Genomic DNA, 113244 nt, shown 5'->3' with positions numbered 1-113244 from the left:
GGCCCGAGGGGTGCATCGAGCGCGCGGACTGTACGGAGGGGAAGGGGATGGGCTGGCCGCTGAGGATGTTCCAAGAGGAGGGCTACTACTTCGTGACGTCCAGGTGCTTCCAGGGACGGCTGCTGCTGCGTCCCAGCGCGGAGGTGAACGAGGTGGTGGGAGGAGTGCTGGCAAAAGCCGTCCAGCACAGCGCCGGCAACGTCCGGCTGCATGCCTTCACCTTCGCTTCCAACCATTTCCACCTGCTGGTGTGGGCCCGAGGCGCGGCGCTCGCCGCCTTCATGCAATACCTGCGAGCCAACCTCTCCAAGAAGGTGGGACGGTTGGTGGACTGGAGTGGAGGCTTCTGGGAGCGACGCTACTCAGCGGAGCCGGTGTTGGACGACACGGCGCTGGTGGGGAGGTTGCGCTACGTGCTGGCCCATGGAGTGAAGGAGGGCCTGGTGGAGAGGAGTGCCGAGTGGCCGGGACTCACGTGTCTGGCGCAGTTGCTGGGGCCGGCGAGGCGAGTGTTCCAGTGGTTCAACTGGACGAAGCGCTGGAGCAAGAGGGGGGGCGAGGAGGGGGCAGCGGGGGAGGGGCGATTCGCCGAGGAAATCGCCGAGCCGGTGGAGTTGGAGGTGGCGCCGCTGCCGTGCTGGGAAGGGTTGGGGGAGGAGGAGAGGCAGAGAGCGGTGCGGGGACTGGTGGAGGAGGTGGAAGCCGAGGCTCGCGCACAGGATACGCCCGTCTTGGGGGCGCCAGCTGTGCAGGCACAGCACCCGCATACCCGGCCCGAGCGCCTCAAGCGGAGCCCGCGGCCGTTGGGGCATGCCTCGACGCGTCAGGCTTTGAAGGAGTTGCGTGAGCAGTACCGGGCCTTCGTCGCGGCGTTCCGAGAGGCGGCGGCTCGGTGGATGCGAGGAGATTTGTCGGCCAGCTTTCCGCTCTTCTCCTTTCCACCACGTGTCGTGCCACGTGGTGTTGCTCGAGTTCTTTGACACCCTCTCCGGGTTCTTTGACACCCTCTCCCCCTCTCCGGGACACCCTCTCCGGCGGGTTCTCGCTAGGCGTTGGGGTCGAAGGAGATTCCCGCGGGCTTCGCGTCGCTGAGTGCCTTGTTGAAGTTCTGGTCGTTGATCTTGATCGTCGCGGAGCCGAAGTCCGTGTTCATCAGGCGGTCCCGGAAGTCGTTCGGGTAGCCGTTCCAGCCCACGAGGCGCGGGTAGAACCAGCCGCCGGTCACGTTCTCGACCGCGTCGTCATCGGCGTTCGCGAGGCGGAAGTAATGGGTGAAGCCACCTTCCTTGTGGTACACGACTTTCGGGTGCGTGCCGTCGAAGCGCACGTGCGACCGGTCGTCCACCTGCCAGTGGCCGTGGACCGAACGGGAGACGTACTGCACCTGGTTGTTCTGCACCCAGACGACCACGTGCTCCCAGTCGTGACGGTGACCGTTCGAGCCGCCGGCGATCTCGCCGACGCCGTTCGAGGATTGGTCCTTCTCGAAGTAGCTCGCGTACATGATGGCGCACCAGCCGTTGTTGCACTTCGCGCGGGAGTAGGTATTCGCGTTCTGGAGCTGCGGGGCGTCCCGGCAGTGACCGTTGACCGCACCTCCGAGGCCGAGCCCGCTGTTCAGCCGGCCGTCCGAACCGATGGCGGCCGTGGCGTAGCAGCCGTCCTTGTCGTAGTCGTAGGCCGGTGAGTAGGTCTGCTCGAGCCCGTCCGCGTTCTGCGGGAGCAGGGTGAGCACCTCGGCTCGCGCCGTGGGGGGAGCGCCGACGAGGCAGAGGGCTCCGGCGAAACCCACCACGGCGGTGGAGAGCGCTCGGCGGGAGCGCTGCGAACGAGCTCGGAGCGGGAGCGCTGGAGCGGGGTGAATCGCTCCGGTTCGGGTCTGGGGGTCGAGGACAGGGGTCATGGGATTCCCTCACGACGGCAATGGCTCTCCGGACTCCTCCGCCGTCATGTACCGCGCGTACCAGTCGGGCCAGTCCTCGTCGGCCTTGCCGCTGCGCTTCTCGTGCTCGCCGTGGGCAGCCGCCGCGCGCCGGAGCGCGCTCGCCAGGTCCTTCGCGGAGCTGAACGACATCTGGGAGCGGTCCACCCGCCCGGGGAACCGGGTCGTGACCTCCTGCAAGAGCCAGGTGTTGCCGTCCGGGTCGTTGAACGACGCGTACGAGCCGTAGCTCTGGTGGTTGGGCGCGGGCCCACGGACCTTGTCGCCGAAGGGGGCCGGTCCTTGGGAGAAGTGGAACACCTCGCTCACCTGGACGCCGCTCCCCACCAGTTCCCTGCGCGCGGCCTCGATGTCGGACACGACCAGGAGCAGGTTCTGGGCCGAGCCGGGCGCGGCCGACGTGAGGTTGGTGCCGAACTGGAACGAGCACGGGGAGCCCGGAGGGGTGAACTGGAGCACGCGGGCATTGCCCTTGCTGAAGTCCGCGTCGAGCCGCCACCCGAGCCCCAGATAGAACTTCTTCGCGCGGTCGAGGTCCGAGACCGGAAGGACGACCGCCTCGAGCTTCAGGTTGACCCTCCCGGCGCTCGGGGCGTGGGTCTCGGTGTGACTCATGACGGTGGTGACACTCATGACTGCCTCCTGGGGGGACTGCGGGGGGAAGGGGTGATGGAGGCGCACGCCCTCCACCTGGACCCCGGCAGGGACGACGTCCGGAGGAACGAGCGAAGCGAACGCCTCTGCCTCTCTCCTCGCGTGGGCCCACCGGGGAGGCGGGTCCTCTCTGCCGAGAAGGGCTCGGCCCCTCGCATGGATTCAGAGTCCATGAGAGCGCTCCTCCTGGGATGCGCCGCCGCTCGATGCGGGGGGGGGCACACCCAGGTCAAACGTGAGACCTGCGCGAGGAAACGGCTAGTGCGCAACGCTCGAAGTCATGCGCGGTGCACGTCGTTCGCACTCCGGTGGGCACTCCGTGAGTTGGCGCTTGCGGCGCCGGTGGCGAGCGCGGGATGGGTCGGCTCGCCGACTGGCTGCCGCGCGAGCCGGACGCCGCTCGGCCTCGCCGCTTGCAGGGAGGTGCGCGGCACGGCCTTCCCACCTGGCCAGAGTCATTGCTGCCCACCAGCGCAGCAAGCGCGAGCTTCGCCGGCACGTCGGCCGTCAGCGAACATCCTCCTCACCCCGCCGTTCCATGGTGTGGCCATCAGGACTCGATGAAAGTGCGTCCCGCCGAGCGGCGTTCAGGCCGTAGGTGAGCGCCACCGACATCCGAAATAGAAAAGAGGAGGTCTCGTGAAGCGGATCGGACTCTTGCTGGCTGTCCTTGCAACGGTGGTCGGTGTCGTCGTCCCCGCGGCCATCGCAGCCGGAGAGGCCACTGAAGAGGCCACCCCGGTCTTCGTCAAGAAGCTCCCCCCTGGATACCGCGACTGGAGGCTCATCACCGTGGCCCAGGAGAGAGGCGAGCTCAACGACATCCGCGCGGTTCTGGGCAACGATAAAGCAATCAAGGCCTACCGGGAAGGGACGATCCCGTTCCCCGATGGCACCATCATCGCGCGGCTTGCTTACGACTACGTCCCGTCGGAGGAGAACAACAAGGTCTTCGGCCGTCCCCAATCTTTCGTGGCCGGGCCCCCGAAGAACGGGGTTCAGTTCATGGTGAAGGACTCGAAGAAATACGCCGCGACTGGCGGCTGGGGATACGCTCAGTTCGACGACGGCAAACCCGCCGACGATGCGATGCTCAAGACCTGCTTTCCCTGCCACGAGGCGGTCAAGAGTCGCGACTATGTCTTCAGCCGTTACTCGCCTTGATGATGGACTCTCTCCACTCGAGGAGTCAGCGGCCTTCCTCTGCCCCTCGGCTCCAGAGGAAATCGCCGAGCCGGTGGAGTTGGAGGTGGCGCCCCTGCCGTGCTGGGAAGGACTGGGTGAGGAGAGGCAGAGCGCGGTGCGGGAACTGGTGGAGGGGGTGGAAGTCGAGGCTCGTGCACGGAACACGCCTGTGTTGGGGGCCTGGGTCGTGCGGGCACAGCACCCGCATATCCGGCCCGAGCACCTCGAGCGCAGCCCGCGGCCGTTGGGGCATGCCTCGGCGCGCCGGGCCTTGAAGCAGTTTGCATTTCTCGGCCGGCTTTCCGCGCTTCTCATTTCCGCCGCGTGTCGTGCCGGGTCGCTTCACTCGAATCCTCTGACACCCTGACAGGGCTGGGGCGAATCCCCGGCCTCCGGTTTCGCATCGGGTCGCCCGGTCGCCTGGGATGGTGTAGGACGGTGGCGTTAATTCTCGAGGCCACACTCCATGATCACCCAGATTCTCTTTCCCTCCCATCTCGCGAAGAACCTAGGTCTTCGCGGAGGAAAGCTCGAGCGGCTCGGTAGGGTTGTCATCCTGGCCGGCCCCAACGGCTCGGGTAAATCCAGATACCTTCGGTTCGTTCAGGAGATCTTCTTGCTCAGAGACCGGACCATCGGTGAGTACGAGGCGATCTTTCACGCGACCCAACATGAGCTGACCAAGCTTCAAGTCTCGGCGAACCCGGAGGACCACTCCGAGCGGATTGCCCACTATGAGAGACAGTGCTCGGAAGCCGAGGGCAAGAGCGAAGCGCTCCGCCACACTCGGTTCTCCTCGGTGAATGGCAAGAGCAAGGCCACCCTGGTTCCACTCTTGTATCCAAAGGAGGGTAGAGGGATCCGCAGTGCGCGAGACATGAGCCCTGCGAACCTCAAGACCTCCGCACAAGCCACGAGCCTTGTGGGCTTCGATTCCGCCTTCAGCGGGATGGACGCCTACTGCACGCAGATCGCACAAGCGCTGTACCACTCCGAGCATCCTCGGATGGTGAACCATGAGGGCTTCGCCAGGCAGTTGCAGGATGCCAGGGTTTTCAACGATATCCTGCGTGCGCTCCTGGATGGAGAGATTGGCTTCACCCTGGAAGACACGGAGGTCCTCCCTACCTTCCGGAGTCGGCAGTTCGTGACGGATGAGCTTTCGACGGGGGAGAGGATCCTGCTCACGTGGGCGATCAGCCTTCACCGGCAACGAAAAGACCTCTCCAACGCGATCGTCCTGATCGACGAGCCGGAGAGCCATCTCCACCACGATGCGTGCATCCGGGCACTCACGAAACTACGGGACGAGGTGTTGGGTCCCGAGGGGCAGATCTGGTTGGCGACCCACTCCGTTCCGCTGCTGGCCTGGGGTGGAATGGACTCGGTGCACTTCGTCAAAGACGGTGCCATTGAGTTCGCGGGAAACAAGGTCACCTCGGTCGTCGAATCGTTGCTGGGCGGGAAGGAGGGCCGTGAGCGCCTCGCGACCTTCCTGTCCGACGCGGACGAGATCGCTTTCATGGAGTTCGCCGCGCAATGCGTGTTGCCCGCCGGTATCGCGGACCCGAAGACGGGCGACAAGCAGCAAGCGCAATTCATCGAGATGCTCAACCAGCGGCTCGCCACCCACCAGTCGATCCGGATCCTGGATTACTCGGCGGGCAAGGGCCGCTTCGGAAGCGCGCTCCGGGAGCGCCTCGCCGCAGAGGACGGGAGCGCGCTCCAGCAGCGGCTCGAGTACTTCGCGTATAACCACCCCCGATTCACCGAGCCCGAGGTGAGGGAGGCCTGCAAGGCGAGAATCGTGGCGCTCACACAGCCAGGGGCTGCTGGGGAGTACTACTGGGAGAGCATGGCGCAATTGAGCGCCAGGTACAGGCAGGGCATCAACCTGGTCATCCTTTGCAACGTCCTCCATGAGATCGAGCCGGAGAGTTGGCTGACGGTTTTCCGCGACATGGATGCGGTGCTGGCACAGGACGGTGCCCTCATCATCATGGAGGACCTCCTTCCGCCCGTGGGGGAACTGCCCAACAAGAGAGGATACCTGCTGCTGGACGAGTTTTGTCTCGGGTTGCTCTTCGACGATCCAAAGGGCGTCAAGGTCCTGCAGAAGCGGGAGGGGCGGCTGCTGGCCGTGGAGATCCCGAAATCGCTGGTGTCCCGTGTGACCGACAAGACCCGTGAGGCCGCGCTGCGCCATTTACGGAATCATGCGATGGAGCAGGTCGTGAACCTGCGGAGCCAGGCCGAGGCCACTCCTTCCCATCGTCTGGGTCGCGAGCACGCGCACTTCTCGATGCTCTATACGAACGCGAGCCTGGCGCTGGAGTCACTGCGATAGCTCTTGGAGAGCGAGGCGCTGGGCAGAGACGGTGTCAAAGGACTCGAAACGAGGGAGAGTTCTTTGACACCCTCTCCGGGGTGAATCAGGGCCGGGTGGAGGGGGTGGAGCCCGTCCTGGGGGCGCGACTCAGCTCCCCTGCTGGGCGGCTTGAGGCAGGAGCAGATCCTCCAGGAAGAAGGCGGAGAGCTCCGCCCGCCCGGCGACTCCGGCCTTGCGGTACACCGTCAGCGCTTGCTGGCGCACGGTGCGCTCGCTGGTGCCCCGGGTTTCGGCGATGTCCTTCAGCGCCAGCCCCTTGAGCAAGAGCAGTCCCACCTCCCGCTCGGCCGCCGAGAGCCCCCACTGGGCGAACTGACGATCGATCGCCACGCCCAACCCCTGGAGGAGCGATTGGGCCTCGCTCCGCCAATGGGCCGCATCCGCCCGCAGGCGTCCCACATCCGCGCGTGCGTCGAGGAGCCGCCGCTGGAGTTGCCTCGTCCGTCTCCGGGACAGGAGCACCTGCCTCCACAGCCAGGCGAGCCCCGACAAGGCGAGCAGAAACACCCCGGTTTCGGCGCCCAGGTGCAGGCCACTCGCACCGGAAAGCTGGTCGCCTACCACATCCACCCCGATGAGCACCGCGATGGCGGCGAAGAGCACCCCGGGGACCACGCGTTCCCACCGGGAGGGAACCTCTGCGTCATCCGACGCAAAGGATGGCTCCAAGGCTTTGGAATCCCTGGGGTTTCCCGGTGCTGCGTCTTTTGCTGGATGGAGGGACATGGCGCCCGCGGCTATTCCAGGCGGCGAAGCGAAGAAGAAAAAAGGAGATCCGCCATGTCGAACCTACCCCTCCATCCCGCCCTGGTCCATCTGCCGCTGGGGCTGGCTTTCATCCTCCCCCTGCTGGCGTTGGGGCTCACCCTCGCCGCGCTGCGCGGCAAGTGGTCCCCCGGTGGCTGGGCCGTGGTGGTGGCCTTGTTGCTCGCGGTCGTGGGCGGCGGGCTGGCCTCCCTCCAGACGGGTGAGCGGGAGGAGGAGCGCGTGGAGCGCCTCGTCCCCGAGTCCGCCATCGAGCGGCACGAGGAGCTCGCGGAGGCCTTCGTCTGGACCTCGGGAGCCGTGCTGGCGCTCGCGCTCGGGGCGCTCGTCTTGAAGAAGGAGGGCCTTCGCCGGGGGCTCGCCGTGGGCGTGACGGCCGGCTCGCTGGCCATGGGGGTGCTGGCGGTGCTGACCGGCGAGGCGGGGGGGGAGCTGGTGTACAGGCACGGTGCCGCCTCGGCCTATGTCTCCGCGCGGCCCGGCGCGGGCCCTTCCTCTGGCGCCCCCGTTGGAAGCGTCGACGACGACTGACCGGAGGCGTGAGGACGCGAGTCGTCTCCGCCAGCTCCGGAACGGTGTCAAAGGACTCGTTCCGACCCGGAGAAACCACCGCCCCTGGGCTAGATAAACCGGTATACCGGATTAAAAGCCCTGCTGGCGCGATTTGAATCCGTTATAAAGGATGATGTGAAGCTCCATCTCCAAGCGTTGATCGACGGGTCGTGGCAGCGGGCAGCGCTGCTCGAGTTCCCTACGGTCCGGGAGGGTCGACGCGGAGGATGCATCTTCGAGTACGAGCACGAGTACCTGATCCGGTGGATCGCCGACCCGCCGCCGCTTGCGGCAATAAGTCTCAATCTCCCGGTCGAGTTCAGCCCCAGGGTCTGGCGCCGTTGGCCGGCGTTTCTCGATGACCTGCAACCGATGGGGAGTGCCCGTCGCTGGTGGCTGCGGCGGCTGGGCCTCGCGGATGAGGCGGCGAGTGACTTCGAAATCCTGCGGAGTGGCACGATTGCGCCGGTCGGCAATCTTCGAATCGAGGAGTCGGTTCCCGCGAAGAAGGAACCTCCCAAGCGTTTCCCTCGCCAGGCCGTCATCGACCGCGAGTACGCCTTCATCGAGTACGCCGCCCATGCCGGCGCGCAGGTAGGAGGCGCGACAGGTGCCGGCGGCGATTCGCCGAAGCTCCTGCTCCGCTGCGACGCCGCGGAGCAGGTGTGGATCGACGTCTGGCAGGATGAGCCCGCCTGTCCAGATCGGCATTACCTCGTCAAGTTCGCGCGCAGCCGTGGCGAACGCGACCGGAACATCCTTCGGTCGGAATTCGTGTATTACAAAGCGCTCGCAGCGCTCGGAATCGAAACCATTGCGCAAGACGGGCTCGCGCTTCACGAAGGTCCCTCGGGCCCGAGCCTCTGGCTTCCCCGCTTTGACGTCGCGCGCCGGGACGGCCGCGAAATCCGGTACGGACTCGAGTCCCTCTACTCGCTGCTCAAGGCGGAGCCAGGCTCTTTCCAGAAGCACCAAGCGGCATTGAGTGCACTGAAAGACGTCGTTCCCGCGACGGTCTGGCCGGCGGTGCGCCTCGAGTACCTGAAGCGCGACCTGCTGAATCTGGTGTTCGGCAACTCGGACAACCACTGCAGGAACATCGCCGTGCTCAAGACGGACAGTGCCGTCCGCCTCGCGCCCATCTTCGACTTCGCGCCGATGAGGATGGACCTCGAAGGAATCACCCGCACCACGACGTGGGAGGGGTACGAAGCCGGAGGAGATGTGGACTGGGGTGGGCTCCTTCGAAGCTTCGGCCCGGAGGAGACGTCGTTGCGCGAGGGACTCCACGACCTTGCTTCGCGTCTTCGCAATCTCCGCGAGCTCCTCGCGGACCTCGGGCTGCCGGAGGAAACGCTGAATTTCGCGGGGCTCGACTTCCGCGGCACCGAGAAGCGCCTGCGCACGTGGGGTCTCCTATGAAGCGCGCCGATGTCGCCCGGTTGACTGCGCTCGAACGCAAGGCGCTGCTGGAAGAGCTCGCCGCCATGGTCGCCACCGGAGAGTTCAGCCTCGGAGACGCCTCGCGCATCCTCCGCGGCACGATGCTGGGGATGGACCGGAAGACCTTCGCACAAGCCGTGAGGCTCGCCACCAGCGTCGTCGCGACGCTCGAGGACGATCCGAACGCGAACCCGACGCTCGAAACGCTCAACAAGGTCTTCGCGCCGTTCGGCGGAAAGGTCGCGTTGTCGTTTCCCCGCCTCGAAGAGCCACCGCCGCCCGACGATGCAGGGATGCAGCGGCGAGAGATGCTCCGTGCCGCGCTCGCGAAGAGCAGGCGGCAGCGGCGGCGCTCGACAAAGTCGTAAGACCCGTCACGGCGCCGCTCATCGCGGCGGTGACCCGCAGGCTTGGCATGATGCATCGCCTGGCGAGCTTCTCGCCGCCTTCGCGTACCGACGCTCCCAGTGGTTGGACCGCCCCCCTGGGAGGCGGCGGGCAACCTCTACTGGAAGCGGCGGGAACCCAACCCGCCGCTCCGCCATCCAGGGGGGAACGCGGCTAGGCGGCCTCGCGCACGGCGGCCGGGGCTCCGAACGGTGACAGGAGCAGCGGCAGGGCCTTGAGTCCCCGCAGCCCGATGGAGCCGCGCCAGCGCAGCTGCTCCGCGGGCACGGCGAGCTTCATGTCCGGGAAGCGCCGCACCAGGTGCTGGAGGGCAATGGTTCCCTCCAGCCGCGCCAGGGGCGCCCCCAGGCAGTAGTGCACGCCCATGCCAAAGGCCACGTGGCGGTTGGGCTTGCGGGTGATGTCGAGCGTGTCCGCGTTCTCGAACACCGACTCATCTCGGTTCGCCGAGGCCAGCAGGCACATCACCGTGGCGCCCTTCGGAATCACGTGCCCCTCCAGCTGGATGTCCTCCCGGGCGTAGCGGGGCGAGGGCTGGTCCACGGGGTTGCCGTAGCGCAGCAGCTCCTCGACCGCGGAGCCGATCAGCTCGGGATTGTCGCGCAGCTTCTGGAGCTGCTCCGGGTGCTGCAGCAGCGCCAGCGTCCCATTGCCAATCAGGTTGACCGTGGTCTCGTGCCCCGCCAGCAGCAGCAGGAAGATCATGGAGATGAGCTCGTCCTCGCTGAGACGCTCTCCCTGCTCCTCCGCCTGCACGAGCGCCGTGAGCAGGTCATCCCGGGGCTCCGTCTGGCGCAGGCGGATGAGCTTGCGGAAGAAGCGCATCATGTTGAAGGCGTTGGGCGTCTGGAGCAGGAACCCCGCGGGGGTGGTGAGGTTGTCCAGCAGGCCGCCCATCTGCCGGTGGAACGTCAGCCGGTCCTCGTCGGGCACGCCCATCATCTCCGAGATGACCGTCAGGGGCAGGGGGAGCGCGAAGTCGGCGAGCAGGTCCACGGCCGGCTTCTTCTGGGCCGTGTCGAGCAGCTCGCCCACGATCTTCTCCACCGTCTGCTTCATCTCCTCGACCCGCCGGGGGGTGAAGCCCTTGTGCACCAGGTCCCGCAGGCGGCGGTGATCCGGCGCGTCTTTGGAGAGCATGTTGTTCTGGAGGATCCGGAACAGCTTGGGCACCCACCAGCGGTCCATGGGATCCTTCTTGCCCTCCAGGACGTTGCGGCGGTCGTTGGCGAGCCGGGGGTCCGTGAAGGAGCTCACGATGTCGTTGTAGCGCGTGAGGTAGTAGGTCTTCCCGAAGATGGGGTGCTTGTAGAGAACGACCGGTGACTCCTTCCGCAAGCGGGCGTAGGTGGGGTACGGGTTGGCCCGGATCTCCCGGGTCTCGAGGTTGATTTCAGGAGTCATCGGTGTGTTCTCCGGGGTGTGGACGCTTCAGTTCTTGCTCAGCCAGAGCGAGCGGGGCCCGCGCAGGAAGAACGACTGGCCGTAGTCGATGCGCTCGGGCTGGCGGGAGGCGAAGCCCAGCCGCGGGGCGCGCTCCATCAGCTCCTCGAGCGCCACGGGGGCCTCCAGGCGCGTGAGCGGGGCGCCCAGGCAGAAGTGGATGCCGTGGCCGAACGACATCAGGCCGTGGGTGTCGCGCTGGGGGTCGAAACGCTCGGGGTTGGCGAACTTGCGCGGGTCATGGTTGGCGGACCCCACCAGCACCACCACCGTGGACTCCGCGGGCAGCTTTCCGCCGCTCAGCTCCACCTCCTGCGTGGTGCGGCGCATCAGCCCCAGCACGGGCGAGTCGTAGCGCAGCGTCTCCTCGGCCACCCGGGCGCAGGCCTCGCGCGTGGGGTTGCGCCGCAGCCACTCGTACTGCTCCGGGTTGCGGATGAGCGAGAGGAGCGAGTTGCCCAGCAGGTTCGTGGTCGTCTCGTTGCCGGCGATGAGCAGGATGATGGCGAAGGAGTTCACCTCCTGGGGGCTCAGGGCCTCCACGCCGTCACTGCTCTGCACGAGCAGGGAGATGAGGTCTCCCCTGGGCTCGAGGCGGCGCTTCTCGGCGATCTCCGCCATGTAGTCGCTCATCTCCCTGGCGTTGCGGACGGCCTCCTCCGGGGGCTTGCCGTCGCGCAGCGTCTGGGCGCCCGAGTGGATGAGCGAGTCGCTCCAGCGCTTGAAGTCACGGCGCCGGGACACCTCGATGCCGAGCATCTCCGAGATGACGGTGACGGGCAGGGGCGAGGCCAGCCCGTCCATGAAGTCGAACTCGTCACGGGCGGTCATCTCCGCGACGAAGCTCCGGGACAGCTCGAGCACGCGGGGCTCCATCTCGGAGATGCGCTTGGGCAGGAAGGCCCGGCTGACCAGGCCGCGCAGCCGCGTGTGGATGGGCGGATCCGAGTTGACCAGGTTGGACACCGAGCCATCCAGGGGGGAGCGCTCCGAGGCCAGCCGGCCGTTGACGCGGATGTCCACGGAGGAGAACAGGGCGGGGTTCTTCAGGATGTACGCCACGTCCTCGTAGCGGCTGACGGCGTGGGCCTGGAGGCTCTCGAGCCAGAAGAGGGGCGCCTTCTCGCGCAGCTCGGTGAAGTACGGGTAGGGGTTGTTGATGACCTCGGGGTTGAGGACGTCGAACTTCTCCAGCAGGCTCATGGACTGCTCCTTTGGGGGGAACGGCAGAGGCGAAGAAGGGGGGGCGGCTCAGCGCGGGGCGGCGCCTTCCAGGAAGCACCGCAGCAGGGGCGCGAGCAGCTCGTCTGAGGGCGCGGGCTGCTTCGCGAGGAGCTGGCGCACGACGAGGCCGTGCATCATGTCCAGCAACAGCGCGGGGTAGTGGGGGGCATCCTCGGGCCGGAGGGCGCCTTCCCGGATGCCTTGTTGGCCGAGGTGCTCGAGGCGCAGGGCGGCTTCGCGCCACATGGCCAGGTGGCGCTCCAGCTCCTCCTCCCGGGAGGCATCGCGCCGCACCGAGTCCTCCAGCAGCAGGGAGAACAGCCGGAAGTGCGTCTGGGAGTACTCGAGGATGCAGCGCAGGAAGCCGTGCAGCCGCGCGCGGTAGGGCAGCGGGAGGGTGCGCTCCAGCTCCGCGTCGAGCAGGGCCAGCAGCTCGCGCCCGCGCTGCTCCCGCAGGGCCGTGAGGAGCTGCTGCCGGTCCTCGAAGTAGTTGTAGAGCGTCCCCACGGAGACGCCCACGCGCGCGGCGATGTCGTCCATGCGCGCGGCCTGTCCCTGCTCGGCCAGCACCTGCTCGGCGGCGTCGAGGATGGCGGCCCGCGCCTCCTCCTTCATCCGCATCCGCATGGACTGGGGCTTGCTCCGGGGGCTGGTTGAGCGCGCGTTCATGAAGTTGAACCAACATACGAAATCCGGAAAGGACCGTCCAACGGGACCAGGCGGAAGGGCGGTCAGGGGCCCCGCCGGACGTCCGGGAGACGACAGAGCGTCCCTCTGTCGCGAGGAGGTGTTGGCTACTGGAGGTCCGGCCGGGCCCGGAGGGCGGCGGGGTCGGGCCGGGGGCGATAATCCCCGGTATGGCCACGTCGAATGCCTCCGCTCTGGGCGCCTCGGGCAGCGCCGCCTCCTCCTCTGGAACCCCGCCGCTCCCCGAGGGCCCGCTGTCCGAGGGCGCCCGGGGCCCGGACGTGTCGCGGCTCCAGTCCGTGCTGCTCCAGCTCGGGTACCTGAGCGGCAAGGCGGACGGGGACTTCGGGCCGAAGACGAAGCTGGCCCTCACACGCTTCCAGAAGGACTGGCGGCTCACCCAGGACGGCGAGTACGGGCCCCGGACGCGCGCCGCGCTCCTCAAGGCGCTGGTGCCCGTGAAGAAGCCCCCCGTGGTGTCCAAGCCCTCGCGGAACCAGGAGTCCCGCCGGGGCGTGCCCATCGACGCCATCGTCCTGCACCACACCTCCACCAACAGCGCCCGGGTGGACCTCGCCACACTGCGCTGGGTGCGCGGCTCCAACCGGGTGAGCGCGCACTACCTCGTGGGCCCCGATGGCACCGTCTACCAGCTCGTGCCGGACAGCATGGTGGCGTGGCACGCGGGCCGCTCGTCGCTGCATGGCCAGACGGAGCCCAGCGTCAACGCGCGCTCCATCGGCATCGAAATCACCAACGACGGCACCGGCCAGACGCCCTTCACCGAGGCGCAGTACCAGGCGCTGGAGCAACTGGTGCCGTACCTGGCCCGGCGCTACATGGTGCCCCGGGAGAACATCCTCGGGCACCGGGACGTGGCCCCGGGCCGCAAGACGGACCCGGCCGACAACTTCGACTGGGCCCGCGTCCGCCGCGCCATCGACGCGGCCGTGTGACGCGAGGCGTCAGGGGCCCGGAACGCAACTCCCGCCCTCCTGATCGCGATAATCCCTCAACGGATTTTCCCGAGCCCTTCCGCCGGAGCCCCCATGAGCATCATCGAGCGCGGCCGTAACCTCTTCAACACCGTGCGCACTGGCGCGCAGAACGCCGTCGAGAAGACGCAGCAGGTGGCCAACACGGTCACCGACAAGGTGGCCGACACCACCCAGCGCGTGGGCCAGTTCGTGGACGGCTTCGAGGACAAGGCCTCCAACAAGCTCCGGTCGCTGAACAACCAGCTGCTGGGCGGCTCGAAGCCGGACCGCGTGTACGACGGGCACCTGGTGGGCGCGGGCGGCCAGACGTTCCCCCCGGGCACGCCGCTGAAGGACATCCCCGGCGTCACCCCGCGCAACAACCCCAACCCCACCGAGACGTTCATCTACGTCAACGGCATCTCCAACACGAAGGACCAGCAGTTCAACAGCATGCAGGCGATCGCCGACAAGACCGGGGCCAAGGTCGTCGGCATCCACAACGCCACCGAGGGCATGGTGGCGGACCTCGCCCAGTGCGTGAAGGACAAGCTGGACAAGGGCACCAACCCGGCCGTGGACTCCATGGCGGACACCGTCTACTCGGAGCTGAAGGCCGGGCGCGGGGTGCACCTGTTCGCCCACAGCCAGGGCGCCCTGGTGACGAGCCGCGCCCTCAATGACGTGGCCAACCGGCTGCGCATCGAAGATGGGATGTCCAAGGCGGACGTGGAGAAGCTGCTGAGCAAGGTGCAGGTGGAGACCTTCGGTGGCGCCGCGGCGAACTTCCCGGACGGCCCCCAGTACGTGCACTACGTCAACAACAAGGACATCGTCCCCACGTGGTTCGGCCAGGGCAACGGCTCGGGCGTGGACGAGTGGGCGCGCAACGGCGGCAAGGGCGCCGTCATCCACCGCTTCGAGCACGGCTCGGGCATCTCGGGCACGCACGGCCTGGGCGATGCGTACCTGCCGCAGCGCGTGGACTTCGACAAGGCCCGCGCCGGCCAGTTCAACTGACGGAGCCTCGCGCCATGTTGCAGTGGATTCTGTCCGCGGTGGGAATGGCCCCGCCTCCGCCTGTGAGCGGGGGCGTGATGACGCGCGAGTCGGCGCGGGAGCTGTTGCGCTGGTACGCGCGCTCGCAGGGGGCGGTGCTGAGCCCGGGCCTCAACGAGCAGGGCTTCGGCGGCATCACCGTGGGCCCGGCGCAGGTGTACTTCGAGTACCACGAGGACACGAAGACGCTGGAGTGCAGCGCGCTCGTGTACCGCTTCAAGGAGCCGCCGAAGCCGGGCGTGCTGGAGGGCTTCCAGGCCGAGGCGCGGGAGGGCACGGACACCGGCGGTGGCACCGTGGACTACGAGCGGGAGAACCGGGGCCTCTTCCTGAGCCGCGACTACACGCAGGTGCCGGACGGGAATGCCTTCGCCAAGGACATGAAGCGGCTGGCGAAGGCGAGCGTCGTCTGGGGTGACGAGGTGTTGGACCGCGTGGCCTCGCGCGTCTTCCACCCCGAGGAGCTGGAGAAGCGCTGAGTCACGCCGCGGTGCGGCTGTCCCCCACCGGCCTGGGAGCTCGTTGGAGCCCGTAACGCACGGGAAGAGCGGGCATATCGGCGCTCCGTGCGGTTAGGCTGCCGGCCCCTATGAACACCTTCTCTCTCGTCGTTCTCGTGGTGGTGGCGCTCGCGGATGGGAGCCAGGCTCCGGCGCCTCGGGCGCAGGCGCCGGCGGCGGCCCCGGCGGCCAAGGCTCCCGCTTCCCTGCCGGAGGCGCGCTGGCAGGGGCTGCCCGGGTGGCTGGGCTTCGCCACGGTGAAGCCCGAGGTGGAGAAGACCCGGGCGTACTGGACGCCCAGGCACCCGAAGGCCCAGGTGGTGCTCTTCACCGACGTGTGGAAGTCCGTCCCCGCGGGGACGAAGGTGCGGCTCGTCTCCTCCGAGGGGGCGAGCGAGGGCACCTACCTGGGCACCTCGGACGAGCTCTACGGGTGTGACGGGAACGTGGCCACCCTGGCCGGCTTCTCCTCCTCGAAGCCGCTGCCCGAGGGCCCCGTCTGGGTGCTCCCGCCCGGCGGCACCGAGGGACTCGCCGCGCTGCCGGTGAAGGAGGTTCCGGCGAACACGCTGGGCGCCCCGCTGCCCAAGGGCAAGAAGGCGGCGAGCAAGGATGTGCGGGCCTACGAGGCCGGGGGGCTCGGCTTCCTGCTGACGAAGACGGGCAAGCTGCGCGGACAGCTCACCGTGCTGCTGGGGGGCAAGAAGGTGGGCACGGACTCCATGTCCAAGGGGGAGATGGAGGGCAGTGAGCAGACGCCGCTGAACCTCTACGGCAAGGACGCGGTGGGCGTGCCGCGCCCCGAGGCGGCCTTCCAGCTGGGCAAGGAGGGGCCGGTGGTGGTGGTGCTCGGCACCCGCCGCTACGAGGGGCACGTCTTCACGGTGGCCGTGCGGCGCGGCGACAAGGCCGAGCTCCTCCACCAGGACACCGAGGCCCTGTACTTCTGCGCCTTCTGATAGGGAGGGGCCATGGCGCGCTCGCTGCCCAGGCCCTCCCGCAATACCGCCCTCGTGGCCCTGCTCGTGCTGGGGCTGCTGGGCGCGCAGGCGCTCCTGGCTTCGCCGGCGGGAGAGCTCTCGAATCACTACACGGACCACCTGCGGCACATGGCCGAGTCGCAGGCGCTCGTGGAGCGGGGCTTCGCCATCTACCGGCAGCCGTATGGCGAGGCCGCGCACGGCCTGTTCCCCTGCCCCGCGCACGAAGGCCTGTTTCCCGACCGCACCGCGCCGTATCCGCCACTCGGGATGCTCCTGCACTGGCCGCTGGGCTGGCTGGAGCGCAGGGGGGACCTCGCGCCCACGACGGCGCACCGGCTGATGACGCTCCAGTGGCTCGCGGTGGCGGTGGCCGCCGGGGTGCTGGGGCTCGTGCTGCTGCGGCCGCATGGGCGGTGGGCCCTCGCCGGGGGCGCGCTGCTCCTGCTGCCCGGGCTCGTGGGCTCGGGGGCCAACGGCTTCTACGACGTGGCGTACGTGCTCGTGGGCACGGCGGCGCTCCTGGCGCTGCGCGAGGGGCGGGCCGCCACCGCGGTGGTGCTGCTGGGCCTGTGCGCGGCCGTGCACTTCCGCGCGCTGGTGTTCGCTCCGGTGGGACTCTGGGCGCTGCTCGCGGCGTGGCGCGCCGGGCGGGGCAGGGCGCTCGCGTCGGGGGCGGTGGCGGTGGGGCTCGTGCTCACCGCGGCGGCCAGCGCGGCGGCCCTCTCCGGCACGCTGGAGACCATTCCCGCCGACAACCCCGTGCACGTCTCGCACCTGCTGCGCGGCAAGTCCTCGCCGCCGGCCTTCCTCCTCCTGGCGCTCGGGGTGTCCGGGTACCTGCTGCGTCACCGGTACGTGTGGTCCGCGCTCTGCGGGGTGGCGGGAGCGCTGGTGGCCCTCATGGACCGCTCGCACGGCTACTGGCACGTGCTGCCGCTGGTGGTGCCCGCCCTGGTGCTCGCGGCCGAGCGGCCCGCGCCGGCCGCACCGGCTCCGCGCCTCTGGTGGGCGGCCTGGGGCTGGGCGCTGGTGGGCGCGCTGGTGGCCTTCCGCTATCCCCTCACGCCCTACTGGCAGTGGCTGGTGGATGTGATGCGGGGCCGCGTGGTGTGACTCCGGGTCGTGATTATGGCCCGAGCTTCCGTGCGGCCTCGAGCCCCGGGAAGTCGGGCGCCGCGCGCTTCAGCGCCTCCTCGAAGGGCTGCGACTCGAGGTAGACGCGGATGAGCTCACCGGTGCGGGAGAAGAACTTCACCACCTCGGCGGTGAAGTGCATGAACTTGCTGCGCGTGAGGATGCTCACGCTCTTGAGGGCCGGGCGGTACGTGCTGAACCACGCGGTCCACGCCTCCTGCACGGGCAGGTTGGCGCCGGTGAGCTCATCCATCTCGATGAACAGCTCGATGGGGGCGTAGCGGCTGATGTCCTCGCGCAGCTCGTCCATGGGGGCGGTGCCGAACTCGCCCTTGTCGTTGCCCACGATGCGCATGAACACCACGCCCGGGCGCGGCCGGTGATAGGTGAAGCTGCACCGCTCGCTCGACAGCCGGACCGAGCCGTCCTCCAACGTCTCCCGTTTGAACGACATGGGGTCCTCCTGGCTGCACAACCCAGCAAACTCCGGGCCATTCCAGGGGGCCACGGAATCCGAGGACTTGGGAGCAGGGGGGCTGGACGCACCGGTCGAAACGAATGACCCTTCTTCCAAAATGAAAGGGTCCCCTTGGGGGCATGTCGAGCGCGGCTGTGGAGGGCGAGCCGTCCCGGTGCGCTCTTCCGGACTGTTCATTGCAAGGCATGGGACCGTTGGGAGCAAGCGATGGGCTCTGAGTCCGTGGGGGGTTGGAGCCGGACACCGACTAACCTCTTTCGCGCTTTCCTCCTTCGAGGAGCGTGCGCCCGTGACCCTGAAAATCGGTGGCGAGCAACTCAGGCGGATGTTGAACGGGATGCTCCCTCAGGCGCTCCTTCGGGTGGTCCGGAGCGACTATCGGTCCCTGGTCGACGGCCTTCCCGACGACATCCTGATGGAGATGATCTCAGGCGGAATCAGCCGGGCTCGGGGGTTCGGGTTGGCTCGGCCGGAGGACATCGCGGGCTTCGTCCTGGTCATGTTCGAGGTGGGGCCGGAGTTCTACCGCCACCCGGCCATCCGCTCCGTATTGGAGGACGTCCGGATTCCACCCGAACGCAGATGGGACGAGGTGTTCGCACGCACCTCGCAGAAGGTCTGGGACGAAGTTGCCGGCAGCCTGCACCGTCAGACCTGGTTTCCCGAACTTCAACCCCCCGACTGAGGTGCCATGGGAAGCTCAGCCCGGAGTCCCGAGGTCCAGGAGCAGCTCCGTACCTTGGAGGCTGACGCCGCCAGGTTGGGAAAAGAGCTGGAGGAGGTGTTGAAGGATGTGGCGATCGATGCGATCGGTATCGTCGATCCGACCCCGATCAGCGACGCCATTGGTCTCGCACGGAGTGCGGCGCAAGGCGATTGGATTGGCGCGGGGCTCTCGCTGATCTCCATGCTGCCCTACGCGGGTGACGCGATCGGCAAATCCGTGAAGGGGACCCGGGCCGCCAGGCGCATCCTGCACCTGAGGAAGCGAATCGCGGACAACGCGCTCCGGGCCCGGCAGGTCCTCACCCAGGCACTCAAGAAGGACGCGGCGGCCATCCGCGCCAAACGGGCCGCGGAGAAGGGAAAGCAGATCCAGGACGCCGTCATCGAGGGCTGCCCGGTGGGGGGCAACCGGTTTGCAACCCAGAGCCCCAAGGAAGGCTGGGTCCATGGCGAGCGGGGCCACGGGGATTGGGATCCGAGCAAGTCGGGTCTCCATCAGGACAAGGTCGCCAGGATCGAATCGGTGACCGGTGGGAAGCCCATCAAGTTCGAGGAGGGCTATCCCCATCTCTCGGAGTACACCTACAAGGCCAGGTCACCTGATGGAAGGACCGTCGATGCCCGGGTCGAGATCGAGCTGAGCCCGAACGGTGACCGCGCGGCTGATTTCCAACGGGCAAGGAAGGCCATGAAGGAGAAGTTGGGAGTGGGTGACTTCCACGAAGATGACCTGCCGGGCAAATGGACGTGGCACCATGACAAGGACGGCACCACCATGGAGCTCGTTCCCTCCGATCTGCACGGCAATGTCCCTCATTCCGGCGGTGTTTCGCTGGCGAAGGACCCGACCTACTGATGTGCGACAGGACGACTCCGTCCGGGAAGGCGCGCGGAAATGAAGATCAAGCTGGTGAGACCCGAAGGCCCACTGCCGGGAGAGAAGCTCGCCGCCGTGGAACGCCAGCTCGGCGTCACGTTCCCGGCGGACTACCGCAGCTTCATGCTGGAATACAACGGAGGGCGGCCCGTGCCGGCCGGGTTCGACATCTCGTGGCGGAGTGACCAGGAGTGCGGACAGGATTGGAGGACTTCCGAAATCTCCCGGCTGCTCTCCATCTACGAAGGCGAGAAGGCCAACTTCCTGGACTACAACACGGTGGTGTTCAAGGGACGTATTCCCGCGGACACCCTCGCCATCGCCTATGATCCGGGTGGCAACCTCATCCTGCTGGCCCACTCGGGCCCGATGACGGGCAAGGTGTTGTTCTGGGTCAAGGACTGGGAGGTGGAGGAGGGCGAGATACCCGGTGATGCGAACGTGGGAGTGATCGCTGACAGCTTCCAGGAACTCCTCCTCTACAAGCTCCGCTGACATGTTTCCCGCCCCACTCGCCGGCTTGTCCGAGACCTGGCTGGAGAACTGGCCGGAGGGACTGGCGGGGTTGTCCTTCGAGCAACAGGGACTGCGGCTCTCGTGGGCGGAAGTCCATGCCCTGGGGAGGCTGAATGGCATCCATGGTCATTGCTTCCAAAGGAGCAGCCCGGAGGCCCTCGAGGGGTTGACGGCGCGCTTGGACGATGCGCTCCAGCGGTTTCCCCAAGGCGCCTTCGTCCGTTTGGGCTCGCGCAGCCCGAAGGACACGCTGGCCAGCATGCTGATGCGCAACCGGGCCTTCAACGGCGCACAAGCCGTGCACCTGCTGACCAACGGTTCCGAGCGAATCGCCTTCGAGCTCCGACGGTGCCTCAGGGCAGCCTATACCCCGTGGATCTTCCTCAGGCGGTGGTGCGACATCCCTCCCGAGTCGGAGTTCCGCTGTTTCATCCGGGAGGGGCAGCGGGTGGGCGTGTCGCAGTATCACCATGACAGCCATTTCGAAGGGTTGGACGCCAAGGAGACGCTGGAGTGCTTGAGAGAGAGGATCCTCACGTTCTTCCCGCTCCTCACCGCGCGGAGCCACGTGACGACAGCCGTTTTCGATCTGGTCATCCCACGCGGTGGCGACGGGCCGGTCACGTTGCTCGAACTCAACCCGTATGGCGCTCCGACGGACCCCTGCCTCTTTTCCTGGAGCGCGCAGGATATGGACGACACCCTGCGGGTGCGCACCGCGACCGGTGAGATCGCTCGTATCCGTTTGAGCCACTGAGTGGTTCGTCTGGCATGGGGCACGGCCATTCTTCCAAAATGAAAGGGGCACCCATGCGAGCCAGGGACCTGAGCATCGAGACGTTGCTAGAGGTGGACCCGCGGGAGGGTGTGCGCTTCGCGGGCGAGCGGGCGCTCATCCTCGACGCGGTGGCGATGGGGATGATGCGCAAGCAGCTGGTGGAGATGCTGGGCCTCACGGGCGCGAGGGCGGTGCTGACACGCTTCGGCTTCGCCCACGGCTGGCGCATGGCGGAGGCGCTGCGCACCGGCTTCCCGTTGAGCGGCGAGGCCGAGTGGCAGGCGGCCGGGGCGCTCATCCACACGCTGCAGGGGCTGATCCGCGTCCGGCCGGAGGAGAACAATCCGATGGGGCCCGGTGGGGCCACGGTCGAGTACTCGTATGAAGCGGAGCAGCACCTGCTGCACCTGGGGCGGGCGGAGGCGCCCTCGTGCTGGACGCAGTGTGGCTTCGCCAGCGGCTACATGAGCCGGGTGACGGGCCGGCCCATCTACGTGCTGGAGGACCGGTGCGTGGCGAGGGGGGATGCGGCCTGCCACTTCGCCGGCCGGACGCTGGAGGAGTGGGGGAGCCAGCTGGAGGAGCACCTGCCGTACTTCCAGGGGGAGGCGCTGGACGCCTCGCTGCACCAGGTGGCGAGCGCTCTCAAGCGCACGGAGCGCAAGCTGCGCGCGCGGACGAGGGCGCTGGAGCAGGTGGTGGGCGAGCCGGAGGGGCCGGGAGGGCTGGTGGCGCGCAGCCCGGGGATGAGGCGGGTGGTGGACCTGGCCCGGCGGGCGGCGAGGAGCGAGGCGACGGTGCTCGTCATTGGCGAGAGCGGCACGGGCAAGGAGCGCGTGGCGAGGCTGGTGCACGAGGAGTCGGCGCGAGCGGGAGGGCCGCTGGTGGCCATCAGCTGCGCGGCGCTCACCGAGTCGCTGTTGGAGGCGGAGCTGTTCGGCCATGCGCGAGGGGCCTTCACGGGGGCGACGCACGAGCGGGTGGGGCTGCTGGAGGCGGCGGCGGGCGGGACGCTCTTCCTGGATGAGATTGGGGAGATGCCGCTCGGCATGCAGGCGAAGCTGCTGCGGGCGCTGCAGGAGCGGGAGGTGCGGCGGGTGGGGGAGAACACGCACCGGCCCATCGACGTGCGGGTGGTGGCGGCGACGAACCGGCCACTGGCCGAGGAGGTAGCGGCGGGGCGCTTCCGAAAGGACCTGTACTACCGGTTGCGCGTGGTGGAGCTGACGGTGCCGCCACTGCGGGAGCGGCGCGAGGACATCCTCCCGCTGGCGCGGGTGTTCCTGGTGGACGCGGCGAGACAGCTGGGGCGCTCGGCGCCGGGGCTGGAGGCGGAGGTGGCGGACCAGCTGCAGCGCTACGACTGGCCGGGGAACGTGCGCGAGCTGCGCAACGCGATGGAGCGGGTGGTGGCGCTCTCGAGGGGGGCGCGGGTGGAGCTGGAGGACCTGCCCGAGGACGTGCGGGCGGCGCTGCCGGTGCCGGCGCTGACGGGAGGGGTGCGCACGCTGGAGGCGGTGGAGCGCGAGTACATCCTCGCGGTGCTCGCACACAACGGGGGCAACCGGACGCGCACCGCACAGGAGCTGGACATCGGCGCGACCACGCTGTACCGCAAGCTCAAGAGCTACGAGCGGGAGACACGCCGACGGAAACGGTGAGGCTCAGGGACAGAAGCGGCGGATCCACCGGCGCATGTCCTCCATCCCCTCCTTGTCATCGTGGAAGAACCAGCCGGTGACCTCCTGCTCGTACATGAACGGCTCGAGCAGACGGGCGAGGGCGGGGAACTGGGGTGGAATGGGCTCCTGCTCGGTGTCGATGGCGTCGGGCCATTCGTTGAGGGTGAGGAGTGCACGCTCATCATCCAGCGAATGGAAGGACACTTCCGGGAAGGGAAGCCGCTGCCGCAGGCTCTCGAGCCCGCCGAGCTGGCCGAGCAGCGGCTGGCCGAGGAAGGTGAGCCAATAGACGCCGCGGGCACGGGTTCCGAGGCGCCGGCTGGTCTCCTCGAGGTCGTAGACATCCAATCCCGGGTAGCGGTCTCGTAGTGCTCGAACCGCGCCGCGAGCTGCGTACCACCCATAGTCGGGCGCGACGAGAACGGGGCTGGCGTAGCCGAAGCTGAAGGGCAGCTCGTGAGCGAGCTCGAGGGCGAGGGCTCGAATGCGGGTAGGGCCATGCTCCATCAGGTACCCCGTGGGGAAGGTGAAGCTCACGGCGCTGGTGGAGTACTCGTCGCGGGCGAATATGGGCGCATCGAGCCGGCGGCCGTAATACTCGAAGTTGTAACTGCCCACCTGCTCGACGTGCTCCCGTAGATAGACGCTGCGAGAGACCGGACAGGGGCGTTCGAGCATGTCCTGACGGATGTCTTCCCATCCCTCCTCGTCGAGAGGCAGCAGTCCCCCCTCGCAAGCGACGTACCCGCTCAGAGCCCCAGGCGGGATGGCCCGCAGATACGTTTGCAGGGCCCTCCACGCAAGAGGAGCAACCTCCTGGTGGGAGCGGCGCATGAAGAAGCAGAGAATGAGGCCATCTTGAGCCACCAGGAACCCATTGTCCGCTCGTACCCGGATATGGGGAATGTGCTCCTTCATCAAAAGAACCCTCTTGGTGTGAGCATGAAGACCTTGCCGTCCAGTGCTTGTTGATAGACCTGCCCTTGGGTCAATCCGTCATAAGCACTTCTCTTGTCATACGAGCGCCACGTCGGATCTTTGGATGAGGGGCAAGGAAACTTGAGGTCGATGATGAGCGCGAGCCGTCCACCTCCAACTCCTCGCCACACTCTTCCCGCGTGGGAGGCCGGTTGCCGAAGTGGTCGGAGTTGACCCGATGCTCAGCCATCCGGGCGCACTCCGCGAGGCTCTCCTGTAGCTCGACCACCTTGTCCCGGTTGTGGTGGTACACAGCCAGGACCACCGGCGTGGCCAGCACGAGCGTAGCGCCCACGGCCAGCGTGGAGGAGGAGACCGCCGTGCCCGTGCCGCGCACGAGGCCCGCGTAACGCATGCGGGCGACGGTCTCCGAGTCGAGCCGCAAGTCTCCGCGGGGCGCAGCGCCAGGATGCCCGGGACGGGTGGCGCAGGCGCCGAGCAGGAGGCTGGTCAGCAGCACGCGCGTGAGCCGCTTGGAGGAGTTCGGGCGTGGAGAGATCGGGTTGGGACTCAGTGTCATCTGCGGGTCTCCCGTTCCGGCCTTTTTGCGCGTTGGGTGCTAGCGCTAGACGCGCCGCCGCAAGCGGTGAGCCCGTGGGGGAGGCTCAGGGACAGAAGCGGCGGATCCACCGGCGCATGTCCTGTCTGTCATTATTGTTGAGGAAGTAGAACCAGTTGGAGCGCTCCTCGTGGAGGTGGGGTTCGAGCAGGTGGCCGAGGGCGAGGAGTTGAGGGGAAGGGCGCTCGTGCTGCTCGGTGTCGATGGCCTCGGGCCACTCGCTGAGGGTGACGAGCACGCGCTCGCCCTCGAGGGGCGGCAGGGTTTGAAGGGAGACCTCCGGGAAGGGCAGGCGCCGCCGGAGGACCTCGAGCCCACCGAGCCGGCCGAGCAGGGGCAGACCGAGGAAGGTGAGCCAGTAGGCACCCCGGGCGTTGGTACCGATGTCCTTGCTGGTCTCCCGGAGCTTATAGATGTCCAGGCCAGGATAGCGGTCTCGCAGCGCGCCGATGGTGTTGGGGGCCGCGAACCATCGCCCGTCGGGTGCGACGAGTGCGAAGCTGGCATAGCCGAAGCTGAAGGGCAGCTCGCGCGCGAGCTCGAGGGCGAGGGCACGCACGTGGGCGGGGCCGTGCTCCACCATGTATTCAGTGGGTAGGGTGAAGGTCACGGCGCAGGTGGTGTCCTGATCGTAGAACAGCGGAGCGTCGAGCCAGAGTCCGTCGTATTCGAAGTTGTAGCCGCTTGGAGCATCGCAGTGCTCCTCCAGGTCAATGTGACAAGCCGCCGGCCATCGTCGTTCGAGGATCTCCTCTCGAATGTGTTTCCAGCCCTTCTCGTCGAGTGGTTGCCAGTCCCCGTTGTCATCGGCGTACCAACTCAGGGCCTGGGGAAGGATGGCTCGGCGGTAGGTCTGTAGGGCTCGCCATAGCGCGTGTGCCACGGCACCATGAGAACGGTGCATGAAGAAACAGATGACGATGCCGTCACGGGCCACCGGGTAGCCCCTGGCTGTCTGCACTCTAAGGATGGGCAGGTGCTGGTTCATCAGTAATATCCGTCTGGAGTGAGGAGCACGACCTCTCCACCCAGTGCCTTTTTATAGACTTCCCCTTGAGTCGAGTTGGGGTATGCGCTCTTCGGGCCGTATCTCCTCCAAGTTGGAGGTTTGGACGGGGGGCAGGGAAACTTGAGATCGATGATGATGGCGGCCTGGAGCAGGTTGTAGTCCGAATGGAGGACGATATCGGGCTTGATGCTGCCCCACAGGTCTTCGGTACAACGCTGCTCGATGAGCTGTTGCTCCTTCTCTCGGCTGATGGTCGCGACAATCTTGCTGGCCCGGTAGTAGCGGTAACGCTGCTCGATGCTGAAGGGGGCGGGCCAGAGCCGGGTGAGGACGTCGCGAGCGCAGGCGAGGGCGAGGTCGTGCTTCTGCCTGCCCAGGAGCATGGCCCGGGTGATGGGCTCGGCGCAGCCGTCTACCTCCAACTCCTCGCCACACTCTTCCCGCGTGGGTGGCCGGTCGCCGAAGTGATCGGAATTGACCCGATGCTCGGCCATCCGGGCGCACTCCGCGAGGCTCTCCTGTAGCTCGAGCACCTTGTCCCGGTTGTGGTGGTACACAGCCAGGACCACCGGCGTGGCCAGCGCGAGCGTGGCGCCCACGGCCAGCGTGGTGGAGGAGACCGCCGTACCCGTGCCGCGCACGAGGCCCGCGTAACGCATGCGGGCGACGGTCTCCGAATCGAGCCGCAAGTCTCCGCGAGGCGCAGCGCCAGGATGCCCGGGACGGGTGGCGCAGGCGCCGAGCAGGAGGCTGGTCAGCAGCAGGCGCGCGAGCCGCCAACGGGCGCTCCGGTGAGGCGCTACCGGGTTCGAATTCAGTGCCATGGACTCCGGCACTTCAGTCCGAACCTCCGTCGGGCTCAAGAAACCGGAAGGCTCGCTACATGCCGTCCAGCAGGCCCATCCGGTCCTTGATGCGCAGCACGCGCCGCACCGCCGCGTCCAGCTGCTCGGCCATCTTCGGCTCCGACCCGGCCAGCTTCGTCAGGATGCCGAAGTAGTCCAGCCCGCCCGACCAGTCCGGCGGCTCGGTGGTGAGGATGAGATCATTGCCCGCGAGGAAGGCCCGGCGCACCACTTCCTCACGCTCGGCGCCGATGCGCTCGGCGAGCGCGCGGATGGCCACGTCGTCGGTGACGGAGATCCACCCGTTCTCGTGCGCCATGGAGACGAGCGCGGGCTCGAGGATGGCCGGCCCCGCTCCGAGCTTCGCGTACACGACGTTCGACAGCATCACCCCGCCCAGGTACCGGTCCGCGGCACGGAACGCCGCCGCCTCCAGGCGCACGCGCTCCTCGTCCCAATCGGCGACGGCCTGCTCGTGGTCCGAGTCCGCGTCGAGGTCCCCATAACCCGGGAAGTGTTTGCCGATGGAGACGACGCCGGCCTTCGCCAGGCCACGCGCGAAGGCGGTGGCCTTCTGCTTCACCACCTCGGGGTCCCCGGAGAACGCGCGCCCGTTGCGGAACATGTGGCCCTTGGGGGACACGTCGAACACGGGCGCGAGGTTCATGTTGAGCCCCACCTCGCGCATCGCCTTGCCGACGCGCACGCCCCACGCCTCCACCTCGGCGTCCTCCATCACGGCCATCTCCCGGGCCAGCGGGAGCCCCTTGAGCGAGGGGTGCGCCTTGAGCCGGTTGAAGCCACCGCCCTCGATGTCCACCGCGAAGAAGGGAGGAATCCTCGCGCGCGCGCTGGAGGAGCGGATGCGCTCCTTCGCGGCGTCGAGCTTGCGGAGCGTGCCGCCCACGAAGAGCACCCCGCCTACCTCCACGGGGTTCTCCTTGCCCACCTGCGGATAGGCGAGGAGCAGCTGCCCCACCTTCTCGCGCGGGGACAGGGATTGGAGGACACGCTCCACCCGCGCCTCATCGGGGACGCGGGCGTGGAAGGCCTTGGGCTTGCCAGCCGGAGGGTTCGCACCGGCGGCGGTGGACAGCACAAGCGTCAGGAGGATGAGCGATGAGCGAAGCACGGCTCGCATGGCGGCGCAGTCTTCCATGGAGAGGACCCGCTGGCCCGAACGGATTCACCGGAGCCCGATGGCACGTCAGGCCGCGAGCACAGCGGGCGGGCGGGCTGCGTTCAGGAGCCGACGACCTCGTCGTAGCCGCGGCCGCGGAACTCGAGGAGGCAGAAGCCATTGCCGAAGGGGTCGGCGAGGTTGGCCATGCGTCCCCACTTGCGCTCCTGGATGTCGCGATCGAGCGAGGCCCCCGCGGCGCGGGCGCGCTGGACGACGGCGTCGAGGTCGGTGACGGTGAAGTCGAGGTGGACGGAGGTCCAGTGCCGGCGGTAGTCGCGCACGGAGGAGGCCCCGGGGCTGGACGGGCTCCCGGCCGGCCGGGCGAGCAGGTCGATGGGCGAGGTGGCTCCGAGCAGCTCTGCCCACTCGGATCCATTCCGGCGCCCGGGCTTCAATCCGAGCGTCTGGGTGTAGAACGCGATGGCCTTGTCCAGGTCCTCGACATCGATGCAGGCACGCAGCTCGAGCATGGTCGTTAGTGGCTCCGAGTGGGGGCACGGGGAAGGAGGACGGGGACGGATACCCTCACCCCGTCCCTCTCCCGGAGGGAGAGGGGTGGTGGGGCGAGGGGACTGTCATGGGCGCGGTGTCAGGGATTGAAGCGGCCGCGCCGGGGGCTCAGTGCCACGAGCACGCGTCGTACATCTGCCCGCCGTTGCTGTCGACGGAGCCCGAGGTCTGCCAGTTCACGTTGAAGCTGGCACCCGAGCCCTGGAGGGTGAAGGCGGCCGAGGCGGTGAGGATGGCCTGATGGGCACAGCGCGTCTCGGACCAGGCCTTGGTGGCCGCGCCGTCGGCGGAGGCGCCCACCAGGTTGCCCGTGTTCTCGCAGTCACACGAGAAGCCGACGTTGGCCCAGCAGCTGGACGCGTTGCTGTAGCCGAAGCCCGAGCTCACGCACGCGCCCGCGCTGTTCTTGTAACAGGAGATGCCCACCTGCTGGGCGCCCACCGTCTTCTCCACCACGGTGATGCCGTACAGGTTCTTGTACGTCACCTTGTAGCCCGGGTAGCTCCTGGACTTCGTGGTGCTGGTGATGGCCGAGTTCAGCGTGCAGACGCCCGCCAGCGCCGCCACGCCCGAGGGCTTCGGGGCCGCTACGAGCTGCTCCACCGGGGCCCAGCCCTCGGCCACCAGCCGGCGCCGCGTGTCCGCGAGCGTCTCCAGGTTCTGCACCACCGGGTCCATCACCAGGCAGTAGCGGTCCGCCGTCCAGCACACCTCCAGCGCGCGGTGCTCGGAGCGCACGCCGTCGAGCGCCGTGCGCACCGCCAGCAGCCGGTAGCTGCCCGTGTCCACCGGGTGGCCCAGCGTGTCGAACGTCTTCAGGCTCACCGGGGCGGCCCACTCGTCACCGGCCGGACGGCCCTGCTCCAGGCTCAGCGAGGTGATGTCCGTGCCGCGGAAGCTCATGCGCAGGTGCGAGTCCGGTACGCCCACCAGCGCGTTCACCGGCTGCTCCGCCACCTCGCGCAGCGCGCCCGACTGCAGCGTCTGCACCTCGAAGGTGATGCGGCCCTGGGCCGCGGCCTGGTACTCGCCATACACGCCCTCCGCATGCTTCGCGCTGGAGGGCTCGACAGCTCCACCACCACATCCCGCCATCATGTTCAGGGCCAGGGCCGAGGTCAGCAGGGGGCTCCATCGGGGGAACGACGTCATTCGCTCTTCCTTATCGCAGGGGGGATGGACTCCAGGTCGAACGGCTTTCACCCGGAGTCCGGTGAGATAAGATTTCGCGAAATATGAAAAGTCAAGAACAGGGGCCAGTTTCGGGCTCCCCGGCGGGTCAGCCCCCCTGGTCCGCGGCGCGTTCCTGGGACGGTTGCGGCGCGGGGCGCGCGGCGGGCAGGAGTCCGGCGTCATCGGGCACGGGGCTGCTGCCATCGGTGGCGCGGCGGGGCGCGGTGGCGGCGGGCAGCTCCGGTGTCTCCGTCCCGGGGGCCTTCACCTTGGCGAGCGCCTCGCGGGCCGGCGCCGACCGCGGATGCAGGGCCACGGCGCGCTCCAGCCAGCGCAGCTGCTCCTCCTTCCTGCCGCGCTTGCCGAGCAGGCCCGCGATGCGGACCATCTCGTCCACGTAGTCCGGGTGCAGGGAGGTGTTGGCGGTGGCCAGCTCCACTGCGGGCCAGAGCGCCTCGGGGTCCTTCACCTCGTCCAGCCGGACGCGCCGCAGCTCGGACACCTGCGCGCGTTGCCACACCTCGTCGAAGTGCCGCCCGTCCTTCTGGAGCGGCTCGCTGAAGCGCAGCGGAGCGGGACAGGGCACCTGCTCGCAGGCGGAGAGGTAGTCGGTGAAGAAGGCGAGCGGGCCACGCTGGGGGTACTCGCGGAGCTTGTCGGGGCCGAAGGTCTTCTCCAGCGTCAGGGCCATGTGCGCGCCCACGCGGATGAGCAGCGAGCCCTCGCGGGGCTGGTGGGCCTCGCGCACGCGCCGCAGCGCGGCCTCGGGGTCCTGCGCGAGGGTGGCCCGGTCGAGCAGCGCGGACACGCGGGTGAAGGCCTCGGACATGTCCCCCGGCTCGGGGAGCACGCCGGGGCCACGGGTGGCCCACAGGTGGTACGAGAGTCCGTAGGTGAAGAGCCGGGCGAGCCCCTCGTGCACCACGGCATCCACCGGGTCCACCAGGTGCGCGTCGCGGCGGACGAGCCCGTCCTCCAGCAGCGTCTCGAGGATGCGGGTGGAGATGCGCCGCTGCCGCTTCGCCTCGCCCTCCAGGTTGCTGGCGATCGCGATGACGACGTCCTCGGCGGGCAGCATCACCAGCAGCGAGGTGGTCTCCGGCTGGCCTCCGGCGTGGGCCACCATGTAGTGGCCGCGCAGCGGGTAGGTGGCGAAGCCCAGGCCGTAGTCGGTGAGCTGGCCCTCGCGGGTGCTCTGCGAGAACTGCATCATCCGCGCGGTCTCCAGGGGCACCAGCTTGTGCTGGAGGATGGCCTGGCCGAAGGCGAGCAGGTCCTCCACGGAGGCGCGGGTGCCACCGCCGGCGAAGCGGCTGGAGACATCCAGGAAGTGCGAGGGGACGAGCTGTCCCCGGTGCGGGCGGTAGCCCACGGCGTGTTGCTTGTCGCGGGTGCGCGGGTCATCCAGCGCGGCGTGGCGCATGCCGGCGGGGCCGAAGACGTGGGCCTTCAGGTAGCGGCCGTACCCCTGGCCCGAGGCCTTCTCCACGGCGGCGCCGAGCAGGTTGTAGCCCCAGGTGGTGTAGACGAATTGGGTGCCGGGCTCGGCGGCGAGCGGCTTGTCGGCGAAGAGGGCGAGGGCGCCCGCGGTGTCGAGCGGCTGGGTGTTCTCCGCGGCCTCGGGCCCGTCGTAGTGGGGCACGCCACCGAGGTGGCCGAGCAGCTGGCGGACGGTGAACGTCCAGGGCTTCTCGGGGTACTGGGGCACCCAGGTGCGCGCGTCCGTGTCGAGCTCGAGCTTGCCCTCCTGCACGAGCTGCATCACCGCCACGGCGGTGAAGGACTTGGTGATGGAGGCCATGCGGTACGTCGTCCGGGGCGTGGCGGGCAGCTTGTGCGCGAGGTCCCGCAGGCCATAGCCCCGCACCCAGCGCATGCCGCCGTGGAGCACGCCCACCGAGAGCCCGGCGTAGGGCCCCTTGGCGAGCTCGGCGCGCACGAGCGCATCCAGCGCGCGCTGTACCTCGGGAGGAAAGGGCGCGTCCTTCTCCCGGGCCGCTGCGGCGGCGGGGCGAGCGCGGGCCGGGGCCGGAAGTGGCGCGGTGAAGCAGAGGAGGAGGAGGGCGGCGAGGAGTGCTCTCACCGCGCCTCCTCGGAGGCCTGGAGCGGCGGGGCGAGCGCGGCCTGGCGGCGCGGGTCCGCGGCGTCCACCCAGGAGCGCAGCAGCGCATCCGTGATGAGCTGGCCGAGGATGTCGAGCCCATGGCCGCGCGGGTGGACGAGGTCCTCGTGGACGAGCCCGGCCTGGACGAAGCGGGCCAGCGAGCCGGAGCCGCCCATGGCGGAGAAGATGTCGAAGAAGGCGCAGCCCTCGGAGAGGGCGATCTGCCGCTCGATGGAGATGACCTCGTCGAGGTAGGGCCGCTGGACGAGCTTGCTCGGGCCGTTGCCGCCGCGCACGGCGTCGATGGGGCCCACCACGAGGCAGGCGCTGCCGGGAGCGGCGGCGCGCGAGCGGCGGACGAAGGTGCGCAGTCCCTCCTCGACCTCGGTGAGCTTGGAGCGGCCCCACTCGAGACGCTTGGCCTCGTTGCCGCCGAGGATGAACAGGAGCAGGCGCGGGGAGCGCTCGGCGAGCTGGGCGCGGAAGATGTCCTCGCGGGCACGCAGGAAGAGGTTGGCGTCGGCGGAGGGCACGCCCAGCGTGTCGAGCACGATGCCGGGACGCTGGTGCTGCAACACGACGCCGAGCACCGTGGCGCCACGGCCCTCGGCGACGACCTCCAGGTGACGGGCGCCCTCGGGGATGTCGAAGGAGAGGGCCTGGGCCTGACCGGAGCCCTGGGGCTCGGCGCGGGCGAGCTCCTGACCATCGGCGTGGACGGAGAGGCGGCCGGCGCGAGGCACGTCGAGCCACCACAGGGTACCCCGCGGCTCACGGTCGAGCGCGAAGCGGCTGCTGGCCTTCGTGGTGGTGGAGCGGTGGTAGATGCCGGTGATGCCGAAGGGGAGCTCGGCGAGCTTGAGCTCGCCCAGGGTGCGAGGCTCCCAACCGCCGCGAGCGAAACCGGCGCGGACGCGGGGCCCATAGGCCGCGAGCCGGTCCACGGCGAGCACGCCGCGCCCACCGTCTCCGAAGGTGGCGCCGAGCTCCTCGCGGATGACGTCCACGATGCGATCACCGGCGATCAGCGAGTTGCCGAACGCGGAGATGACGGTGGGGGAGGAGGCCGCGCGGGAGGAGAGCGCGTCGAGGGACTCGAAGAAGGGGGAGAGCGCGGTGCGGGCGCAGGTGGTGCCGGCGGGCGCGACACAGGGGTCCTCGAGGTGGGGCTCGTGGACGCCGAGCTTCTTGCCGAGCTGGTACAGCTTGAGGGCTCGGGGAGAAGGCGGAGGCAGCGCGCGGCTGACGGCGGGAGCCGGGGCGGAAGGAGCCGGGGCGGCCTGGGCGGGAGCGGAGGCCTGGGCGAGCCGGAGGGACTTCTCGGGCGAGGCGGCGGGACGAGGGGCGCGCGGAGCACGGGCGTGGCGGGGAGCCGGTGGGTCCGCGGGAGCTGACCAGGACGACGCCCACAGGAGGGCACCGAGGAGGAAGGGAACGAGGAGGACGACCGCCCACCGCCTGCCACGAGAAGCTTGGAACATGCGGCGGGGAACTCTAGACGAAAGACTCCCACCGAGACAGGAACCGGCCGAGAAGCCGGGGCACGTAGCAGCCTGTCGCTCGGCTGCTCACTCGCTTCAGGGAAGCGCCTTGTCCGTGCGGCGCAGCACCTCGCCCTCCACCACGGTGGTGCCATCGGGAGACACGGGGTGGCCGAGTGTCGCGACGAGCTTGCGGTGGGCCTCTTCCAGGCGGCGGTGCAGCGTGTTGAAGGTCTGCTGCGCCGTGCTGGGCATGTCCTCGGTATAGGTGAAGTACCAGCGGAGCGTGTCGAGACACTCGTAGAAGTGGTCCACGACGGACTGCTCGAGGACGGGCAGGTGGACGAGCTCGTGGAAGGTGGCCGAGGCGTAGCGGGTGGAGAGGGTGCTGAGCATGGGCTCGCGGCTGCGCAGGCGGGAGAAGAGGACGAACATCTCCCCGCGGCGGGCCTCGAGCCGGCGCATGATGTTGGCGGCGTCGAGGGCGATCAGGTTGCGGACGCGGGCGGTGGCCTCATCGGACTGTTTGCGGCGAGCCATGGCGGCGCAAGCCTACCCGATGTCCCGTGCGCTCCACTGCGGTGGTGCTCAAGCTGCACTCGCATCGGATTACCCACAAGTCGGAGGTGGGCGGGGTGAAGCTGAACCTGGGGACGGCGCGGGAGGTGCGCGAGGCCTTCGAGGCCATCCGGGGGAAGCTGGACGCGCCACGGCCCGGAGGTGGAGGAGGAGGAGCTGCCGCGGCTGGCCATCCACCCGTACCCGGTGAAGTACGTGGAGCGGTGGAGGATGAAGGAGGGGGAGCCGGTGGTCATCCGCCCCATCCGATGCTCATCTGCCGCAACCCTGGGTTTCAAATCATCCACTCGGGGAGTGTGGGTGACAACGTGGTGAAGGCGGTGAAGGAGCTCTGAGCCGGGGAGGTGCCCGGGGGGGTCTGGAGTCGAGGGGAAGCGTCGGGCTAGAAACCCGGGATGCGCACCCCCCACCCGGCCTTGCGTCTGCTCACGCTGTTGCTCGTGAGCATGATGACGATCATGGCGAGCGCCGCCATCTCGCCCTCGCTGCCGCGGCTGCGGATGGCCTTCGAGTGGGTGCCAGGGATTGACCTGTGGGTGCGGCTGGTGGTGTCGCTGCCGGCGCTGTTCACCGCGATGGGGGCGCCGCTGGCGGGGGTGTTGATCGACCGCTTCGGCCGCAAGCGCCTGCTGGTGGCGGCGGTGGCGCTGTATGGCGTGGCGGGCTCGCTGCCGGGAGTGCTCACGTCGCTGCCGCTCATCCTGGTGTGCCGGGCGCTGCTGGGGCTGGCGGTGGGAGGGCTGATGACGACGGCGGCGGCGCTCATCGCGGACTACTACGCGGGCCCCGAGCGGGGCGTGGTGCTGGGGCGCCAGGCGGCCTTCATGGGCGTGGGTGGCTTCGTGTTCATGCTGGGCGGGGGCCTGCTGGCCGACATCCATTGGCGGGCCCCGTTCGCCGTCTACCTGTATGCCTTCCTGGTCCTCCCGCTCATCCTGCTGTTCCTGCCCGAGCCGGAGGTGAAGCGTGGGGCGGCGGCCGGCGGAGCGGCGAAGGTGGCGCTGCCGTGGAGCACGCTGTGGCAGGTCTACGCGCTGGCGATGACGGGGATGATGATCTTCTACCTGATTCCGGTGCAGCTGCCCTTCCTGCTGAGGCGGCTGGGGGTGCAGTCCTCGGCGCTGGCGGGACTGGCGGTGGGCGTGTCGACGGTGGTGGGGTCGGTGGTGTCGCTGCGTTACGCGCGGGTGAGGCAGGTGCTCGGGTACCGGAGCATCATGGCGGTGCTCTTCGCGTGCATGGCGCTGGGCTACGTGCTGGTGGGCATGTCCCAGTCGTACGCGGCGGTGGTGGGAGGGCTGGCGGTGTCGGGCCTGGGGCAGGGCTTGCTGACGCCGAACATGGCCAACTGGGCGGGCGAGGTGGCACCGGAGGCCGCGCGAGGCCGGGTGATGGGCCTGCTGACGACGAGCCTCTTCCTGGGACAATTCGTGTCACCGCTGCTCGCGCAGCCGTTGATTGGCGCGGTGGGACTGAGCGGCGCGTTCCTGGCGGCGGGAGGCCTGCTGAGCACGCTGGCGGGGACGTTTGGCGCGCTGGCGTGGCACGCGGCGCGGGAGCGGAGTGGGGCGGTCCAGGGCGCGGAGTGAGGCGCGGGTGCGCTACTTCAGAAGCACTGAACCCCCGCCCTCCGGGAGAGAGGACGGGGGGCGGTACCTGGGCGGGTGTTACGGCTGGTAGGCGTCCAGCAGCTTGAGGCGCCAGCCCTGGGGCCACAGCTCGTCGTACTTCGCGCGGAAGTCCTGGGAGGACCAGCCGTAGACCTGGATCTCCGACGCGGTGCTGGGACGCCACACGGCGTTGTAGAGCACCTGGCCGTTCAGCACGTAGGACTGCAGCAGGTACAGGCGCCAACCCTGGGGCCACAGCTCGTCGTACTTCGTGCGGAAGTCCGCATAGGACCAGCCGTAGACCTGGACCTCGCCCGAGGTGCTGGGGCGCCACACGGCGTTGTAGAAGACCTGGTTGTTCAGCACGTAGGACTGCAACAGGTGCAGGCGCCAACCCTGGGGCCACAGCTCGTCGTACTTCGCGCGGAAGTCCGCATGGGACCAGCCATAGACCTGGACTTCGCCCGAGGTGCTGGGACGCCACACGGCGTTGTAGAAGACCTGGTTGTTCAGCACGTAGGACTGCAGCAGGTGCAGGCGCCAGCCCTGGGGCCACAGCTCGTCATACTTCGCGCGGAAGTCCGCATAGGACCAACCGTAGACCTGGACCTCGCTCGAGGTGCCGGGGCGCCACACGGCGTTGTAGAGCACCTGGCCGTTCACCACGTAGGCCTGGAGCTGGTGCAGGCGCCAACCCTCGGGCCACAGCTCGTCATAGGCGGCGCGGAAGTCCGCGTACCGCAGCCCCTCCGCCTTCTGCTCGGCCACGGTGGTGCGCTGCCAGACGGCGTTGTAGCGGGCCGTGGGATTGGCCGGAACGCGGACGACCTCGCCCGGCTGCGGGATGCCCCGGAAGACGTGGTTCCAATTGCCCAGCGCGTCGCGCACCTCGTAGTTGGAGAAGACGACCGGGAAGGTGACGAACCCGGCGGTGCCATCGCGCATGTCGGTCGTCGCCAGATGCAGGTGATGCGCGCCCACCGAGGCCCCGGTGTCTCCGGTCAGCGCGAACTTCTGGCCGCGCGTCACCGCGGCGCCAACGGTGACGTCGGCGCTGTCCTTGCGGATGTGGAGGTAGCCGGCGATCTCCCCGGGCGCCTGCTCGATCTCCACCATGTTGCTGCGATTGCCGGTGCCCGACACCCCGCTCTCCTCGACGGTGACAACGCTGCCCGGCGCGGCGGTGTAGAGCGGGGCGCCATCCGAGCCGTTGGGGTACACGCCGCTCTGCGGCTTGTCGGCCAGGACGAAGTCCCAGCAGAACGAGGCATAGCCCTTGTGCGAGCCGCCCGCGGTGTCATAGCCCTGGATGACCTGCCACGCCTCGCCTGTCTTGAAGGGGAGCGTCATCTCCACCTGCTGGGTGGGCAGCGGCAGGGCGGGCGCGTCCACGGTGTTGCTACGATTGCTGGACACGGCGATGCGCCGCGCCGAGCCCTGGAACGTCACGGGCCGGGCCAGCTTCGCCGGGAGGGTGCCCTGGTTGAAGGTGTAGCCGGCCAGCAGCCCGCTCTCGTTTCCGGTGAGCTGGGAGACGTTGGTCATCAGGTATTGAATCTCGGAGGCCGAGAGCGCCCGGTTGAAGACCGCGACGTCATCCAGGAAGCCGTAGAACTGCGCATTGCGGCCATTCACCGTCTGGCCGGTGGTCCGCTTGCCGAGGCGCAGCGTGCCGCTCGGCAACTGGGCATCCGTGCTCGAGACGGAGAGGGGCGTGGAGAGCGCGACCCCATTGAGATACGCGGTGAAGACGCGCGTCGTGCCGCTGGTGGTCGCGGTCACGGCCAGGTGATGCCACTCGCCGGCCTTCAGCGTGACGGCGTAGCTCCTGGAGACCGAGCCGACGGCCAGCAGGAGCTTCGTTCCGGACACGCCATAGTCCCCCTGGCCGATGAGGAGGCGCCCTCCGCCATTCTCGGCGATGAAGGGGCCCTCATAGGCGTTGGGGAACTGCGGCATGAAGCGCAGCACATACGTATGGTCGGCCGCGAAGAACTCCGAGAAGTCGAGCGTGGTGTCGACGTGGCCCTTCCAGCTCACTCCCGCGGCCATCGATTGCGCCCGGGCCGCCGGAGCCATCAGGGTCGAGAGGCTCAACCAGAAGAGACAGGCCACCCAGAACGACGAGAGGAGTCTTCCAAAGAATCGCTGCATCGAGGCTGCCTTCCTTTCCGAGAGTCCGCTCGCCAGGTACCCCCCGGGGACGGCTCGTCACGGAGTCAGCCTGTCTACCATGGTTTTCCTGTTATAAATGTAAAAACAAGGAAAACAGTACAGGCTGGGGCTCAGACTTCGAGGAATTTGGCCCCGGTGATGCCCGCGGCTTCCATGGCGGACTTGACGTGCTCGGAGACGATGAGGACGACCTTCCAGCCCCAGGGACGGAAGATGTGGGCGTCCCCGATCTTCTCCGGGTCCACCTTCAGCCCTCGAACGTTCTGGTACTCGCCTAGCCTGTCGGGCTCGTCATCCTCGGGTCCCCAGTAGAACACCTCGTCACACCGGGCGTCGTCGATGCACCGGATGACTCGCAGGGCATTGAGGATGAACCAGGGCTCCGTCTGCCCCTCTATCTCCACGGGGATGAACTGCACGTCCTTCTGGAGCTCCAGACGTTCGAAGAGCGAGACGACCCGCCGGTGGATGACGGGAACTCCGATGGCGTGACTGAATTCGAGCGCGAGGCCCGCTGGCTTCATGGTCAAGGGAATGGGCTTGTCGATTTCCAGGATACGGCCCTCCTTGAACCGCCAGATGTTGAACAACTCGCGCTGGTCATCTTCTTCGCGCCCTCTCTCGGGCTCGCCATCCGCGAAGAGTGGAAAATCCAAATCCCAGCGCCCTGGGATGTATACGTCATCGTATAGCTTGTAATAGCGTGTCCGCGCTGTCATGGCTTCCTCGTGGCGAGCTTGTTGAGTGTGGAGCCCGGTGTACAGATTTCCCCTGCAATCTTGTCGAGCGCTGTCACGAGCTTCGCTCGGCAATCGGCGGAGGTTCTGCAGGTTCCAAGCGCCCGCTCCAATCGCTCGAGAATGTCACTGTGGTAAGCCTCGGGATGGGGCCCCTGGTGGTCTCGCAGATAGACGACGTTCGCCGGGTCATCCAGGCTCATCCCCGCCCGGTCGAAGATTTTTTCGAACCGAGGAGTCCAGGGACCGCCGCTGCTCTCGGAGATGTCATTCTTGTTGGTGCACAGGTGGTGGCGCTGGTGGCCGTCCCGCCCCGACTCCGCACAGGCCCCCGTGGTCCGCGCCGCGCTCACCGCCGACGTCACCGCCGTTGCCGCCGTGCTCCCCGTCACGCCCATCAACACCACCGTCCCGTCCGCCACGCTCACCTGCGCCCGTGTCCCCGCCACCACCCTCACGCTTTCTCGTGCGCCCGCTCCCGCCAGGGCGAAGCGCGGCGGTGACAGACTCGCCCACAGCCCGCCCCTCGGCACCTCCGGCAGCCCTCGCGCCAGCTTCGCCCCCGCCACCGTCACCAGTACTCTCAGCCCCACGCCGCCCAGCGCCTTGCCGAAGCGCTCGGCCACCGCCTCCAACTCCTCGCGCGTCCTGGCCGCTTCCGCCTCCCGGTACAGCGTCAGGCAGGCCAGCCCCACGTTGTAGAGCTCCGCCGCGCTGTACGTCAGCAGCAGGGCCAGGGTCACCGCTCCCGCCAGCGCCTTGGAGAACACGGGCTCGGGTGCCGCCCAGGCCAGCGCATACAGGGCCAGGGACGTGCCCACGGACAGCAGCACGGCGGGCGAGCTGAAGAGTTGCACGGCGGCTTCGCGCACGCCCTCGCCCATGTAGCGCGGCGAGAGCCTCAGCGCCTGGAACCACCGGGCACTCTCCAGCGAGCCGGGCAGTTCCACCAGGGCCGCACCCAGCAGCGCCTCGTACTCCTCGCGCACCCGCCTCTCCAGGGCCGAGGGCCGCGGGTCCTGCGGTGGTGGAAGGCCGGCCCTCGCCCGCGCGTGGGCCTCCGGCAGCAGCGTCAGCCCAGGCCTCGCGGGTGTCTGCTGGAATTCCCCCTCCATCGCCGCCACCACCTCCCGGGCCTGCGCCACCGTCCACAGCGCCAGCGCCGGGTGAGGCTTCACCCGCTGGAAGCGCAGCCGCAGCCCTTGCCCCGCCTCCCCCTGGTAGCCGCTCACCTCCACCGGCACCAGCACCGGCAGCGCTTGCTGGGCTCCGGCCGGTGTGGCCCGGAGCGCCAGGGCCACCAGCATCAACAGGCACAGGGCGTGCGTGACTCTCGGCTTCATGTCTGGCTCCTTCCGCCCTTGGCAGTCCAGGGAGGGGACGGGGCTCTTATGCCAGCCTTGGGGCGATAGCGAGCGCGCGCCCGAGGCGCCCCAGGAGGAATGGCGGGTACGCCTGCGCTCCCAGGCCGAGCCGCCCCACGTCGCGCTGGAGGTGGAGGAGGCTCCGGCTTCGGGCCGGCTGTCTTCAGACTTCGAGGAATCTGGCGCCGGAGATGCCCGCGGCTTCCATGGCGGACTTGACGTGCTCGGAGACGATGAGGACGACCTTCCAGCCCCAGGGACGGAAGATGTGGGCGTCGCCAATCTTCTCCGGGTCCACCTTCAGTCCCGCGACGTTGCGGTACTGCCCCAGCTTGTCCGGGCGGTTGTCCTCGGGCAGCCAGTAGAGCACCTCCTCACACCTGGCATCGTCGATGCACCGGATGATGCGCAAGGCATTGAGGATGAACCAGGGCTCCGTCTGTCCTTCTATCTCCACGGGGATGAACTGCACGTCCTTCTGGAGTCCCAGACGCTCGAAGAGCGAGACGACCCGCCGGTGGACGATGGGAACCCCCATGGCATGACTGAATTCGAGCGCGAGGCCCGCCGGTTTCATGGTCAAGCGGATGGGCTGGTCGATCTCCAGGACGCGGCCCTTCTTGAATCGCCAGACGTCGAACAACTCGCGCTGGTCGTCTTCCTCACGCCCTCTCTCGGGCTCGCCATCCGCGAAGAGTGGCATCCTCAAGTGCCAGCGCCCCGGGATATAGACATCGTCGTATAGCTTATAATGCTGTGTCTGCGCTGTCATTGCTTTCTCGTGGCGAGCTTGTTGAGCTTGGAGCCCTGCTTGCAGACCTCCCCTGCAATCCTGTCGAGCTCGTCCACGAGCTTCGCTCGACAATCAGCCCGGGGCCAACAATCCGACAACGCCTGCTCCAATCGCTCGAACACCTCGGCGTGGTATGCCTCGGGATGGGGTCCCTTGTGGTCTCGCAGGTAGACGATGTTCGCCGGGTCATCCAGGCTCATTCCGGCTCGTTCGAAGAGTTCCTCGAACCGGGGCGTCCAGGGGCCGCCGCTGCTCTCGGAGATGTCATTCTTGTTGGTGCACAGGTGGTGGCGCTGGTGGCCGTCCCGCCCCGACTCCGCACAGGCCCCCGTCGTCCGTGTCGCGCTCACCGCCGACGTCACCGCCGTTGCCGCCGTGCTCCCCGTCACGCCCATCAGCACCACCGTCCCGTCCGCCACGCTCACCTGAGCCCGTGTCCCCGCCGCCACCCTCACGCTTCCCCGCGCGCCCACTCCCGCCAGGGCGAAGCGCGGCGGTGACAGACTCGCCCACAGCCCGCCCTTCGGCACCTCCGGCAGCCCTCGCGCCAGCTTCGCCCCCGCCACCGTCACCAGCACTCGCAGCCCCACGCCTCCCAGCGCCTTGCCGAAGCGCTCGGCCACCGCCTCCAACTCCTCCTGCGTCCTCGCTGCTTCCGCCTCCCGGTACAGCATCAGGCAGGCCAGCCCCACGTTGTAGAGCTCCGCGGCGCTGTACGTCAGCAGCAGCGCCAGGGTCACTGCTCCCGCCAGCGCCTTGGAGAACACGGGCTCGGGTGCCGCCCAGGCCAGCGCATACAGGGCCAGGGACGTGCCCACGGACAGCAGCACGGCGGGCGAGCTGAAGAGTTGCACGGCGGCCTCGCGCACGCCCTCGCCCATGTAGCGCGGCGAGAGTTTCAGCGCCTGGAACCACCGGGCACTCTCCAGCGAGCCGGGCAGCTCCACCAGGGCCGCACCCAACAGCGCCTCGTACTCCTCGCGCACCCGCCTCTCCAGTAGTGCCGAGGGCCGCAGGTCTGGCAGGGGTGGAAGGCCGGCCCTCGCCCGCGTGTGGGCCTCCGGCAGCAGCGTCAGTCCAGGCCTCGCGGGTGTCTGCTGGAATTCCTCCTCCAGCGCCGCCACCACCTCCCGGGCCTGCGCCACCGTCCACAGCGCCAGTGCCGGGTGGGGCTTCACCCTCTGGAAGCGCAGCCGCAGCCCTTGCCCCTCCTCCCCCTGGTAGCCGCGCACCTCCACCGGCTCCAGCACCGGCAGCGCTTGCTGGGCTCCCGCGGGTGCGGCCCCGAGCGACAGTGCCACCCACATCAACAGAGACAGGGCGTGAGTGACTCTTGGTTTCATGTCCGGCTCCTTCCGCCCTTGGGAGTCCAGGGGCTGGATGGGGGCTCTGACCATACTGGAACGCCGCCAGGCGGGAGATGCGCTACAAGAGAAGGGACGAGGAGGTGCTCATGGCGGGCAGCCGGTTCTTCAAGGGGTGGTTGGGGCCGTTCAAGCTCATCCGGCGGTACACGACGCGCCAGCCGGAGCCGGAGAGCCGCGAGCTGGGCCGCGTCTACGAGGCGCGCAACGTGCTCACGGACAAACCGGCCCTGGTGCTCATCCCGAGCGAGCGCGCGCCCGTGGAGCCCCAGGAGGAATGGCGAGTGCGCCTGCGCTCCCAGGCCGAGCCGCCCTACGTCGCGCTGGAGGTGGAGGAGGCTCCGGCTTCGGGAAGGCTGTCGCAGTTGCGCGGGGCGCTCGAGTTGCTCGGAGCCGCCGTCGAGCGGCTGGGGAACGGGGAAGAGGCGCGGGTCCACCTCACGCGCCCGCCCATGGGGCCGCTGGAGGCGCTGCGGCACCGGGCAGGGCGCGCCTGGAGGTGGACGCGCGCCAGCCGCGGGCGCACCTTCGCGGTCTGCTTCCTGGTGTACCTGTGCTTGCGCCTGGCCGTCCACCTGGTGGAGATGGAGGTGTATGGGTTCAATTGGGACATGAGCCCTCGGGTCGTGGAGCGGGAGGTGCCCGTGCGGCCCTCGCCCGTGCGCCGTGCGCCCGCGCTGATCAACAAGGCCGCGGTGGGGCAGGGCGCCATCGCCTATCCCCTGCCTGGGAGGCCGTTCGACGACCAGGCCAAGGCCCCCTGCATCCCCAATGAGGGCGAGGTGGAGATCAACGGGGGCTGCTGGGTGGAACTCGCCAAGCGCCCGCCCTGTCACGACAAACAGGCCGAGTACAGGGGCAAGTGCTACATGCCGGTCTCGGCGCGCTCGCGAAACACGCGCGAGCCCCGGTCCTTGCGCCGGTAGAGCCAGCGGCGCGCCTCACCAGTCCGGCTCGCACGTCCAGTCGGACTTCGTGTGGAGGCGGTCACATTTGTAATGAGGCCCGCAGGCCTCGGGGACGGCCGGGTCACAGCTCTTCCTGCAATAATGCATCTGGCAGACGAATCCCTCGGGGCAGGCAGGCGTGTGCTCCTCACCACAACGGATGAGACACGTCCCCCAGGCTTCGCGCGGATGGTCGAAGACATTCCACATGGAACACTTCTGGCTCTCGGGGCAGGGCGTCCGCTGGCAGTTCTGGCCATACACCTGCGCGCAAACCGACACACCTTTCTCGCCGCTGGGCTGGATGCAGTCCTGGCCCTCTGGACACGCACGGCCCTCACACGTGGGCAGGCAGGAAGGCCCATCGAGGCCCTCGCGGCAGAAGAATCCCTCCGGACAGCTTTCAGGCTCTTCCACCCGGCAGGGCCGGCCACACCGGCGGTCCTGGCACAGCAGGCCCCGTTCACATGACGCTTCTCGTGAATCGGACATGTCCAGGCATGGCTCCCCCTCCTTGCGCACGCCCACCAGCGTGCACTGGCGCAGGCGGGGACCTCCCTTCCGCGTCTCCATCGTGCGGCACACCATGTCTTCCGAGCACTGCTGATCCGTCATGCACCGGCTGTCGGTGCAGTACCTCCACATGGAGCGCGCATTGAAGAAGCACGTGAGCGGCGGCTCGCAGTCCGCGCGGCCCTTGCAAGGGCGCTGGTAGCTCATCAGGCTCTGGCGCTCTCCGGGGGAGAGCATCGGAACGAGCTTCACCTCGGGAGCCGGCCGCAATCCTCCGAGCATGGCCGTATGGATGGCCCAGGCGAGGGGCAGGAGCAGGAAGAGGCCCAGCAAGGGGGCCAGCGCCATGCGCCAACGGCTCATGGGTCGACCTCGAACTGACACGCATGAGGGCATTTCTTGTCCTCCCACAGCTCTGGGGGAACCTCACATCGACTCTTCCACTCCTCCTCGCTCAAGTAGCAGTCATGCCGGTGCATCTCCTCCGCGAGGTCCTTCGCCATGGCCCGGTCGATGGTGCCACCTTCCCGCCATGTCTCTGGACACCCCGTCCCCATCACCATCCACACCGTGGACATGAGCACGCCTCGCCAGCGCATGAATCCTTCTCCTGAGGGCTTTCTACTTCTCTCTTAACGCGGAAGCTCCGTCACGGAGAAGGGTCATTCCTGGCCGTGGAGCGGGCGCTTCTATAGAAAGGGAGCCATGGCGAGCAGGACCATCGAAGAGAGCCGCATCCAGCAACTCAACACGCACGAGCCCAGGACCGGCGACTACATCCTCTACTGGATGCAGCAGAGCCAGCGGGCGGAGTTCAACCCGGCGCTCGAGTACGCCATCCAACGTGCCAACGAGGCGAAGCTGCCGCTGCTCGTGGGCTTCGGCCTCATGGACGGCTACCCCGAGGCCAACGTCCGTCACTACCGCTTCATGTTGGAGGGGCTCCAGGACGCACAGCGCACGCTGGCTCGCCGGAAGATTCCCCTCGTGCTCCAGCGCGGTGCTCCGGACGAGGTGGCGCTGAAGCTCGCGAAGAAGGCCGCGCTCGTGGTGTGTGACCGGGGCTACCTGCGTCACCAGAAGCTGTGGCGCAAGTCCGTGGCGGAGAAGGCCTCCTGCCCGGTGATTCAAGTCGAGGGCGACGTGGTGGTGCCGGTGGAGGCCGCCTCGGGCAAGGCCGAGTACGCCGCGCGCACCCTCCGCCCCAAAATCCACCGCCTCTGGAGCGCGTACCTCGTGGAGCTCTCGCCCACGCCGCTGAAGACGGACTCGCTGGGGCTCGGTGTCAAGGGACTCGATCTGGAGGACCTCGACGCGGTGCTGGCGAAGCTGGACCTGGACCGCACCGTGCCTCCCGTGAGCCACCGCTTCCGGGGCGGCACGAGCGAGGCGAAGCGCCTGCTGCGCAAGTTCCTCACCGAGCACCTCCCCGAGTACGAGGAGAGCCGGCCCCACCCGGAGACGACGCACGTCTCGCACATGAGCAAATACCTCCACTTCGGTCAGGTGAGCCCGGTGGAGGTGGCGCTCGCGGCGCGCGAGTCCAAGGCCGCGGACAACCAGCGCGAGAGCTTCCTCGAGGAGCTCATCGTCCGGCGCGAGCTGGCGCAGAACTTCGCCGAGTACTCGCCCCACTACGACACCTTCGCGTGCGTGCCCGATTGGGCGCGCAAGACATTGGACAAGCACCGTGGCGACGAGCGGCGCCACCCGTACTCGCGCGAGCAACTGGAGCAGGCGCGCACGCACGACCCGTACTGGAACGCCGCCACGCGGGAGATGCGCTACACGGGCTACATGCACAACGCCATGCGCATGTACTGGGGGAAGAAGATATTGGAGTGGAGCAGCACCCCCGAGCACGCCCACGCCACGACGTTGGCCCTCAACAACCGGTACTTCCTGGACGGGCGCGACGCGAACTCCTACGCGAACGTGGGCTGGCTGTTCGGCCTGCACGACCGGCCCTGGGGCGAGCGCGAGATCTTCGGCACCGTGCGCTACATGTCCTCGGGAGGCCTGGAGCGAAAGGCGGACATGGAGGCCTACCTCGAGAAGGTGGACACGCTCGTGGCCGAGGCGAAGGCCGCGGGCGTGCGCTTCGAGGGAGACTGAGCCATCCGGGGCGTCACCCGCGCGCGATGCACGCGGCGGTGCGCACGCCTCCGAGCGCCGTGGCCAGCGTGCTCTGCCCCGGGAACACCGAGTCCCCCACGAGCCACAGCCCGTCCATCACGGGCCTCGGCCCCAGGGTGCGGTAGTGGTACAGCCCGGCCCGCCGGGGCACTCCGCCCACCGCGCCCGCCTCGCGTTGCGTGAAGCGCTCGAAGGTGCGCGGGGACGCCGTCATCTCGTGCTGCAGGTTCTCCATCCACTCGGGTGCTAGGCGCCTCAATCCCTGCCGCATCCGCTCCTGGATCGTGGAGATGATGCGCGCCTGCTCCTCCTCGGGCCGCCCCGTCAGCGAGCGCAGCGGCACGTGGGTGGACACCGTGAGCGTGCGGTGTCCCGGCGGCGCCCGGCCCGTATCCGCTTCGCCGCTGAGCGAGGCGAACAGGTGGTTGCCCTCGACGAAGGGGGCCTGCTCGTTCTGCACCAGCTCCAGGTGGTGCGCACCCGGTGACGCGTCCCCGGGCGCTCGCGCCACGAGGTACAACATCACCGCGCCCCAGCCATCCGCCACCCGTCCGGCCAGCTCCCGCAGGCGTGGGGGCAGTTGCTCGGGCGGGAGGCCCAGCAGCCGCGTCAGCCCCTGGGGCAGCACGTTGGCCACCACGTGGCGCGCGAGCAGCTCGCCCCGGCGCGCCGACACCTTCCACCCTCCTGGCACGGCCTCGAGCGACTTCACCCGGTTGGTGTACAGCACCTCGCCACCCCCCGCGGTCACCGCCCCCGCGAGCGCGCTGGCCAGCCGGCCAATCCCTCCCCGCACGTGCCCGGTGCCTCGCCAGTAGTAGTCCATGGCCGCGAGCGCGAAGGGCGCCTCGGCCTCGGCGGCGGCGCACTGCACGGTAATCTGGCAGAGCGCGTCCAGGTACGTGCGCAGCGGGGTGAAGCGCAGCAGCCCGAGCCGCTCCAGGACGGAGCCCAGGGGCCGCCCCATCCAGCGCACCAGCGGGGTGTACCGCAGGGCTCGCGAGGCATGCCGCAGCAGCGCGCGCACGTCGAGCGGCGGCAGCAGCGAAGGATCATCGAACAGGGGCCACAGCGCCTGGGCCACCTGCTGTTGCAGCGTGAAGAAGCCGCGCACGGCGTCCGCGGGGGCCTCGGGGAAGGCGCACAGCTGCTCAATCAGCCGCTGGCGGTCGCGGTACACCTCCAGCCGCATGGCCGGGGTGCGCAGCTCCACCATCGGATCCAACCAGTCCACCGTCACGTCCAGCCCGAGCTGGCGCACCCACCGCCCGAAGAGCTGCTCCTCGTCGAGCCCGGAGAAGAGGGTGGCGCCCGCCTCGAAGGCGTAGCCATGCCGGCGGAAGGTGCTGGCGCAGCCTCCCGGGTAGTTGAGGGTCTCGCAGAGCGCCACACGGGCGCCCCTCCGGGTGAGCTCCAGGGCCGTGGCCAGTCCGCCGAAGCCGGAGCCCACCACCACTGCGTCGTACCAGGTGTTCGTCATGGGGCCGTGCCGGGGGTCCGGCACCGCGAGACATAACGGCCCGCCCTCCTCCTGGCGAGCCGTTCGACCTGGAGGTGCCCTCAGGGCGCCCCTTCGGCGGGCCGCAGCACGCCCGGGCCAGGTTGCACGCCTGCTTCTCGCAGCACCCGGGCCGCCTCGGTGGCCATGACGCGGTGGCCCTCGACGCTCGGGTGGATGCCGTCCACCTCCAGCCCGTCCAGGAAGAGGTGCACGTTGCCCGGCTGGCGCGTCACCGCCTCGAAGTCGATGACGTCCGGGAAGGTGGCGCGAATCCACGCGTTCAGCTCCAGCCGCTGCTGCTTCACCACCTCGTAGCTGCCGTGGTTGCTCTTCTCCTTGGGCAGGAGCGTCCCCACCCAGAGGCGGCAGAAGGGTTGCAGCCGCGACACGAGCGTGTTCATCCGCGACTTCAGGCCGCCCATGTCCAGTGCGCTCAAATCATTGGTGCCCAGCAGGACGATGCAGTCGGTGATGCCCTGGAGCGAGAGCACCTCGGCGTCCAGGTTCCGCAGCGCGTCGTAGAAGCCCTGGCCCGACACACCGGCGTTGACGATGGGCACGCCCAGCTGCGCCTGGGCCACGGAGGGCCAGGCCTGGCGCGTGTCGTCCTGCTCGTCGATGTAGCCCTCGGTGATGCTGTCCCCCAGGGCCACGAAGGCGCGGGCGGGCGGGCCCTCGACGTCCACCGTGGCCAGTCCCACGGCCCTGTCCCACGGCGTGCCCCCCAGCGGGCCCGTGACGCCCGCGTAGGCGCCCGAGCGCACATAGCTGCCCGGCAGCGCATGGATGGCGCTCACGCCCAGCGCGCCCTGCACCTCGAAGGACACGGCCAGCTCGTCGCGGAACTGCACGGGCAGCGGCACGGGGTCGGACACCACGCGCGTCCTCGCGGCCACGGAGAAGCCCGGCGTGCCGGAGAACGTCACCGCCACCGGCGCCGAGGCCAGCGAGCCATTCGGCCCCGCCAGCGCCACCGTGGCCTTGCGCAGCACCAGGCTCCCATCTCCCGCGCGGAACGCGAGCCGCACCCGCTCTCCGGCCCGGCCCACCGGCACGCGCAGGCGGAACGTCACGCCGCCCGTGCTGTAGGACCAGCGCAGCGCCTGGTGGAAGCCCGGCTGGAACATGGGCGGTGGCGGCCTCGGCTCCTCGGGTGGAGGTGGCGGCTCGACGGGCGTCACCACCACCGGAGGCTCGGGCGGCGGCGTGGGCACGTCATCGGGCACGGGCGTCTCCGTCGCGGGCGCCTCGGACGCGGGCGGCTCCACCTCGCCTCCGGTGGAATCACAGCCCGCCACGAAGAGAACCGCACACGCACATACCAGGACCCGAGTCCGTTCCCGCCAGCCCATTCAACCCCCCCTCGCGGCAGAGGGTGTGCACCGCGCGGGCCGCTGGGGAGCGGGCTTGCGTGCCACTCCGGCCCGCCCACCGCCGCTGCCCACGCTGGAGAGCAGGCGGGCGAGCGGCTCGCCCGGGGGCGGGTTGCACGGCGCGGAAACACGACGGCCCCCGCTCGCAGGGCGCGCGGAGGCCGTGGCTTCAACGGTCTGTCATGTGTCTGTCATTGCGCCGGCAGCGTGCTCACGGCAGGGCGCGGGCGATGAACTTCCACTTGCCGCTGGCCTGGGCGGTGTTGTCCAGCCACGTGGACACGCCGATGAGGCCGGCCATGGTGGCGAGGCTGAAGACGCCCAGCCAGTTGACGAGCCTGGTGGCGCTCTTCACGTCATCCGGCGCGTCATCGGCGGCCTGGCCGCCGGACTCCATGGCGATGCCGTCCTGGAGGGCGCGTTTGGCGAGGAAGCCGCCGCCGATGAGGTTGATGACACCGCTGACGAGCGTGGCGCCCATCAGGAAGTCCTTCACGAGGACCAGCTTGCGCGCGCTGGCGGAGATGGAGCGGCCGGAAATCTTGGAGCGGCCGATGAGCCAGGTGAGGGCGGTGGCGCCCAGGCCCACGGCGTTGATGATGTTGTAGCCGTTCCAGGCCGCGTTGACGATCTTCGCCCGCTCCTGCTTGTCGTTGATGAGCCGGGCCGACGGGTTGAGGGCGACACGGCCGAAGAGCGAACCGCCGAAGCCCGCCGCGAGGCCGAGGTTGTGAAGCACATAAGCGCTGGTCGTGAGAGTCGGTGTCATGGAGACCCCTCCGTGCTGCGTTGTGGTGCGGGGGTGAAACTACGCACGGGCCGTGTAACGGCTCGGTGGCCTCGGTCCCCTGCTCGGTGGGAAGCAGGGCGGGCCTGTAGCTCCTTCCTGGAGTTCCAGGTTTGAGCCGTGCGGTTGCTTCGAATACACGAGCACCCCGGCTTCCTGGCCCGCCGCTCGCCAGGAGACCAGGGCGCGGGGTGCTCGCCTGCCCGCCGCTCAGCCCTCACGCGCGGGCACGGGCACCAGCCGCGGGGCCACCGCCCGGGCCGCGGGCCGCCACAGCAGGTAGACCATGCCGGCCAGCAGGCCCAGCTCCAGCGGCAGCCGCCAGAACTGATTCATGATGGGGAAGCCCCCGAGCACCACCGGGTTGCCCTGGACCTGGCGGATGCCCACCAGCAGCGCCATCATCATGTCCACCGCCAGCGGCAGGGCGCACAGGCGGGTGATGAGCCGCGTCGCGGGCATCCACGCACCGAGGATGAGCCCCAGGCCGAGCACTATCTCCATGGTGATGACCATCGCCGCGTTGAACAGCGGGAAGGGGATGCCGAGCCCGGCGATCAACTGCGCGAAGCCCTCCACGCCCGTGTGCACGTGCAGCCCCGGCGCGCCCACGAGGATGGGCAGCGTGAAGTCGAAGGACTTCATCAGCCCGAAGAGGATGAAGATGACGCCCGTCACGCCGCGCACCTGGTAGCGGCCGGGAGTCTCGGGGACGCGCTCCAGCCAGTAGTCGCGCTTCGGGTGCTCCGCCAGCGTGCGCACCAGGCGCGGGCGCCAGCCCTGGCGGCTCCCGCCGGCGCGGGAGGAGGAGGAGGAGCTCGGGGCAACGGGATTCGTCTGACGCATGGGCGAGTTCATGGGTGTCTGTCTTTGGGCTTGGGGGTTTTACTGATTGGCAGCGGGTGCCGGCTTCATGACGCGCGGTGTGGGAATTCTTGTGCGGGGATTTTGTCTGGCTTTGGCCGCTCAGGCCGCGAGCTCTTCCGCGCGCTCCGTGGCGAGCGGCCGCAAGAGGCTCCTCAGCTCGAGCCGGGCCTGGTGCAGCCAGAAGCCCACCGTCCCCGGCGTGGTGCCGAGCCGCTTCGCGATGTCCTTGTAGCGCATGCCCGCCGTGTGTAGCTCGAAGGCCTCCCGCAGCGGGGAGCGCAGACATGAGATGGCCTGGTGCAACTCCTCCTCGGAGACGCGCTCCCAGGGGTGCCACTGGCGCGGCTCGCGCACGAGCACGGGCGCCTGCAGCAGCTCCAACGTGGGCCCCTCGTGGCTCTCCGTGCGCTGGCGCCGGCAGTGGTCCAGGAAGCGCCGCTGGAGCGTGGTGCACAACCACGCGCGGCGCGTGCCCTCGCTCCAGCCGCGCAACAGCTCGAAGTGCACCAGCGCGCGCTCCAGCGTGTCCTGCATCAGATCCTCGGGCTCCACCCCGCCGTTGCGGCAGAGCTTGTGCGCGAGCCCCCTCAACAAGGCCCTGTGCGGCGCGATGAGATCCGTGAACTCCCGGCTGATTCCAGAGTCGATGCGTGGCATGTGTGGCCTCCTGCCTGGATAGAGGGGGCCACCCCGCGAAAAGCACGCGGGCCGGAAGAATTTCTTCCGGCCCGCTCGGTCACCCGCTCTGTCCGGGCCCTACTGGCCCATGGAGCACACCTGCTCGTGCTCCCACTCCAGGTACGGACCGCGCGGCGGCGGCCCCTGCGGGTACACGCCCGAGTCCGAGAGCGCCCGGTTGACCACCTCTTCAAACTCGCTCAGCTCCGAGCACTTGGAGAGGAACGCCGTCACACCGGGCGCGTGGGGATCCGTCGCGGCGCTGTGCATGATGACGGGCACGTCACACAGCTGCTCGTCCTGCACGAGCCGCTGGCACAACTCCACCCCGCTCATCCGGGGCATCTGCCAGTCCGTCACCACGAGGTCCGGCCGCCGCGCGTGGGCGATCTCCAGCGCCTCCCTTCCATCATGTGCACGCAGCACGCGATGGTCCATCAGCTCCAACACTTCCGTGTAGAGATCGAGGAGCTCGGGTTCGTCATCAACGAGAAGAATGGTGCTCATGATTCGTCCTGTCCTTTCCGCAGGGAGGGGAGAGAGAGAGCGATCCGGGCTTCTCCAGGAAGGGAGCTCCGGTTCCCGCCTCTAACCGGTGGAGTCCACGTCTCCCTGGTGTGATGTGTGTGATTTGGTGCGCGTTGCACGGGATGGCCACTTCTCCCCGAGAAGGGCCCGCCTGCTCCGTTGCTGGACGCGGAGGGGTCCGCCGTCAAGGCCAGCCAGCCGGGCGGGAATGACGGTGGAAAGGCGACGTCTCCCCCTCCCCGCCGGGTGGGCGCGTTGCCCGGCCTTCTGGGCGCCCCTAGTTTTCATCGAGAGGGGCGGGGGGAAGCACCATGGGACGCAATGGCGCGCGGGACGGCCAGGAGCCGGGGGCTCCCCATGGGGAGGACGCCGAGGCCGGACTCGAGGAGGGGCTCGAGGAGGGGCTGGAGCTCGATGGCGACTTCGACTTCGACGACGAGCTGGACTTCGGCGATTCGTTCCTGAACGAGGTGTTGAGCTCCGACGTGCCCACGCCGTTCCGCCGGCTGCTGCCGGGAGACCGGCTGGGAGGCGCGGACGGGCGCCGGTTCGAGATTCTCGAGTCGCTGGGCGAGGGCGCCATGGGCCAGGTCTTCCGGGCCCAGGACGAGGAGCTGCAGCGCGTGGTGGCCCTCAAGTTCCTCTTCCCGCGCGAGGAGCTGGCCGGCATGGGGCTGCGGGAGGCCCGGGCCATCGCGCGGCTGGACCACGAGAACATCGTCCGCATCTTCGACGTGTCGGAGTGGAGCGGGGGGCCCGGCGAGCCCACCGTCCCCTTCCTCGTCATGGAATGTCTCGGGGGCGAGTCGCTCGCGGACCTGGTGCGCCGGGAGCGCAGTCTGCCGCTGACGCGCACGCTGGAAATCATGCGCGACGTGGCCGCGGGCCTGGCGCACGCGCACGAGCATCAAATCGTCCACCGCGACCTCAAGCCGAGCAACGTCTTCATCACCCGCCAGGGCACGGTGAAGCTGCTGGACTTCGGACTGGCGTGGTTGGCGCCCGCGCCGGGCCTGGCCTCCGAGCAGCCGGAGCTGCCCACGGCCGGCACGCCGCCCTACATGGCCCCGGAGCAGTGGCGCGGGGAGAAGGTGGACGCGCGCACCGACATCTGGGCCGCGGGCGTCATGCTGTACGAGCTGCTCACCGGAGAGCTGCCCTATCCTCACCTGATGGTGGGCGAGCTGCGCGCGAAGGTGCTCTCCCTGGAGCCGGTGCCCTCGCCGCGCGAGCGCAACCCGGAGCTGCCCTGGGAGCTGGAGTCGCTGCTGTCCGTGCTGCTGGAGAAGGACCCCGAGAAGCGCCTGCTGCCGGCCGAGGAGCTGCGCGAGGAGCTGCGCGAGCTGGAGGAGAACCTGCGGCCGGGCCGGGCGCCGCAGCGCTCGACGGCCCCGCAGCGCCGGCAGGTGACGCTGCTGCACTGCCATGTGACGGGGCTCAGCGCGCTGGCCGAGGCGCTGGACCCGGAGGACTTCGGCGAGCTGGAGGCGGCCTTCCACCGCTCGGCCTCCGAGGCCATTCAAGGCCATGGGGGCTTCATCACCCTGTGCCTGGGAGACGAGGTGCTGGCGTGCTTCGGCTACCCGGTGGCGAAGGAGGGCGACGCGGAGTGCGCGGTGCGGGCGGGGCTGGAGCTGCCCCCGGTGGTGCTCGCGGCGCTCCAGGCGCGGTTGCCGCCGGGGACGTCCGCGGAGCTGGCGGTGCGGGTGGGCGTCGACACGGACCCGGTGGTGCTGGACGACATCCTCCCGGAGCTTCGGGGGCACACGCCCACCATCCAGGGCGAGGCGCCGCGCATCGCCGCGTGGCTGGCGCGGCAGGCCGGGCCGGGCGAGGTGGTGGTGGGCCCCAGCACCCACAGCCTGGTGCGGCGCGCCTTCGACACCCGGCCGCTCGGTGCCCGGGCCTTCGACGGGCGGCGCACCCTCGAGGTGCACCAGGTGCTGGGCCGCTCGCGCGCGGCCGGCACCCGGTTGCCCACGGGCGAGTTGAGCCCGCTGGTGGGCCGCGAGGAGGAGCTGGGGCAGTTGCTCGCCGCCTGGGCGCGGGCCCGCGAGGGGCATGGCGGCTACGTGCTGCTGTGCGGCGAGGCCGGCATCGGCAAGTCCCGCCTCATCCAGGAGCTGCGCGAGCGGGTGCTGCCGGACAAGCCCATCCTCCTGCGGCTCCAGTGCTGGCACCAGTACAGCACCAGCGCCCTGCACCCCGTCATCGAGATGCTGCAGCGCGTATGGTTGAGCCCGGAGCGCTCGCCCCAGGAGAACCTGCGCGCGGTGGAGCGGCACCTGGAGAAGCGGGGCCTGACGCCCATGCAGGTGCGCTTGCTGGCCTCGCTGGTGTCGCTGCCGGTGCGGGAGGACTCGCCGCACCTGCGCTTCACCCCCCAGCGGCAGAAGGACGAGACGCTGGCGGCCCTGGCCACCCTGTTGATGGAGAACGCGGGCGAGCGTCCGGTGCTGGTGATGGTGGAGGATCTGCACTGGGCGGACCCGTCCACGCTGCAGCTGCTGAGCTTCCTGATTGGCTTCGTGGAGCGGGCGAGCCTGCTCTTCGTCCTCAGTGCCCGCCCCGAGTTCCGCCCGCCCTGGGCCCAGCACGCGGCCTTCCAGCGCATCCCCCTGGAGCGGCTGTCCGCGTCCCGCACCGAGCAGCTGGTGAGGGAGGTGACGCGGGGCCAGGAGCTGCCCGCGGACGTGGTGGCGCAGCTGGTGGAGCGCACGGACGGCATTCCGCTCTTCGTGGAGGAGATGACGCGGGTGATGTTGGAGGGCGGGGCGTCGGCCTCCATCCCCGTCACCCTGCAGGAGCTGTTGCTGGCCCGGCTGGACTCGCTGCCGCGCCGGCAGAAGCAGCTGGCGCAGCTGTGCGCGGTGGTGGGGCGCAGCTTCTCCTCGGCGCTGCTCGCGCAGTTGACGGGGCTCCGGGGCACGGTGCTGCGCAGGGACCTGGCGGGGTTGATGGCCGCGGGGCTGCTCCAGGCGCGGGACGACGAGTCCGAGCCCGGCTACCAGTTCCGCCACGCCCTCATCCAGGAGGCCGCCTACCAGTCGCTGCCCCGGAGCGCGCGGCGGCAGTACCACCAGCGCATCGCCCAATCCCTGAGCACGCACTTCCCCGCGGTGGCGGAGACGCGGCCGGAGCTGCTGGCCCACCACTACACCGAGGCCGGGGAGCTGAAGCTGGCCATCCACTACTGGAAGCTGGCGGGGATGCGGGCGAGCCAGCGCTCGGCGAACGAGGAAGCGGTGAGCCACCTGTCGCAGGCGTTGAAGCTGCTGCGCAACCTGCCGGATGCCCCGGTGCTGACGCGCGACGAGCTGCAACTGCTCATCGCCCTGGGCATGCCGCTGGTGCAGGTGCAGGGCTACCGCTCGCCCGAGGTGGAGCGCACGTACACACGGGTGCAGGCCCTCTTCCGCGAGGTGGGCGAGGAGCTGCCCCGCCTGGAGCTGAGCTTCTGGGGCTCCTTCGCGTACTACTTCGCGCGGGGCAAGTCGCACGACTCGCACGAGGTGGCCGAGCTGCTGGTGAAGCTGGGCGAGCGCCAGCACAAGCCGGAGCTGCTCGCCATGGGGCACCGGATGATGGCCACGGACCTGTTCACCTGGGGGCAGGTGGACACCGCGCTGAAGCACCTGGAGCAGGCGTTGGCGGTGCCGGAGGTGAGCCTCGAGCAGCACCGGGCGCTCGCCATCCGGCAGTGGGTGAACCCGCGCGTGGGCGCACTGGCGTACGCGACGCTGCCGCTCTCGGTGTCCGGACAGGAGGAGCGGGCCGAGCGCTTCACCCGCGAGGCGCTGGAGCTGGCGGGCCGCATCGGCCACCCGCACACGACGGCGCTCGCGCTGACGTACTGCGCCATCGGCAGCCAGTTGCGGTGGGATGCGCGCACGACGCTGGGCCTGGTCGAGCAATGCATTCCGCTCGCGCGCGAGCACCGCTTCCTCTTGTGGTACCTGTGGCCCGCGGCGATGCGGGGGTGGGCCCTGGCCGAGCTGGGACGGCCGCAGGAGGGGTTGGTGCAGATGCGGCAGGTGCTGGAGGGGTGGCAGCGCTCGGGCATCGTCGCGGGGATGCACCACAACCTGGGGATGCTGGCCCACATCCACTTGAGGCTGGGACAGGCGCAGGAGGGACTGGCCGCGGTGGACGAGGCGCTCACGTGGCCGGCGGTGACGGAGGAGTATTCGTACCTGCCGGAGCTGCACCGCGTCCGGGGCGAGCTGCTGCGGCTGGCGGGCCGCGAGGACGAGGCGCGTGCGGCGTTCCTCGAGGCCATCCGCTTCGCGCGGGAGCACGGGATGCGGGTCTATGAGCAACGGGCCCAGGCGAGTCTGCGCCGCCTGGGAGGACAGGAAGCGCCCCACCCGCCGCATCCGTGAGGGAGGCGAGGTGCGGGCTGGCCGGCGGAGCGCACCTGTGCTCCGCTCGGGGCCATGAGCGCTTCCTACCGACGTGCCCTGGATGCCCCGGAAGGGGAGCTGGTGGTCCTCCGCCGCCGCATCATCCAACCGTTCCACAAGAGCGACGCGGATCCGCTGCACCGGATGTTCAACGTCGTCCAGCCGGACAGCTACGTGCGGCCGCACCGGCACCTGGAGCCGCCCAAGGCCGAGGCGTGGATATTGTTGCGCGGGGCGCTGGCCTTCTTCACCTTCGAGGACGATGGGCGCGTGCGCGACTGTCTGTCATTGGAGGCGGGGGGCGAGCACTTCGGGGTGGACCTCGCTCCGGGCATCTTCCACGGGCTGGTGGCCCTGGCGCCGGACACCGTCATCTACGAGGTGAAGAACGGGCCGTACGCACCGGCCCATGACAAGGCTTTCGCGCCCTGGGCGCCCGCGGAGGGCACACCGGAGGCCCCGGCCTACCTCGAGTCCCTGCGCGAGGAGTTCCGGCGGAGGTACCCGGAGCGCCGGTGAACGGGGCGGAGCTCCGCTGCTCAGGCTTCCTCATCGGGCAGGAGTGTGAGCAGCAACTCGTCGTCGGGGCCGAGCGGGCGCCAACCGGCCGGAGGCGGCGTGGCGAGGAGCGCTGTCCTGACCTGTCTGGCGCGCTCCTTGTGGTTTTCCGGAGTGTAGGCAATCCACGAGCCGAGCGCTTCGGCAACCTTGAATCGGTTCGCGTCGTCCAGCACGGACGGCCAGCCGTCAGGGACGCTCTGGGACCACAGGCGTGTGAATACATCGCGCACAAAACGCGTGAGCTGTTTGCGCCGCTCCGCCTCGGCGAGCAGCCCGTTCAATACTTGCACACCCGCGACATCATCCTTGCCGAGTTCCTCAGCCAGCAAGTGTAGCGGGACAGCAGGGCGTGCATCCGCGAAGGCGGTGAGCGAATCGTAGCCGCGCTCGCGGACCCGCTCATACAGGCGTACCTTCCAGTTGCCCTGCCAGGACTGCCCGTCGCTCATCGCCCCCTCCACGGGAGGAACTTCATGGGGATGTCGTAGTCCTTCATTCGCTTCGCGACTGTTCCCAGAATCTCATGTTGCGTCAACATCCGGCCGGCCGTCGTCTCGGCTTCGAGCAGTGTCTCCATGATCATCCGGTTCCATTCACCAGGCCATAGGCGCCCCAGCTTCCAGTTCCCACCGCCGTGGATGGCTTGATGGTGTGCCTGCTCCAGCTTGACGCAAAACTGGTCGATGCTCATCTCGCCGGTGAAGCCGCGCTTCTCGAACCACTCTCGGAACTCCTTGGGCAGGACGTGGTGTCGCGGTGGCTCGGCCATGCCTGCCCCCGTTCTACCCGTCACCCGCATGCCCCGTACTTCGGGGCTGTCGCCCAGCGCCTCGCGCACGCCGCGCGGTAGCTCGTCGTGTGCTTCGGCCATCAATACCTGGCCGGCCTGAATCCGCACCGCCGCGCTCACGGTTGGCAGCGAGAGGACACCCGCCCGCACCAGCCGCCGCATCATCTCCACCCACTCGGCGGAGACGACGATGCGTGTGCCCATCATCACCCCGTCGCCGCCCATCACCATGCCCACTCCCAGGGTCACGGGGACCGACGGTCCCAGCCGAGGCAGCGAGAACTTCATCGCCGACACCATGGTCACCATCTCCATGAGCTGCGCCAGCGCCATCACCTTCTGGATATTCCGCAGCCCCGAGTGGAGGCGCTGCGCCGTCACGTTGAATTCGCCGGACAGGTGGCCCATCAGCGCGGGCAGGTCCTGCGCCGCTGCATCCACCTGCCCTGGCTCTTGCGAGGCCAGTGCGGTCATGGCCGGTTCCACCATCTTCTGCCAGCGGTCCATCTCCACGAACAGCGTCTCCAACGAGTTGTAGCCGTGCTTGAAGGCCACATCGAGCAGGTGGAGGACGTCCACCCAGGCCGCCAGCAGCAGCGAGCCCAACATGGCGGCCTCGAGCCGTGGGCCCGCCATGCGCAGCAGTGCCAGCTGCATCTCCTCCTCTTCGACCTCCGAGGCCGTGTGGGCCAGCCGGGTGGCGGTGGCGAGCTCGGTTTCCATCCACCGCAGCTGGCGCTGGCCGTACTCCACATGGGGCAGGAAGAGGCCCGCCCCCTTTCCCGCGATGCCCCAGTGGCTCTTCTCCAGCCTGGAGAGCTCACTGGAGAGGTGGCGGAGGGTGCCGGCCACTTCGCCCAGTGCACCGCGAAACGCCAGGTGGGCCGCGAGGGCGTTGGCCTCTGCGGTCTCCTCCGCACGGCCAGGGCCCACCGCCACGCTCGCGCCTTGCTGATGGTTCCCGGCCCATGAAGGCGCGTCGGCCTCGCCGTGCGCGTAGCGTAGGTTCATCCCTCTGCCGGGCAGTGGTGTCAGCGAGGCGCAGCCGGTGGACAGCAGGAGCAGCAGCGACAGCACCGTCACCTTCGAGCGCGACGTCATCAGGGCCTCCCATGGAGGCCCGCCACTCTAGCGAGGTCAGCCCGCGTCGAACTCCACCACCAGCCGGTCCGGGAAGGGGCCCTCGAATCGCATCCGTCCCTCGCCGCCCGGCGCGCGCCGCAGGTTGCGCAGCCGCAGCAGGCACCCGAGCACCTCGGGCAGGACGATGTGATTGAGGCGCTCCCCGTAGCAGGTGTGCTGGCCCCGGCCGAAGTGCATGTAGCCCTGGGGCGGTCGCTCCACCCGGAACTCGTCCGGGTGCTGCATCACCTCCGGATCGAACATCGCCGAAATCGTCGAGGCGATGACGAGCGTGCCCTTCGGAATCCGCATCTCCCTGTCCGTGCCCCTCGCGAGCACGTAGTCCTCGTGGCACGTGCGCAGCAGGATGGGGTTGTGCGGGTCGAACCGCAGCGCCTCGAAGGCATGGGCCGCCACCCGTGCCGTGTCCCCCGCCCGGGCCGCGCTCCCGGCCTCTCCCAGTGCCTCGGGACGCTCCAGCAGCTCGTTGACGAGCTGGGTCAGCGCCTTGGAGCTGGTATCCACCGCGCCGACGATGATGCCGCCCACGTTGCGCCTCACCGCGTCGTCGTCCAGGCGCGTGGCCTCGTCCTCCTGCATGCGCAGCAGCCGCGTGAGGAAGTCGTCACGGCCCTCGGTGGCCAGCCCGGCCTTCCGCTGGGCGATGAGGCCCTCCATGTATGTCTTCAGCTCCGCGCTGGCCGCCTTCGCCCGCGCCGTGACGTCCGCGTCGTTGCCCGGGTTGAGGAAGATGTCCCAGAAGATGATGCGCATCCACCGCTTCATCGTCTCCACATCCGGCCCCGGCACACCGAAGAAGCGGTCCACCATCCCCACCGCCACCGGGCGCACGAGCCCGTTCACCACGTCCAGCCTCCCCGTGGGACGCGCCTGGGCGATGAGCTGCCCTGCATGCTCGCGCACCATGCTCCGGATGCGCTCCAGGTCCTCCGGACGCACGGCCCTCCGGGAGAGCGAGGCCTCCCGCTGGTACTGGGGCGTGTTCTCCATGCCCAGGAAGAAGGCCCCCGTGGTGCGCTCCATGCGCTCGGCGTAGATCTCCGTGACCCCGAAGACCGCGTCTGTCTTCAGCACCTCGTTCACGTCCTCGGCCCGCGTCACCAGCGCCCGCTTGCCCAGCATGAGGTTGGGGTGGTGTCTGCGCAGGAATCCAAACACCGCCCGCTGCGTGTCCGCGCCGGTGAGCCACCGGACGAATCGGGAGCTCATCGCGCGCGCTCCGAGCCCAGGTACCGCAGTGCCTTGATGCCAGGCATGAAGAAGTAGTCGCCGCCCCGCATGTGCACGAACCGCGGCAGGCCGGAGATGCGCTGGCGCACCGGGAAGCCGGGGACCACGGCGGTGTAGTTCTTCGGATCATCCCCCGGGTACTCGGGATCGTAGTTGTCTCCGGCGATGGGATCCTTGCTGTCGTACAGGTCGTTGAACTTGGGGTTGTTCATCCACGTCTGCTGGATGAACTCGAACTGGCGCCCGAGGTTGGTGTTGAGCGCCACGAACATCAGCCCCTGCTCCTGTTCTCCACCGGGCAGCGCGTCGCGATAGGGCCGGCCCCGGCGGATGATGAGGTGGCGGGCCGTCAGCTGGATGGACTTCTGGGGATCCTCGACGAGCGTGTCCCGGGGATTCGCGCGGCGCACGTGCGAGCTGAGGGGACACTTCGTCCCATACGGGTCCTCCCGGAACTCGAAGTGGTTGTTGCGCGTGGCGTCCCCGCCCAGCTTCGGATCGTCCTTCATCGGGCACAGCGCCAGCGGCGCGCCACTCTTCCACCTACCCATCAGCTTCGCGGCCAGCAACTCCTTGCTCGCCTCGTTCTCCTCCACGCTCCTGCCCGGGACGCGGCTGTTCTCCTCGACGAACTTCCAGAAGCCCTTCACGTCCTGGCGCAGCTTGCGGATGACCAGGTAGGTGCCGTTGCGTCCCAGGTCCTTGGGCCGGGGCTCTCCGGGCACCCTCTGCGAGCGGGGCACCTCGGGCAGCAGGTCGCGGGGATCCTGAGCGCGCGGCACCCGGGGCGAGAAGGGGTACTGGCCGTACGCGTTCGGGTAGCCGAGGATGAACTCCCCCGCGTTGACGGGCAGGCCGAGCGCATCCGCCGTGCGCGTGGTGGGCACGCCCTTGATGTAGGGGAACGAGATGCCGTCCCGGAAGCCGAACGGCTCCGTGTCTCCCTGGCGCATGTCGGCGTCCTGGAGGAACACCTCCTCCAGGGCGTCCTGGTAGCGCTCGCGGTGCGAGGCGTGGAAGACATCCAGGTCCGCGTCGTCCCGGCCGAACAGCACCAGCACCACGTGGGGCGCCGTCGCGTCCGTGCCGCCGAACTGCCACTTCTCCGGCGCGCTCCCGCCCAGGTCGCCCAGGATGCGCGCGCGGCGCCGGTCCCTCATCCCCTCGCGGAACTCCTGCAGGAAGGTGGTCATCACCTCCGAGGGCACGCCCAGGTGCTCCAGTCCCGAGGCCGTGAAGGCCACCTGGAGCGCGTGCTTGCCCTTGGTCTCCGAGAGCCCGGGATGCCGCTTGCCGCTCGCGGTGCTGACCTCCTTGCGCTCCACCAGCGTGCGCAGCCACGCCCGTGCGCGCGCGCCGTCCTTCACCCGGAGGAACACATACCGCGAGTACTTCAGGTGCCCGTGTCCGAAGAAGACGAGCCCTTGAATGTCCTCGAACTCGAGTGTCTCGCCCGGCACCGCCGCCGTGTGGGAACCGGATGTCACAGTTTGAGCAGCCATTGCTCCGCCTCCTGGGATTTGAGCTGGGCCTTGAGCTGCGCGCACACCGCCACGTTCTGCAGGATGTTGCGGACGCTCTCGTCGGGGTGGGCGCTGAACCAGACCTGGGTGTAGAGCTGGTGGTCGCGCGTCCACTGCTTGAACTCCTCTTCGTGGGTGGCGCCCTGGCCGAAGAGCAGCCGGGTCTTCGGATAGCCGCGCGTGTTGCTCCACACGCCGGTGAGCCCCACGGCCGCCCGGTCGATGAAGTCCCCCAGGTAGCGCTCCCAGCTCCCGTCGTAGTTGCTGAAGAAGAGCAGGCGCCGGCCCCCGTCGATGATGACCCAGCGCGCGAAGTGGATGCTGGGGATGCCGCCCAGGTTTCCGCGGTTGTAGTAGTGGCGTGCCAGGAAATCGATTCCCCCCAGCACCGCGCGCAGCGTGCGCTGGCGGAACCAGCCCGGGCGCACCTCCACCAGGTGGGTGAGCTGGTTCTGGACCATGTAGTCCTCCTGCCCCTCCACGCGCGGGTCCACCACGTCCTCCATCTTGGGCTCCGCCTCGTCCCGGGACTCCTTCCACATCAGCAGCAGGGTCGCCGGCACGAGCACGGGCAACAGCAGCAGGCCCACGGGAATGCCCACCGCCAGCTGCACGCGGCGCGAGTCCATGAGGCGCCCGACGAACCGGTCCAACAGGCTCGGCTTGGGCGCGGGGTCGCGCTCCAGCTTCAGCCCGGGCACGGTGGCCAGGTACTTCTGGATCTCCTGGCAGAGCTGCTCCGGCTGCAGGCCGCGGAGGGTGGCCGCCCGCTTCGGGTCGTCGAGGAAGTCCTGGATGGCCCGCCGCGCCCGGGTGTTCTCCCGCACGTCCTGGACGCCGTGGTTCGGATAGCCCCGGTAGAAGGCGGCGCAGGGGAGCTGGTGGTTCTTCAGGAAGCGCTTGAAGGACTCGACGCTGCCCGCCACGTCCGCGGGACAGCCCGCGCAGTAGCCGTAGATGCGCGCCAGCACCGGCCCGCCCACCCGGATGAGCTCCTCCAGGTGCGCGTCCAGCGGACCGTCGTAATTGCTCTCGAAGGCGAGCTGCGGCGGGTAGTGGCGCTCTCCCTCGTTGTCCGCGGGCAGGATGACCCAGCGCAGGAAGTGCACCGTGGTGAGCCGGGCGAAGCCGATGTGGCGGCCCGTCTTGTTGTCGATGTCCTCGCCGATCTCACTCAGCAGGGCGTCGAGCTCCTTCTCCTTGTCGGGCTGGATGGGGGTAACGACAGTCAAGGCATTGCTGGACATGGATACGCTCCAGGGCGGATGGAGGCTCACGCGGCCGAATGTGACGCGGCGTAGCGCTCCAGGTAGGCCCGCGTGGCCTGCTCGCCCTGTTGCATGAGGGCCAGCTTCTGCTCGCGGGTGATGCCGAACTCCGTGGGCTTGAGGCCCAGGTCGTTGATGCGGATGCTCCGCGCCAGGTTGGCGGGGCTGTTCATCAAATCAATCTCCTGCGAGCTGAGCAGCGAGGCGAAGAACGACCCGGCGAAGTCGTGCAGGGTGTGGATGGGGTCCGGCTTCGGCTGATCGAACGTGTCCAGGAAGAGGCCGAGCGTCCGCGCGTCGTAGCCCTCCGGCCCATCGAAGAGGTCGATGGGGTAGTTCCACATCACGCCGCCATCGACGTAGACCTCGCCCTGGAACTCGCGGCTGGCGAAGAAGAAGGGAATGGACATGGAGATGCGGACTGCGTCCGCGACGGCCATGTCCTGGCTGCGCTCGTCGGGGAAGACGCGCACGTTGCGTGCCGACAGGCTGGTGCCCACCACGTGCAGGGGTTTGAAGCCGCGCTCGCGCAGCTGGGCGAAGGTGATGCGCCCATCCCCCGTCTTCCGGGCGATGACCTCCTCCATTCTCGCGAGGAAGTAGTCCCCCGGGTTCCACCCATGGCGGTTGAGCACACGCGCGGGCCCGGTGAGCCAGTTGCCATCGCGGATGCGGGCGAAGTCCAGCGCCAGCATCTCCTGGCGGATTTCCTCCGGGGTGAAGCCCAGGCTCACCTGGGTGGCGATGATGGAGCCGGAAGATGTGCCCGCCACCTGCTCCACCTGCCGGAAGACGCCGGAGTCCTCCAGGGCGAGCAGCGCGCCCGCGTAGGCGCAATTGCGGACCCCGGCCCCCTCGAAGACGAGATTCTTGAATGGAAATGTCACGCCCATAGCCCTCGTGCCACAGCGGATTCCCGCGGGTAGAAGGCCCTCGCCGCCGGTGTGACGCAGGGGGGCTCCTGCCCTGGGGGGCCCCTTGCGGTGCTTCGCCTGGATGCCCAGGGAGCGGAGAGGGGAGCGGCGTCACTTCGCCGCATCACGAACGCGGCGCCGTTGCTCCGCCTCCACAGGTACGTCGAAGGAACGAGCCGGGTACCAGCCCTGGACAGAGCACCTGCCCTCCTGGCCCGTTGCATTGCCCGGTGACCATGGGACCCGTAACTTCATCCAGCAAGGCCTTGCATCGCGAGGGCCCGTCGACCGGGGAGCAGCGAATGCGTGAGGAGTCCGGTCACAACCCCAGGGACGGCCACCCGCGCTCGGCGGGGGGAGCGCTCTCCGATGGCTCGGACTTCGGCGACTCCTTCCTCAAGGAGGTGGCGCAGGAGCCGCTTCCGTTCCGCAAGCCCGCTCCCGGCGAGCGCCTGGGCGGTTCGGACGGCCGCCGCTTCGAGGTCGTCTCGGAGCTGGGTGGGGGGGCCATGGGGCTGGTGTTCCGCGCCCGGGACGAGGAATTGCAGCGCGAGGTGGCCCTCAAGTTCATCCTCCCGCGCGCGGGCCGGGGCGGGCAGTGGCTCATCTCCATGCTGCGCCAGGAGGCGCGGGCCATCGCGCAGCTGGACCACGAGAACATCGTCCGCATCTTCGACGTGGCCGAGTGGGTGGGCGCGCCCTGGGAGCCGCGCATTCCCTTCCTCGTCATGGAGTGTCTGGAGGGCGAGTCGCTCGGCGTGCTGCTCCAGCGCGAGCACCGGCTGAGCGTGCGGCAGGCGGTGGAGATCATGGGCGCGGTGGCCGCGGGGCTGGCGCACGCGCACGGCCGCCACATCGTCCACCGCGACCTCAAGCCCAGCAACGTCTTCCTCACGCGCCAGGGCACGGTGAAGCTGCTCGACTTCGGCCTCGCGTGGCTGACGTCCACCAGCAACTCGCCGCTGCCCTTCCTGCCCACCGCGGGCACGCCTCCCTATATGTCCCCGGAGCAGTGGCGCGGTGGGGCGCAGGACGAGCGCACGGACCTCTGGTCCGCCGGCGTCGTGCTGTACGAGATGCTCACCGGCGAGCTGCCCTATCCGAGCGCCACGCTCGAGGAGTTGCGCGACCAGGTGGTGTCTTCCGAGCCCGCGCCCCACGTCCGCGCCCGGCGTCCGGACGTGCCGGAGGAGGTGGATGCGCTGGTGGCCGCCGCCCTGGCCAAGGCGCCCCCGGAGCGCCCGCGCTCCGCCGCCGTGCTGCGCGACCGCCTGCGCGGGTTGGAGGAGCGCCTGGGGCCGTGGCGCGAGGAGCCGCGCTCGCTGGTCCCCCAGCGCCGGCAGGTGACCCTGGTGTCCTGCCGGCTCGCCCGCTCGGGAGAGCAGGCGGGCGAGCTGGACCCCGAGGACTTCAGCGAGCTGGAGGCCAGCTTCCAGAAGAGCTGCTCGGAGGTCATCCAGCGGTACGGTGGCTCCATCACCACCTGCGTGGGAGACGAGGTGCTGGCCTGCTTCGGCTACCCGGTGGCGCGGGAGGAGGACTCGGAGCGCGCGGTGCTCGCCGGCATGCGTCTGGCCGCCTCGCTGCCGGTGCGGGTGGGCATCCATACCGAGACGGTGGTGTTCGACGACAGCCTTCCGGAGCTGCGCGGGCGCACGCCCACCATCCAGGGCGAGGCCCCGCGCATCGCCTCGTGGCTGGCGCGCCGGTCCGGCTCCGGCACGGTGGTGCTCAGCCACGCCACGCACACCCTGGTGCAGCCGGCCTTCGAGTCCGAGGCGCTCGGCGCGCGCACCTTCGAGGGCGTGTCCGGGGAGCGCCACGTGGAGGCCTGGCGCGTGACGCGCGCGCGCAAGGCGGTGTTCCGCTTCGATCGCGCGCTGGCCACCGGTCCGCTCTCGCCCCTGGTGGGCCGGGAGGACGAGCTGCGCCAGTTGCTCGGCGCCTGGGAGCGGGCAGTGGAGGGCCGGGGCTCCTTCGTGCTCGTCGCGGGTGAGGCCGGCATCGGCAAGTCGCGGCTCATCCAGGAGCTCCGCCTCCGGGTGCCCGCCGCCACGCGCATCCGCCTGCGCTGCCAGTGCTGGAGCCAGTTCTCCAACAGCGCCTTCCACCCGCTCATCGAGATGTTGCAGCACCTCTTCCGCCTGGACGCGGAGGGCTCGCCTGGCGACAACCTGGCCCGGCTGGAGGCGCACCTGGGGACGTTCGGCCTGGAGCCGGAGCGCATGGCCCTCATCGCCGCCTTCCTCTCGCTGCCGGTGAAGGAGAACCTGCCCATCCTCCAGCTGTCGCCGGAGCATCAGAAGGAGCGCACCTTCGAGGCCCTGACGGAGCTGCTCTCGCGCATGGCCCGGTCGCGCCCGGTGCTCGCCGTGGTGGAGGATCTCCACTGGGCGGATCCCTCCACGCTGGAGCTGCTCGACTACCTGCTGGGCCGGGTGGAGAAGGCGCGCGTCCTGCTCCTGCTGAGCGCCCGTCCGGGCTTCCGGCACACCTGGCCCGTCGCGGGCCCGCTGCTCCGGGTGGAATTGGAGCGGCTGCCGGCGCCGCTCACCGCCACGCTGGTGCAGGCGGCGGCCGGGGAGCGGGCGCTGCCGCGGGAGACGGTGCTGCAGCTCGTGGAGAAGACGGACGGCATTCCCCTCTTCGTGGAGGAGATGACGCGCATGGTGGCCGGAGGCGGCGTCCTGCCCTCCATCCCCATCACCCTGCACGAGTTGTTGCTGGCGCGGCTGGACATGCTGCCGCCGGGACAGAAGGCGCTGGCCCAGCTGTGCGCGGTGGTGGGGCGCGTCTTCTCGCATGCGTTGATGGCCACGCTCACCCGGCGGGACGCCGCCTCGCTGCGCGCGGACCTGGAGGAGCTGGTGGCCTCGGGTCTGCTCCAGCACGAGGCCGAGGAGGACGGGCCCGGCTACCAGTTCCGCCACGCGCTCATCCAGGACGCGGCCTACCAGTCGCTGCTGCGCGGCACCCGGCGGCAGCACCACCGGCGCATCGCCCAGGCGCTGCTGGAGCGCTTCCCCGAGGTGGTGGAGACACAGCCCGAGGTGCTCGCCCACCACTACACCGAGGCGGGCAACCACGACCTGGCCATTCCGTATTGGATGAAGGCCGGCCTCCGCGCCAGCCTGCGCTCGGCCAACCTGGAGGCGGTGAGCCACCTGCGGCACGGGTTGAAGCTGCTGGGGGCCCAGCCCGATGCCGGCCAGCGCATTCCACAGGAGCTGCAGCTGCTCATCGCCCTGGGCATGGCCCTGTCGCAGGTGCAGGGCTACCGCTCGCCCGAGGTGAAGCGCACGTATGCCCGGGTCGGCGAGCTCTTCCCCCTGGTGGGGGACGCGCTGCCGGACCTGGAGCTGCCCTACTGGGGGCCCTTCGCCTACTACTTCGCCCGTGCCGAGTACCGGCTGTCGCACCAGTTGGCCGAGCAGCTGGTGGATCTCGGCTCACGCAAGCGCAACCCGGAGCTGCTCACCCTGGGCTACCGGATGATGGCCGCCGACTTCTTCGCCTGGGGCCAGCTGCACACCGCGCGCGAGTACGTGGAGCGGGCGCTGGCGTGCTCGGACTTCACCCTGGAGCAGCACCGGGTGCTGGCCGAGAAGCACTGGGTGGACCCCACGGCGGTGGCGCTCATCCACGCCGCCCTCATCCACGCGGTGCTCGGCCAGCCGGAGCGCTCGCTCCAGTACCGCCGCGAGGCGCTGGAGCTGGCCGGGCGCATCGGCCACGCGAACACCCGGGCCTATACGATGCTCTACGCCGCCCTGTCCTGCCAGGTGCGCGGGGACGCGCGCGGCACGCTCGCGTTGGCCGAGGAGTGCCATGCCCTCGCGCGCGAGCACTGGTTGCGGTTGTTCATCGAGTGGTCCGGCCTGCTGCGCGGCTGGGCGTGGGCCCGGCTGGGGCAGCCCGGCAAGGGGTTGGAGCAGATGCGCGAGTTCCTCGGCCGGTGGCGGATGACGGGCCTGCGCGCGGGCATGCCGCACAACCTCGGGTTGTTGGCCGAAGTGCACCTGGGCCTGGGCGAGTCCCGCGAGGCCTTGGTCGCGGTGCACGAGGGGCTGCGGTGGGTGGAGGCGGTGGGCGAGCGCTCCTACGAGGCGGAGTTGCACCGGATGGGTGCCCGGGCCCACGGGGCGCTGGGCCACGCGCGGGAGGCCCACGCCAGCCTGCTCGAGGCGGTGCGCATCGCGCGCGAGCAGGGGGCGGGGGAGTTCGAGCGGCATGCGCTGCGGGCGCTCGAGCGGCCGCCGGGTCCGGGCGCGGAGCTTCCGGGGCTGGTGTGAGGGGGAGTGTTGGATAACGAGAGGCAGCGAGGGAGAGCCACCATGCAGTTGGAAGAGCGCGAGAAGCTGGAGCAGGACATCCAGGGACTGTGCAAGCGGGGAGACCTGGCCGGGGCCGTGGAGCGGGCGCTGGAGGGGTATGGGCAGGAGATCATGCGGTTGATGGCCTCCGTGCTGCATGACTACGAGCGGAGCCGCGATGCCTTCAGCCTCTTCAGCGAGAACCTCCTGCGCGGGCTCTCGGGCTTCCGTTGGGAGAGCTCCTTCCGGACGTGGGCCTACCGGCTGGCCCGCAACGCCTGTTACCAGGTGATGCACGCGCCGGCCGGGCGGGAGCAGCCGGTGACCATGTCCAAGCTGCCGGACGCGGAGATCAAGCCGCGCTCGGAGACGCGGCCCTGGCAGCGCACCTCGGTGAAGGAGCGGTTCCGCGCGCTGCGCGAGAGCCTGGAGCCCCAGGAGCGCATGTTGTTGCTCCTGCGGGTGGACCAGCGCCTGTCGTGGGAGGAGGTGGCGCGCGTCATGTCCGAGGGCGAGGAGCCCCTGACGGACTCGGCGCTCAAGCGCAAGGCGGCGGCGTTGCGCCAGCAATTCCAGCGCATCAAGACGCACCTGCGCTCGCTCGCCCAGGAGGAGGGGCTCATCGCCGAGGAGGACTCCTCGACGCACGCGTAGGCTCAGCCGCGCTTGAGCAGCTTGAAGGCCACGTGACGGCCCTGGCCTCCCTTCATGGCCAGGTGGATCCACAGGACGGCCAGGCTCTCCAGCAGCGCGGCGTTGCGCAGCGGGCCCGCGTCCACCGGCGTGAAGCCCGCCTTCGTGGCGATGGCCGACACCAGCGCCTTGGCCTCCGCGTCGTCCCCGGCGAGCTGCACGTCCACGGACGTGTCCCCCACGCGCGGCTCGAGGTGGAACTCGGCGCCGAAGGTGGAGAAGCCCTTCACCACGCGCAGCCCCGGGAAGGCCTGGGCCAGCGTCGCCGCCACCGAGCCCTGGGCCGTGGGCGTCAGCCGGGGCCCGTCGTTGCCAAAGGCCACGGGGTTGGTGCAGTCCACCAGCACCTTGCCCTTCACGTCTCCCAGCGAGCGCACGGCCTCCTCCGCGGCCGGGGCCGGCACCGCCAGGAAGATGACGTCCGCCCACTGCGCCGCCGCGGACACGCTCGAGGCCTCGGCCCGGCCCTGGCACTTCGCCAGCACCTCCTTCACATCCGAGCCCTCCCTCACGCCGAAGCGGAGGGGGTAGCCGTGTCCGGCGAGGTTGATGCCCAGGCTGGTGCCGACGTTGCCGGCGCCGATGATCGCGATTTTCGGAGTGGGGTTCATGGGAGTGGGGTTCATGGTGCACGCAACATAGCGGCCACGAGCATCTTGTGTGCTGCAGTGTTGGCATGGGATGGCTGCATCCCATGCAGCTTCCCGCCATCGACACCAACCTCCTCGTGGTGCTGGACGCGCTCCTCCAGGAGGGGCACGTCGGCCGCGCGTCCAAGCGGCTCGCGCTCAGTCCTTCCGCCACCAGCCATGCCCTGGCGCGTCTGCGCGAGTTGATGGGAGATCCCCTGCTCGTGCGGGCCGGGCGCCAGCTCGTGCTCACGCCGCGGGCCGCCGCCCTGGCGCCCCAGGTGCGTCAGCTCATGGAGCAGATGCAGCGGCTCCTCCAGCCGCCCGAGGCCTTCCAGCCCACGAAGCTGGAGCGCGCCTTCCGCCTGCTCACCACGGACCACATCGAGCTCGTGCTGCTGCGGCGGTTGGATCCCCTGCTCGCGGCCGAGGCGCCGAGGGTGCTCCTCCACAGCCGTCCCATCGGGCCGGACGCGGTGGAGGAGCTGAGGGCGGACCGGGCGGACGTGGCCTTCGGGGTGTTCCCCGAGCTGCCCGACGACATCGCCAGCGAGGCGCTCTTCAAGGACCGGTTCGTCACGCTCGTGCGCGAGGGGCACCCGGCGCTCGCGCGGCCCCTGACGCTCAAGCGCTTCGCGGAGCTGGAGCACGTGCTCGTCGCCCCGCGCGGCACGCCCACGTCGCGGGTGGATACGCTGCTGGCGGAGAAGGGACTGAAGCGGCGGGTGGTGCGCACGGTGGGCACCTTCCTCGCCGCTCCCTTCCTGGTGGCTCAATCCGACTACGTCGTCACCATGTCGGCGCGGGTGGCCGAGTCGCTGGCGCCGCTGCTGCACCTGCGCATCCTCGAGTCACCCGTCTCCTACGAGTACACGCTGGCGCAGATCTGGCACCGCCGGCTGGACCGGGACCCCGCCCATGTCTGGTTTCGGGGCCTCACGGCGCGGGTGGCCTCGGAGCTGCCTCGCCTGCGCCTGTTCAACGGGGCCTCCTGAGGCCCAGGTACCGGGGGGCGGGACCCCCGGTTGATTTCCGCGTCAATCCCGGGGGAGCATCCGCTTCCCAGCGCGGGCACGAGGCCCGCAGTGCCCGGAGGCACCCAGGTGCAGAGGAAGCTCTTCCGCGAGGACCATGAGCAGTTCCGCCAGTCGTTCCGCCAGTTCCTCGAGCGCGAGGTGAAGCCGCACCAGGAGCGGTGGAACGAGGCGGGCATCGTCGACCGGGAGGTGTGGCGCAAGGCGGGCGAGGCGGGCTTCCTCTGTCCGTGGCTGGAGCCCGAGTACGGCGGCGCGGGCGGCGACTTCCTGCACTCGGTGGTGGTGATGGAGGAGCTGGCGCGCATCTACGAGTCGGGGCTCGCCATGCCGCTGCACTCGGACGTGGTGGTGCCCTACATCCACGAGTTCGGCAACGACGCGCAGAAGAAGCGCTGGCTGCCGAAGCTGGCCTCGGGCGAGGCGGTGGCGGCGGTGGCGATGACGGAGCCGGGCGCGGGCTCGGACCTGGCGGCCCTGAGCACCACCGCGGTGCGCGACGGGGACTTCTACGTCATCAACGGCGCCAAGACTTTCATCTCCAACGGCATCCTGTGCGACGTGTGCGTGGTGGCCGCCAAGACGGATCCGGACCCGAAGAACGCGCACCAGGGCATCTCCCTCTTCGTGGTGGAGGCGGGGACGCCCGGGTTCCTCAAGGGCAAGAAGCTCAAGAAGATGGGCATGGCGGCGCAGGACACCTCGGAGCTCGTCTTCGAGGACTGCCGGGTGCCGGTGGCCCACCGGCTGGGCGAGGAGGGCGCGGGCTTCCTCCAGCTGATGACGAAGCTGCAGCAGGAGCGGCTGGTGGTGGCGGCCATGGCGCAGGCCGCGGCCGAGCAGGTGCTCGCGGACACGCTGGTCTACGTGCAGGAGCGCAAGGCGTTCGGCAAACCCATCTCCAAGTTCCAGAACACGCAGTTCAAGCTGGTGGAGTGCGCGACGCAAATCGAAGTGGGCCGCGCGTTCCTGGACCGGCTGCTCACCGAGCACGTGGCGGGCGAGTACCTGGTGAAGGAGTGCTCCATGGCCAAGCTCTGGCAGACGGAGATGCTGAGCCGCGTGGTGGACGAGTGCCTGCAGTTCTTCGGCGGCTACGGCTACATGCTGGAGTACCCCATCAGCCGCGCCTTCATGGACGCCCGCGTGCAGCGCATCTACGCGGGCACGAACGAAATCATGAAGGTCATCATCGCGAAGCAGCTGGGGCTGTAGCCGCTCGCGAACGTTGAGCACCACACACACCCGCCGTGAAAATCCCGGCGTCCGGGGTCCGGGTCCGTTATCGGGGCCGGGCCCATGTCCAAGCTTCGCGAGTGGAAGGTCGGAGACAACACGGTCCGTTTCGAGCCGCCCGAGCTCGTCTGGGTCCACACCCGGGGTGAGGCCACCCTGGATGACGCCATCCAGCTGGTGGAGCTCTACCGCGAGCTGGGCCAGCAGCGCCCCTTCCTCATCGTGTCGGACCTGAGCGAGGCCACCACCCTGGACGTGGAGGGTGGGAGTTATCTGAGCAAGCACGTCCAGCCGAAGTGGATTCTCGGCACCATCTACATTCGTGCGCGGCTGCTGCACCGGGCCGTGGCCAGGGGAATCGCGCTCGCGGCGCACCTGGCCGGGCGCGCGGAGGCGAGCGCGCTGACGCGGGTCCACTTCGTCTCCTCGGAAGCCGAGGCGCGCGAGCTCGTGGCCCGCCTGCGCGAGGAGCGGTTCGGCAAGGTGGCCTGAGCGGGCCCCTTCCGGCGGCGAGCGGCGCCAACGGGTCCGACTGTCGGACCAGTTGCCCGGCTTCGCGCCCGGACCGGCGGCCGTCCGCTCCCGTGGGGTGTGGGCCAGACGGCAATCGCTGGCCTCCGGGGGTGATGGACGGCGGGGCGTGGGGGGCACACGTGTTCCCCCAGAGGAAGTCCTTCCCACTCGCCGTGGGCGGTCCCCGCCACCATGAAGCTGCCCTTCAAGTCCCTCGTGTTCCTCCTCCTCTTCCTCGGGGCCGTCTTCACCGCGGGACTGGTGGCGTTCTATTCGATGACCCGCCAGCGTCTGGAGGACGAGGCGCTGCTGCGGCAGTTGCTGCGCGCCAAGGATGTCGCCTACCAGCTCAAGCCCGGCATCGCCTACACGGGGTTCGTCGCGGAATCGACGGCCGCCGTCGTGGCCCCCGTGAGGAACGAGGCCGAGCTGGAGCGGCTCCTCCAGGCGCTGCTCACCGCGGCGCCCACGGAGGCCATCCGCGGACTCGGGGTCTGGTTCGAGCCCTCCGCTCTTCCCGGGGGCGGGCCGGGCCTCGCGCCCTATGCCTTCCGCGCCGGGTCCGGGAAGGAGCCCGTCGCCGTCACCGACGCGCGCACCGCCCAGCCCGGTGAGCCGGACGGGCAGCCCTGGTACCAGCGGGCCCTGGAGGCCCGGGGAGCGCCCGTCTTTCCGGAGCCCCACCCTGCCGGGGACTCCCTCTACCGCGTCCATGCGCGGGCCCTGCTCGATGCCTCCGGGAAGCCGGTGGGCGTCATCGCCGTGGATGTCTCCATTCCCTACCTGCACGGCGTCCTCCAGCAGGCGAATGCTTCCAGTGGGGGGGAGCTGCTCTATGTCACCACCCCCGGGGGCCGGCTCTTCGCCCACCCCGCCCCGGAGCCGCTGCTCGCCTGGGCGCGCGCGCACGGCCGGCCGGTGACGTCCCTGGGGGAGCTCACGCTCGCGGACGTACACGAGTACGAGGCCGAGCGGATGCCCGGGCCCCGGCGCACCGTCCAGGTGGAGGTGGGCGAGTCGGGGTGGACCGTCCATGTCTCCACCGCGGAGTCCACGCTCTTCGCCAGCCTCGAGCGCTTCCGGCTGGCCATGCTCCTGCTCGGCGTGGCGGTGTGGGCCGTGCTGCTGGCCGTGCCCTTCCTCGTCCATCGCACCGTGCGCATCCGCGAGCTGTCCTTCGCGCTCGAGGAGCGCCGCAGGCTGCACGAGGTGCTGGCGCGCAGCGAGCGCAGGTTGCGCGAGGTGTTGGAGACCTCGCTCGACGCGGTCGTCTCCGTGGATTGCCAGCAGCACATCACCGAGTGGAACACCCAGGCGGAGCGGCTCCTGGGTTGGACGAAGGAGGAGGCGGTGGGCCGTCCGGCCTTCGAGTTGCTGCTCGGCCCGGAGCTGCGGCCGCTGCTGGAGCGGGACGACGGGGCGGTGCTGCGCCGCCAGCGCATCTGCACGCAGGTGCGGCGGCAGGACGGCGGGGCGCTCCCGGTGGAGATCTCCACCACCGTCGTCCAGAGCGGAGGCCGGCCCATGCGCTACCTCTTCCTGGCCGACATCACCGAGCGCCAGCGCTCCGAGGAGGAGCGCAACCGGCTGCTCGCGCAGTTGCAACAGCGTGGCGCGGAGCTGCAGGCCACCATCGACAACATGGTGGACAGCGTGGTGGTGAGCGACCGCACGGGCCGCATCACCTTCGTGAACAAGGCGGGGCGGCAGCTCTTCGGCGAGGTGGGCTCCGAGGGCGTCCAGCTCACCGACGGCCACCTGGAGCTGCATGGTGTGCGGCTGGGCGGGGAGCGGGTGGGGCGGGTGGAGGACATCCCCCTGTACCAGGCGCTGCGCGGCAACATCGTCGTGGACGCGGACCTGAGCTTCCCCTCGCCCGAGCGGCGCCGCACCCTGCACCTGCGCGCCAACGCCGCCCCCATCCGGGATGAGCACGGCCTCATCACCGGCGCCGTGTCCGTGGCCCGCGACGTCACCGAGATGGTGGAGTTGGACCATCTCAAGGACGAGTTCGTCCGCGTGGCCGCCCACGAGCTGAAGACGCCCGTGGCCATCATGAAGTCCTATGCCCAGCTCGCGCTCAAGTCCGAGCCCACGCCGGCCACGTACCGGAAGATGTTGGATGCCATCAACCGGGGCGCGGACCGCATCGACCGCATCGTGCGCGAGCTGCTGGACGTGTCGCAGCTGCACCTGGGCCAGCTGAAGCTGACGGAGGAGCCGTTGGACCTGCGCGAGCTGGCCGAGGAGACGGTGGCGAACATGGCCGCGCAGAGCACCCGGCACCGCTTCTCCGTGCGGCCGGGCGAGGCCGTCATCGTCCGGGGGGACCGGGCGAGGCTGCGGCAGGTGCTCGTGGTGCTGCTGGACAACGCCGTGCGCTACTCCCCGTCCGGCGGGCGCGTGGAGGTGCGGCTGGAGTCGCACGAGCGCGAGGTGGAGGTGTGCGTGAGCGACGAGGGCATCGGCATCCCCCCGGAGCGCCAGGCCCGGCTCTTCGAGCGCTTCTACCGCGCGCACTCGGGCACGCCGCACGACCGGGGCGGCATGGGCGTGGGCCTCTACATCTCGCGGGAGATCATCTTCCACCACGGCGGCACCATGCGCGTGTCGAGCGAAGAGGGCAGGGGAAGCACCTTCTGTTTCTCCGTCCCCTACGCACCCCGGCGGGACGAGCGGGAGCTTCATTCCTAGTTTGCGGGGAGGAGGTGAGCGGATGAGCGGAGCGAGCATCCTCGTCGTGGACGATGACCCGGACATGCAGGACGTGATGGCCCTGACGCTGGAGGCCGGGGACTACCGGGTGTGCAGGGCCTCGAATGGCCAGGAGGCGCTGGAGCGGGTGGAGGAGTGCACGCCAGACCTCATCCTGCTCGACATGCGGATGCCGGTGATGGACGGCTGGGCCTTCGCGGCGGAGCTGCGCCGGCGGTATGGCCACCGGATTCCCATCGTGGTGTGCACGGCGGCCGAGGACGCGCAGCGGCGCGCGCGCGAGGTGGGCGCCATGGGCTGCCTGAGCAAGCCCTTCGAGCTGGAGGAGATGCTCCACCTGGTGGAGTCCGTGCTGCCCCGGCGCTGCGAGCGGGCGAGCCAGCACCCGTGAGGGCGGACAGCCGGACGGGCGCCTCCCCGGCCGCTGCAGCACGGTCCGGCACGCCAAAGCCTTGGGGGAAGCCAGAGAAGGCCCCCAGCAAGGAGACCCGGATGAGGAATGGATTCAAGCGTGTGGTGGTGCTCGGCCTGGCCGCTTCGGCCCTGTGGGTGACGGGTTGCCGCGACCAGGCGGGCCGGCAGCAGGGAGCGCGGGAGGTGCAGGGCCAGCAGCAGCCGGCGCCGGGCACGGGCGGCGCGGGCCGTCAGGAGGACACCGGGCCGGGCCAGGAGCCCCAGGACCTGAAGCGGCTGCCCGATGAGGAAGGTTTCCAGAGCGTGCCGCCGCAGCAGGAGGCGCCCAGCGGCATCGGCCTGGATGGCCGCAACGGTGAGACCGAGCAGCACCAGAAGCCCGACAACGAGCGGTAGCGCTCCGGAAGCACCTGGGCGCTCCGCGGACGGTTCTCCGCGGGGCGCCCGGCCATTGCCTCACGGCTGTTCCGGCAGGTGCAGCGAGTGCAGCTCCGCGGGCCAGTCCTCCTCCCGGGCGGGCGGGGCTGGAGGCTCCGCGCGCCGGGGCTCGGGTGCTTCGTTCAGGAAGTCCTCCTCGAGAATCTCCTGGAGCAGCGCGTCGGTGGCCTCGCGGGCCCGCTGGAGCGTCTCGGGACGGGCCTCGGCGGGAACGCTCGGGGCCGCGGGCTCTCGAAGGGTCGCGGGCTTGTCGAAGACGTGGCTGTCCGCCGGGTGTTCATCCTTCGCCATGCGTGCCTCCGGCTGTTTCCTTCCGAAGCTATGCATGACGCCGGGCCCTGAAAGCACGAAGGGCCCGGAATCCACCTGGGAGTCCGAGCCCTGGACGCCTGCCGGGCGCTTGGCTGACTGCTTCACGGTCGGCCTGCCTCACATCTCGAGGGGCGGCTGCGGGCCGGGGACGATGCCGGCGATATCCGGATCCTCATCGCCGGGCTGGCGGGGAGGCCGCGTGTCCTTCTCGCGCTGGCGCTCGGCCTTCTTGGCGTCCTTGTCCCGCTGCTTCTGCTGGCGGGCCATCTCCTTCTGTCTCTTCGTTGACCTTCCCTGCATGGATGCTCCTGGGAAAGAGGTAAAAAAGAAGCCCGACCTCGTGAGAGGCCAGGCCTCGTGGGCTTGAAGGTAAGTAGCCGCGCTCGCGCGATCAGCCGATCGGACGAACGTTCTCGGCCTGGAGCCCCTTGGGGCCCTTCTTGACCTCGAACTCCACCTTCTGGCCCTCGGCCAGGGTCCGGAATCCCTCAGTCATGATCGCGGTGTGGTGGCAGAACACGTCCGGGCCCCCGTTGTCCTGGGTGATGAAACCAAAGCCCTTCGCGTCGTTGAACCACTTCACAGTGCCACTTGCCATTGCTCTGATTCTTTCTCCTACACGGCCCGGCGACCATCGCCGAACCGCGCGCTCACTGGAGCGCATACCGGGCGTACACCTGGTTGCCCGTGAAGTCGAGTCGGTAACCTCCCCGGAATTCGATTTCAAGACGTCGTGCACGCGGCGGCGATCCACCACATAACACTCCTCCGGCGCCCCGCTGTTCCTGAATCACCGCCCGCGAGAAGCTTTCCGATGGGACGGTGACGGACCCCGGGAATACGGGCTGTTCAGGGGGGAACGCCGTGGGACGGCGCCTGGGCCCGCGTGGCGCGGAGCCGGGCGCCCAGCAGGTCCGTGCCCGCGGCGAGCCCCGCGCCCACCGCGTAACAGACGAGGTCCGAAACGAGGAATCCCCGGCCCAGCACGAGGGCGCCCAGGCGGTGGGCCCGCAGGGCATCCAGCCAGGGCGTGTGGACGAGTTGGCTGAGCTCGACGAGCACGGAGAGGCCCAGGGCCCCGGCGGCCGCGCGCCGGACGGAGAGGCGGGGCCAGAGGAAGACGAGGCACAGGTAGACCATGACGGTCCACAGCGCGTCGCCCGCGTAGCCGGTGACGAAGCGGGGCAGGTGGAGCCGCGCCGCCGCGGAGCGCGAGCCCAGGCCCAGCGCGACGGTGAGCACCATCAGGGGCAGCAGCAACGCGCGGGAGCGGGGGCCGGGACGCATCCCGGACAGTGTACGCGACGGGGGCCGGGCTTCCGGAGACCGGGCGACACTTGGGCGGGGCGCGGTGCGAACGTGCTTGCCCCGGGCGCGAGGAGATGGGGACATCGGCCCCCTATGCGCCGCCCGCTCATCTCCGTGCTCGTGCTGGGGCTCGTCCTCTGGACGCTCCCGGGTTGCCGCCGCAAGAAGGAAGAGGCCACCGCCGCCGGGGGGAAGACGCCGCTCGTCTTCAAGTACCAGCCGCTGGGAGATCCGGTGGCCTTCCGCGAGCTGCTCGCGGACTTCGAGCGGAAGAACCCGGACGTCGTGCTGACCACCGAGGCGTTGCCGAACTCCTCGGACGTGGCGCACCAGTTCTTCCTCACCTCGCTGGAGGGCGGGGCGGACGACTTCGACGTGCTGGTGGTGGACGTCGTCTGGGTGCCCGAGTTCGCGCGGGCCGGGTGGATCGCCGACATCTCCGGCGCCTTCCCGCCCGAGGTGCTGCGCCGCGACTTCCTCTCCGGCCCGGTGGAGGCGGTGGTGGTGCGCGACGAGAAGGACCAGAAGGACAAGACGTACGCGGTGCCGTGGTACGTGGACGTGGGGGTGCTCTTCTACCGCACGGACCTGGTGCCGCGGGCGCCGCGCACCTACGCGGAGCTGGAGCAGTTCGCGCGCGACGCCCGGGCGAAGCAGCCGCTGCTGCAGGGCTACGTGTGGCAGGGCCGGCAGTACGAGGGGCTCAACTGCAACGTCTTCGAGGCCATCTGGGGCCACGGGGGCCGGGTGCTGGACGACAAGGGGCGGCTGGAGCTGGACACGGAGCCGGCCCGCGCGGGGCTCGCGTACCTGCGGGGGCTCATCGCCAGCGGCATCTCCCCGCCGGGCGTCACCTCGGCGGCCGAGGAGGAGGCGCGGCGCGTCTTCCAGGCGGGCCAGGCCGTCTTCATGCGCAACTGGCCCTATGCGTGGGAGGAGGCGCAGAAGCCGGACTCGCCCATCCGGGGCAAGGTGGGCATCACCCCGCTGCCCACGGTGAGCGGCGAGCCGGGGTGGGGCACGCTGGGCGGGTGGCAGCTGGCGGTGAACGCGCACGTGTCGCCGAAGCGCAAGGAGGCGGCCGAGCGGCTCATCGCGCACCTCACCTCGCCGGAGGCCAACGTGATGATGGCGTTGAGCTATGGCCGCAACCCGCCGAGGCCCTCGGTGTACAAGGACCCGAGGCTGGTGGAGCGGGTGCCCTTCATCGCGAGCCTGCTGGGCATGGTGGAGAACGCGCGGCCGAGGCCGGTGACGCCGTACTACAACCTGCTCTCGGACGTGCTGCAGAGCGAGTTCTCCGCGGCCATCGCGGGCATCCGTCCGCCGGAGCAGGCGCTGAAGCAGGCGCAGCGGCAGGTGGACCATCTCACCGGGCAGTTCGAGTAGGAGGGGCGCACCGATGAATGGCACGGTGAAGGCCACGGGCTCCATGGGCCGCGAGCGGCGGCAGGCGTACATGCTGGTGGCGCCGGCGGTGCTGGTGCTGCTGGGGGTGGCGCTGTACCCGATTCTGGCGGCGGTCTGGCTGAGCCTGCACCGGCTCATCCTCGTCTTCGGAGAGCAGCGGTGGCTGGGGCTGGAGAACTACGGCTTCATGCTGGGCGACGCGCGCTTCTGGAACGCGCTGAAGAACACGGCCTACTTCACGCTGGTGGCGGTGACGGTGGAGCTGCTGCTGGCGGTGCCGCTGGCCCTGCTGCTCAACACCGCGTTCCCGGGACGGGGCCTCCTGCGCGCCTCGGTGCTGGTGCCGTGGGCCATCCCCACGGTGGTGAGCGCGAAGCTGTGGGCGTGGCTCTTCAACCCGGACTACGGCCTCATCAACCGGCTGCTGCCGGGACAGGACATCAACTGGCTGGGCGTGCCGGGGTACGCGCTGCACGCGGCCATCCTCGTGGACGTGTGGAAGACGACGCCCTTCATGGCGCTGCTCATCCTCGCGGGCCTGCAGGGCATCTCCGAGGACATCTACAAGGCGGCGCGCGTGGACGGCGCGTCGCGCTGGCGCTCGTTCCTGTCGATCACCCTGCCGCTGCTCAAGCCCGCCATCCTGCTGGCGCTGTTGTTCCGCACGCTGGATGCCTTCCGCGTCTTCGACGCCATCTTCGTGCTGACGGAGGGCGGCCCCGCCAACACCACGGAGACGCTGAGCATCTACGCCTACAAGACGCTGATGCGGGCGGGCAACTTCGGTTACGGCTCCATGCTGTCGGTGATGACGTTCCTGTGCGTGGTGGGGTTGAGCCTCGTGTACATCCGGCTGCTCGGGAAGGAGGGGCGGGGATGAAGCGGCCCGGACTGTGGCTGGCGACGGTGGCCTTCCTCACCTTCTTCCTGGGGCCCTTCTTCTGGCAGGTGCTGACGTCGGTGTGGCCGGACGGACAGCTCACCCAGCCGTTGCCCACCTCGCTCACCTTCGACAACTACGCGAGCGTGTTGTGGGGCCGCCCCTTCCTCCAGGTGCTGGTGAACTCGCTGGTGGCGGCCTCGCTCACCACCATCTTCTGCATGGCGGTGGGTGCGTCGGCGGCGTTCGCGCTGGCGAAGCTGGAGTTCCGCGGGCGCGGCCTGCTGCTGGCCGCGGCGCTCGCCGTGTCCATGTTCCCGCCCATCGCCACGGTGAGCCCGCTCTACCTCATCCTGCGCGCCACGGGCCTGCGCGACACGCTGGTGGGCCTGGTGCCTCCCTACGCCACCTTCGCGCTGCCGCTCACGCTGTGGATTCTCACGTCCTTCTTCCGCCAGCTCCCGGACGAGCTGTACCGGGCCGCGCGGGTGGACGGGTGCACGCCGCTCGGCGCCTTCTGGCGGGTGCTGTTGCCGCTCGCCACGCCGGGCCTGGCCACCACCGCCATCCTCGTCTTCATCTTCGCGTGGAACGAGTTCCTCTACGCGCTCACCTTCCTGTCCTCGCCGGAGAAGCGCACGGTGCCCGTGGCCATCAGCCTCTTCGCCAGCGAGCACAAGGAGCCCTGGGGGGAGATCGCCGCCGCCTCCGTCATCGCCACGCTCCCCCTGGTGGTGATGACCGTCCTCTTCCAGCGGCGCATCGTCAGCGGGCTCACCGCCGGGGCCGTGAAGGAGTAGCGCGCTGTCCGGCGGCCTTCGTCACGCGTCGAGCATCGGCGCCGGGGCCTCCTCGCCCCGGAGGAAGGCGGCGAGCTCGGGCCACTCGCACGCGAGGTACTCGTACTGGGACTCCGAGCCCCGCGCGGGCCGCTGGGGCTGGACGCATTGCGGCTTGAGGGGCACGAGCTGCCCTCCCAGCCGGCTGCGCGCGAAGGCGTGGAGGACCGCCACCGCGTCCACGTCCGTCTCGGGCACGTCCTTGCGCGCGGTGCGCTGGATGCGCTTCACCGCCTCCACGTACCGGCCCTCGCGGCAGAGCATCACCGCCTGCGCCAGCAGCGCATGGTCCGTCTCGTCGAACATGGGGCGGCGGATGCGGCCCACCCACTCCCGGGCATCGTCCAGCTCTCCGTAGAGGGCGAGGATGACGGCCATCAGCGCGGGGACCTGGGCATCGCAGACCCTGGCATCCCTTCTCCTCCCGAGCCAGGTGGTCTTCTCTCCGAGGGCGAGGGCACGCTCGTAGTCACCCTGTCGGAAACAGGCGAGGGCGAGCGCGTAGTAGCCCCGGCCCCGCGCGATATGGCTTCCGGTGGACATCGCCACTTCCAGCGAGCGGATGGCCGCCTCGGGTCTGCCTGCCTGGAGCAACTCCCAACCCCGCCGCTCCAGCTGTCTCACCCGCCAGCCGAGCCAGTGGCGGAGGGCCAGGCCCACGAAGAAGACCCCCGCGAGGGCGATGGGCAGGGGAACCCGGGTCACCCCCAGGTCCACCTCGGAGGCATCGGCCAGGGAGCCCGGGCCGAGCAGCATGACGATGCCGCTGAAGCCGGTGAGCATCATCACGCTGGACAGGAGCCCCAGTCCGTTGAGCCGGGACTGGAGGAACGGGTCATTCGCGAACGACGGACGGATGGAAGGAGGCGTGAGTGTCATCATGCCCGGCCTTCGTGCAATGCCCGGCCCAGGGCGGACCCTCGTCTTTTCCGGTACCTGGCGCGTTCGCGCGTCCAGGGGCGGGATGCTCCGTCCGAGGGCGACGACGGCGGGCCCGTCGTTGGACCCAGGAGCAGGGGCCATGAGGGGAGGGGGCCTGGGCGGGGAGGGGCGGATCCGTTTGAATGCGGACGCCCGCGGCCCGTCAGAGTGGGCAGATGCAGCAAGGACATAGTCCAGAAGGATGACTCCCATGAAGGCCCTGTTCGTCGCTCTCACGCTCCTGACCGCCGTTGCCGCCTCCGCCCAGACCGCCCCCACCCTCGCGCCTCCTCCGGGCCAGCCCACCGGCAACGCGCCTCCGACCTCCAACGAGTTCCGGGGCCGGGGTGACGACCGGGGTGGCGACGCCGACGAGTTCCGCGAGTACCGCCGCGGCCGCCGTGGCACCCTGGTGGTGCTCGAGCGCGAGGACCTGGAGCAGCGCCTCGCGGACCTGGAGGACCTGCTGGGTCAGGCCTTCGAGAGCAGCAAGCGCGGCAACGGCGGCAAGGCGAAGATCCGCGCCGCCTACGAGGAGCTGAAGGACCTGCGCGAGCTGGTCGCCGATGCCCCCGAGCTGCGGGGCTCGGGCCGGGGTGGGGGGTATGGCAACCCGGGGCCGATTCCGCCCCCGGCTCCCGCCTACCAGCCCATCGCCGAGGGCAAGCTGCAGAAGATCATGGGCGCCATGTCCCGTGAGCCCTTCGCCGAGGACAAGATGAACGTCCTGCAGGATGCCGTCGGTACCCACTACTTCCTCGTCGGCCAGGTGCAGCAGGTGCTCAACCAGTTCCAGTTCTCGCAGGACAGGCTGAAGGCGGTGCGGGTGCTGTGGTCGCGCGTGCTCGACCGGGACAACGGCTTCCAGCTCTACAACTCCTTCCAGTTCTCCAACGACAAGGCCGAGCTGAAGCGCATCCTCTCCAACTGAGGCTCGGGTCCGACGGGCCCTCCAGGGGCCGGGCTCGCGGGGCGGCAATGCCCCTCGGGTCCGGCCCTTTGTGTTTGAATGGCCCGCGATGCGCTCCCGCACCCGCAGAGCGACGCTCCTGGTCTTCCTCGGCGGACTGCTGCTCGTGGGGGTGCTCGCCGTCCCGCATTACCTCCGGGGCCTGTCCCTGGTGGCTCGCGCCGCGGGCATGCGGGACGGTCTGGCCGGGCGCGTCTCCCGCTGGGGCACCGGCCCCGTCTCCGAGGAGGACGTGCGGATTCCCTCCCGCCACGGCGCCCTGCGCGCCCGCCTCTTCCGTCCCGGGAGTCCTCGGGGACGCACGGTGCTGCTGACCCCCGGCGTGCACGCGGATGGCATCGACGAGCCCCGGCTGGTGAAGCTCGCCCGGGACTTGTCCGCCGGAGGGCTCACCGTCCTCACCCCCGAGCTGCCCGACCTCCTGAGCTACCGCATCACCCCGCGCGAGCCGGACATGCTCGAGGACGCCGCGCTCTGGGCCTCCGCTCGCCCGGAGCTCGCGCCCGATGGCCGGGTGGGCCTCATGGGCATCAGCTTCTCCGGTGGGCTCTCGCTCGTCGCCGCCGGGCGGCCCTCGCTCGCTGGCAGGGTCGCCTTCGCGTTCTCGTTGGGCGGGCATGGCGAGCTGTCACGCGTGCTCGCCTTCCTGTGCACGGGGGTCGAGCCCGGAGGCCAGCACCGCAGGCCCCATGACTACGGCGTGGCCATCATCCTGCTCAACGTGGCCCACCTGGTGGTCCCCGCCGGGCAGGTGGAGACGCTGCGCGCGGGTATTCTTACCTTCCTGCGCGCCTCGCACCTCACCCTGCGGGACATGCGCCAGGCCGAGGAGACCTTCGCAGAGTCCCGGCGCCTGCAGGCGGAGATGCCCGAGCCCGCCGCCACCTTCATGAAGTATGTGAATGAACGGGACGTGGCCACGCTCGGGCCGCTGCTGCTGCCGCACGCGAAGGTCTACGCCAGCGACCCGGCGCTCTCGCCCGAGCAGTCGCCCGCCACCTCCGCGCCCGTATATCTGCTGCACGGCACGGAGGACTCCGTCATCCCCGCCATCGAGTCCGTGCTCCTCGCACGCTGGCTGGCGCCCCGGACCGAGGTGCGGCTGTTGCTCTCACCCCTCATCTCCCACGCCGAGCTCGAAGGGCTGAAGGACGTGGATGATGTCTGGCGGCTCGTCGCCTTCTGGGCACGGCTGCTGGATGCGTAGGGCACACGCCATCGTGTCGCTCCGGGTGTGCTCGCGGCCTCTTCGTCTTCTCATCCCTGATGTGTGGTGATTCTCGACTTGTTCCGCAATGGAAGACAGCAGTGGATGGCTTTGAAATGAGTATTATTCTGCATTCCCTGGCTTTCGCCCCAGGCATGTAATGGCTGTTATTCCACACGCGAAAATGACGAAACCTACAATTGTTCACTCTTGAAATTTCTCTGCCAGATTGGTGAGTATTCACCCGCAGTGGAGCGAGGGAGAGCACTTGAAACGTTCGTATACAGCAGTGTTGGCTGTGTCGAGTTGTCTGCTCTTGACTGCGTGTGAAGCCCCTGGGGACGAAGGCAAACAAGAGGGGCCGCAAGTCATCCAATCCGTATCCAAGGAGTCTTCACCAGCAGGGGGGGCGGCATTTGGCCCCATCGAGATACAGCCTGGCGAGACGCTCGAGGACACGGCGTCAGCCGTGGAGGAGCTTCCCTTCGGTTTTGCCCAGCGAGAAGAAGATGAGTCCCCGCTGCTCGCCACACCCGAGCCGGCGCTCATGCCGCTGGCCACGGCGGATGGGGGAGTCATCGAGCTGGAGCCCAATGTCATCAATGGCACCGTGAAGCTGACCAATGAGAACCCGGAGATCCTCGCCCTGCTGGGGGCGGATCCGTGGCACACGGCCGGCGCTTCCTCGAGCTCCAACATCGCATCCGTTTCCGCCAGCAGCACCCGGCCGGCTGGATACAGCGCCGCGACCAATTATACGACATTCAAGAGTCCCTCGACGTATGACTTCACGCTGCTCGTCGAGTCCAGCGCGGGAGGAGAGGCGGGGGTGTCCTATAACGTCACGGCCAGACGTGGCGGCTATACCTTGCCCGTCGCCTCTGGAGTCGTGGTCCGGCCTCGCCAGACACCGCCCAACCCCACCGAGCTCACCATCGAGTCCTGCATTGGTGTGGTGCAGTTCGAGTTTGGCACGGATGCGGCCTGTACGACGCCGTCTCCCGCCTTCGCTACCGCATCGCTCAAGAGTGGTAGCGTATTCCGCGTGCCGGGACAGCAGCGCTTCGCGACATACATCACGGGGGGCGCGAGCCTGAACACCACCCTGTACTACAGCGTGTTGGGCGAGGACGGGCGTCTCTATGCATTCGGGAGGCCCGTGACCGCGACCGCGGCATGTGACGAGGTCGTCCGTATCTGCACACCCATTTCGGACAAGCTCGTTCAGGGGCCGCAGGGCAATATCACCGGCCCTTGGGAGATCAGTGGAGAGACCTTGGTCTACATGCGTGATCTCAGGGCCACCTACCAGGCGCTGCCCTCCATCACTCGTCGAAACCTCAGCAGTACGAGCCTGACATCACCCGTGAGCGCTCCAGGCTCATGGTGGACCATGAATCCTACCCTGGATGAGGGAGAATGGTCGCTCCAGGGCTGGGGTTACCTGCGTAGCGGCCGCGAGTTTACCCGCTTCGCCACGCCGTCCCTCTCTCCATCGACGCCTGCGGGTCCTGTCACGGTCATCGCGGACCAGACCACACCCGTGACCCGGGTGGTTGAGGGCGAGACGCGGCATGCCTTCTCCATGCGGCCCGCCTACTTTCATGGCGCCGTCCGGCTGGCGGATCCCTCCATTCCCCTGAACCCCTCTTCCTACAGCACCCTCGAGTCGCTCTGGTTCGATGCGGATCAGGACTCGAATAAAGATGGCATCCCGAATACTCCGGAGAACTTCGGTCTCAGGGGAACCTTCCTGAACGCGTCGGCTTCAGGCGGATACTCCTACACGTCCTTCCCCCGCAAGTTCGAACGGAGCCGTGGGGAACTGGACTCCACCTACGAGCAGGTGCTCCCCAATCCGTATGATCTGCCGCACACGTGGACCCAGCAGAACCTGAGCCTCCGCTTCTGGACGCAAGACGCCTCGTTCAGGACCCGGCCCGGGATGTATGACGAGGCGCGCTTCCGGTATGGCTCCCTGTCAATCTACCAGCCGGCGAACCGTTCCGCGCTGCTTGGCGCGGAGCAGCGCAAGCGCATCGACCATGAGTACTGTTTCAACGAAGTACAACTCAAGTATTCGACTCCGCTGGGGCGCCTCTACAATCCCTGGGCGGATGTCGCCTCCGGCTCCTTCAGTGGAAAGGACTGGATGGGGATCTCGCGCGCCTACGCGGTCGCAGGCCAGTTCTACGGTGTCCCGGCCATCTGGGGATACACGCCGATGGTCACGGAGCCTCAGACGGAGGGCTCCGTGTCGATGGTGCTTCCTCAGGGGACCTACTCGCTCAAGCCGGGCGCCTACCTGATGAGCGACAGCGGGGCGGTGAATACGGCGAACTTCGCTCCGGTCAGTGTGACGCTGGGATGTGGGCAGCGGGTGAAGATCGTTCCGCCGCTCTCGGTGAGCATCACCTCCGCCTCGGGTTGTGCCGCCGGCCCGAGGATTCCCGTCTCGGGCGTGGTGAAGAGCAGGCCCGCCGTCGTGGACCGCATCTGGTACAAGCTCAACGACGGCCCCGAGGTCATTGTCTGCACCAACTGTGGGCTCGATCCAGCCTATTCCTTCCCGATCGAGCTGCGGAGCTGCCACAACACCCTCCAGGTGTTCGCCCACTCCGAGGGAATGCCCGAGCCGGCCGTTGGCTCCGCGGATTTCGTCTGGGATGACCCGGCCGATGGACCGAGCTGTGCCGGCAACTGCGTCAACCGCCCGCCCGTGGCCCGTTGCCGCAATGTCACCATCGCGGCCGACTCGTCCTGCAGGGGGTGCACCTCCGTGGATGATGGCTCGTATGACCCAGACGAGACCGACACGCTGAGTTGCGTGCAGACGCCGGATTGTCCCTATGCGCTCGGCTCGCAGAAGGTGACCCTGACCTGTACGGACGGCTTCGGTCTCTCCTCTTCCTGCCAGTCCACCGTCACGGTCGAGGACGTGACGCCTCCGGCGCTCACGTGCCCGGCGGAGACTCCGGTGCTCGAGTGCCGTGAGGGCAGTGCCGTGGCCACCTATTCCACCTCTGTCACCGACAACTGTGGTGGAGTTTCCACCCGGTGCGAGCCCCCCTCGGGCTCCACCTTCCCGTTGGGTACTTCCGCGGCGAGCTGTGTCGCCACCGACGGCGCGGGCAACACGGCGCGCTGCAACATCCCCGTCACCGTTGAGGACCATCAGCCGCCCGCCCTGTCCTGCCCGGCTCCCGTGACCGCCGAGTGTGTGGCTGGAGGCGCCCGCTTGCGGCCGCCCGCCGCCACGGCGAGTGATACCTGCTCCCTGGCGCACGTCTCCCAACCGCCCGAGGCTTCCTTCCCACTGGGCTCCACGCCCGTGGCCTACACCGCCACGGACACGTCCGGGCTTCAGGCGCGGTGCACCTCGTCCGTCGACGTCGTCGACACCCAGGCGCCGACGCTGGTGCTCAACGGGCCCGGTGTCGTCACCCTGGGCTGTGATCCGGGACGTCCGTATGTCGAGCAGGGAGCCACCGCCTCGGATGTCTGCGCGGGAGAGCTCTCCTCCCAGGTGAGGATCTCCGGTGTCGTCGATACCACCACCGAGGGCCGCTACACCCTCACCTATGCGGTGACGGATGGGGCCGGCCACGAGGCCTCCGCGACGCGCGAGGTGAACGTGGTGGCGGGCCCGGGCATCTGCCCGGCGGCGGGGATGTGGTCCTCCACCGGTCGTATGGCCAGTGAGCATCTGTTGCACACCACCACCCTGCTGCCTTCCGGCAAGGTGCTCGTGGTGGGTGGCTTCGTCTGGTCCACCGAGCTGTACGAGCCGGCCACGGGCGCCTGGACTGCCACGGGCAACGCCATCGCCACCCACCGAGAGCACACCGCCACCCTGCTGGCGGATGGCCGGGTGCTCGTCGCGGGCGGTGAAGGCAGCGCGTCCGGTGCGTTCTGCGAGCTGTATGACCCGGCCGTCGGCACGTGGTTGTCCACCGCTCCCATGAGTTCGGCCCGGCGGCACCACACGGCTACCCTGCTGCCCGACGGCCGGGTACTCGTCACGGGTGGCACCAACGATGGTGGACTCACGCAGTCCTCGGCCGAGCTGTACGACCCGGTTTCCAACACCTGGCATCCCACCGGTGCGATGGCCACCGCCCGCGCCCATCACACCGCGACACTCCTGCCCGGTGGCAGGGTGCTGGTGGCGGGGGGCAGTGATGCGCGCGGGGTGTTCCTCTCGTCGGCCGAGCTGTACGACCCGGCCACCGGGACCTGGACGACCGTGGGTGGAATGACCACGGCCCGGCGCCATCACACCGCGACGCTCCTGCCCGATGGCAGAGTGCTCGTCACCGGTGGCGGGAGCAGCCATGCGCTCAGCAACACGACCGAGCTGTATGACCCGGCTTCCGGAAGCTGGACCGCCGCCGAGCCCATGGGCAAGGCCCGGCGCTATCACACCGCGACCGTGCTGCCGGATGGACGGGTGCTCGTCGTTGGAGGGTACAGTGACTACGATGGCATCCACACCTCGGCGGAGGTGTACAGCGCCAATGCCTGTGGCTCCGGCTGGTGCCCGGCCGGCAACAAGGCCGTGGATACCTACGAGCACACGGCCACGTTGCTTCCCGATGGCCGGGTCCTCGTGACGGCGAGTGTCAGCAATCGCGATCAGACCTCGGCCGAGCTGTATACGCCGTGAGGTCCCTCGGAGGGGCCGGGATGGGACCCTCCGAGAACGGGAAGAGAAGAATGAAGGCCCCGGTCTCCAGGGAGGGGGACCGGGGTCCGCCAGGCGTCAGGCCGGGCTCACAGGCCCAGCAGCTCGCGAATCTGGCCGAGCATCTCCTCCTCGGAGATGTGCACCTCGGCGTCGCTCCCGATGAGCGTGCGCGCCGTCGCGAGCACCTCGTCCGGATGCTGGCGCAGCAGGCCCAGGTTCGGCGCCGGCAGGGGCTCGCCCAGCTCCAGGCATCGCTCCAGCCGCTGCAGCTCCGCCAGCGGTACCTTCCACCGCTGCGCCGCGCCGATGAGCGCATGCGCCTCGCTCGGCTTGAGCTCGTCGTCACTCCAGGCCACGTGCAGCAACAGCTTGAGCAGCTCGATGTAGAAGCGGTCGTCGATCGGTGTCGTCATCCCGGTGTCGTCTCCACCCCCGAGCGTCGCCCGTTCCCGGGTCTCCGTCCACGGACAAGACGTCTGCTTCGATAGGGGGGATGCAGGCGAGCCGCCCGGCTACGCGCCCTGCCAGGTGAAGCGGAAGGGCGTGCCGCACCCGCCCCTCCGGCACCGGAAGAGGTAGCCCCGGCCGTTGTCCCCGAAGGCCAGCCCGAAGGGCATCGCCGCGAGCTGGGCCAGGAAGCGCATGGGCTCGCCACAGCACTCCGGCGTGGCATCCCCGTTCACCCAGCCGGCCACTCCGCCCACCTTGCTCTCGGGCGCCTCCTCCAGGGCCCGGTCCAGCGCGGCGAGCTGCTCGTCCGTGGCCTCGTTGACGTCCACCGAGAGCGCCTCGGTGTCCTCCTCGGCCGGGGCCAGGCCCAGGCTCCATTCCGCGTACGGCACGCCCGTGGGCCGCGCTCCCTCCACCGAGGCCGTGCCCGGCTCCACCGCCACCACCGCGTTGGCTCCCGCGTGCGCGTCCCACCGCTCACAGACGGTGTCCGGGTTCTCGCACTGGAAGACGTACACCGCGGCGGAGGGTGACAGGTCCAGACGCCCGGGCACGTGCGGCAGTTGGAAGAGGAAGCGCATGGGCTCGCCGCATGTGGCGCAGGCCGGCCAGTGCACGGCGCCCACGGGCTCCGGTGCGCCGCCCACCTTCGCGAGCGGCACGTCCGAGGCCCCGGGGACCAGTGCCCACAATGGAGAGACAGTGGCCATCACGTGCGCAGGTTACTCCCTCTCCCGGAGGGCGAGGGGAAATCAGAAGTCCGCGATGCGCTGGGCCAGCGAGGCGTCGTCCACGAAGGGGTTGCGGTTGCCCTGGTACTTCTCGATGGCGCCGTTGCGCGTCAGCTCCGCGGCGTCCACCGTGTCCTGCACGTTCCACTTCTTCAGCACCGCCTCCTCGGCCGGCGGAATCGCCTTGCCGTACACCGTGGAGAAGTAGAACAGCGCCCGCGCCACGTTGCCCTTGTGCTCGGGGGGCGGCTCGAACACCGTGCGGCCCTCGGCGTCCGTGCCCAGCTTCGCCCCGCTCGGGCTGCTCCACTTCACCTTCCGCACCTCGCCGAACGGATGGCTGCTGCGCTGGCTGTTCGCCTTGCTGTCCGTGGGGAACAGGTGGTGCAAGTCACTCTTCGCCGCCCCCGTCGCGCCCTTCGACTGCGGCCACGTGTGCTCCACGTTCATGTCCGAGCTGTTGGGAATCTTGTTCGTCTTCAGCTCGCGGCCCGTGTACACGCACTTCACCTTCCCCTCGTGGTTGTCCAACGCGGTGAAGATGACCTTGCGCGCCTGGTTGTAGCCGAGGTCCTTGTGCTTCGCCGCCGCCTCATGCAGCGCCTGGATGAGCGCCTTGTCCTTCAACCCCTCGTCGCGCGGCGGCTGGCTCGGGGTCTCGAAGACGTCGCCTCCCCCCTGGGGCGCGCGCGGTGCCGGGCTCGCCCCTCGGCGGGCCTCGGCCGGGGCGGCCGGGACGAAGGGCGGGGGGCGGACGGTGGCGGCGGTCGAGCGGACAAGCATGGGTCGATTCCCCGTAAATGGACCTACATCGGCCCAGGTACGCCCATATTGTCGTCGATGTGCGCCAGGAGTTGCGTGCGGGGGCGCGATGGGCTGCTAACCTTCGTCCATGCCCTCCATTGATCGTCCTGAGAACCCTCCCGGAGCCGAGGATGTGAGCGTGACGCGGCCCTACGCGCACGCGCCAGGGGCTCCGGAAGCGACGGCCGTCCGGCGCTTCCTGCTCACCGTGGTGGAGGGGCCCGGAGTGGGGACCGTCTGGGACTCGGTGTCCGATGCGTGCTCCATCGGCTCGCACCCGAGCAACGACTTCAACCTGGATGATCCCACGGTGTCGCGCTTTCACTGCGAGATTCGCGTGGGCCCCAAGGGCGCGCGGGTGAAGGACCTGGACAGCACCAACGGCGTCATCCTCGATGGCGTGCAGGTGGCCGAGGGGTACCTGCGCGGCGGCAGTCTCTTGCGCCTGGGCCGCGTGGTGGTGCGCTTCGACTACAGCACGGACAGCAACCGGCTGCCGGTGTCCGAGCGCACGCGCTTCGGCTCGCTGGTGGGCACCTCGGTGCCGATGCGCATGTGCTTCGCGCTGCTGGAGCGCGCGGCGGCCCGCGACGTGACGGTGCTGCTCGAGGGCGAGACGGGCACGGGCAAGAGCCAGGCGGCGCAGGCCATCCACCAGGAGAGCGCCCGCCGCGACAAGCCCTTCCTCACGGTGGACTGCGGCGCCATTCCCGCGGACCTGCTGGAGAGCGAGCTGTTCGGCCACGAGAAGGGGGCCTTCACCGGCGCGGCCCAGCGGCGCATCGGCGCCTTCGAGGAGGCGCACGGAGGTACCGTCTTCCTGGACGAGATTGGCGAGCTGCCCGCGGAGTTGCAGCCCAAGCTGCTGCGCGTGCTGGAGGCGCGGGAGTTCCGCCGCGTGGGCACCAACGCCTACGTGCCGGTGGACGTGCGCATCATCGCCGCCACGAACCGGGACCTGCGCGCCGAGGTGAACGCGGGCCGGTTCCGCTCGGACCTCTTCTTCCGGCTGGCGGTGCTGCGCATTCCGCTGCCGCCGGTGCGCCAGCGGCCCGAGGATCTGCGCTTCCTCGTGGAGCAGATTCTCGACTCGTTGGGGGCGGATCCGGAGCGGACGAAGGCGCTGCGCGAGCCCGGCTTCATCGCGAGGTTGGAGCAGGCCGCGTGGCCGGGCAACGTGCGCGAGCTGCGCAACTACCTGGAGCGGTGCCTCGTGTTCGAGGACACCCTGGCGCTGTCGGACATGGTGCCGCCGGGCAGCCGCTTCGAGGTGGATCCGAAGGTGCCCTACGCCGAGGCGAGGCGGCTGGCCCTGGACGACTTCGAGCGGCGCTACCTGCGCGCGCTGCTGGAGCTGCACCAGGGCAAGGTGTCCCAGGCGGCCAGCGGCGCGGACATGGACCGCGTGTACCTCTACCGCCTGCTGCGGCGGCACGGCATCAAGTGAGCTTCCCCCGGGCCGCTCAGTCTGGTGGCTCCAGGTAGTTGCCATCGCCGTCGTTGATGGCGTCCAGCGCGCGTCCCTCGCACTCCTCGGGGCGCGCGGTGGCCTTGCCTCCGGCGGTGGGGGCGTCCTCCGTTCCTCGGGCCTCGCCCGCCTGCTCCCGTGCCCGCAGGGCCGCGAGCGAGCTCGCTTCGTCGGGCTTCGGACCCTTGAGGGCCTTGCGCGCGTTCACCTCGTCAGAGGTCGGTCCAACCAGGGCCCCCGTGGCGTCCCATCCTGCCTCCAGGTCGTCCCACTCGTTGTCCGGGTCCGTCATGGCCGTACTCCTCTCGCCAGCTCAACCCTTGTAGGCTGCGCACGGCGGGGAGGGCTCACAGGTCAGTGGGAGGGGCTGGCTCCAGGCTCGAAGAGGAGAGCAGCGCTGGCCTGCTCGCTCGCTTCTGGCGCAACACCCGCTCAGACTTCCGTGAAACGTGTGCCCGTCACGCCAGCCATCTCCATGGCCTTCTTGATTCGCTCCGAAACGATGATGGAGACCGGCCAGCCCCAGGGACGGAAGATCTCGGCATTCCCCACCTGGCTCGGGTCAATCCTCAGACCGACCACCTTGTAATACTCGCCAATCCCTTCCTCGTATCCTTCCTCCGCGGTGCGATAACCCACCTCTTCACATCGGGCATCGTCGATACACCGGATCGTTCGGAGCAGGTTCACGATGTAGTGACGCTCCGGATGGCCGTCGATCGTGACGGGGAAGAGCTGCATCTGGTCCTGGATGCCAAGCTGCTCGAAGAGTGTCTTGACCCTGTCGTGAATGACGGTGACACCGAGCGCGGTGGTCGAGAAATCCAGGGCACGCCCTTGCTTGTACATGCCCATCCGAACGGGCAGATGGATGGAGAGCGGAAGACCTTTCGAGAAGTGCCCGTTCCAGATCTCCTGGCCACTCCCATCCATCGGGTCGCCGAGCTCCCAGCGGTCCCGGATGCCCATGTCGTTTTCCAGCTCGAAATAGTTCTGCATACAATCCAAACAACCACGGCGGGGTATGTTTCCTCACGGCTTGGGCTTCGGGTCTTCCTCTGGCGCCGCCATGACGAGGGTGTGCTCATGCGGCAGCTTGCCCAGGCCCGCGAGCATCCAATACTCCTCCACGCTGCGCACGGTGGCGATGACCTCTGGCTTGCCCTTCTTCTTCACCACGACCGCGCCCACCGTCCCCGGCTCCGCCTCCAGGAGCGCCCAGAACGCGGCCCGTTGCTCGGGCGTCGGCTCCGACCGGATGCGCTGTACGATCATCACCACCAAGATCGCCGCGCAAGCCGCTATCAAGGCCAGACTTGGCCAGCTGATGGGCCCTGGAAGCTTCTGGCGGATGCTCAGGTCGATCCAGAGCGCGGAGACAATCCCGAAGGCCACGACCCACACCCCCAATCCGATCACCCAGAGAGGGAGGGGCTTTTTCTTGGTGATTTTCTCCATTGGCTTCACCCGCCCCTCAACGGCCACTTCCTGGCGGAGCCTCCAGGTTATTGCGGATGCCCTGCTCCACCTGTTCGCCGGTCAGTGCGTCCACGAGATAATACCCGCCGAAGCCAATGATGAATCCCACCGTATTTCCCAGCAGGGGAACCTCTGTTCCCCAGATGGCGCCCACGACCCCCGCCGCGATGGCGGAACTGAGGCTGCCAGAGACAAAAGCCCGCGTTCCTGTCGCGACGTAGTCCGTACCGCTGTGCTCTTCATCGTCGAGCGCGAGCGAGGTCATCGTGAAGATGGGGGCTGCCAGCGCGCCTCCCGCGAATCCACCCACTGCCCGGCCCGTACCCGTCGCCAGCCGGACACTCGTGCCCTGGCTGACGAGTCTGCGCGCTAGCGCACTGCCTGCGTTGGCCGTGACGAGATTCTGGGTAGCACCACCTACCAGCCCTGATGTTCCCCCCGCGGCGCCAGCCTTGGTGAGTGACGGCAATGGATCCTCTGGTGGTTCATAGTAGACGTGAACGGCTTCACAAAGCACGGAAACCACTGCGCCACCCACCGAGCCCCGCCCGCCCGCGATACCGGACGCCACGGCGTTTCCGCGGACCCCACCCCCATGGCGCGCCACGAGGAGGAGCTCCGGGAAGACCCAGCGGTTGACCTCCGCGGGTGTCATGTGGGGATTGGCGACGGCCACCTGCTGGCGGAACCGCTCCAACTGCATGAGGTGCTGGGAGGTGATGTTGTTGCTGGTGATGTAGACGGCGATCTTCTCCCTCACGGAGGAGAGCGCGGCCTCCGCCTGCCGGCGCACGTCGTCCGGAGACCCCGAGCCCCGGCGGGTGTTCTCCAGGTTCTGATAGGCGCGGTACACCGTCCCGCCAATCCGCACCGGTTCCGCCTCCAGCAGCTTGTCCGCCACTTCGCGGTATGAGCGCTTGCGGTAGTTGCCGGGGTCGCGCAGCGCGGCCCGGAACGGCTCCACATGCTCCTCATTCACCGAAAGGTACCCGTTGCGCAGCATCAAGGCGCGGCCCTCGTCCGCCGGACGCTGGGGGTACAGGGCCGTTCGCGCCCGCTCCCAGGTCGTCGGGCGCAGGCCCACGATGTCGCGCAGCCCCCGCAGGTACGTCTCGAATGGATCTCCCCGGCCATCCGCCGGGCGTATGCTCGTCTTCACGGAATTCAGGCCGCCCCGGTGGTCGCGCAGATCGAAGATGGGGTGATTGGGGCGCACGGCATTGAGGTCCTGCTGGGCAATCATCCCCCCGTGCCGGGCCGAGAGTTCGCCGAGGTTGCCGCGCCAGTCGCTCCGGGAGAGCCGAGTCGTACCCGGGTCCAGGGAGAATGCTCCCGGCGCATGCCGCTCGAAAGCGGGCAGTGAATGCAGGGTGGAAAGATAGCCCGACAGGGCCGAGCCCGGCACCACTGGGATGGAGTTGCGCCACAGTAACTGCTCGAGCCGAGCGCGGGTGAGGACATGATCGGAGGTGTCCTGGCGCTCCCCGGGCGGGACCTTGACGACGGCCAGCGCCGCGCCCTGGGGGACGAGTTTGAAGGACTCGCCGGAAATGGGCAGGGGCGGGGCTCTTCCGGGCCGTACCGGGGACTTCGGAGCCGTGCCCTTCTTCGACGGAGCCGTCATGCGCGCGCCTCCAGCGCCGCCATCATTCTCATGGGCGCTTCATCGGGAGCATAGCCGAACAGCGAGGGCCCTGTTTCCCTGGCATTCCTTCTGGCGCATTGTCGCCTGCTCGTGCTCGACACCTTGTCAGAGCAGTGGAGTCAGAGGAGGCGGCGGGGGGACGGGGCATCTCCTCGACGGCGTGACGTTCCCGTAGCCCAGCCGGTAGCCCGCTTCCGTTCAACACCGTCTCACGCCGCGTGCCGGGTGACGTGGCACAGGCCCTCGCGGCCCGGGAGCACCTTCACCTGGAAGGTGTCCCGCAACCCCGCGAGTGCCGCCTCCGTCACCACCACGCCCCTCCCCGGATGTCCCCCCGTCCACGCCGACAACCTCAGCAGCCGGCCTCCCCCCAGCGCTGGCCTGCCGCTCGCGTCCGGGCGCAGCGTCGCCGTGTCCAGGTGCAGCGTGGGCGTCAGCCGCACCCGTGCCGTTCCCTCTCCCCGGTCGGGCTCCTCCGCCAGCGCCAGCGCCAGCTCCAGCACCCGTCTCCGTGCCTCCCGTTCGGCGTCCGCCTCGTCCGGCAGCGCCGCCACCCCCAACAGGAAGCTGCTCCCCTCCACCATCACCTTCAGCCCCACCGCGTCCGCCCGCTCGCGCGCGTGCTCCATCAACGCGTCCACCGCGTCCATCGTGGCGTCGTCCACCATCACCCCCATCCTCGCCTCCACGTACAACCCCAGCGCCCTCACCTGCGTCGACCGGCCCTGGCCCTCCCCCCGCACCGCGCGCCGCAGCTCCACCAGCACCGCGTCCACGTCCGCGTAGCGGTCCTCCCGCTTCTTCTCCAGGCACCGCCCCACCACCGCGTCCAGCGCCGCCGGCACCGGCGCCCGCTCGCTCACCCTCGGCACCGGCGCGTGCAGGTGCTGCTCCTCCAGCTCCACCTGCGTCGTCCCCTGGAACGGCGGCTGTCCCGTCACGAGCTGGTACAGCAGCACCCCCAGCCCATACAGGTCCGTCCGCGCGTCCGGCGTCTCCCCTCGAATCTGCTCCGGCGCCATGCTCAGCGGCGTGCCCAGCACCATCCCCGTGCTCGTCATCACCGCGCCCGGGTGCTCCTCCGGCGCCAGCAGCTTCGCCACCCCGAAGTCCACCAGCTTCACCCGCGGGCCCCCTTCCCCCGCCAGCACCACCACGTTCTGCGCCTTCAAATCCCGGTGCACCACCCCCGCCCCGTGCGCCGCCTTCAACGCCGAGCCCACCTGCTCCAGCAGCTCCAACGCCTCCCGCGCCGAGTAGGGCCCTCGCGCCGAAAGCTCCGCCGCCAGGTCCCTCCCCTCCAGCCACTCCATCGCGATGAAGGGCCGCCCGTCCGCCAGCGTCCCGTGCTCCAGCACGTCGACGATGTGCCGGTGCCTCAGCCGCTTCAGCGTCTCCGCCTCCTGCTGGAAGCGGCGCAGCGCACTGCGCGCGGCGGCGAACTGCGGGTGCATCACCTTGAGTGCCGCGGGGGCGCCGCTGCGCGCCTCCTTCGCCCGGTAGAGCGTCGAGACGCTGCCCCGGTACCGCGTGCCCTCCACGATGTAGCCCCCCACCTGGGCCCCCGGCGACAGCTCCTCGCCGTACAGCGACCAGGCCCGGGCCTCGCTGGCTCGAGGCGCACCGCGGGAATCGTCCTGACCGTCCTTCATGCGGCGGGTGCTCCTACTGCTTCGTGCTGCGCCAGAGGCAATACTCGGAAGGAATGCCCGGCGTCAGTCCGCACGCCTCGTAGAGGTACACGGTGATGGGCTCCTTCCACAGCGTGCCCTCCGAATCGTAGCAGTCCTCGAAGTCCCCATCTCCCACCACCACCGCGCCGTCCTCCCTCCTGCACTTCGAGGCCGAGGGCATGCTGTAGTTGTAGCAGTCCCCCACCACCCGGGACGCGCAGTTGGCCCCCGAGCCCGGCAGCGCGCACACGCGGTACGAGGCATACGCCGCGTCGTTGTTCCACTCCGGCGCCTGGCAGGAGAACATCTTCCGGTACACCGAGCCCTGGACGGTCTGCTCCTTGCCCACGATGCGGCCGCTCTCCTCGACGTACACCTTCGCCGCCAGCGCCTTGGAGTCGAAGATGTTGCCGTAGTAGGCCCCCTCGCGCAGCCGGTACACCGCCTTCTCCGAGAGCTTGTAGCTGGTGGCCGCCAGCGTGCCCGTCTCCACCGCCACCGACACGCCGCCCGTCAGCGTGCTGTCATACGGCGCGCTCATCACGTTGAAGAAGCCCGAGGCCGGGCAGGTGAACGTCACCGCCGGGGCCGTGGTGAGGCACGTCCCCTGGCTCTGGCCGAGGTGGCGCCCGCTCCCCGAGTCGCAGCCGATGTTGCCCTCGCACACGCGCAGCATCATGCGTGCCCCGCTCCACGCGCCCAGCGCGGGGCCCGTGACGCACTGGTCCGGCGCCCGGCCTCCCGCTCCCAGCCGCACCGCCTGCCCCGGCACGCACCGGCCGATGAAGTCCCCCTTCCAGCCGCAGTCCCGGCCCACCCCGCTCTGCGCCGCCGTGCAGGCCTCGTAGCTCGGCACCCGCGCGTTGCCGAGGTCCGGGTCGTACTCCACCGGCCGCGTCTGGGCCTCCAGCGGGAAGAGCGCCGGCTGCAGCGGATCCTCCCCGCGCATGGACAGCTCCACCCGGCGGCCCAGCGCGTTGTTGCGCGCCAGCAGACACGCCGACACCCGGTTCTTGCACGTGTCGGACGGGGCTCCGTACTCCCACTGGGGGCACAGGCCCGCCTTGCCCTCCCAGGTGCGCGGCGTCAGCGTGAGCGGATCCTCCCAGGCGATGGTGTGGCCCGCCGGCAGCGCGCAGCCCACCAGGTAGGACATGAAGCTCTGCGCGTCCAGGTCCCTCAGCTGGAGCTGGAGGTAGCCGTTGCCCGTGACGGGGTGGAACAGCGGCGCCAGGCCCCCGCCGGCCAGCAAGTCGTTCGCCGTGGGGTTGGTGGAGATGGCGTTGAGCACCAGCGCCTTCGTGGTGAGCGAGTTGGCCACCCGCAGCTCCCGCTCCACCGTGCCGCTCTCCAGCCCCCCCTCGTCCTCCGGCAGCCCGGGCTGGCAGCCTGTCGACCCGAGCAGCATCACCCCCAGTGTGAGGCCGTGGAACAGGACGTGCAGGGAGCCAGACTTGTTCGCGAGTCGCTGGAAATTCATGGTGTGACACAAGTGCATGGGGCGGGCCATGGGAGAGGGGGCGTTCGCCTCCTCGGGGGCGGGGAGGAGGTTGGAGCCCCTGTTGCTCGTGCGGCTACGGATCACGCGCCCCCGGAGTGGACTCCCAGGCAACACGCAGCCCCTCCAGGCGCGAGCGCCAGAGGGGAGAGGCGGCCGCGGTGCTCTCGGCGCGGGTGAGCCACTCGCGGGCCTCGTCGCGGCGGCCGGCCTGGAGCGCGGAGAGGGTGGCCAGGTGGAGCACCTCCGTCAGCTCGTCGCCCGAGGTGTGGGGCTGGGCCTCCTCGGCGAGCACCTTCCAGGCCCCGGCGTCCCGGATGCCGGCCTCGGCCTCGCGCACCCGGAGCTCCACCAGCCGCCACAGGGCCAGGGTGTTGGGCGGGGTGGACTCGGGCCGGCAGTGGGCGGAGAGCCAGTCCAGCTGCCCGCGCGCCTCCTTCATGTCCTCGAGCGCCGCGTCCACGCGCGCCAGCAGCACCGCGTCCACCGCCACCGGGTGCTCGCCGAAGAAGCGCACCCCCAGCTCGTGCGCCCGCCGCGCCAGCCCCAGCGCCTCCCGCGAGCGCCCCATCCAGTGCAGACACTCGGCGAGCTGCCCCACCGACCAGCGCTCCACCTGCGCGTGGCCCAGCTCGCGCGCCACGGCGATGGCCTCGCGCAAGTCCCGCTCGTTGCCCTCCAGGTCTCCGCGCAGCCGCCAGAGGAAGGTGCGGTTGATGAGGGTGGCGGCCAGGTGCAGCGCGTCGCCCTCCTTGCGGCACAGCGCCACCCCCTCGTCGAAGGCCCGCGCCGAGGCCTCCCCCTCACCGGCCAGCGCCAGCCCCGTGCCCTGCATCATCAGGGCGATGACGCGCGTCTCCGTGTCCCGCGCGAGCGTGGTCGCCTCCACCGTGGCGGTGAGCAGCCGCGTCGCGCGCGCCCAGTCCCCCTGCCGCCACGCCTGCCGCGCCCGGGCCAGCGAGCAGCGCACGGACAGGCGTGGATCATCCAGGGACTCGGCCTTCTCCAGCGCCTCCCGCGTGCGCGCCGCCGAGCCCTCCGCGTCCTCCAGCCAGTCCAGGACGGTGGCCTCCTCCAGCAGCAGGTCCACCTCCAGCGAGGTGCTCCCCAGGGCGCCGGCCAGCGCCCGCGCCGCGCTCAGGTCCGCCAGCGCCTCGCGGAGGCGGTGCGTGCGGTAGCGCACCCGGCCCCGTCCCGCCAGCACCCGCGCGCGCCGGGCCGTGTCTCCTTCCGGGAGCTGCGCCAGGGCATGGGTGTAGTCCTGCTCGGCCTCCACGTGGCGGTGGGCCTGCCGCGCGGCCTCGCCCAGGGAGAACCAGGCGGTGAAGGACTCCTCGTGCGCGCCACAGGCCGCGGCATGGCGGGCCCTCCGGCGCTGCTCCGCGATTCCCTGGCCCGAGAGGCCTCGCAGGGCCGCCGCGTGCAGCGCCCGGCGCCACGGGGCTGGCAGGGCCCGCTCGAGGGCCTCGCGCAACTGGGGCTGGCGGAAGGCGTAACGCTCCGGGCCCACCGCCTCGAGCAGCCCCGCGCGCTCCAGCCGGGCGAGCCCCGCGCCCGCGTCGAGGCCGGCCATGCGCGCCGTGTCCTCCTTCGTGTCGAGGTGCCGCTGCGCCGCGTCCACCTGGGCCACCGTCAGCTCCTGGCCGAGCACCGCGCACAGCTGCGCGAGGCCCTGGTGCGCCGCGGGCAGCACGGAGAGGGCACGGGTGGCGAGCCGCTCGAAGAGGGGCGTCACCGAGACGTGCAGCAGCTCGTCCGCGGCCACGTACCACTCGCCGCCGGGCGTGGCGCGCAGGGCACCCGAGGTGCGCAGGGCGCCAGCGACTTCCACCAGGGAGAGGGGCACGCCCTGCGTCAGCTGCTCCAGGCGGGCGAGCACCGGCTCGGGGATGAACTCGGCGGGGCGCAGCAGGTGCAGCAGCAGGGCGCGGCTGGCCTCGGGGGCGAGCGGCGGCAGCACGTGCCAGGCGGGGAGGCCGGCGCGCTCGCCGAGCAGCGGACGCAGGCCGAGCAGCTCGGGCCGGCCGGCGGCGCACACGAAGAGGGGCACCTCGGGCGCGGCGAGCGTGGCCACCTCGAGGGCATCCAGGGGGGTGGGGTCCGCCTGGTGCGCGTCGTCCAGGAGGAGGGCCAGGGGCTGGCGGGCGGCGAGCCGGCGCAGGGCCTCGGCCACGGCGCGGGCGAGCGCGTGCCGCCGGGCGCCCGTGGGGGCCGAGGGCAGGGGCGTGTTCGGCGCGCAGAGGGCCCACAGCGCATGCAGGAGGGCATCGGCCCCGGCGGCGTCCGGGTGGGGCGCGGCGAGGCGGAGCACCCGGGCCCCGGCCTCCGTCTCCAGGCGCGTGGCGAGCGCGTCGAGCAGGCGCGTCTTGCCGTGGCCGGGCTCGCCGGTGAGGACGGAGAGGCCGGGGCCGTGGCCCGAGAAGGAGCGGGTGGCGCTGGCCACCAGCGTGTCGAGCAGCGCGTCGCGGCCGAGCAGGGGCGGAGGCCCGGCGGAGGCGGGGCCGCGGGTGATGGAGGAGTCGCCGGAGAGCAGCAGGGCGCCCGAGGGGCCGGGCTGTGTCGCACCCTCGCCGAGCCGGGCCGCGGCCTCGGGGGTGGCGAGCAGGGTTGTGTCCGCACCGGGGCTCTGGGAGGGCCACCAGGACTCGGGCTGCTCGAGGGCGGGGCCGGCCATGCGCGTGAGGGTGGCGCCGGGGCGCACGCGCAGCTCGGCGAGGTGGAGGACGGCGGTGGTATGGGGCTCGGCGGAGAGCAGCCGGGCGGCACGGGCGGCGGCGCGCAGGCCCGCCTCGGCCGAGGGGTGCTCGGGGAAGGCGGCGAGGTAGAGGCCCGGGTGGACGCGCGCGAGCAGGCCGCCCTCGGGCGCCACGGTGGCGGCGAGGTGCTCCACGTCCAGCTCGCCGCGCACCCCGAGGAGGGCCACCTGGCGCACGCCCTGGGGACGGGCGGGGGCGAGGGCTTCCTCGGCGGCGGCGGGCGCGGAGGGGCTGGCGCGGCAGGCGGCGTCGAAGGCGGCGAGCAGCGCGGCGGCGGAGTCGAAGCGCGCGGCCTTGTCCTTGGCGAGGCAGCGCAGGAGGACGTCGTCGAGGGCCGGCGGGACGGGGCCGCGCTCGGAGGCGCGAGGAGGCCGGAGGGTGACGTGGCCGTGCAGCACCTCGTCGGGCCCGCCGGTGAAGGGGGGCGAGCCGGTGAGCAGCTCGAAGAGGAGGACGCCGAGCGCGTAGAGGTCGGTGCGCGCGTCCACGTCGCGCGACTCGAGACACTGCTCGGGGGCCATGTAGACGGCGGTGCCGAGCCGCTGGCCGGTGCGGGTGAGGCTGACGGACGACTCGGGCTCGCCGGGGTCCGAGGCATCGAGGAAACGCGCGAGGCCGAAGTCGAGGAGGCTGAGGGCACCGCCCTCGCGGAGGAAGACGTTCTCCGGTTTGAGATCGCGGTGGACGAGCCCCGCGGCGTGGACGCGCTCGAGGGCGCCGCACAGGCCGGCGAGCAGATCACGCACGTGGGAGAGGGGGGCGGCGCCGGAGCCGGGGAGCGCGGCCATCCAGGCGGCGAGCGTCTGTCCGCGCAGACGCTCGAGGACGAGGAAGGAGCGGCCCTCGGTGGAGCCCGGGGTGGAGCGCTCGAGGAGGAGCTCGGGGACGGTGGGAGGGCCGACGCGGCGCAGGGCGGCGGCCTCGCGGGCGAAGCGGGCGGAGAAGGGGCCGAGGGCCACCTTCAGGGCGACTTCACGGCCATCCTCCTCGCGCCGGGCGGAGAAGACACGGGCGAAGCCACCCACGCCGATGAGGGCCTGGAGCTGGAAGCCGGGCACCTGTGGCACGGGGAGGGGCTCGGCCTCGGGAGAAAGCGGAGGCCGCTCCGCGTGCGGGGGACAGGCGGCACCGGGGATGAGACGACGGTGGCAGACCGGGCAGCGCATGGGGCAACGGCGGGGGGAGCGCCGTGCCCGGAGGTTAGCAGACGCGGAGCCGCAACGCTGTTACCGGATCAATCGAGGAAGCGGCGCCACCAGCGGCGGAGCTCCTCCTCCACGGAGGGCGTCTTGCGAGCCAGGAATCCCCAGGGGAAGGGCTCCAGGTAGGGTTCGAGCAGGCGGGCGAGCTCCCGGTAGGCGGGAAGCATCTGGCCCTGCGCCGTGTCACCCGCCTCGGGCTCCGCGCCCAACGTCACGACGGCGCGCTCATCCTCCATTTCCTGCACGGTGGTGGTGGGCGAGTGGAGACGGGCGCGCAGACCCGCGGCGCCTCCCAGCTCGGAGAGGAGGGGCGGGCCGAGGAAGTTCATCCAGTGAATGCCATCCACGAGTGTGCCCATGCCGTCGAAGTGGGAGGCCTCACGGACATCGAAGCCCGGGTGGCGGAAGAGCTCGGTGCGCAGGCGATCGAGCTGGGCGTAGATGGGATGCCAGAGTTCGAGGGCGAGTCCGGCATGCCCGGTAGCGAAGGGCAGGCGAGACGCCATGGCCATCGCCAACGCTTGTACGTGCTGGGCGCCGTGCTCCTCGAGGTACTCGGTCGGGAGGGTGGCGGAGAGAACGCTCACGCTGTGGGGATGCGGTTCTCGCCAGGGAAGCCGGGCGTGGTAACTGAAGGAGTAGCCATTTCCCTGCTCGCCGAAGAGGGTGAAGTACGGATCGGCGCCGTCCTTCTCGGCGAATCGAGCATCGTGGGGCTCATAGTCCTCGAAGAATCGGGGCTCTTTTGGTTCCAGGGTTTCTCGGATGCGAGCCCAGTCCGATGGCTCCGTCAGGTCGAAGGACTCCCACCAGCAGCAGGTGTACCTCGAGAGCGCGCCGGGACATCCCTCGATGGCATGCAGGTAGCTGTCGAGAGCATGAGTCACCCCGGTGGTGAGGTGGTGGTGATGGTGGGGAAGGAAGAAGATGATGCGGACCACGTCCCTCGCGAGGACTCGGTCGTAGACGTGCTCTCGGACCTTCTTGACGAGTTCCTCTCCGACCTTCTCGTAGCCGTATGACTCGTTGCGAACGGTGCCCTGGATTCGGATGCGTGGTTGGCTGGGGGGCATGGGGTCTACTGTCAGTTGATCTCGAGCTGCGGGGTGATGATGACAGGTTCGCATTCGCCGCCGAGGGCTCTGTATTCCTCCATCTGGATCTGCACGCGCTTGTCGTTCCAGGGATTGCCCTGCTCATTCCCACAGGGGAATTTGAGCTCGTAGATGCAGTGGATCCGAGTGGCATTCCGGGTGAAGTGGAGAACGACGTCAGGCCTCTTCGAGCCCCCCCACCTGTCGGTGAGCATGAGGTCGTTCGTGAACTCTTCCCTTCGATATCTCGGCTCGATGGCGAAGTTGTTGGGAAACTCCTCGAAAAAGCGCCGTTGAATACATTCAAAGGCCACTGTGTGCTTGAGCTTGCCCAGGTGCTGGGCCCAGGTAGGGGCGAGCTTCTTCTCGACAGTGGGGGGCTTCTTGCAGTCCGATGCGGGGAGCGTCTTCCCCTTTCCAAAGAGATCCTCTTCGACCTTGAAGTGTGCCTGCTTGACGCACTCGACGATGATGTCCTCCGCTTGTTTCTTCTGTGCTTCGTCGAGGAACTTGGAGACGCTGAGGAAGCCCTGAATGACCTCGGCGGCCTGGATGACCTTCTCCAAGACCTGTCCAGCCCGGGTCGCCGCTGGCACGAGAATCTCGCCAGTGCTCGGGGCGACGGGAACAGCGCAGGCGGGTCCACAAGACTGAGCGAAGCAGGGGCGCGCGGTGACGCAGGAGAGGCCGAGGACGGCGGCCGATGAGAGGGAGAGCACGAACTGCACCAGAGGTTTTCGCATGGGGCTCGGCGGCGGAGTGGCGTCCCGGCAGACTACCAGGGACCCGGAGACGCCGGTCTCGTACCGGACACCTCCGCGAGAATAGAAGCACCGACGTGCCGCCGTGCCGGTAGTCTGCCGGGTGGACTTCAGCGAGGAGGCACGTGGCGTGGCAACGGTCTCACTGGAAGGTGTTCGCAAGGAGTACCGGGGCGGAGTGGTGGCGGCGAAGGACGTGACGCTGCAAATCGCCGATGGCGAGTTCGTCTCACTGGTGGGCCCGTCCGGGTGCGGCAAGTCGACGACGCTCAACCTCATCGCCGGGCTGGAGGAGATCTCCGCCGGGGTGCTGCGCATCGACGGCGTGGCGGTCAATGAGCTGTCTCCGCGCGATCGGGACATCGCCATGGTCTTCCAGAGCTACGCCCTGTACCCGCACATGGACGTGCGTGGAAACATGGCCTTCCCGCTGAAGGTCTCGGGCGCCGACAAGGCCACCATCGACCAGCGTGTGAACGAGACCGCGGCGCTGCTCGGGCTGGAGAAGCTGCTGACGCGGCGGCCGAAGGAGCTCAGTGGCGGTCAGCGGCAGCGCGTGGCGCTGGGGCGTGCGCTGGTGCGGCGTCCCAAGGTGTTCCTCTTCGACGAGCCCCTGTCCAACCTGGACGCCGCGCTGCGCACGCAGATGCGCGGGGAAATCAAGAAGCTGCACGAGCGCCTCAAGGCGACCTTCATCTACGTCACGCATGACCAGGCCGAGGCGATGACGCTCTCGGACCGGGTGGTGGTGATGAGCCAGGGCGAGGTGCAGCAGGTGGCGCCGCCGCGCGAGCTCTACGACGCCCCGGCGAACCTGTTCGTGGCGGCGTTCTTCGGCTCGCCGCGCATCAACCTGGTGAAGCCGGAGACGCTGGGGATGCGCGAGGACGGCGTGACGCTGGGCCTGCGGCCCGAGCACCTCGAAATCGGCACGGGCGCGGCGCCCCAGGGCGCGCTGAGCGGCACGGTGTACCTGGTGGAGCCGATGGGCTCGGAGAGCTGGGTGACGGTGGACGTGGCCGGCGAGCGCCTCATCGCCAGGGCCAAGGAGGACTTCTCGGCCCCCACGGGCTCGCCGGTGTGGCTGCGCTACGACGCGCAGCGGCTGCACCGGTTCGACACGGCGAGCGGGCGCAGGCGGTGACTCCGGCGCCCGCTCGTGCGGCCTGGAAGCGCACCCGGGCCGTCAGGTTGGCCGAGCGGCCCTCACCGGGCACCGCATGCCCGGCGTAGTACTGCTCGTAGAACAGCGCGTCGCTGATGTTGTTCAGGTTGAGCTGGAGGTCCACCCGGTTGAACAACTGGTAGCTGGCGAAGGCATCGAAGCGCCAGAAGTCGGGCACCTTGAGGAAGGCCACGCTCTCCGAGGCCGGGTTGTTCGCCGTCGTCACGTCCTGGTACACGGCGCCGGCGCCAATCGTGAGGCTCCGCAGCGGGGTGACGGTCGTCCACAGCGAGAAGCTGCGCGGCGGCGTGCTCGGCGGCGGCTGGCCCACCAGGTACGCGTTGCTGTGCTCGAGGATCTCCGAGTCCAACTGGGTGTAGCTGGCGATCACCCTCCAGGTGCTCGTGATGCTGCCCGTCACGCCCACGCTGAAGCCCTGCACGCGCTGGGCGCCATCGAGAATCGTCGGGGGTCCCGAGGGGTCGGTGTTCGGCACGCGCGCGTTCGTCTTGTCCACGCGGAACACCGCCGCGTTCAGCCCCAGCCGCTCCTCGAACAGGTCCGCCTTGGCGCCGAGCTCGATGGTGGCGTTGCGCTCCGGCTCCAGGTTCGCCGTCCCCGTGGTGAGGGTGCCCACCTCGGCCGACGGGTTGGCGGACGTGCCGTACGTCGCGTAGACGCTCGTCTTCTCCAGGGGGTGGGCGAGCAGACCCACGCGCCAGTTGAAGAGGTGGTCCTGGCGCCTCAGCACGGTGCGCGTGCGCGCGGCGTCCTCCGCCACGTACTTCGTGTCGAAGAGGTCGAAGCGCACGGAGCCGAGCACGTCCACGTAGCGGCCAAGGCTGAGCTGATCCGCCGCGTAGGCGCCCACCGTCCACTGCCGGCTCTGGTTGGCGCTGGCGAAGACGGGGTTGACCGCCGACAGGTCCGGCGTGGGATTGGGCTCGAACAGGTCGGCGGTGATGTTGGGTCCGGTGGACAGCCCCACCGCGTTCAGGTTGTTGCGGCTCTGGTTGCGCGTCTCCCACGTCAGCTCGAGCGCCAGCCCTTCGCGCCCTGCTCGCGCACCTCGCCCGTGTATGGATTCACATACACGCCCTCGGAGCGGCCGGTGAGCACCCGCACGGCCGAGTCCGCCTCGGGGTACACCGTCACGCCCGAGGGCCGTGCCTTCGGCCGGGCCTCCTTCACGCGGGCCAGCAGCTGGTCCACGGACAGGCGCGGCGCGTCCGGAGCGGGCACCTGCACCTTCCGGTTGGCGCTGTCGGCCTGGTCGACGAGCTCCGACTCGAAGGCGATCGCCGCGCCGGTGAGCGACATGATGCCGATGACGATTCCGGTGATGACGCCGGACACCAGATGGGGCCAGAAGATGATCTTGCGAAGGGTGATGCTCATCGGGTGCCTCTGCGTGCGGAGCCCCTCTGCGCGCTTCACTTCAGGGAGAACTGGACGGGAATCTCGACGATGACGCGCACCGGCCGGCCCTGGTGGCCGAGTGCCGGAGAGAAGCGCCACTGGCTGACGGCGGAGATGGCCGCCGCGTCGAGCTCGGGGACCGAGCGGATGACACGCGTGTGTTCGGGCTCCACGCGCCCATCCGTGCCGATGATGATGCGCACCAGCACGAGCCCCTGGATGCCATCGGCCTTGGCCCGCCGGGGGTAGCGCGGCTGGACCTGCGCGAGCACTTCCGGAGCGCGCGCCACCTGCTTCAGCTCGAGCGCCGAGCCGCCCGTGGCGCCGAGCAGCCCGCCCTCCCGTCCATCCAGCACGCCGCCCACGATTCCCGCGACCACGCCCTGCACGCCCGGGTTGCCCGTCGCCTCACTCGCGGGCGCCTCCTCGAGCTCCGGCGGAGTCTCCGGCACCGTCTCGGGGTTCGCCGTCTCGACCGGCGCCTCCACGGGCTCGGGCACGGGCGTCTTCATCGCGAGCGTCGGGATGATTCGCGGGGCGCGCGTCCGCGCCTGGTGCTGCACCCGCTCGGGCGCCGGGGCGGCCGTGGCACCGGAGGCCGCGGCGGGCGGAGGCGGGAAGGAGAAGAACACCACCTCCGGCTCCTCGGGGAGCGGGGCGGCCTTCGGGGTGCTGTGGGGCAGGGACAGTCCGATGACCAGCGCCACGGCGTGCACGAGCCCGGCGGACACCAGCGCCCAGGCCCAGCGCTCCCGCTCACCCGTCGAGCTGGCCTCGCCCATGCGGAACAGGCCCACCGCGGGCCTCGCGTCCTGCCGGGCGGGGGCCATGTCCTGCATTCCGATATGGAAATTGAGAATAATTCTCAGTTTCACCCGGGGCAGAGATATCCCACGTGCTTTGGGAGGTCAATGTGGGGACCGCTCGCGGTGTGGGGAAGGGCACGGAGGGTGTCGTCAGGGCTCGGCCCATTGGCGGAGGAGGTTGTGGTAGACGCCCGTCAACATGACGAGGGAGGGACTGTTGGGCACCTCCTTGTTGAGCTGCATGATGGCCATGTCGAGGTCGAAGAGCAGCGAGCGCTGCGAGACGTCGCGGACCATGCTCTGAATCCAGAAGAAGGACGCGAGCCGGACGCCCCGGGTGATGGGGGTGACGTGGTGCAGGCTGGAGGCGGGGTAGATGATGAGGTCCCCCGCGGGCAGCTTCACCGAGTGGCTGCCATAGGTGTCCTCCACGGTGCGCAGGCGCATCGGCGTGCCGGTGATGGGGCGGATGGCGTTGTCCACGTGCGAGCCGAAGGTCATCCCCGCGTCGTAGCGGTTGAAGAGCGGCGGGAAGACGCGCTGGGGCAGCACGGCCGAGACGAACAGTGGACTGCGCTCGAGGCCGCGCAGCACGAGGTCCCCGAGCTCGCGGGCCTCGGGGCCGTTCTCCGGCAGCTGGAGGTTCTTCTTGGCCTGGGCGGACTGGTGGCCGGCGGTGCCGCGGCCATCCTCCCAGGACGCCTGGGCGAAGACCTCGCGGCAGCGGGCCACCTGCTCGGCGGTGAGGACGTTGGGGATGTGAAGCATCATGGTGGGCAATGCCTGACCATGAGCTGGCGGCGTTCCCAGCGGGCATACTCCTCCCCATGCTCGCGACCCTGCTCGTCCTCTCCGTTCTCCAGTTCTCTCCGGCGGATGCGCCCCGGCTCGATGTGGAGCCGCCTCGCGCGTTGAGCCTGCTCTCGCCCTCCGTCGCCGTGTCCCATGACTACGGGCTCCTCTCGCACGAGCACCAGCCCGGCAGGCCCGTGCGCCGCTCGTCCTTCTCCTTCCTGCGCGCCTTCGGCGAGTTCGTCACCGGCTTCGGCTCGCAGCTCATCGTGGGCTCCGGCCTGTGGGCCGTGGAGGTCGTCACCCTCTTCGGCGCCACCGTCCTCTCCTCCGCCTTCACCGGTGGCGAGGGCGCCGACTTCGTCCTCGGCGCCGGCACGCACGCGATGATCGTCTTCAACGGCGCCGTCCTCCCGCTGCTCAGCACCCTGCCCATCTGGCTCATCGCCAGCACCGACCTCGCCTACTCCCACAGCTTCATCTGGACGTGGCTCTCCGGCATCGCCACCTACGCCGCCTTCTGGTCCTTCCAGTACGCCCTGCCCTCGCGCCACGGCGGGCTCGAGCTCATCCTCTGGCCCACCCACATGACGAGCTGGCTCCTCGTGGCCCTGGTGCAGACCGTCGTCATCAACCTCACCAAGGAGCGCTCCTCCTTCGCCTCCCGCGCTCCCGGGGGCGCGCTGCTCAACGTGGACGGCGCTCGCGTCTCCGTGGGCGCGCCGCTTCCCGCGTTCGCCCCGGATGTGTCGCGGCCCGGCCGCATGGTGACCCTCTTCCCGCTCGCCCAGGGCCGATTCTGAACGGGAGGGACGCACTGCCGGTGTGTCCCCGTCCTTCGGGAGTTGCCGTTCTCCCTTGTTTTCTCCTATGACGAGAGGCAGACACTGGAGGTGGGCCGTGTCGCTGTCTTTCTCGCGTCGTTTCGTTGCCGGCTTCGGGCCGGGGTTCGTGCTCGGGCTGCTGGCCGTGGTGCTGGGGCTGTGGCCGCTGGTGGTCCGTGCCGAGCCGGACACCATGGGTCTGGGCAATGGGCAGCATGGCAGCCTGCAGGTGAGGTCCGCGGGGACGGTCATCAACGCCACCACGCCGCTGCTCGCCGCGGCCGCCGCGGGGGCCACCGAGCTGAGCGTGGCGGATGCCTCGGCGTTCGCCGCGGGCGAGCTGGTGCTGGTGCTGCAGATGGCGGACGCGCTGCCCTTCTCGCAGTTGCGGGGGGCGGTGGACGAGCTCGAGGCGCGGGACTCGGGCGCGGGCCGCTGGGAGCTGGCGCGCGTGGCGGAGGTGGGGACGGGAGTGCTGCGCCTGAGCGCGCCGCTGGTGAATCGCTTCGCCTCCGTCTCCCAGGTGGTGCGCGTGCCCGAGTACACGGACGTGCGCATCGCGAACGCGGCCTCGCTGCGGGCGCGGGCGTGGGACGGGCGCAGCGGTGGCGTGCTGGCGTTCCTGGCCACCGGCACCGTCTTCAACCTGGGCTCGCTGGACGTGGACGGACTGGGCTTCCGGGGCGGCGCGGCCGAGACGGGGCTGGCCCTGGAGCTCTACGACTGCGCGGCGGAGGACGGGACGGCGGCGGCCGGAGGCGGTGCGCGCAAGGGCGAGGGGCTCGCCGGCCTGGCCGACGCGGTCCCCAAGAGCGGGTATGGACGAATCGCCAATGGCGGCGGTGGCGGCAACTGCCACGACGCGGGCGGTGGTGGCGGAGGCCACGTGGGCCCGGGCGGGAAGGGCGGCCGCTCCTCGCAGGAGGCGGAGGAGCGCGACGTGGGTGGCCAGGGCGGCTCGGCGCTGCGCTACACGCGGACCCAGGAGCGCCTGCTGCTCGGGGGCGGCGGGGGCGCGGGCATCGAGGGCACGGCGGGAGGCGCGGGGGGCGGCATCGTCTTCGTGCGCGCCCGTGAAATCCAGGGCCCCCGTCCTCGCGGCATCATCACCGCCCGTGGCGAGGACGCGCCCTTGGCCAGTGGTCTGCACGGAGGGGGTGGCGGTGGAGGCGCGGGCGGCACGGTGCACGTGCGCGTCGCGCAGACGCTCGGCTGCACCGTGCTCTCGGCCAACGGCGGGGCGGGCGCCTCGAGTGACACCTCCCCGGGTGGTGGAGGCGGAGGCGGGCTGCTGTTCATCCAGGCCCAGGGCGGCGTGCCCTCGGACTGTGCCGCCACGGTGAACGCGGGGGCCGCGGGTGACTCGCCCGCGGGCACCCGCGGCGCCGAGCCCGTGCTCGCGGAGGATCCGCTCCACGTGGGCCGCGTGGACGTCATCTCCCAGGCCTTCGCCGCGCCTTCCGTGCCGGGCTGGGTGTCTCCCGGAGCCGGGGACACCGGGGTCATCTCGAGGCCCCGGCTCGAGGGGAGGACGGCCCCCGGTGCCACCGTGCAGGTGTTCCTCGATGGCGAGCCGCTGGGAGCGCCCGTGGTGGCGGACGACGCCGGTACCTTCGCCGTCGTGCCCACCACGGACCTCGCCGAGGGCCCGCATGAGGCGTCCGCCTGGGCCGAGCAGTACGGCTTGCGGAGCGCGCAGTCGGCGCCGCTCGGCTTCAACGTGGGCGACCTCGTGCTGCAGGTGGGCTGTGGCTGTGGCGTGGACGCGGGGAGCGGCGCGTGGGGGCTCGGCCTCGCCGTGCTCGCGTGGGTGCTGCGAGGCGCACGCCGGGGGCCGGGGTGGCCCGGGAGCCACCTCCGCCCATGCCTTCGAGGCAATGACGATGCGCTGACGGAGAAATGACGATGCGCTGGCGCACGCTCCGGAAAATCCCTCTCAAATCCAATCGGAAACTTCCACGAGCGAAGTCAGACAATGGCTGCATCGATATCCATCCAGCGCATCGCCAGTTGATGCGGGAGACCCTCCGTCATGTCCATGAACGTCAACAACTCCGGCCGTAAGCCCGTCGCCGCCCCGAAGACCGAGACCCCGGCCACCACCGCTCCCGCGAAGAACACCGTGCGCGCGGAGAACACGGTGGACACGGCGAAGGCCCCGGCGTCCAAGGACGGCTTCCAGACCGCCTCGGCGGTCGTCGCGAAGGCGAACCGCCCGGCGCCCACCCTGCCCGTGGCGAGCCGTCCGGCGCCCTCGCAGCTGGGCAACAACTTCTATGGACAGCGCGGCGAGCTCTCGCCGAACCAGACGGGGAAGATCAACGGCGCGGCGGAGCTCGCCCAGTTCGTCTTCGCGGGCTACAACGGTGGCGAGCACGGGCCGGTGTCCATCACCCCGGCGACGCTGCGCCAGGGCAACACCTCGCGGCAGGTGCACCTGGTGGGCATCTCCGGCACCGAGGCGGTGGAGAACCAGAGCACCGGGTGGATCACCAACCTCAAGTCCGGCTTCCAGCAGGACAACCCCGGCCTGCGCAACGCGCGCCAGGCCATCCTGAACACGGTGCCCGCGGGCGCGGACCTGGTGCTCGCCGGCCACAGCCAGGGCGGGATGATCGCCCAGCAGCTCGCGGCGGATCCCACCATCAAGGCGCGCTACAACGTCATCAACACGGTGGCGTTCGGCTCGCCGCTCATCTCCGCCGGGCAGCGCGAGGGCGAGGTGCACCGCATCGCCGCGGCGGGCGACCCGGTGCCGCGCGCCAGCCTGCAGTCGGTGCTCCTGTCGGACTGGGCGCGCATGGGCCAGCAGGACATTCCCACGGACTTCCCCATCTCGCTGCGGAAGCCCGGCAACGGCATCGAGGCGCACATGAAGGACTACGTGAGCGAGAACAACACCGAGCTGGCCAAGATGGACGCGGTGGGCCGCGTGTCGCCGCGGGTGCCCGTGTCCATCGAGTTCAACCCCGCCAACCGCGTGTTCTTCACCTCTCCGACGAACACCGCCGCTCCTTGAGCGGGTGGACCTACTCTCCGTCCCTGTAGCCGTCCGCCAGCGAGAGGGGGTACAGGGCGCGGTGGTTGAAGTGGGGGTGGTACGCGGCCAGGTAGAGCTCGGAGCCGATCTTCACCCACGCCCTTCTGGCGGGCGTGGGTTGTGCCTTCAGCCAGGCCTCGGCTTCCTCGTGGTTGGCGAAAGAGGCCGTGGCGACGGGGGCGCCCTTTTCCTCCAGGTCAACGAGGTAGTAGCTGATGCTGCGGGCTCGCGGCAGCCGGCGGAAGTTCGTTTCGCGATCGTACATCACGGCGTGGTAGTCGTTGCCGATCAGGATACTGGCGAAACGCGGTGGAGCGGGGTGGTGGTCGAGCCAGGCTTGCGCCTCCTGCATCGTGTCGAAGGCGGCCACGACATGAGGAGGGCCCTCCGCCTCGAGATGCTCCAGGTACTGGCTGAAGGCCTCGTACTGGCCGGTCGCTGAGATGAACCGGAGCGTATCGAGGATGACCTGGATCAGCTTTTCCTCTCCAGCGGAGTCGGGGTCATCCAGGAGCTGCGTGAAGAACGCCTCCGTTCTGCTCAGGCGCTCCTTCAGCTCCGGGAAGTCATCATCTCGAGTCTGAACGACAGGGGCGGAGTGAAGGCCCTTCTGGAAATCCTCGAAGGGGTAGTACTGGCCGGTGGCGGCAATGAAGCAAAGGGCGTCTCGCGCGAGGCTGAGAACGCGAGTCTGCTCGGGCGGCTGATCCTCCCTCCACCGCTTGCCGATGACCTCCTGCGGGTGCCGGAGAATGGTGAGGACCGTCATGGTTGCGAGACCGCGAGCTGGGAAGCGGAGGGGGGAGCGTGTGCCGCCAGGAGCAGGGCCGGCGCGAGGATGAAGCTGCCTCCGGTGGCAACCACGACGAACGCCACCCCAGCGATGACGACAGTAGCCCCGAGCAGGAGTTTCTCACGATTCTGCTTCAACCATTCAACGGCACCGGCGATTGCCGTGAATTCTACGGCTCCGGCCGTGGCCCGCTCTCGAAGATCACAGCAGTCCCGGTAGGCGGGATAGCACTTGTCGCGGCACATCGTTTCCTTGGAGCGCTTGGTCGCGTGCTTCCAGTTCGTGCCCCTGCGCGAGTCCTTGCACATCTTCACGCATTGATCGAACTCCTCGTCACAGTCGCGCGTCCAGGCCGCGTGAACGATGTGCCCCCCCGTGAAGCCGTCATCCGCTCGATAGGGGGAGTACTTCGACAGGTCGAAGCCGCTGATGGGTCTCCACTCGTGCCGCACCTGCCCGTCCGGCGTCTCGTCGATGACGAGCACGTAGCGGGAGAGGTCCTTCGCGCCCGTGGGACCGGGGAGGGCCGGGTTGCGGACCACACTACAGGAGAGGAGCAGGAGGCCAAGGCTCACGGCCATCAGCCGTCGTGACGTCGAGGACGATTCCATGGGGGGGCGGCCATGTACCACGGTTCTTCGCGTGCGGATTGCCTTCCTGACGCAGCGCTTCACGTGCGCTCGCTGAGGCCGGAACGTCACGCGGGTTTTATGGGGATTCCTGATTTCTCATGGACATGCACGAGGGCTCTCCCTACCATCCCGGTCCCCCTTCCTGTGCGCCCACGCGCGGAATCGAGACCGAGATGAAGAAGCTCTTCCTGGCCGTCATGACGATGGTGATGGCGATCGGCTGTTCGAACGGGCCGTCGCAAGTGGTGGAGGAGGCGCAAGGCTTCGCGCTGCTCCAGCGTGATGCGACCACGCTCGAGGCCTCCTACAGCTCGGGCGGTGCGTCCGTTCGCATGCTGGTGGTCGAGACCTCCGCCAACGTCGTCGAGGTGACCTACGACTTCGGCAATCCCGTCATCGGCTTCCACCTCGACTACTCCCAGGGCGTGGGCAAGTTCATGCCCGAGGGCAACGCGCTCGATGCGGCGCAGGCCCAGTTGATCACCCCGCTGCTCGAGGGCATCTCCAAGGCCATCCCCGAGGAGGGGCAGCGCACCCGCTCCGAGGAGGCGGCGATGCGCCAGACGAGCTTCATGCAGATCGTCCCCACGGGTGAGCTGCTCTCCCCGTACCAGTTCGTGTCGGCGCGCGGTTGGACCCATATCTCCTGCACCTGCGGCAATCAGAACATCGGCGGCTACACCCGCCAGGCCGGCAGGGGCTGCGGCTGCAATGGCGGCTCGGGCAATGGTTGCAAGGGCCGCTGCGGCCAGGGCTGCGGCATCACCAGCACCCCCGCCTGCGTGGGCACCACCGCGTACACCCAGGACTGCGCCAAGCACGACTACGGCCTCGGCAGCTTCACCGCCGCCTCCGACGACTACTCGTTCGCCAGCAACAACTGCAGCTGCAGCGGAGTCGGCACCTGCTACTAGTCTCCTCTCGCATGCGTCTCGCCGCGCTGGCCGTCGTCGTGGGCACGGTCCTCGGATGCAGCAAGGCCTCCCATCCCTGTCCCGATGGCGCGCAGCTGCATGGCCGCGCGCCACCGGAGGGCACCTTGCAGTGGTGCGCGAAGCCCGATGGCAGGAAGCACGGCCGCTGGGTGGAGTGGCACCCCAACGGGAAGCTCAAGACCGAGGGGCCCTACGTCGACGGCAAGATGGAAGGCCGTTGGGTGAGCTACTTCGACACCGGGGTGAAGCAGCTCGAGGGCGAGTACCGCGGTGGCCTCAAGCAGGGCGTGTGGACCCTCTACTACGAAGAGGGACAGAAGAACCGCGAGGAGGTCCACACCGCCGGCTCGCAAGAGGTGAAGTGGACCGCGTGGCGCTCCGACGGGAAGAAGTGGGCCGAGGGGACCCTGCTCGCGCAACGTGCGCAGGGCCTCTACTCGGAGTGGCACGCGAATGGCGTGCTGGCCGCTCAGGGCCACTACGCCCATGGCGAGAAGGCCGGGGAGTGGAAATACTGGGATCTCGACGGCAAGCCCTCGGTCGAGGCACAGGGTGACTTCTCGCGCGACTGAGGAGGAGACCCGTGGATGTCCCCTCTCCCTTTGGGCTCATACTTACCCAAAAAATAGGGCAGGGGATAGGACGGGAGAAGTAGGCTGTTGGGCCATGATGGAGAGTGGACAGCAGCTGGAGGGAGTACTGGAGAGGGAGCTGGCAGGCTCCGGCCTGG

103 protein-coding genes are annotated in these 113244 nt (G+C 69.5%); 43 read left to right on the top strand and 60 right to left on the bottom strand.

All coding sequences use genetic code 11. From position 1 onward, the window contains the following. Positions 1-980: transposase (locus tag AC16DP_RS13400; protein WP_483956717.1), on the top strand; the 980-nt coding region annotated here is incomplete at its 5' end. A 65-nt stretch (positions 981-1045) separates the two neighbouring features. Here AC16DP_RS13400 and AC16DP_RS13395 read toward each other — a convergent pair. Next, complete coding sequence (locus tag AC16DP_RS13395; RefSeq protein ID WP_483956716.1) at positions 1046-1795, bottom strand: NPP1 family protein; 750 nt, start codon at positions 1793-1795, stop codon at positions 1046-1048. 117 nt (positions 1796-1912) lie between these two features. Then, positions 1913-2575, bottom strand: coding sequence for a VOC family protein (locus AC16DP_RS13390; RefSeq protein WP_329728044.1), 663 nt, complete (start codon positions 2573-2575; stop codon positions 1913-1915). Positions 2576-3235: 660 nt separating this feature from the next. Here AC16DP_RS13390 and AC16DP_RS13385 point away from each other — a divergent pair. Beyond that, a complete protein-coding gene (locus AC16DP_RS13385; RefSeq protein ID WP_329728043.1) occupies positions 3236-3760 on the top strand; it encodes a cytochrome P460 family protein in 525 nt (174 codons plus the stop codon). Between the two features lie 487 nt (positions 3761-4247). Next, complete coding sequence (locus tag AC16DP_RS13380) at positions 4248-6128, top strand: AAA family ATPase (protein WP_329728042.1); 1881 nt, start codon at positions 4248-4250, stop codon at positions 6126-6128. A 129-nt stretch (positions 6129-6257) separates the two neighbouring features. On the opposite strand, the gene AC16DP_RS13375 is transcribed toward AC16DP_RS13380, so the two are convergent. After that, on the bottom strand, positions 6258-6785 hold the full coding sequence (locus AC16DP_RS13375) for a helix-turn-helix transcriptional regulator (RefSeq protein WP_329728041.1): 528 nt from the start codon (positions 6783-6785) through the stop codon (positions 6258-6260). 165 nt (positions 6786-6950) lie between these two features. On the opposite strand from AC16DP_RS13375, the gene AC16DP_RS13370 reads away from it, so the two are divergent. The 3 genes from AC16DP_RS13370 (at position 6951) to AC16DP_RS13360 (ending at position 9298) form a co-directional block, all read left to right on the top strand. Then, positions 6951-7466, top strand: a complete 516-nt coding sequence (locus AC16DP_RS13370) for a DUF2231 domain-containing protein (protein ID WP_329728040.1) — start codon at positions 6951-6953, stop codon at positions 7464-7466. Between the two features lie 156 nt (positions 7467-7622). After that, positions 7623-8909, top strand: coding sequence for a type II toxin-antitoxin system HipA family toxin (locus tag AC16DP_RS13365; protein ID WP_329728039.1), 1287 nt, complete (start codon positions 7623-7625; stop codon positions 8907-8909). Beyond that, on the top strand, positions 8906-9298 hold the full coding sequence (locus AC16DP_RS13360) for a hypothetical protein (protein WP_329728038.1): 393 nt from the start codon (positions 8906-8908) through the stop codon (positions 9296-9298). The genes AC16DP_RS13365 and AC16DP_RS13360 overlap by 4 nt, the downstream gene beginning before the upstream one ends. A gap of 193 nt (positions 9299-9491) precedes the next feature. Here AC16DP_RS13360 and AC16DP_RS13355 read toward each other — a convergent pair whose 3' ends face one another. The 3 genes from AC16DP_RS13355 to AC16DP_RS13345 are packed head-to-tail and all read right to left on the bottom strand — an operon-like array spanning position 9492 to position 12674. Further along, positions 9492-10742, bottom strand: coding sequence for a cytochrome P450 family protein (locus tag AC16DP_RS13355; RefSeq protein WP_329728037.1), 1251 nt, complete (start codon positions 10740-10742; stop codon positions 9492-9494). Positions 10743-10769: 27 nt separating this feature from the next. Next, on the bottom strand, positions 10770-11984 hold the full coding sequence (locus tag AC16DP_RS13350; RefSeq protein ID WP_329728036.1) for a cytochrome P450: 1215 nt from the start codon (positions 11982-11984) through the stop codon (positions 10770-10772). 48 nt (positions 11985-12032) lie between these two features. Continuing rightward, positions 12033-12674 (bottom strand): TetR/AcrR family transcriptional regulator, encoded by a 642-nt coding sequence (locus AC16DP_RS13345; protein ID WP_329728035.1) that lies wholly within the window; start codon positions 12672-12674, stop codon positions 12033-12035. A gap of 188 nt (positions 12675-12862) precedes the next feature. Here AC16DP_RS13345 and AC16DP_RS13340 point away from each other — a divergent pair, with 188 nt between their 5' ends. The 5 genes from AC16DP_RS13340 (at position 12863) to AC16DP_RS13320 (ending at position 17324) form a co-directional block, all read left to right on the top strand. Beyond that, positions 12863-13648, top strand: a complete 786-nt coding sequence (locus AC16DP_RS13340; RefSeq protein WP_329728034.1) for a peptidoglycan recognition protein family protein — start codon at positions 12863-12865, stop codon at positions 13646-13648. Positions 13649-13741: 93 nt separating this feature from the next. Next, the gene (locus AC16DP_RS13335) at positions 13742-14689 is read left to right on the top strand and encodes a hypothetical protein (RefSeq protein ID WP_329728033.1); all 948 of its coding nucleotides are present in this window, start codon (positions 13742-13744) and stop codon (positions 14687-14689) included. Positions 14690-14766: 77 nt separating this feature from the next. Beyond that, positions 14767-15207 (top strand): type III secretion system chaperone, encoded by a 441-nt coding sequence (locus AC16DP_RS13330; RefSeq protein ID WP_329728049.1) that lies wholly within the window; start codon positions 14767-14769, stop codon positions 15205-15207. A gap of 110 nt (positions 15208-15317) precedes the next feature. Continuing rightward, entirely contained in the window at positions 15318-16187 is an 870-nt protein-coding gene (locus tag AC16DP_RS13325; protein ID WP_329728032.1) for a hypothetical protein, read from the top strand. A 12-nt stretch (positions 16188-16199) separates the two neighbouring features. After that, positions 16200-17324, top strand: a complete 1125-nt coding sequence (locus AC16DP_RS13320) for a hypothetical protein (RefSeq protein ID WP_329728031.1) — start codon at positions 16200-16202, stop codon at positions 17322-17324. 13 nt (positions 17325-17337) lie between these two features. Here AC16DP_RS13320 and AC16DP_RS13315 read toward each other — a convergent pair whose 3' ends face one another. Then, a complete protein-coding gene (locus tag AC16DP_RS13315) occupies positions 17338-17799 on the bottom strand; it encodes a hypothetical protein (protein ID WP_329728030.1) in 462 nt (153 codons plus the stop codon). 313 nt (positions 17800-18112) lie between these two features. Here AC16DP_RS13315 and AC16DP_RS13310 point away from each other — a divergent pair, with 313 nt between their 5' ends. The 5 genes from AC16DP_RS13310 to AC16DP_RS13290 are packed head-to-tail and all read left to right on the top strand — an operon-like array spanning position 18113 to position 22381. Then, positions 18113-18508 carry a hypothetical protein gene (locus AC16DP_RS13310; RefSeq protein WP_329728029.1) on the top strand — a complete coding sequence of 132 codons (396 nt, stop codon included), beginning with the start codon at positions 18113-18115 and terminating at the stop codon, positions 18506-18508. Between the two features lie 54 nt (positions 18509-18562). Further along, on the top strand, positions 18563-19405 hold the full coding sequence (locus tag AC16DP_RS13305; RefSeq protein ID WP_329728028.1) for an HNH endonuclease: 843 nt from the start codon (positions 18563-18565) through the stop codon (positions 19403-19405). A 39-nt stretch (positions 19406-19444) separates the two neighbouring features. Then, a complete protein-coding gene (locus tag AC16DP_RS13300; protein WP_329728027.1) occupies positions 19445-19921 on the top strand; it encodes an SMI1/KNR4 family protein in 477 nt (158 codons plus the stop codon). 25 nt (positions 19922-19946) lie between these two features. After that, positions 19947-20699 (top strand): cell division cycle protein 123 family protein, encoded by a 753-nt coding sequence (locus tag AC16DP_RS13295; RefSeq protein WP_329728026.1) that lies wholly within the window; start codon positions 19947-19949, stop codon positions 20697-20699. Positions 20700-20752: 53 nt separating this feature from the next. Then, complete coding sequence (locus tag AC16DP_RS13290) at positions 20753-22381, top strand: sigma-54-dependent Fis family transcriptional regulator (RefSeq protein ID WP_329728025.1); 1629 nt, start codon at positions 20753-20755, stop codon at positions 22379-22381. A 3-nt stretch (positions 22382-22384) separates the two neighbouring features. Here AC16DP_RS13290 and AC16DP_RS13285 read toward each other — a convergent pair whose 3' ends face one another. The 10 genes from AC16DP_RS13285 to AC16DP_RS13240 form a co-directional block, all read right to left on the bottom strand. Next, positions 22385-23236, bottom strand: coding sequence for a DUF3396 domain-containing protein (locus AC16DP_RS13285; protein WP_329728048.1), 852 nt, complete (start codon positions 23234-23236; stop codon positions 22385-22387). Between the two features lie 154 nt (positions 23237-23390). Beyond that, entirely contained in the window at positions 23391-23900 is a 510-nt protein-coding gene (locus tag AC16DP_RS13280; protein WP_329728024.1) for a hypothetical protein, read from the bottom strand. A gap of 85 nt (positions 23901-23985) precedes the next feature. Beyond that, entirely contained in the window at positions 23986-24927 is a 942-nt protein-coding gene (locus AC16DP_RS13275; RefSeq protein ID WP_329728023.1) for a type VI immunity family protein, read from the bottom strand. Further along, complete coding sequence (locus AC16DP_RS13270; protein ID WP_329728022.1) at positions 24927-25772, bottom strand: hypothetical protein; 846 nt, start codon at positions 25770-25772, stop codon at positions 24927-24929. The genes AC16DP_RS13275 and AC16DP_RS13270 overlap by 1 nt, the downstream gene beginning before the upstream one ends. 55 nt (positions 25773-25827) lie before the next feature. Further along, the gene (locus tag AC16DP_RS13265) at positions 25828-26934 is read right to left on the bottom strand and encodes a glycoside hydrolase family 3 N-terminal domain-containing protein (RefSeq protein WP_329728021.1); all 1107 of its coding nucleotides are present in this window, start codon (positions 26932-26934) and stop codon (positions 25828-25830) included. A 101-nt stretch (positions 26935-27035) separates the two neighbouring features. Further along, positions 27036-27446, bottom strand: coding sequence for a VOC family protein (locus tag AC16DP_RS13260; RefSeq protein ID WP_329728020.1), 411 nt, complete (start codon positions 27444-27446; stop codon positions 27036-27038). Positions 27447-27594: 148 nt separating this feature from the next. Beyond that, positions 27595-28638 (bottom strand): hypothetical protein, encoded by a 1044-nt coding sequence (locus AC16DP_RS13255; protein ID WP_329728019.1) that lies wholly within the window; start codon positions 28636-28638, stop codon positions 27595-27597. A gap of 127 nt (positions 28639-28765) precedes the next feature. Then, positions 28766-30742, bottom strand: a complete 1977-nt coding sequence (locus AC16DP_RS13250) for a serine hydrolase domain-containing protein (protein WP_329728018.1) — start codon at positions 30740-30742, stop codon at positions 28766-28768. Continuing rightward, complete coding sequence (locus AC16DP_RS13245) at positions 30739-32244, bottom strand: GDSL-type esterase/lipase family protein (RefSeq protein WP_329728017.1); 1506 nt, start codon at positions 32242-32244, stop codon at positions 30739-30741. The genes AC16DP_RS13250 and AC16DP_RS13245 overlap by 4 nt, the downstream gene beginning before the upstream one ends. A gap of 96 nt (positions 32245-32340) precedes the next feature. Next, positions 32341-32784, bottom strand: coding sequence for a hypothetical protein (locus AC16DP_RS13240; RefSeq protein WP_329728016.1), 444 nt, complete (start codon positions 32782-32784; stop codon positions 32341-32343). A gap of 26 nt (positions 32785-32810) precedes the next feature. Here AC16DP_RS13240 and AC16DP_RS13235 point away from each other — a divergent pair, with 26 nt between their 5' ends. Together AC16DP_RS13235 and AC16DP_RS13230 are read left to right on the top strand one after the other, a co-directional pair. Then, positions 32811-33158: an acetate--CoA ligase family protein gene (locus AC16DP_RS13235; protein WP_329728015.1), complete on the top strand. Its 348-nt coding sequence runs from the start codon at positions 32811-32813 to the stop codon at positions 33156-33158. A gap of 60 nt (positions 33159-33218) precedes the next feature. Then, complete coding sequence (locus AC16DP_RS13230; RefSeq protein WP_329728014.1) at positions 33219-34412, top strand: MFS transporter; 1194 nt, start codon at positions 33219-33221, stop codon at positions 34410-34412. A 78-nt stretch (positions 34413-34490) separates the two neighbouring features. On the opposite strand, the gene AC16DP_RS13225 is transcribed toward AC16DP_RS13230, so the two are convergent. The 5 genes from AC16DP_RS13225 to AC16DP_RS13205 form a co-directional block, all read right to left on the bottom strand. After that, positions 34491-36587, bottom strand: a complete 2097-nt coding sequence (locus tag AC16DP_RS13225) for a LamG-like jellyroll fold domain-containing protein (RefSeq protein WP_329728013.1) — start codon at positions 36585-36587, stop codon at positions 34491-34493. Between the two features lie 131 nt (positions 36588-36718). Beyond that, positions 36719-37327: an imm11 family protein gene (locus AC16DP_RS13220; RefSeq protein WP_329728012.1), complete on the bottom strand. Its 609-nt coding sequence runs from the start codon at positions 37325-37327 to the stop codon at positions 36719-36721. Next, positions 37324-38688 (bottom strand): AHH domain-containing protein, encoded by a 1365-nt coding sequence (locus AC16DP_RS13215; protein WP_329728011.1) that lies wholly within the window; start codon positions 38686-38688, stop codon positions 37324-37326. The genes AC16DP_RS13220 and AC16DP_RS13215 overlap by 4 nt, the downstream gene beginning before the upstream one ends. A 184-nt stretch (positions 38689-38872) precedes the next feature. Beyond that, a complete protein-coding gene (locus tag AC16DP_RS13210; protein WP_329728010.1) occupies positions 38873-39412 on the bottom strand; it encodes an imm11 family protein in 540 nt (179 codons plus the stop codon). Positions 39413-39477: 65 nt separating this feature from the next. Next, the gene (locus AC16DP_RS13205; RefSeq protein ID WP_329728009.1) at positions 39478-40845 is read right to left on the bottom strand and encodes an AHH domain-containing protein; all 1368 of its coding nucleotides are present in this window, start codon (positions 40843-40845) and stop codon (positions 39478-39480) included. Positions 40846-40922: 77 nt separating this feature from the next. Here AC16DP_RS13205 and AC16DP_RS13200 point away from each other — a divergent pair, with 77 nt between their 5' ends. After that, the gene (locus AC16DP_RS13200; RefSeq protein WP_329728008.1) at positions 40923-41792 is read left to right on the top strand and encodes a hypothetical protein; all 870 of its coding nucleotides are present in this window, start codon (positions 40923-40925) and stop codon (positions 41790-41792) included. A gap of 15 nt (positions 41793-41807) precedes the next feature. Here AC16DP_RS13200 and AC16DP_RS13195 read toward each other — a convergent pair whose 3' ends face one another. Beyond that, on the bottom strand, positions 41808-42689 hold the full coding sequence (locus AC16DP_RS13195) for a hypothetical protein (protein WP_329728007.1): 882 nt from the start codon (positions 42687-42689) through the stop codon (positions 41808-41810). Continuing rightward, entirely contained in the window at positions 42686-42925 is a 240-nt protein-coding gene (locus AC16DP_RS13190; RefSeq protein WP_329728006.1) for a hypothetical protein, read from the bottom strand. The genes AC16DP_RS13195 and AC16DP_RS13190 overlap by 4 nt, the downstream gene beginning before the upstream one ends. Before the next feature lie 106 nt (positions 42926-43031). Here AC16DP_RS13190 and AC16DP_RS13185 point away from each other — a divergent pair, with 106 nt between their 5' ends. Then, entirely contained in the window at positions 43032-44441 is a 1410-nt protein-coding gene (locus AC16DP_RS13185) for a deoxyribodipyrimidine photo-lyase (RefSeq protein ID WP_329728005.1), read from the top strand. A gap of 13 nt (positions 44442-44454) precedes the next feature. Here the strand turns inward: AC16DP_RS13185 and AC16DP_RS13180 are convergent, their stop codons facing one another. The 6 genes from AC16DP_RS13180 to AC16DP_RS13155 form a co-directional block, all read right to left on the bottom strand. Then, positions 44455-45942, bottom strand: coding sequence for a phytoene desaturase family protein (locus AC16DP_RS13180; protein ID WP_329728004.1), 1488 nt, complete (start codon positions 45940-45942; stop codon positions 44455-44457). 80 nt (positions 45943-46022) lie between these two features. After that, a complete protein-coding gene (locus tag AC16DP_RS13175; RefSeq protein ID WP_329728003.1) occupies positions 46023-47261 on the bottom strand; it encodes an SGNH/GDSL hydrolase family protein in 1239 nt (412 codons plus the stop codon). A 286-nt stretch (positions 47262-47547) separates the two neighbouring features. Further along, entirely contained in the window at positions 47548-48105 is a 558-nt protein-coding gene (locus tag AC16DP_RS13170; protein WP_329728002.1) for a hypothetical protein, read from the bottom strand. A 228-nt stretch (positions 48106-48333) separates the two neighbouring features. After that, on the bottom strand, positions 48334-48981 hold the full coding sequence (locus AC16DP_RS13165) for a DoxX family protein (RefSeq protein WP_329728001.1): 648 nt from the start codon (positions 48979-48981) through the stop codon (positions 48334-48336). A 108-nt stretch (positions 48982-49089) separates the two neighbouring features. Next, positions 49090-49647 (bottom strand): RNA polymerase sigma factor, encoded by a 558-nt coding sequence (locus AC16DP_RS13160; RefSeq protein ID WP_329728000.1) that lies wholly within the window; start codon positions 49645-49647, stop codon positions 49090-49092. A 99-nt stretch (positions 49648-49746) separates the two neighbouring features. Then, a complete protein-coding gene (locus tag AC16DP_RS13155; RefSeq protein ID WP_329727999.1) occupies positions 49747-50175 on the bottom strand; it encodes a response regulator in 429 nt (142 codons plus the stop codon). 332 nt (positions 50176-50507) lie between these two features. Here AC16DP_RS13155 and AC16DP_RS13150 point away from each other — a divergent pair, with 332 nt between their 5' ends. After that, the gene (locus AC16DP_RS13150) at positions 50508-54578 is read left to right on the top strand and encodes a protein kinase domain-containing protein (RefSeq protein ID WP_329727998.1); all 4071 of its coding nucleotides are present in this window, start codon (positions 50508-50510) and stop codon (positions 54576-54578) included. 54 nt (positions 54579-54632) lie between these two features. Further along, positions 54633-55118 carry a WbuC family cupin fold metalloprotein gene (locus AC16DP_RS13145; protein ID WP_329727997.1) on the top strand — a complete coding sequence of 162 codons (486 nt, stop codon included), beginning with the start codon at positions 54633-54635 and terminating at the stop codon, positions 55116-55118. A gap of 20 nt (positions 55119-55138) precedes the next feature. On the opposite strand, the gene AC16DP_RS13140 is transcribed toward AC16DP_RS13145, so the two are convergent. The 6 genes from AC16DP_RS13140 to AC16DP_RS13115 are packed head-to-tail and all read right to left on the bottom strand — an operon-like array spanning position 55139 to position 62001. Beyond that, complete coding sequence (locus AC16DP_RS13140) at positions 55139-55609, bottom strand: NUDIX hydrolase (protein ID WP_329727996.1); 471 nt, start codon at positions 55607-55609, stop codon at positions 55139-55141. Then, positions 55606-57051: a DUF2380 domain-containing protein gene (locus AC16DP_RS13135; RefSeq protein ID WP_329727995.1), complete on the bottom strand. Its 1446-nt coding sequence runs from the start codon at positions 57049-57051 to the stop codon at positions 55606-55608. Before AC16DP_RS13135 ends, AC16DP_RS13140 begins: the two co-directional genes overlap by 4 nt. Positions 57052-57087: 36 nt before the next feature. After that, positions 57088-58302 (bottom strand): cytochrome P450, encoded by a 1215-nt coding sequence (locus AC16DP_RS13130; RefSeq protein ID WP_329727994.1) that lies wholly within the window; start codon positions 58300-58302, stop codon positions 57088-57090. Next, complete coding sequence (locus AC16DP_RS13125; protein ID WP_329727993.1) at positions 58299-59825, bottom strand: Dyp-type peroxidase; 1527 nt, start codon at positions 59823-59825, stop codon at positions 58299-58301. Before AC16DP_RS13125 ends, AC16DP_RS13130 begins: the two co-directional genes overlap by 4 nt. Next, positions 59807-61093 carry a hypothetical protein gene (locus tag AC16DP_RS13120; RefSeq protein ID WP_329727992.1) on the bottom strand — a complete coding sequence of 429 codons (1287 nt, stop codon included), beginning with the start codon at positions 61091-61093 and terminating at the stop codon, positions 59807-59809. Before AC16DP_RS13120 ends, AC16DP_RS13125 begins: the two co-directional genes overlap by 19 nt. Before the next feature lie 26 nt (positions 61094-61119). After that, positions 61120-62001: a patatin-like phospholipase family protein gene (locus AC16DP_RS13115; RefSeq protein ID WP_329727991.1), complete on the bottom strand. Its 882-nt coding sequence runs from the start codon at positions 61999-62001 to the stop codon at positions 61120-61122. Between the two features lie 329 nt (positions 62002-62330). On the opposite strand from AC16DP_RS13115, the gene AC16DP_RS13110 reads away from it, so the two are divergent. Both AC16DP_RS13110 and AC16DP_RS13105 read left to right on the top strand, forming a co-directional pair. Further along, complete coding sequence (locus AC16DP_RS13110) at positions 62331-66320, top strand: protein kinase domain-containing protein (RefSeq protein ID WP_329727990.1); 3990 nt, start codon at positions 62331-62333, stop codon at positions 66318-66320. A 42-nt stretch (positions 66321-66362) separates the two neighbouring features. After that, positions 66363-66995 (top strand): RNA polymerase sigma factor, encoded by a 633-nt coding sequence (locus AC16DP_RS13105; RefSeq protein ID WP_329727989.1) that lies wholly within the window; start codon positions 66363-66365, stop codon positions 66993-66995. Positions 66996-66997: 2 nt separating this feature from the next. Here the strand turns inward: AC16DP_RS13105 and AC16DP_RS13100 are convergent, their stop codons facing one another. After that, the gene (locus AC16DP_RS13100) at positions 66998-67660 is read right to left on the bottom strand and encodes an NADPH-dependent F420 reductase (RefSeq protein ID WP_329727988.1); all 663 of its coding nucleotides are present in this window, start codon (positions 67658-67660) and stop codon (positions 66998-67000) included. A 68-nt stretch (positions 67661-67728) separates the two neighbouring features. Here AC16DP_RS13100 and AC16DP_RS13095 point away from each other — a divergent pair, with 68 nt between their 5' ends. The 6 genes from AC16DP_RS13095 to AC16DP_RS13070 all read left to right on the top strand — a co-directional run bounded on the left by AC16DP_RS13095 (position 67729) and on the right by AC16DP_RS13070 (position 73971). After that, entirely contained in the window at positions 67729-68658 is a 930-nt protein-coding gene (locus tag AC16DP_RS13095) for a LysR family transcriptional regulator (RefSeq protein ID WP_329727987.1), read from the top strand. Positions 68659-68766: 108 nt separating this feature from the next. Continuing rightward, positions 68767-69912: an acyl-CoA dehydrogenase family protein gene (locus AC16DP_RS13090; RefSeq protein ID WP_329727986.1), complete on the top strand. Its 1146-nt coding sequence runs from the start codon at positions 68767-68769 to the stop codon at positions 69910-69912. Between the two features lie 84 nt (positions 69913-69996). Beyond that, on the top strand, positions 69997-70425 hold the full coding sequence (locus AC16DP_RS13085; protein ID WP_329727985.1) for a hypothetical protein: 429 nt from the start codon (positions 69997-69999) through the stop codon (positions 70423-70425). 213 nt (positions 70426-70638) lie between these two features. After that, the gene (locus AC16DP_RS13080; RefSeq protein ID WP_329727984.1) at positions 70639-73140 is read left to right on the top strand and encodes a PAS domain S-box protein; all 2502 of its coding nucleotides are present in this window, start codon (positions 70639-70641) and stop codon (positions 73138-73140) included. A 22-nt stretch (positions 73141-73162) separates the two neighbouring features. Then, complete coding sequence (locus tag AC16DP_RS13075; protein WP_329727983.1) at positions 73163-73552, top strand: response regulator; 390 nt, start codon at positions 73163-73165, stop codon at positions 73550-73552. 101 nt (positions 73553-73653) lie between these two features. Further along, positions 73654-73971: a hypothetical protein gene (locus tag AC16DP_RS13070; protein ID WP_329727982.1), complete on the top strand. Its 318-nt coding sequence runs from the start codon at positions 73654-73656 to the stop codon at positions 73969-73971. 60 nt (positions 73972-74031) lie between these two features. Here AC16DP_RS13070 and AC16DP_RS13065 read toward each other — a convergent pair whose 3' ends face one another. The 4 genes from AC16DP_RS13065 to AC16DP_RS13050 all read right to left on the bottom strand — a co-directional run bounded on the left by AC16DP_RS13065 (position 74032) and on the right by AC16DP_RS13050 (position 75612). Beyond that, positions 74032-74304: a hypothetical protein gene (locus tag AC16DP_RS13065; RefSeq protein WP_329727981.1), complete on the bottom strand. Its 273-nt coding sequence runs from the start codon at positions 74302-74304 to the stop codon at positions 74032-74034. 138 nt (positions 74305-74442) lie between these two features. Further along, positions 74443-74625 (bottom strand): hypothetical protein, encoded by a 183-nt coding sequence (locus AC16DP_RS13060; protein WP_329727980.1) that lies wholly within the window; start codon positions 74623-74625, stop codon positions 74443-74445. A 91-nt stretch (positions 74626-74716) separates the two neighbouring features. Next, positions 74717-74923, bottom strand: a complete 207-nt coding sequence (locus AC16DP_RS13055; protein ID WP_329727979.1) for a cold-shock protein — start codon at positions 74921-74923, stop codon at positions 74717-74719. Between the two features lie 251 nt (positions 74924-75174). Further along, positions 75175-75612: a ribosomal maturation YjgA family protein gene (locus AC16DP_RS13050; RefSeq protein ID WP_329727978.1), complete on the bottom strand. Its 438-nt coding sequence runs from the start codon at positions 75610-75612 to the stop codon at positions 75175-75177. A 114-nt stretch (positions 75613-75726) separates the two neighbouring features. On the opposite strand from AC16DP_RS13050, the gene AC16DP_RS13045 reads away from it, so the two are divergent. From AC16DP_RS13045 to AC16DP_RS13035, 3 genes are read left to right on the top strand one after another with little or no spacing between them, the layout of a single operon-like run. Then, a complete protein-coding gene (locus tag AC16DP_RS13045; RefSeq protein ID WP_329727977.1) occupies positions 75727-77022 on the top strand; it encodes an ABC transporter substrate-binding protein in 1296 nt (431 codons plus the stop codon). Between the two features lie 13 nt (positions 77023-77035). Continuing rightward, complete coding sequence (locus AC16DP_RS13040; protein ID WP_414640700.1) at positions 77036-77923, top strand: carbohydrate ABC transporter permease; 888 nt, start codon at positions 77036-77038, stop codon at positions 77921-77923. After that, positions 77920-78723 (top strand): carbohydrate ABC transporter permease, encoded by an 804-nt coding sequence (locus AC16DP_RS13035; protein ID WP_329727976.1) that lies wholly within the window; start codon positions 77920-77922, stop codon positions 78721-78723. The genes AC16DP_RS13040 and AC16DP_RS13035 overlap by 4 nt, the downstream gene beginning before the upstream one ends. Positions 78724-78744: 21 nt before the next feature. Here the strand turns inward: AC16DP_RS13035 and AC16DP_RS13030 are convergent, their stop codons facing one another. Continuing rightward, positions 78745-79644, bottom strand: a complete 900-nt coding sequence (locus tag AC16DP_RS13030; RefSeq protein WP_329727975.1) for a tetratricopeptide repeat protein — start codon at positions 79642-79644, stop codon at positions 78745-78747. A 250-nt stretch (positions 79645-79894) separates the two neighbouring features. Here AC16DP_RS13030 and AC16DP_RS13025 point away from each other — a divergent pair, with 250 nt between their 5' ends. From AC16DP_RS13025 to AC16DP_RS13015, 3 genes are all read left to right on the top strand, one after another. Further along, complete coding sequence (locus AC16DP_RS13025) at positions 79895-80614, top strand: proline and serine-rich protein 1 family protein (protein ID WP_329727974.1); 720 nt, start codon at positions 79895-79897, stop codon at positions 80612-80614. A gap of 88 nt (positions 80615-80702) precedes the next feature. Next, positions 80703-81860 carry a dienelactone hydrolase family protein gene (locus AC16DP_RS13020; RefSeq protein WP_329727973.1) on the top strand — a complete coding sequence of 386 codons (1158 nt, stop codon included), beginning with the start codon at positions 80703-80705 and terminating at the stop codon, positions 81858-81860. A gap of 469 nt (positions 81861-82329) precedes the next feature. Further along, positions 82330-86526, top strand: a complete 4197-nt coding sequence (locus AC16DP_RS13015) for a Kelch repeat-containing protein (protein WP_329727972.1) — start codon at positions 82330-82332, stop codon at positions 86524-86526. Between the two features lie 107 nt (positions 86527-86633). Here AC16DP_RS13015 and AC16DP_RS13010 read toward each other — a convergent pair whose 3' ends face one another. The 3 genes from AC16DP_RS13010 to AC16DP_RS13000 all read right to left on the bottom strand — a co-directional run bounded on the left by AC16DP_RS13010 (position 86634) and on the right by AC16DP_RS13000 (position 88511). Next, on the bottom strand, positions 86634-86960 hold the full coding sequence (locus tag AC16DP_RS13010; protein WP_329727971.1) for a tellurite resistance TerB family protein: 327 nt from the start codon (positions 86958-86960) through the stop codon (positions 86634-86636). A gap of 99 nt (positions 86961-87059) precedes the next feature. Next, positions 87060-87707, bottom strand: a complete 648-nt coding sequence (locus tag AC16DP_RS13005) for a hypothetical protein (RefSeq protein ID WP_329727970.1) — start codon at positions 87705-87707, stop codon at positions 87060-87062. A 42-nt stretch (positions 87708-87749) separates the two neighbouring features. After that, positions 87750-88511, bottom strand: coding sequence for an endonuclease I family protein (locus AC16DP_RS13000; protein WP_329727969.1), 762 nt, complete (start codon positions 88509-88511; stop codon positions 87750-87752). Positions 88512-88620: 109 nt separating this feature from the next. On the opposite strand from AC16DP_RS13000, the gene AC16DP_RS12995 reads away from it, so the two are divergent. After that, on the top strand, positions 88621-89979 hold the full coding sequence (locus tag AC16DP_RS12995; RefSeq protein ID WP_329727968.1) for a sigma 54-interacting transcriptional regulator: 1359 nt from the start codon (positions 88621-88623) through the stop codon (positions 89977-89979). 16 nt (positions 89980-89995) lie between these two features. On the opposite strand, the gene AC16DP_RS12990 is transcribed toward AC16DP_RS12995, so the two are convergent. From AC16DP_RS12990 to AC16DP_RS12950, 9 genes are all read right to left on the bottom strand, one after another. Continuing rightward, positions 89996-90292, bottom strand: a complete 297-nt coding sequence (locus AC16DP_RS12990) for a hypothetical protein (protein WP_329727967.1) — start codon at positions 90290-90292, stop codon at positions 89996-89998. A gap of 140 nt (positions 90293-90432) precedes the next feature. Further along, complete coding sequence (locus tag AC16DP_RS12985) at positions 90433-90999, bottom strand: imm11 family protein (protein WP_329727966.1); 567 nt, start codon at positions 90997-90999, stop codon at positions 90433-90435. A 33-nt stretch (positions 91000-91032) separates the two neighbouring features. Continuing rightward, the gene (locus tag AC16DP_RS12980; protein ID WP_329727965.1) at positions 91033-91395 is read right to left on the bottom strand and encodes a hypothetical protein; all 363 of its coding nucleotides are present in this window, start codon (positions 91393-91395) and stop codon (positions 91033-91035) included. A gap of 79 nt (positions 91396-91474) precedes the next feature. Then, positions 91475-93103, bottom strand: a complete 1629-nt coding sequence (locus tag AC16DP_RS12975) for a hypothetical protein (protein WP_329727964.1) — start codon at positions 93101-93103, stop codon at positions 91475-91477. A 230-nt stretch (positions 93104-93333) separates the two neighbouring features. After that, positions 93334-94776: a serine/threonine-protein kinase gene (locus AC16DP_RS12970; protein WP_329727963.1), complete on the bottom strand. Its 1443-nt coding sequence runs from the start codon at positions 94774-94776 to the stop codon at positions 93334-93336. A gap of 13 nt (positions 94777-94789) precedes the next feature. Further along, positions 94790-96277, bottom strand: coding sequence for a hypothetical protein (locus AC16DP_RS12965; RefSeq protein WP_329727962.1), 1488 nt, complete (start codon positions 96275-96277; stop codon positions 94790-94792). Between the two features lie 94 nt (positions 96278-96371). Further along, entirely contained in the window at positions 96372-100118 is a 3747-nt protein-coding gene (locus tag AC16DP_RS12960; protein WP_329727961.1) for a serine/threonine-protein kinase, read from the bottom strand. 167 nt (positions 100119-100285) lie between these two features. Next, a complete protein-coding gene (locus AC16DP_RS12955; protein ID WP_329727960.1) occupies positions 100286-101326 on the bottom strand; it encodes a type VI immunity family protein in 1041 nt (346 codons plus the stop codon). An 11-nt stretch (positions 101327-101337) separates the two neighbouring features. Next, positions 101338-101913 carry a hypothetical protein gene (locus AC16DP_RS12950; protein ID WP_329727959.1) on the bottom strand — a complete coding sequence of 192 codons (576 nt, stop codon included), beginning with the start codon at positions 101911-101913 and terminating at the stop codon, positions 101338-101340. A 325-nt stretch (positions 101914-102238) separates the two neighbouring features. Here AC16DP_RS12950 and AC16DP_RS12945 point away from each other — a divergent pair, with 325 nt between their 5' ends. After that, positions 102239-103252, top strand: a complete 1014-nt coding sequence (locus AC16DP_RS12945) for an ABC transporter ATP-binding protein (protein WP_329727958.1) — start codon at positions 102239-102241, stop codon at positions 103250-103252. On the opposite strand, the gene AC16DP_RS12940 is transcribed toward AC16DP_RS12945, so the two are convergent. From AC16DP_RS12940 to AC16DP_RS12925, 4 genes are all read right to left on the bottom strand, one after another. Beyond that, on the bottom strand, positions 103140-104261 hold the full coding sequence (locus tag AC16DP_RS12940; RefSeq protein ID WP_329727957.1) for a TonB-dependent receptor: 1122 nt from the start codon (positions 104259-104261) through the stop codon (positions 103140-103142). The genes AC16DP_RS12945 and AC16DP_RS12940 overlap by 113 nt on opposite strands. A gap of 41 nt (positions 104262-104302) precedes the next feature. Continuing rightward, positions 104303-104671: a PepSY-associated TM helix domain-containing protein gene (locus tag AC16DP_RS12935; protein WP_329727956.1), complete on the bottom strand. Its 369-nt coding sequence runs from the start codon at positions 104669-104671 to the stop codon at positions 104303-104305. A 35-nt stretch (positions 104672-104706) separates the two neighbouring features. Beyond that, positions 104707-105522, bottom strand: a complete 816-nt coding sequence (locus tag AC16DP_RS12930) for an energy transducer TonB (RefSeq protein WP_329727955.1) — start codon at positions 105520-105522, stop codon at positions 104707-104709. Between the two features lie 126 nt (positions 105523-105648). Further along, entirely contained in the window at positions 105649-106269 is a 621-nt protein-coding gene (locus AC16DP_RS12925; RefSeq protein WP_329727954.1) for a Fe2+-dependent dioxygenase, read from the bottom strand. 56 nt (positions 106270-106325) lie between these two features. Here AC16DP_RS12925 and AC16DP_RS12920 point away from each other — a divergent pair, with 56 nt between their 5' ends. The 3 genes from AC16DP_RS12920 (at position 106326) to AC16DP_RS12910 (ending at position 110133) form a co-directional block, all read left to right on the top strand. Continuing rightward, on the top strand, positions 106326-107093 hold the full coding sequence (locus AC16DP_RS12920; protein ID WP_329727953.1) for a hypothetical protein: 768 nt from the start codon (positions 106326-106328) through the stop codon (positions 107091-107093). A 97-nt stretch (positions 107094-107190) separates the two neighbouring features. Further along, entirely contained in the window at positions 107191-109017 is a 1827-nt protein-coding gene (agmC, locus tag AC16DP_RS12915; protein ID WP_329727952.1) for an adventurous gliding motility protein AgmC, read from the top strand. 129 nt (positions 109018-109146) lie between these two features. Continuing rightward, positions 109147-110133 (top strand): alpha/beta hydrolase family protein, encoded by a 987-nt coding sequence (locus tag AC16DP_RS12910; protein ID WP_329727951.1) that lies wholly within the window; start codon positions 109147-109149, stop codon positions 110131-110133. A gap of 10 nt (positions 110134-110143) precedes the next feature. On the opposite strand, the gene AC16DP_RS12905 is transcribed toward AC16DP_RS12910, so the two are convergent. Together AC16DP_RS12905 and AC16DP_RS12900 are read right to left on the bottom strand one after the other, a co-directional pair. Next, the gene (locus AC16DP_RS12905) at positions 110144-110923 is read right to left on the bottom strand and encodes a hypothetical protein (protein ID WP_329727950.1); all 780 of its coding nucleotides are present in this window, start codon (positions 110921-110923) and stop codon (positions 110144-110146) included. Further along, positions 110920-111522: a hypothetical protein gene (locus AC16DP_RS12900; RefSeq protein ID WP_329727949.1), complete on the bottom strand. Its 603-nt coding sequence runs from the start codon at positions 111520-111522 to the stop codon at positions 110920-110922. The genes AC16DP_RS12905 and AC16DP_RS12900 overlap by 4 nt, the downstream gene beginning before the upstream one ends. Positions 111523-111752: 230 nt before the next feature. Between AC16DP_RS12900 and AC16DP_RS12895 the strand changes: the two genes are divergently transcribed. Together AC16DP_RS12895 and AC16DP_RS12890 are read left to right on the top strand one after the other, a co-directional pair. Further along, entirely contained in the window at positions 111753-112493 is a 741-nt protein-coding gene (locus tag AC16DP_RS12895) for a hypothetical protein (RefSeq protein WP_329727948.1), read from the top strand. A gap of 11 nt (positions 112494-112504) precedes the next feature. Further along, a complete protein-coding gene (locus AC16DP_RS12890; protein ID WP_329727947.1) occupies positions 112505-113086 on the top strand; it encodes a toxin-antitoxin system YwqK family antitoxin in 582 nt (193 codons plus the stop codon). Positions 113087-113244 lie beyond the last annotated feature (158 nt).

Source organism: Archangium sp., from assembly GCF_057119385.1.
Note: the sequence above shows the minus strand (reverse complement) of the source record. Positions and strands in the feature narration are given on the sequence as shown.

Bases quoted from the DNA above. Each gene is read 5' to 3' on its own strand.
- AC16DP_RS13095 (WP_329727987.1), top strand. From the start codon at position 67,729: ATGCAGCTTCCCGCCATCGACACCAACCTCCTCGTGGTGCTGGACGCG.
- AC16DP_RS13085 (WP_329727985.1), top strand. From the start codon at position 69,997: ATGTCCAAGCTTCGCGAGTGGAAGGTCGGAGACAACACGGTCCGTTTC.
- AC16DP_RS13020 (WP_329727973.1), top strand. From the start codon at position 80,703: ATGCGCTCCCGCACCCGCAGAGCGACGCTCCTGGTCTTCCTCGGCGGA.
- AC16DP_RS13325 (WP_329728032.1), top strand. From the start codon at position 15,318: ATGAACACCTTCTCTCTCGTCGTTCTCGTGGTGGTGGCGCTCGCGGAT.
- AC16DP_RS13110 (WP_329727990.1), top strand. From the start codon at position 62,331: ATGCGTGAGGAGTCCGGTCACAACCCCAGGGACGGCCACCCGCGCTCG.
- AC16DP_RS13355 (WP_329728037.1), bottom strand. From the start codon at position 10,742: ATGACTCCTGAAATCAACCTCGAGACCCGGGAGATCCGGGCCAACCCG.
- AC16DP_RS13105 (WP_329727989.1), top strand. From the start codon at position 66,363: ATGCAGTTGGAAGAGCGCGAGAAGCTGGAGCAGGACATCCAGGGACTG.
- AC16DP_RS13035 (WP_329727976.1), top strand. From the start codon at position 77,920: ATGAAGCGGCCCGGACTGTGGCTGGCGACGGTGGCCTTCCTCACCTTC.
- AC16DP_RS13100 (WP_329727988.1), bottom strand. From the start codon at position 67,660: ATGAACCCCACTCCCATGAACCCCACTCCGAAAATCGCGATCATCGGC.
- AC16DP_RS12930 (WP_329727955.1), bottom strand. From the start codon at position 105,522: ATGGCCCCCGCCCGGCAGGACGCGAGGCCCGCGGTGGGCCTGTTCCGC.
- AC16DP_RS13280 (WP_329728024.1), bottom strand. From the start codon at position 23,900: ATGACACTGAGTCCCAACCCGATCTCTCCACGCCCGAACTCCTCCAAG.
- AC16DP_RS13390 (WP_329728044.1), bottom strand. From the start codon at position 2,575: ATGAGTGTCACCACCGTCATGAGTCACACCGAGACCCACGCCCCGAGC.
- AC16DP_RS13340 (WP_329728034.1), top strand. From the start codon at position 12,863: ATGGCCACGTCGAATGCCTCCGCTCTGGGCGCCTCGGGCAGCGCCGCC.
- AC16DP_RS13005 (WP_329727970.1), bottom strand. From the start codon at position 87,707: ATGGCCACTGTCTCTCCATTGTGGGCACTGGTCCCCGGGGCCTCGGAC.
- AC16DP_RS13335 (WP_329728033.1), top strand. From the start codon at position 13,742: ATGAGCATCATCGAGCGCGGCCGTAACCTCTTCAACACCGTGCGCACT.
- AC16DP_RS13170 (WP_329728002.1), bottom strand. From the start codon at position 48,105: ATGACACCGACTCTCACGACCAGCGCTTATGTGCTTCACAACCTCGGC.
- AC16DP_RS13055 (WP_329727979.1), bottom strand. From the start codon at position 74,923: ATGGCAAGTGGCACTGTGAAGTGGTTCAACGACGCGAAGGGCTTTGGT.
- AC16DP_RS13195 (WP_329728007.1), bottom strand. From the start codon at position 42,689: ATGAGCCGTTGGCGCATGGCGCTGGCCCCCTTGCTGGGCCTCTTCCTG.
- AC16DP_RS13275 (WP_329728023.1), bottom strand. From the start codon at position 24,927: ATGAACCAGCACCTGCCCATCCTTAGAGTGCAGACAGCCAGGGGCTAC.
- AC16DP_RS13145 (WP_329727997.1), top strand. From the start codon at position 54,633: ATGAGCGCTTCCTACCGACGTGCCCTGGATGCCCCGGAAGGGGAGCTG.
- AC16DP_RS13070 (WP_329727982.1), top strand. From the start codon at position 73,654: ATGAGGAATGGATTCAAGCGTGTGGTGGTGCTCGGCCTGGCCGCTTCG.
- AC16DP_RS13380 (WP_329728042.1), top strand. From the start codon at position 4,248: ATGATCACCCAGATTCTCTTTCCCTCCCATCTCGCGAAGAACCTAGGT.
- AC16DP_RS13185 (WP_329728005.1), top strand. From the start codon at position 43,032: ATGGCGAGCAGGACCATCGAAGAGAGCCGCATCCAGCAACTCAACACG.
- AC16DP_RS12925 (WP_329727954.1), bottom strand. From the start codon at position 106,269: ATGATGCTTCACATCCCCAACGTCCTCACCGCCGAGCAGGTGGCCCGC.
- AC16DP_RS13255 (WP_329728019.1), bottom strand. From the start codon at position 28,638: ATGACGTCGTTCCCCCGATGGAGCCCCCTGCTGACCTCGGCCCTGGCC.
- AC16DP_RS12890 (WP_329727947.1), top strand. From the start codon at position 112,505: ATGCGTCTCGCCGCGCTGGCCGTCGTCGTGGGCACGGTCCTCGGATGC.
- AC16DP_RS13315 (WP_329728030.1), bottom strand. From the start codon at position 17,799: ATGTCGTTCAAACGGGAGACGTTGGAGGACGGCTCGGTCCGGCTGTCG.
- AC16DP_RS13080 (WP_329727984.1), top strand. From the start codon at position 70,639: ATGAAGCTGCCCTTCAAGTCCCTCGTGTTCCTCCTCCTCTTCCTCGGG.
- AC16DP_RS13205 (WP_329728009.1), bottom strand. From the start codon at position 40,845: ATGAAACCAAGAGTCACTCACGCCCTGTCTCTGTTGATGTGGGTGGCA.
- AC16DP_RS13160 (WP_329728000.1), bottom strand. From the start codon at position 49,647: ATGCCACGCATCGACTCTGGAATCAGCCGGGAGTTCACGGATCTCATC.
- AC16DP_RS13370 (WP_329728040.1), top strand. From the start codon at position 6,951: ATGTCGAACCTACCCCTCCATCCCGCCCTGGTCCATCTGCCGCTGGGG.
- AC16DP_RS12935 (WP_329727956.1), bottom strand. From the start codon at position 104,671: ATGAGCATCACCCTTCGCAAGATCATCTTCTGGCCCCATCTGGTGTCC.
- AC16DP_RS13270 (WP_329728022.1), bottom strand. From the start codon at position 25,772: ATGGCACTGAATTCGAACCCGGTAGCGCCTCACCGGAGCGCCCGTTGG.
- AC16DP_RS13060 (WP_329727980.1), bottom strand. From the start codon at position 74,625: ATGCAGGGAAGGTCAACGAAGAGACAGAAGGAGATGGCCCGCCAGCAG.
- AC16DP_RS13290 (WP_329728025.1), top strand. From the start codon at position 20,753: ATGCGAGCCAGGGACCTGAGCATCGAGACGTTGCTAGAGGTGGACCCG.
- AC16DP_RS13300 (WP_329728027.1), top strand. From the start codon at position 19,445: ATGAAGATCAAGCTGGTGAGACCCGAAGGCCCACTGCCGGGAGAGAAG.
- AC16DP_RS13030 (WP_329727975.1), bottom strand. From the start codon at position 79,644: ATGATGACACTCACGCCTCCTTCCATCCGTCCGTCGTTCGCGAATGAC.
- AC16DP_RS13075 (WP_329727983.1), top strand. From the start codon at position 73,163: ATGAGCGGAGCGAGCATCCTCGTCGTGGACGATGACCCGGACATGCAG.
- AC16DP_RS12955 (WP_329727960.1), bottom strand. From the start codon at position 101,326: ATGCCCCCCAGCCAACCACGCATCCGAATCCAGGGCACCGTTCGCAAC.
- AC16DP_RS13220 (WP_329728012.1), bottom strand. From the start codon at position 37,327: ATGACAGCGCGGACACGCTATTACAAGCTATACGATGACGTATACATC.
- AC16DP_RS13130 (WP_329727994.1), bottom strand. From the start codon at position 58,302: ATGAGCTCCCGATTCGTCCGGTGGCTCACCGGCGCGGACACGCAGCGG.
- AC16DP_RS13125 (WP_329727993.1), bottom strand. From the start codon at position 59,825: ATGGCTGCTCAAACTGTGACATCCGGTTCCCACACGGCGGCGGTGCCG.
- AC16DP_RS13265 (WP_329728021.1), bottom strand. From the start codon at position 26,934: ATGCGAGCCGTGCTTCGCTCATCGCTCATCCTCCTGACGCTTGTGCTG.
- AC16DP_RS13040 (WP_414640700.1), top strand. From the start codon at position 77,036: ATGAATGGCACGGTGAAGGCCACGGGCTCCATGGGCCGCGAGCGGCGG.
- AC16DP_RS13215 (WP_329728011.1), bottom strand. From the start codon at position 38,688: ATGAAGCCGAGAGTCACGCACGCCCTGTGCCTGTTGATGCTGGTGGCC.
- AC16DP_RS13320 (WP_329728031.1), top strand. From the start codon at position 16,200: ATGGCGCGCTCGCTGCCCAGGCCCTCCCGCAATACCGCCCTCGTGGCC.
- AC16DP_RS13330 (WP_329728049.1), top strand. From the start codon at position 14,767: ATGACGCGCGAGTCGGCGCGGGAGCTGTTGCGCTGGTACGCGCGCTCG.
- AC16DP_RS13200 (WP_329728008.1), top strand. From the start codon at position 40,923: ATGCGCTACAAGAGAAGGGACGAGGAGGTGCTCATGGCGGGCAGCCGG.
- AC16DP_RS13350 (WP_329728036.1), bottom strand. From the start codon at position 11,984: ATGAGCCTGCTGGAGAAGTTCGACGTCCTCAACCCCGAGGTCATCAAC.
- AC16DP_RS12970 (WP_329727963.1), bottom strand. From the start codon at position 94,776: ATGAAGGACGGTCAGGACGATTCCCGCGGTGCGCCTCGAGCCAGCGAG.
- AC16DP_RS13260 (WP_329728020.1), bottom strand. From the start codon at position 27,446: ATGCTCGAGCTGCGTGCCTGCATCGATGTCGAGGACCTGGACAAGGCC.
- AC16DP_RS13045 (WP_329727977.1), top strand. From the start codon at position 75,727: ATGCGCCGCCCGCTCATCTCCGTGCTCGTGCTGGGGCTCGTCCTCTGG.
- AC16DP_RS13210 (WP_329728010.1), bottom strand. From the start codon at position 39,412: ATGCCACTCTTCGCGGATGGCGAGCCCGAGAGAGGGCGTGAGGAAGAC.
- AC16DP_RS13285 (WP_329728048.1), bottom strand. From the start codon at position 23,236: ATGCGCCGCTCCCACCAGGAGGTTGCTCCTCTTGCGTGGAGGGCCCTG.
- AC16DP_RS12985 (WP_329727966.1), bottom strand. From the start codon at position 90,999: ATGCAGAACTATTTCGAGCTGGAAAACGACATGGGCATCCGGGACCGC.
- AC16DP_RS12920 (WP_329727953.1), top strand. From the start codon at position 106,326: ATGCTCGCGACCCTGCTCGTCCTCTCCGTTCTCCAGTTCTCTCCGGCG.
- AC16DP_RS13245 (WP_329728017.1), bottom strand. From the start codon at position 32,244: ATGTTCCAAGCTTCTCGTGGCAGGCGGTGGGCGGTCGTCCTCCTCGTT.
- AC16DP_RS13155 (WP_329727999.1), bottom strand. From the start codon at position 50,175: ATGAGCACCATTCTTCTCGTTGATGACGAACCCGAGCTCCTCGATCTC.
- AC16DP_RS13010 (WP_329727971.1), bottom strand. From the start codon at position 86,960: ATGACGACACCGATCGACGACCGCTTCTACATCGAGCTGCTCAAGCTG.
- AC16DP_RS13190 (WP_329728006.1), bottom strand. From the start codon at position 42,925: ATGCGCTGGCGAGGCGTGCTCATGTCCACGGTGTGGATGGTGATGGGG.
- AC16DP_RS12895 (WP_329727948.1), top strand. From the start codon at position 111,753: ATGAAGAAGCTCTTCCTGGCCGTCATGACGATGGTGATGGCGATCGGC.
- AC16DP_RS13360 (WP_329728038.1), top strand. From the start codon at position 8,906: ATGAAGCGCGCCGATGTCGCCCGGTTGACTGCGCTCGAACGCAAGGCG.
- AC16DP_RS13025 (WP_329727974.1), top strand. From the start codon at position 79,895: ATGAAGGCCCTGTTCGTCGCTCTCACGCTCCTGACCGCCGTTGCCGCC.
- AC16DP_RS13165 (WP_329728001.1), bottom strand. From the start codon at position 48,981: ATGAACTCGCCCATGCGTCAGACGAATCCCGTTGCCCCGAGCTCCTCC.
- AC16DP_RS12965 (WP_329727962.1), bottom strand. From the start codon at position 96,277: ATGAATTTCCAGCGACTCGCGAACAAGTCTGGCTCCCTGCACGTCCTG.
- AC16DP_RS13140 (WP_329727996.1), bottom strand. From the start codon at position 55,609: ATGAGCGACGGGCAGTCCTGGCAGGGCAACTGGAAGGTACGCCTGTAT.
- AC16DP_RS13180 (WP_329728004.1), bottom strand. From the start codon at position 45,942: ATGACGAACACCTGGTACGACGCAGTGGTGGTGGGCTCCGGCTTCGGC.
- AC16DP_RS12910 (WP_329727951.1), top strand. From the start codon at position 109,147: ATGTCCATGAACGTCAACAACTCCGGCCGTAAGCCCGTCGCCGCCCCG.
- AC16DP_RS13240 (WP_329728016.1), bottom strand. From the start codon at position 32,784: ATGGCTCGCCGCAAACAGTCCGATGAGGCCACCGCCCGCGTCCGCAAC.
- AC16DP_RS13065 (WP_329727981.1), bottom strand. From the start codon at position 74,304: ATGGCGAAGGATGAACACCCGGCGGACAGCCACGTCTTCGACAAGCCC.
- AC16DP_RS13135 (WP_329727995.1), bottom strand. From the start codon at position 57,051: ATGACGTCGCGCTCGAAGGTGACGGTGCTGTCGCTGCTGCTCCTGCTG.
- AC16DP_RS13050 (WP_329727978.1), bottom strand. From the start codon at position 75,612: ATGCGTCCCGGCCCCCGCTCCCGCGCGTTGCTGCTGCCCCTGATGGTG.
- AC16DP_RS13230 (WP_329728014.1), top strand. From the start codon at position 33,219: ATGCGCACCCCCCACCCGGCCTTGCGTCTGCTCACGCTGTTGCTCGTG.
- AC16DP_RS12905 (WP_329727950.1), bottom strand. From the start codon at position 110,923: ATGACGGTCCTCACCATTCTCCGGCACCCGCAGGAGGTCATCGGCAAG.
- AC16DP_RS13345 (WP_329728035.1), bottom strand. From the start codon at position 12,674: ATGAACGCGCGCTCAACCAGCCCCCGGAGCAAGCCCCAGTCCATGCGG.
- AC16DP_RS12990 (WP_329727967.1), bottom strand. From the start codon at position 90,292: ATGACGGACCCGGACAACGAGTGGGACGACCTGGAGGCAGGATGGGAC.
- AC16DP_RS13000 (WP_329727969.1), bottom strand. From the start codon at position 88,511: ATGCTTGTCCGCTCGACCGCCGCCACCGTCCGCCCCCCGCCCTTCGTC.
- AC16DP_RS13150 (WP_329727998.1), top strand. From the start codon at position 50,508: ATGGGACGCAATGGCGCGCGGGACGGCCAGGAGCCGGGGGCTCCCCAT.
- AC16DP_RS12995 (WP_329727968.1), top strand. From the start codon at position 88,621: ATGCCCTCCATTGATCGTCCTGAGAACCCTCCCGGAGCCGAGGATGTG.
- AC16DP_RS13225 (WP_329728013.1), bottom strand. From the start codon at position 36,587: ATGCAGCGATTCTTTGGAAGACTCCTCTCGTCGTTCTGGGTGGCCTGT.
- AC16DP_RS13120 (WP_329727992.1), bottom strand. From the start codon at position 61,093: ATGTCCAGCAATGCCTTGACTGTCGTTACCCCCATCCAGCCCGACAAG.
- AC16DP_RS12975 (WP_329727964.1), bottom strand. From the start codon at position 93,103: ATGACGGCTCCGTCGAAGAAGGGCACGGCTCCGAAGTCCCCGGTACGG.